Here is a 115343-nt window from a genome sequence, read left to right on the forward strand (position 1 = left end):
GTGTTGGCTAACCCTGGCCACATAAAACTAGATCGACATTTTTTATTATAAACGTCAAATAATAAATGTGACCAAAAATATATACTGTTCATGTTTTCTATTATAAATGTTAATAATAAACGCGACCAAAAATATATACTGTTCATGTTTTCTATTATCTTTCTGCGTTGCTGGTAAATAGCGCGAAAAGTGGGTCCTTTCAGGGATCGTGCTCACTCTTCACCTTCTTTACCACTTGGTGCTGACCAGAGGTAGTAATTAGAACACGCTGGTACATGTCTCAAGGCTATGTTTCAGCTAAAGGAGTCGTGGCCGTAACCCGTCCGAGTAAAGCGTGTTGCCCTTTGAAGAGTTTGGCTCATATAATAGTTTGGGTGTAGCCCCCAAGGGGAATCTCTCTGGAGGATATACTGGTGGAAGCAGCGGGAGAGAAGCTATAAGATTTGTCAAGCTCTGCGCAAGGAAGGCAAAAAGCCCCTGGGTCGAGAAAAAAAGATAGCTCCTTTGCGCTTCAGAGTACCCCCTGAAACGTTCTGCAAGCGAATCCCTTGGTGTGGGAGCAGTGCAGGCTAGTTGGCCGGCCAACTAGCCTGCACTGCTCCCACAGACCTTGTTGGGATCATACTTCTCCCCCTCATGCATGAGTAAGTGAGCAGCCACTGCCAGCATCTTGCGCATGACGGCCATGAGGGCCGAGCCTGTCTTGAGACCGCGCCACTTGGCGCTGATAGTACACGCCGAAGGCCGAGTCTTCCCGATGAATGCTCCGCAGAGCAGTCATGGAGAGGACCCGTCGCAACAAGCCACTGCCACGTTTGGACAGTTTGGCTTTACCTTTCCATAGGCCACTCTCTTTGATCTCGATATCCATGCCTCCGTAGGCAATCACCTCGTCGGTCCGTGAGAAGCGTTGGATATCCCCCAACTCGGCCCGTAGCACTGCCAGCGTTTTCGGGCCAAATTCCGGCACCTGTTGTAACCCCTTCACCCCTGGATCGGTGTTCAGGAGCTGCTCAATCTCGGCGTTCAGGCGTGCAAGGTTCGCTCGGGTGTGCTCCAGTTGATCGCAGAGGATCCGTAGACTGACCGATCGCCCGGCTATCGCTCGCCCACTGCTCACACTCTGCAGAAATACGAGAGCAAGTAATTCATTTAGCAAGTCTGCTCCTTTTGCCTGAGAACTCAAGGGATTTTCCTTGACAGAGCAAGAACTCCATTTGCAGAGTAGTGTTCACAAAACCTATTCACACCCACAAAAGGAGTTCGCTGCTATGATACCCGCTTCGCTCCTATTTAACCCTCAAAGCGTAGCAACATGGTTACGTTTTGCTGATTTTTCCATCAGTATAGGGGCGTTTAAAAAGCAATGATGCACCGGGATATGAGTGCGTATAACTTATACTAATAAGCTCCCACCCTTGCTCGTCCATGTAGTTGCAATAGGTTGCAAGAGAAGGGAATGGTTCTGCCTTTTTCCAATGAGGGATTTCTTGCTCATTCATTTGTCTGAGCCACCATCTCCCAGGCGAGACTGAGTTACCTCCCATAACCAGGAGAGTGGATTGATACTCCCATCGTCGCATGTCACAAGCCTCCTTACTCGTAAAAACTGGTTGATTGCCTCTGCATAAAAGATACGAGAACGTCGGTCAGGTAATCGCAGGGCCTGACACCTGAGGCGCTGACAGTAGTGGTGTTCGTGTGCGTTCGCAGGGATTTTCCGGCTTACTCGCTCTTTCGCTGATATCGAAAAACAGAACGATGACGAGAAATGTGACCAAGAGCATTTGAGATCATAGAGATGAGATGCCAGAAGAGATATCATCAATGTAGTACGCTTACATCCGTTTGAGAAGTAAAATAATAAAATAAAAGAAGACTATTATGAGAAGGAGAAGAACGCAAATAAAGAATAAAAGCGCTACCAGTTGACCCAACACATTATTCACTACTCCGTGAGAAACGAGAAAAAGGAGTAGCAGCAAGATGATAAAAAGGATGAGAAGGAGAATAGCTAATACGTTATGGAGTCTCTGCGCCGTTCTGAGCACCTTCTGTTTCTCATTCGTAGTGAGTGGTTTCATGCTCTCGTTTCCTTCCAATCGGAGACCTTTTCAGAAATCCCAGCACCTGTCCTTTCATGTGTAAAAGCTCCTCTACCATACCACAACAGGAAGCGGCTACACATCTCCTCTTTTGACAAAGCAAGAACTCCATTTGCAGAGTATTCATTAGCAACAATCTACACTAACAAAGGAGTCCTCTGCTATGATACCTGCATCCACCGTTTTTGACCAGCCTACCATTGCTGCTCTGTTTGATCAAGATCCCGTCGTGACCGACGCTCGCGCCTTTTTCTCACTTCTCGATTGGTCTGTCGTCTCGCTGTGGGAAGCCCAGCAGTCTCCACGTGGCCGACCTGCTGATCCAATCAGTGCCTATCTCAAAGCCTTTTTGCTGCGCATCCGAGAAGGCTTCCTGTATACCAGCCAACTGCGCGCCTTTCTGGTCAAACATCCCTTGCTGGTGATCGAACTCGGTTTTTCCCTGGTCCTTGATCTCACTCAACCTTATGGCTTCGATGTCGAGCAAACCTTGCCCACACGCTATTGGCTTGGTGAGAAGCTGCGTGGCCTGGATCGGACACTGCTCCAGGATTTGCTGGCTGGCACGGTCCATGCCTTACAGGAAGAGATACCCGGTCTCGGCGAGGTTGTTTCCTTCGATGTCAAGCATCTCTATGCCTGGGTGAAGGAGAATAATGAGCGAGCGTATGTTCCCGATCGCTACGACAAAACCCAACGACTCAAAGGCGATCCCGACTGTAAACTGGGCGTCAAACGCAGCACCAACAAAGAGCTCGCTGATGGCTCCACCGAAGAGAAAAAGGAACTCCTCTGGGGCTATGGCTCTGGCGTCGCCGCTGCTACGATACCGGATTACGGAGATGTGATCCTGGCCGAATATACTCAACCTTTCAACGAGGGAGATGTGACGTATTTCCGCCCTCTGTATCAGCAAGCCGTGGTTACCCTCAATCAGTTTCCTACCCATATATCACGGCTGATGCGGCCTATGATGCGTGGTACGTTTATGATGCGGCCGTTCGTCACGGTGGCATCGCTGCCGTCCCACTCAATCAGCATAGCAAAGTCCCTTTTGCGCGTTTGGCTGATGGTACTCCCTGTTGCCCCATCGGCTTGCCCATGCTCCCCACGATTCAGTTCAACCATACCTACGGCTATCGTGCCCAGCGCTTCCAATGTCCTTTGCTCTTCCCGGAGAAAACCGGCCAGACCTGTGCAAATGAATTACTTGCACCCCTCGTCAGAGGGATTGAAACCCGTCACCTTTATAGTCACAGGCCTGCTAGCCTGTCGAAGCGAGGCTGCTCCCGAAGTGGGATGAAACTCAATCTGGCTTTCGAGTTTCTGGTGCATAAATAGATTAGCTTGTTCTCTTCTGAACAGCATTGATTACACGTCGGACCGTCTCATACGAAACACCATAATCCATTGCAACCTTGCGCAGTGGTTCTTGGTTCTCAATAATACGTCTTACAACATTTGGCCATTCCGAGACGGGAATTTTCCACTGTGGCGTGTCTGGACCTGGGCGGCGTTGCGATAAAGGAATGTCTACTTGATTACCAAGAGCTTGTTCAAATAAAGTACCAGATTGGGCATAATCAGCACTCGCTTTCGGCGTAAATATCAGAATATCGCCGCGACCAGCGAACAACTTGTCAATGGGGATCAAGGCCAGGTGCGACCGATGATTCGTTCCCCGTGAGGTGCCCAGAGCACTGGCGACTTTGCGAATGGGCATCTCGGGTTGCTGCAAGAGCGCGATGGCCTCTTCTCGCTGTGCGGGCGAGAGGCTCGGGTGCGCGGGTGGCGGGGGATGCCTGATGGCGAGGTCTCGTTTGGGGGGGCCAGTACTCGGCGCGTCACCAGAGCCCCTCCTCTCTCTGCTCCCATTTCCCCGTCTGCTAGAGACCGAACGCGAGGTTTGTTCAGCTTCCGCAATCACCTGACGCCACATATCCACCTTTCTTGGCCCACAATAGAGGCACGTCCAGAGATCCCAAAAAGCTTGCTGAAGTGATTGAGACATTCGCCAAGAGGGTCTTTGAATAGGTCCCACTCCGCTGTAGTACACCGAGGTGGAGATCTCTCCATGATTAGGCGAAGCCAGCGTATTGCGCCTCAAAGCATCAAATAGCCAGGAGTGCTTTTGGGTGATATGGTTTTGGTGAAGATACAAAGATATCTGTATTTTGCACAATTCCCCATTTTACACGGTCTCGGGGTATAGACGATTGTTCGCGAAGTGTGCTATGAGGTAGAATAAAGCACAAGAATAACGTGCGATGGAGAAACGACATGCCTGCCCTCATTCGACCATTGAGGCAAGACGATGAGCCATTTCTCTGGCAAATGCTCTATTATGCTGCTCATATGCAAGAAGATGGCGAGGCCTCCTCCGATGCAGCGAAAAATAATCTAGGGTTACAGAAATATGTTCAAGGGTGGGGACGCGAGACCGATAGAGGGGTGCTCGCATTGCACCCACACGATCAGCGCCCATTAGGAGCTGCCTGGATTCGTCTGCTCATTGAAGAAAAGAAAATGTCTCGCTTGATTCCTGATGGCACACCTGAACTCGCTATTGCCGTTCTTCCAGACTCTGTTGGGCAAGGGATCGGAACGCAGTTGATGGAGTACCTCCTGAAAGAGGCTAGCCAGGTATATCCGGCAGTGATGTTAAGCGTTCGTAAAAGTAATCCAGCTCGATATCTCTACGAGCGGATGGGCTTTGAAATCGTGGATACCGCCCTCAATCGGGTAGGAAGCGAATCATTTGTGATGCTCATTCAGTTTCAATAACAAGAACGGCTATCTTCTTTCATGGACATTTCTCTGCCTCGCTAGGTGCTAGAGTTAGGTTGGTGGTGATTAACAAATTACGTGCATTATTTGAGAAGCATGGAAGCCTCATGGTTGGTGAGAATGATGAAACGTAAATTATTTCATTGTTCTTATCAGCAAGAAACCCGAAGGACAGAAACTGGATGTGTTATTGTGATATGTACAAAAGTAACGTGATTCGTATGAGAAGTACCTCTTCTTATGCTAGTTCACACTCATGTAATGGTGCTTCGGAGCACTGGCCAATTAAGAGCAAGTAATTTTTTAGTCCTACCGTTGTAGATGAAGAGCAAAGCGAAGCAAATTCATGTGTCACTGATTTGCAGCAGGAGAAAATTGAGAGTCATTCCTCACAAAAAGCTTACAACTTTTGTGTACAGTAGAAACGACCGGTCCATCTCGTTCTTAGTTCCAGGCTCTCATTGAAAAACGCTCACACAATCTGAGGTAGAACCATGAAATACAAAATTCTTGTTGTTGATGACGATAAAAAAACGGTGGATTTGATCCGACTATCCCTGAAAAACGAACATTTCGAGACGCTAGAAGCGTATGACGGGATTGAAGCCCTGGCATTGACTCGGAGTGAGGCTCCTGACCTGATTATTCTTGATTGGATGTTACCGCATGTTGGCGGCCTCGACCTCTGCCGGATTGTGCGCTCAGAATCCACTATTCCAGTGATTATGTTGACCGCCAAAGCCACGGAAGATGATAAACTCCTGGGATTGAACCTGGGCGTAGATGATTACCTGACCAAACCATTCAGCCTGCGTGAGCTGGTCGCGCGTGTGCGCGTCGTGCTCCGCCGGACGTACCAGTCTGAGGAACGTCCCGCAACGCTGCATTTTCGCGATCTCGTGATCAACGTGCAGAGGCACGAGGTCTGGCTCAGCGGGAAAGCGATCCGCCTCACCCCCAAAGAGTTCAAGCTCCTTGAGACGTTTGTCCGCAACCCTGGCCGGATCTTTAGCCGTGAGGAGTTGGTGGAACGGGTCTGCGGCTCAAACTATGATGGCTTTGATCGCGCTATAGACTTTCATCTGGGAAATTTGCGCAAGAAAATCGGCACTCATTCCGAGCAGTCCTCGTACATCCAGACCGTACACGGCGTCGGCTATACATTGAGGAGAGCGAATGATGTTGCATAGCCTGCGTTTCCGCCTCATTTTCATGTTTATGCTGGTGGTCATGGTAGCGGTGGGCACCGTCGCACTGTTTGCCAGCCAGGCGACAACTAATAACTTGCAGATCTACAATGAGGCCAAGGACGACCAGCAGCTCATCTCGACGATGCTCACTGCCTACACTCAGCATCAGAGCCAATCAGCGTTGCAAAATCTGGCAGAACAGTTGGCGCGCAGCTCGCACCGGCGTATCGTCCTGTTCGATCATCAAAGGCTTGTCATCGCCGATTCAGAGCGCATACTCATTGGGCAGGCGCTTCCTCCAGGACCAGAGCTTTCTATTACCTCATACTCTTCCTCCTCTGGCACCCCTTCTCTACTCTCAGCACCGCTCTATATTCCCACGGATCTGTCGTCTCAGCCTCCCGGCCAGGGCGTCGTTACCTCGTTTCAGAGCATCGTTTCATTCACCGATAACTCACCAGAAGCAAGCTTTCTGACATCCGTGAATCAATCGCTCTGGCTGGCCATCCTCATCGCCGGGCTCACTGCTCTGCTGCTGGCCCTGGTGTTTGCCCAGACGATTCTGAAACCGCTCCATACGCTCAAGACGATTGCCGAACGGATGGAGCAAGGCGACCTGAGCCAGCGGGTTTCCATCACAACCAGAGGCGAAATCGGAGCGCTCGCTCATGCCTTCAATGCGATGGCTGATAGCCTGAGCCGCTCGGAGCAATTGCGCCGCAACTTAGTCAGCGATGTGGCTCACGAACTACGCAACCCTCTGATGAACATTCGAGGCTATCTGGAACTCCTCCAGGATCAGGTGCTCGAGCCAACGCCGGAGACCCTCGCCTCGCTCTATGAAGAGACCTCTCTGTTGAACCGGCTGGTAGCCGATCTGCAGGATGTCTCCCTGGCCGAGGCTGGCCAACTGCACCTGACGCGCCAGCCAATCGAGCTTGCAGATGTCGCGAGCCAGGCGGTCCAGATCGTCCAGCCACACCTGGCAGAGAAACAGCTGACGCTGCATGTGTCTATTCCCTCCGATCTCCCCCATATCGAAGCCGACCAGGAACGGGTCGCTCAGATTTTGCGCAATCTGTTAAGCAATGCCATCAGGCACACTCCCAGCCAGGGAGAGATCTGTCTCGCCGCCTGTCTCAGCGAAGCGGAAGTCCACATAAGCGTGCGGGATACCGGGGTTGGTATTGCGCCTGAACACCTCCCCTACCTCTTCGAGCGTTTCTATCGCGCTGACTTCTCCCGCGCCCGCGCCACCGGTGGCACCGGGCTGGGTCTGGCTATCGTCAAGCAGGTGGTCCAGGCTCACGGCGGCCAGGTAACTGTCGAGAGTCAGGTAGGGAAGGGTACCTGTTTTACGTTTACGCTACCCGTCACGGCCCTCGCCCCCGCGCATCAGGATCTTTTCCCCGTCGCTTTCATCTCCAAAGAGCGGTTTTCACCAGGGATCAGGTGCTGATGGCTCACCGCACCTGATCCTTACCATTTCCTCGCACTTTCCTCGCACTTTCCTCACTTCGATCACCTATCCTATGTATGGCAGAGAGAAGCCGTTTCTTCTCTTTCATGATTTTCTTCATGAATAGCCAGTGTAAGATAAGAAAAGGAGTTTTTTCATGAAACTCGTCATACGGAGCATCAGGAACGTGCTTCGCAACCCGCTCAGGATGATTCTCGTGGTCATACTCCTGGGGACGAGCCTGATGTTTGTCGCAGCAATGGTGACCCTGAGCGCAAACTCGCAACAGGAACTCGCCACAATGCATAAGAAGGTAGGGACGGGTATTACGGTAAATTACGCGTCCAACGATGCCAGAAACGCGCAGCAAAGCGGCGGGCCAGTCATAAGCGGTCCATCCACAGGGAATGGGAACGGGCCTTCCTTGGCCGGGAATGGTCCCACACCCATTCCAAATAGCGCAGTCGCGAAGATCAGGAAGACCCAGGGGGTCGCGAATGTGCAGGAGAGCCTGGCACGTCCAGACATGGAAAGGGCTCTCAAAGGCAGTGCGATCACCACGCCGGATGGGCAGCAAGGGAGCGTCCCTGTGATGATCAATGGTATTCCCACTGACTCCACCCATTTTACTCTGGTAGGAGGCGATACGCCCACGCTCGTTTCCGGACGCGGCTTCCGAGCCAGCGATGCCAACGCCAATGTGGCATTGATGGATAAGGATGTGGCGAAGGCCAATAACCTGCACGTTGGCGCAACCTTCAAATTACACGGGACCACCTTCACGCTCATCGGGCTCTATACCACGACAAATCAATTCTCGGGCAGTAGCGTGATCCTGCCGATGGCGACCATGCAGAGGGTGTTTGGCATCAATGGCGTGGATAACGTGACGCTCAACGCGGCCAGTTACGAGCAGGTTGAGGCCGTCGCGGCCAGGCTGCGCAGTTCACTGGGGAAGGCGTTCGATGTTGTCCCTCAGGATGCCCCGTACAGCAACGTGTTTCAGGCGCTCCAGGTGGCGCAAAACAGCATCCAGGTCGCCCTGTTCGTCTCGTTTCTCATCGCGGCAGCTGTCATCGTTTTCGCGGTCCTGATGCTGGTGCGCGAGCGCACGGCGGAGATCGCCATCCTCAAGACCATCGGCGCCTCCCACTTGCAGGTCCTCAGACAGTTCTGGACGGAAATCGCGGCATTGAGCGCCACGGCAGCAGCGCTGGCCGTTCTCCTGCTCGTAACCGTGGGACCTTTGATCTCCCAGAAGTTCGATATTGATGCGTCCGCGCTAGCAAATGCCAGTGCTCCTGGTCCGAACCAATCCTCTGGTCCTGGTTTGATCATCAATGGCGTGACGTCAAGCTCAACAGCGTCAAATCATCTGAGCGATGTGCACCTGGCAGCAGCCACACTGAATGCCCAGACGCTGCTGATTATCGTGGGAGTAGGCATCGGGCTGGCACTCCTCACGAGCCTGATCCCCACTTGGTTCGTCTCCCATATCAAGCCCGCCGAGGTCTTGAGAAAAGCCAGTCATTAAACGATTTGAAGAGAGGAGATCATTGCTTATGGATGCAGAATTCTTTTCTGTGGAACACACACACGCGCAACTGGACCTGGCACTGCCTGCGGAACAACAGCCAGAGCAACCAGAGCAACCAGGCCCAACCCTGCCAACGGTGACCGTTGTTGCCGAAGGATTGAGCAAATCCTTTCGGTTCGCAGGTGAGGTGATTCAAGCGGTTGATGAGGTCAGCTTTGCCTTTACCGAGGGACAATTTATCGCGATTCTGGGACCCAGCGGGTGTGGAAAATCCACGCTCCTCTATCTGTTGGGCGGACTGGATAAGCCCACCTCGGGGGAACTGTTGATTGACGGAGTAGATGTCAAAAAGCTCTCAGGTGGACAGGAGCACCGCTTCAGAAGGCAAAAGCTCGGCTTCGTGTTTCAATCCTTCCACCTCATCCCCGGCCTAACCGCGCTCGAAAACGTGATGCTGCCCATGGAACTCAAGGGAGGCATGACGAACGCCGATCTGCACGAACGCGCACATACCTTGCTCAGACGAGTCGGCCTCGATGAGAATCGGCACACGCATAAACCAGGCAAGTTATCCGGTGGACAACAGCAGCGCGTGGCTATCGCCCGCGCGCTGGCCAACAATCCCAGGGTGATCCTGGCCGACGAACCAACCGGCAATGTGGACTCGCGCAACGGCAAACTGATTATTCAGTTATTGAAGCAGCTTGCTGAACAAGGGAGGACGGTAATCGTGGTGACGCATGACCGCAGTATTGCGGAAGTCGCGGATGTGCGTATGGAAATGGAGGATGGACAGATCAAAACGATGGAGAACTACGTGCGGCCAGTCAACAGCAGATCATTACCACAGAAGAAGAAGAAAGGTCACAAGCGATAAAGCACTGAGTGGCTTCTGCTGTATCCCGCCCTCCACCAAATCCTATTGGTCGCCGGAGGGCGGGAGGAAGAGGCGAAAAAGGGAACCTCACCCCTTCTGGAAAGGAACCGTTTGAGCGTCTCTCTCGCTCTATTGTGCCATCAGGCCTTTGTATGTGACGCAACCGCAGGCGGCCAGTCAGCGGGAAGAAGGCTGGTGTATCGAGAAGAGAGCCATACGGATAGCGCCGGGAGGTGCGCACATATCACATATAGTTCCCGACGAGAGACGTAAAAAACTGAAGGATACGAAAAAAGGGTCATCATAAGGAGAAGAAGAACGTATGCAACCTATAGATGAGCATCTGTTGCGGCCAACTATCAATGAACGAACCAATCATGAGCAATCCGCCCAGGAAACACCGGAAGACTGGGAGAGCAGGTCGTTTGAGGCACAACCAGGGCCGACCCATCGCCCTCCAGGTGCGAACACCTTCGGACATGCTTCTCCACCCGCCACGCCTGCTGGGCTGCCCTCCTCGGCCCCCACCGAGCCAGCGGCTCAGCCAGGCATGCTGGGTACACAGCCTGGGATGCTTGCCAACCAGCCAGTCCAACCCCGGCGCTCAGGACTGCGCACCAGCGCGTTGATCGCCCTGACGTCCTTGCTGGCCCTGGTCTTCGCGGTTGGACTCTTCGCAGGCTGGCAGTTCGGGCACACCGGCGGCACTGCGCTCTCGCCCTCAAGCACGAGCACGCTCCAGCCTGGCGCGAGCTCCAACGTAACCGTGCCAGCACTGACCGGCAACAACGCGGATGCCGTGCGCGAAGCGGTCATCAGCAAAGTACAGCCAGGAGTTGTGCAGGTTCACGTGAGCAGTCCGGGCCAGCAGGTGTTGGGTTCGGGCGTGATTATCGATGGACGCGGATATATCGTCACCAATAACCATGTGGTTGCAGGGGCAAGCACCGTCCAGGTGACGCTCGCAAATGGTACCATGCTGCCCGCGACCGTGGTGGGGACCGATCCGGCGGATGACCTGGCCGTGATTAAAATCACCCCCCCTGTCTCTGGCCTGACGACGATGCATCTGGGTGATTCGTCCAAATTGCGTGTTGGGCAAAGCGTTCTGGCCATTGGAAGCCCACTGGGCAACGCAGAGACGGTGACGAGCGGCATTGTGAGCGCACTCAATCGCAACGTTTCTGAGGGTCAGAAAGGACCAATTCTGCCCGATGCCATTCAGACGGACGCGCCTATCAACCCCGGCAATAGCGGCGGCGCACTGCTCGATATGCAGGGCAACCTGATCGGGATACCCACGCTGAACGCGATCGATACCGAGTTTAACACCCCCGCAAATGGTTTGGGTTTCGCCATTCCGGTGAATCGCATCAACTTTATCGCCCAACAGATGATCGCCGATGGCCATGTCACCCATACTGGCCGTTCTATCCTGGGGGTGATAGTCACCAATGTGGATCAACAGGTAGCGGCGAAGAATCACCTCAGCGTTACTTCTGGGGTCATGGTTGTAAACGTCACCTCTTCTGGACCAGCTGCTTCAGCTGGCATGAAAACAGGCGATGTGATTGTGCAACTGGGCAACAGAAGCGTCAAGAGCGCCAGTGATCTGAGCACGGCCCTGCTCCAACACAAGCCAGGCGATGTAGTCGCAGTGAAAATCTATCGCGGTACCCAACAGGTAACGCTCAATATCCCTCTGGGTGAACTGCCAGTTGGCTAGAGCGCTAATTCTGAACGAAACGAGCCGAAAGTGCGACATGATACACATTGGTACGCGTTATCGTCAACAGAAAATGGAAAGGGAAGGGAAACTGCTCATGCCTCTTCCACTCTTCAGCGCTAGTCCCTCTCTCTCATGAAGAGATGTGGACCCCGGCCTTCACCGAACTCGGTCAACAGATCAAGCGTTCTTTCATACGAAGTGGGGTGAAACTCAATCTGCCTTCGAGGTCCCGGTGCATAAATGGCTTAGCTTATTCTCTTCTGAGCAGCATTGATCACGCGTCGAACCGTCTCATGCGAAACACCATAATCACTAGCAACCTTGCGCAGTGGTTCTTGGTTCTCAACAACACGGCGTATTACGTTCGACCATTCGGAACCAGGGATTTTCCATGATGGCGCGTCTGGTCCTGGGCGTCGTTGCGATACAGGAATGCCTGTTGGAGTATCAATGGTCTGTTCAAATGGGGCATAATCTGCACTCGATTTCGGCGTAGAGACGAGAATATCATTGTGACCAGAAAATACCTTCTCGATGGGGATCAAGCTCAGGTGCGACCGGTGGTTCGTCGTCCTTCCTCCCTTTGCTCCCATTTCCCCGTCTGCTGGAGACCTAACGCGAGGACGGGGAAGACGCTGGGTCGCGCATGCTGTGGATGAGCCGTTGAGCAAGCAGGAAGCCTACCCGCATCATCTGGTCCCACTCGTCGACCTTATTGAGGTCAGTGTAGCTAGCTAAAGAATGTTGCCAAACCGCCGAGAGAAGATGGCATGAGCACGATTTTTCCACCTCCTGCCGACTACCGTGAAGGACGACGGTTGCGTGTACACTGCCGCACGTTGTGGCATCCCCTTCAACACGCTATGTTGCATCGCTAACATTGACCTCATGATTCCTGGGACTCGTGAGCAATACCTCAGACAGCAGCGCAAGCAAGCATCAGCGCTCTATCTCGCTGAATGCAATTCACGTTGGACCAATTACACCGATGCCATCATGACAGTCCTGGGAGCCAGCAGGAGAGTCGCCACGATCCAGAATATGCGAACCGTGATTGATGTGTTCCTTCGGCTTCAGGCGTGCAGACGTTCTCGAAATGGCAACAAAGCTATGCCGACTTGGCACTGACCGTGAGCATCGTCTTGATCGGATGAATCTGCTTTCTATGAGGTGTGGAGCATGCTTGCAGAAAGGTCGTAAAGAGATGTTTCCACGCAGGCTCATCCTGCCAGATCTCTTCAGGATGACACTGGATCGCAACCAGAAAGTGATGATCAGGCACTTCCAACAGTTCCGCCACACCGTCTTGAGTATATCCACTAAGAATGACGCCCGAGCCTGGGCGCTTTACCGCCTGATGGTGCAGGCTATTGACGCCCAGATCGTATTTTCCCAGGAGAGAGCCCATGCGGCTCTCTTCCAGCACCTTCACCCGGTGGACCACTTGGTTGCGCGGCAATTCCCAGTTGGCGTGCTTCAAACTCTCTGGGTACTGCGCCTCCAGATCCTGATAGAGGGTCCCGCCTAGACCCACATTTAATATCTGCATCCCACGACAAATGCCCAGCGTTGGGAGATTGTCTCTGACAACCCAGCGCACCAATTCCAGTTCCAATGCATCAAGTAGTGGATTGGTTTTCCCCAGCATGGGATGAGGTTCCTCGTGGTAATAGTAGGGATGCACGTCTGTGCCCCCGAGAGCAGCAGGCCATCTAAGCGAGGGAGGAGGGTCTGCAGTCTAGCAAGATCATCGATGATTGGTATGAGAAGAGGGATACCACCTGCTGCTTCCACTGCTCGTATATATGCGATGTTATTATAGAAAATGGGTCGATCCGATTCGGCCCCTACTCCTGAGCGGCAAGGGATACCGATTACTGGATACATAAGTAGTTACTCCTGAGCATTCTCTCTGCTGAAGAAGAAAAAAGCGAAACACAAAACGGTCTATTTGGGGCGCTGCACTCCTGGGTAGCTGTTCCTGCTTCATTGAGCGAAGACAAGCTTCTTACAACCTGCTCTGTTGCTCTGTCACCGCCAGCTCATGATGGAAACTGCATACTCGTCAAGGGACGTGCTGGTGTTAACGTGGTGAATGCACATCAACACGATCTTTGCGTTGTCTTTGCCACGGCATGAGAAGGATCGCCCATGCATGTGATGTGTGAAGCGTCATCATTCCCAAGCCGTTGGTAACGAAACGCATCTTCTTCCATTCCAAAGCATCAAACGGATTTCCATCCCCGCCGGGATGTTACTGCATCTCGCCAGAGAGGCATGTGGCAACGACCATATTGGTGTTGTCGTGCCACGCTGCTCGACGTGTTCACTACACAGCAGTAAACAGCATACCAGGGATATAGCCAAGATCCAACCATGCGTCCAATCATGGCGCGTCTTCGAGGCCATAACTCCAGAAGCATAGGGAATCAATAGAGGGAGTACAATCACTGCCAAGAGTTCGACGACATTGGTAAGCAATACCAAATTCATCATAGTAATCTTGAAATGCCTCTTTCACTGATGAGGGGATTCTTTCTCTCTCCACATGCAACACAACAACCGTTTCAACGCATGTCTGTTCACGTGCCTTGAAGGCACGAACACTTCCACCCGAGAAACGCTTCCTCTCCCCAGCTGCCATGGCCTCTCTAGAAGCATTCTCAAGCTATTTCTATTATCGGCGGATGCGCATCAAAGAGGTGTATAGACCCCAAGCGAACGCATAAAAATACGCTCAAGAATCCGCATATGATTCGCAGCACGGCGAGAATAATACGCATAGAGTGAGAGATATACTTGATGATTTTGACGCATAAAAGGATGAACCCCCAAAATAATCCTTTCTCTCTGTGACTATGATGCTCATGCTGCCATTGCTCGTTCCATTTGCTCAACGCAATAATTTTGCGACACAACCAGCTAAGGAACCATGCTCAGGCCAGTCAATCCCAGTGTCTCTGGGAATCCGCAGAGCAGATTGGCATTTTGAATGGCCTGGCCTGAGGCGCCCTTGACTAGGTTATCCAGGCAAGCGACAACAATCAAGCGCTGTGTGCGCCTATCAACGATTGGATGGAGAAAACAATGATTGCTCCCAACGGTCCACTTGGTGTGTGGCGCTTGGTCAACCACATGCACAAACGGCTCATTCGCATAGAAGTCCTGATACAATGCGCACATTTCTTCGCTTGTTGGAACCTCTCCATGTTCATCTGCTCGCAACTCGGCATAGCTTGTCGAAAGGATGCCACGCGTCATCGGCGCAATATGTGGGACAAACGTCAGCCGTAGCCCACCCTCGACAGGATGGTCACCGGTTGCAGCAGCGGCTTCAAGTTCTTGCACAATTTCTGGCAGATGGCGATGGCCCTCCAGGTTATACGCCCACACATCCTCATTCGCTTCTGGGTAGTGGTAGGCGGGTACGGGAGTACGCCCTCCCCCACTGATGCCAGTTATGGAGTTAACGATCACGTTGGGACCAACAATGCCAGATGCCAGAGCAGGGGTGAGTGCCAGGATTGCGGCGGTTGAGTGACAGCCGGGATTGGCAACGAGTGGTGCAAGGCGCACCTGCTCACGATAGCGCTCACACAGGCCATAGACCGCGCTCTCCAGGAGGGCGGGAGCAGGATGGGGGTGGGTGTACCATGCCTCGTAGACCTTGCTTTCATGGAGGCGAAAATCCGCAGACAGATCGACCACCTTGATTCCGCGCTCGACTAAACGTACCACTGCTGTTGCAGCTGCTGCATGTGGAAGGCAGACAAAGGCGAGCTCAGTCTGAGCAGGTTCTTCGGTGACGACAAGAGCAGGGTCTACGGCGGGCGTTTTCTGGCCGGGTGGCGGGAGGATTGCCCGCAGGTGCGGAAAAATCTCCTCCAAACGCTTGCCCACCACACTACGCCCAGTTACCGAGGTAACCACAAACTCAGGGTGCTGGGCTAGCAAGCGCACTAATTCCAATGCGGTGTAGCTGGTAATATTGACAATCGAAACGGCTCTCATCTGCTCTCCCTTGTCTCTCTGCACAACCGAGGCAAAATCGCTCGTTTTACATTTCTTTCCTCAGTCCAGGGGCCTGATGACCAGGGCAGTGTGTGAAACCACGCGTAAAGGCCAGAGGCCGGGAGGGAAAACCCCCTTCCCATCGCCATCCCTCAGGTGGTATACTTGCCGTTAATAGCAACATACTCATCTGTGAGATCGCATCCCCAGACACTTGCAGAGGCGTTGCCCAGCCCAAGGGAAATGTGAATACAGATCTCGGCATTGCTTAAGTAGGTCTTGACCTGCGCAAGATCTTCATCGCGAAGAGGGCCACCCAGGTACACGGGAATATCTTCAAAAGCAATGGAAACCTTCTCGGGGACAATAGTAGTTTGCTCCTCGCACTTGCCAATAGCCATGGCAATCCGCCCCCAGTTCGGGTCCGCCCCAAAGATGGCTGTCTTGACCAGTGGGGAATTGACGACAGATTTCGCGACACGTTTCGCCTGCGCAAAGGATTCGGCATCCGCAACCGTTACTTCGATCAGTTTTGTGGCGCCTTCTCCGTCACGCGCCAGTTCTTTCGCTAACTCGATAGCCATCTGTTGCAATGCCTGCCGAAACGCCTCATGGTCTACGGGCCCTGCCAGACCATTCGCCATAATTGCGGCGGTATCGCTGGTACTGGTATCTGTATCCACGCTGACCATATTGAATGACATATTCACGGCCTCTTGCAGGTACTGATGCAGCAATTCCGGCTCAATCTGCGCATCGGTCATGAAGTAACTCAGCATGGTTGCCATGTTAGGCTCGATCATGCCAACTCCCTTGGCGATGCCCACAAGCACCGCGTCGCCAATGCGACAGCTACGCATTTTCGGGTGGGTATCGGTTGTCATGATGGCACGGGCTGCTAACTCAAGCTGACCGGACCGCATTTCTTGCGCAATCCCTCGAATCCCTCGACGGATCTTCTCTATTGGTAATTGTCGTCCAATGACCCCTGTCGATGATGGCAAAATGTCGTCAGGAGCAATAGACAGTTCCTCGGCGACGAGGCGCACGACTTCACGGATGTTGGCAAGCCCCTGCTCGCCGGTTGCGACATTGGCATTTTTGCTATTGATCACAAAGGCCTGCAATTGCTTATTCGCTACATGTTCACGACCGACGTGAATAGCGGCCCCACAAAATCGGTTCTGCGTAAACATCGAGGCAGCCGAAGCAGGGACTTCTGAGGCAATCACCGTAAAGTCCAGCGTTGTGTCCTTAATCCCAACATTTTTCGCGCAGGTGCGAAATCCTCGTGGTTGTTCATCGAGCATGTGTCTATCTTGCCCTTCTTCTAATGTACAAATTTCGTTCCGAGTGGTAAATCTTCCAACGTATGTAGAAGTACATGCGAGGTGCAACCATTCGCAATCTGGACGCAGGGGACATCTTCCAGTGCATGTAGGCACGCATTCACCTTCGGGATCATACCATCTTTGATAACGCCTCTATCGATGAGGGTATGGGCCTCTGCCTCGTTCATTTCTGAAATGAGGGAACCATCTGAGCCATAAATGCCATCAATGTTGCTCAAAAACATCAGGCGTGATGCTTGCAAGGCCCCGGCGAGACGTGAAGCCACCAGATCCGCGTTCATATTAAGGCTGCTTCCATCTGGTCCCAGCCCCAGCGGCGCGATAATGGGAATATAGCCGTCGTCGAGTACCTGTCGCACCAGCATGGGATGAATGGCGTCGATTTCACCAACAAATCCAAGGCTTTTGTCCGCTATATGTCCCCGCACGATATTTCCGTCAGTCCCGCAAAGGCCAACAGCGTCTCCACCAAGTTGTGCTGCCATAGTCACCAGTTCTTGATTAATTTGACCGCACAAGACCATGCGCACGACTTCCAGCGTTTGGGCATCGGTGACACGCAATCCGTGATCAAAACGAATGGGGATATGTAACTTTGTGAGCCATTCATTAATCGTGGGTCCACCACCATGCACCAGGACAATGCTGGCACCCAGCGTACGTAAGCAGATGCAATCCTGTATCACCGAACGCTGATGCTCCAGTGTACTACCGCCTAATTTCACGACAAACGTTTTGCCCTTGAGGGTTGAGAACGTACGTCTACTTTTGCTTGCGTGTGTTGTGGAAGAGAGCGAATTTTCACTGAAGGACGGTTTTGTTGCTGACAGTGATGAAGTAGCCAATCCTACTTACTCCTTACAGAATATCTCAAATGTTGTTTGCCGAAGACTCTGCTCCAGGCTCTTTCTATAAATCTACCTCGCAAGCCATCAAAAAACTGTATAGATGGCAAGGGAGGATATCAAAAGATCATCAATGAATTTTGCGATAGCCTCTCCTGCCTTTTTCTTTCGTTCTTTCTATTGCAGTCAGCGTAGCTGACTAAAGAATCCTGCAAGAGTGTCAAAAGAATACTGTGCCAAGTTATGATTGAGGGGTTTGACTCAAAAATTGTCTTGACACGCATCTTAAGCCATCCGTGGGCAAGTTTTATGATACAAATGCGCCATGAATTCAGGACGTTAAATGACCTATATGGGTGTGAGAAACGTTTCCAAGGAATCATGCTAGAGATATTGACAAATGGGGACGTCTCTGGTAGACCTCTTGTGGATTCGCCTTTTCAAACGTCGAACGTTGCTTCGTCTCTCTACGCCAATCAGTTCGACGTAGGATGGACAAGTAGGCCACGTAATACCAATATTGCCGCGTCGTGCGGTTAGGAGGTTGGGGAATTTGGCCCGAGCACGACGACTTGCCGATGTTTTATGTCATTGCCTGCAAATAGTTGCACCTCATGGGTTGTTGTGTGAATACGGCCAATTGGCTCTCCTTTCCCCTCCATGTAGATCGAAGCCCAGCCTATACCTTTGGCGGAGAGATCCATCAGCAACGAAATTTCCCATATTACGTTGAACTGCGCGACAATGTGTCCATTTTGAAATAGCAGGCGCAACGTCTTGTTCCTTCTACGATAAAAAATAGCGTATGCTTTTACCATTGTATCTTATCTTTGCCTTCTCCCTAAAATAAAAACGCCCCTTTTCCCACTCGGACTGCATCTAAAGCGTTACTCTTCTGCAAACAGATAATGCCATGGAACCTCTCTCCTCCCCTGGTACGATAGTGTAGGGTAAAGTGAATTTGAGCTAGACTATGAACGAGGCTGGCCGCCTATTCTCTCGATTTGTCACCAATTGAAGAGGCATTCTCCAAACTCAAAGCGTTTCTCCGCCGGGTAGGAGCACGCACCCTAGAAGCCTTGCAGGAGGCGATCGGGCAAGCCCTTTTCACAATCACTGCGCAGGATGCCCCGGGATGGTTTACACATTGTGGGTATCGCCCAGACCTATGTTGAGACGCTTCGTTGTTTTCTCTGGGGAGAGTGGTGAGGAGGTTCTCTCAACAACAGGGTGGACAAAAGCATTGTTGCCGGGAGAGAAAGCCACGTATAAATAGATTGAGAAGGCAGCTGAAGCGTGGCAAACGGTGATGGATGATGCCATCACCGTAACTATTGTGACACTCCGAATCAGCTAAAGCCGAGCAGCTTCTGACACTGCGCCGTAGTCGGGTTCATGAGACAGGTGGCGTAGCCACTACTCAAAGTGAACCCGTAGTTGGGACGCAATATCTGGGAGAGGCGCACCCATCCGGCGCTTTCTCCCTTGGGCGGTGCCATGCCCGTTGGTCTGATCTCCGCGCCTGGCCGCAGGGATAGATGGTCCCATCTGGCGTTTGGCATCCTGGGAGATCCCAACACCTGTCTCTTGCGAGACTCTGCTTGCACGTCGCACAGCAGTAAGAGGCTTTTCTTTCTGAGGTTCTTGCATACGTTCGATCAAGCGTTGTCCGATTCTCAAACTGGCATTGCGGTCGGCATGATCGCGCATCTGGCATTGTGGGCAGAGGCAGAGCGCGGCGCCGGGGGTGTATCCCTCAACCGGCTCGCTCTCATTGTAGCGAATGACGAGCGCGTGACAGCGATGGCATTCCCGGCTCGTATTGCGCGCATTCACACGGCAGGTGATGATGCCGCCTGCATGCCAGGCTTTGTACTTTGCGTAGCGGACAATGCGCCCTTTCATCCAGTAGGCGCGTTTGGTATTGCTCCGGCGCGAATACGTGCCCTTCTCTGGTCGCAGGTTGCCTAGATGCTCGAAGACGAGAATACTCGCCTCGTGCTTGGTAGCGAACTGGACAATGCGAGCGCTCACCAGGTGCGCGATCTGTTCGTCCACGTGCCTGATTTTGGCCCAGAGGTCGGCATTGTCCTGTTCGTTCTCGGCAATGATGCCAGTCTGAGATCGGTTGCGCGCAATGCGTCCGAGCAGTTGTTTCCTACAGCCCGATACCGCTGTGCCATTCCCGATGAAGGAAGTAGCCAGGATGGTGCCGTCAACGGTCTGGACGCTGCACACAGCGAGATGCTTGTCGAGATTGAGATCCACCGCGCAGAGACGTGTCTGGGCGGTGGTGAGTTGCGCTCCGCTCTTTGCGGGAGCCTCGAAGGTCTTTTCAATGGGAGTATGTAACCACCAGCGATCCCCCTTGCGAACAAGCTGTGGACTGCCCATCGCGTACCCATCGGGGAGATCGCGACCCAGGAGGTGGACTTTGAGCCAGGACCAGCACGAGCCGGTCCAGACTTTGAGCACGATACCATGAGTATGACGCTCACGCCAAAGGCTTGCGTAGAAGGGAACTGACTTGTTCCATGATCGGGGTGGGACTGGTGGCCGCTCCCGAAACGGCCTCTTCTTGCGCTTTTTCGTTTGTTTGGCTTCGTGTTTCTCCTTACGTGCTCGCCATGTTTTGAGGGAAGAAAAAAATGCGCGGGCCGAACCAAGGGCCGCATTGATGGCGGCACGTCTGAACATCGCCGGGATATCTGGCGCGAGGTCGGTGAGCGGTATCACCGGATGGGGACTAGACTCCGTTGTATGGGTGAGTTTCTCCAAGGCGGTGAGGGCCTGCTTGTTTTTGAGTGAAAGGATACCCTCGTGTGTCTGAATACAGTCGAAATAAAAAGCGACGACACGATTGAAGAGGGCCTGATTGGCCGCGAAATAGGCAGCATACTGCGGTGGATAGTGCAACGCCTGCCTGATGGCTTTCGTGGCTTTTGCCATTTTCAGTACTTCCTCTCACAAAATATATGGTATCTCTCGTAGAGAATACTCTGCTGATTTGAAATTGTCAAACATGTGTTCTATTTGTACTAAGGGCTCAAGCCCAATAGCACGCCTCACCACGGTCTAAAGAACCGTGGCTTGCGGCGGGCTAAAGCCCTATCCTGTCACAATGATTGGTGATTACTCTCTGAAGGCCCTATCACAGGTGTCGTGTTACGCAGAAGAAAGGATAGGCCGAGCGCTACAAGCCAGACCAGGATAGTTGTAACGACCCAGAATTGTAGACCAACCTGTGCTAACTGGAGGATGCGGGGAAGTATATCAGTAGCCGCGTGTAGCATAACTACTGTCCACAGGCTGCCCGTGGATCTATTGAAGAGATGGGTGTAAATGAGTGAAAGGCCAACAGTAAGCACAAGAAAGAGTGGGTAAGGCATCGTCGCCACCTCTGGATTGATGTAGAGAGGAAGGTGCCAGAGCCCCCAGATGAGACCAAGCACCAGGCCCGCTGTTACTGGCCCAGGCAGCACTGACTGCAACAAGGGTAGGGCAAACCCACGCCAACCGATCTCCTCCCCCGAGTTGATAACCATGAGGTAGACATACGCCACCAGGATAAAGAGCGGCGAATTCGCAAAAAACAGGTTCGCGAAGGAGCCGTGGGTGCTCAATAGAGTGACGACGAGTGCAATCATGTAGATGATGGGCATCAGCAACAGTGCCAAAAGATACCAGCCAATGGAGAAACGCCAGATCGTATAGCGTTTGAAAAGCGCGACAACGCCTGCCTTTCCTTGGGCCCACCATACCACAATGACCGCCGACATGGCTGGCGCAAAGAGCCCCAGGATTGAGAGGGGCTGGGGAGCCATAGGATTCAACATAGCTGGTAGCCAGGCTAGAGAACCGGTCGAGAAATAGCTGAAAGTGTCCTCGACAACGTTTTTCTGTCACTCCGTGAAAGATCAGATGAAGACAAGCCTCTGTATGAGCAATCAGGTCATTTTCCTGTATGGGCTTGCTCTCCCGAAGCCGGCATCACCCCCATATCCCCTCGGTTCAGGAGGGGTAAGAGCACCGTGAAGCGGCTGCCCCGCCCTACTGTACTTGCAAGCGTGATTTTGCCTCCGTGCTGTTCGACGATGCTCTGCGCAATGGAGAGGCCCAGCCCCATACCTGAACGGAAACGCGCATTTTCGGCGCGGTAGAAGCGGTGAAAGACCAGCGCCAGATCGCTTTCCGTGATGCCGATACCTGTATCGGCCACGGTAATCGCTACTGTGTCTTCGTTCAGGCTTCCGCTTACTATAACTTTTCCCCCAGCAGGCGTGTACTTGAAGGCATTCTCCAGCAGGATCAAAAACAATTGTTTCAGGTAATCAGCATTGCCCAGCACCACCGCATCCTCCAACAGATCCAGTTCGTGGCACTCGAGGCTGAGCTTGCTGTCGGCTGGTTGAGCCTTTCGGTAAGCTTCATCGACGATATCTACGACGAGCAGCGGTTCGCGGGTCATGGTAGCGCTGGCATCAGTGCGCGCCAGAATCAGCAGTTGTGTGACCATACGAGCCATGCGTTCAGCCTCAAGCCGGATATTTTCTAGCGCGCTGGCCTGGAAGTCGGGATCGGTGCCTCCCTCCTTTTTCAGCAGATCCAGCGAGGAAAGCATAATCGTCAGGGGGGTACGCAGCTCGTGCGAGATATCCGCCAGGAATTGGCGTTGCAGCTCATTCACGGCCTGTACTTGTTGGTAACCGTCCTCAAGTGATTGCAGCATGCCGTTGATGGTGTGGGCCAGGCGGTTGATCTCATCGCGTGGTCCTTCTGGCTGTAGGCGCAGGGAGTGATCGCTGACCTCGGCAATCTCGGACGCCGTGGCCGCTAGATGTTCCAGGGGACGCGTTGCTCGGCGTACCAGCAGCCAGACCAGCAGTCCACCTAACACGGTGTTTATGAGTGCCGCGATGATGAGCACACCGAGCAGCGATCTCTTGGTGGGGATGTTTGCCGATTGAGCGATAAGGATGTATCCCTGTACGTGTCCTCCGACGATTACCGCGTGACGGTACAGATTCATCACACGTGTGTTGCCTCTCGTTCCCTGGGCCGTCTGGTCACGTGTGGGCAGGTTCCAGGCTGTCCAACTGGTTGAACTGGCCAACTCCTTCCCGTTCTGGTCCTGCACCTGCACAGCGATGTCGGATGGAGCGAGCGCATCCAGTTCTTGTCGCGAGACTGCGTACAGCCCTCCTGGACGTTGGACAATCTGATTCGTGATCTCAACCGCGCTTTCCTGCATCCCTGTTGTGATGTCCGTGTCCGGGTGGATGTCGGTAACCAACAGAATGGTGACACTAAAGATGCTTAATATTCCTGCCATGGTCAGGATGAATTGGAGCGTGAGACGCGTGCGGATCTTCATCGACGCGCTTCCCCTCTCAGGGTATAGCCGATGCCCCGGATTGTCTGGATCAGGCGCGAGCCACCACCCGCTTCTAACTTCTGGCGCAGGTGACCGATATGCACTTCCAGCGCGTTTGTTTCGGTCTCGGCATCGTAGCCCCAGACGCGGCTCAGGATCTGATTGCGGGTCAACACCTGCCTGGGGTGGCACAGGAACAAAACCAGGAGTTCGTACTCCAGGGCGGTCAGTTCTATCGGCTGTCCAGCCCGCTGCACCTCTCGTGTTGCCCGGTTGATTTCCAGGTCGGCATAGTTCAGGCGCTCCTCACCAGCGTTTTGGCGACGCAGCACGGCCCGGATGCGCGCGACCAGTTCATCGAAGGCGAACGGCTTGGGTACATAATCGTCAGCTCCGGTATTCAGCGCGTTCACCTTATCCTCGACATCATCGCGGGCTGTCAGCATGATGATCGCGATATCACCACGGAGTCGCAGGCAGCGGCAGACCTCGAAGCCATCAGTCCCTGGCATGGTGATGTCGAGTAGCGCGAGATGTGGCTGGTACTGTTGAGCGGCGGCCAGCCCGGACTCGCCATCCATAGCAGTGTAGACCTCAAAGCCTTCGTATGCCAGGCCACGCCGCAGCAGTGAGATAATCTTCGGGTCATCGTCTATCAAGAGAATACGGGTTGCCATGTTCGCACCTTGAATGGGAGATAAGCGTTCATTGTCCCTGATCATATCATACTGATCTCTTTGCTTCAGCTTCTATAGGAGTCAACTTTCTCAATCTGCCACCCCACTTTATCAAATCTTTATGTTTGCTTCATGCCAACTCCAGGAACATTGCTTATCTTAGGCATAGCGCCGATGGGGAACATCTTAGAAAGGCGCAGGGGTCTTCCCCATAAGCGTCAACTTACGTTTGAGCCCTGGTGCCCGCGCGCCCAGGCTGCTTGTATCGGCACTGAGTAATCGAAAAGAAGTTTTTTTGGAGGAGAATCTCACATATGGATACCGTTTACGCCGCTTTAGGGCGTTTTGACGTGCGTTTTCGCTACCTGATCGTGGTCGCCTGGCTGGTGATCACGGTGGTGTGCGTCCGAACGTTTCCTTCGCTGAGTAGCGTGACTGATAACGCCAGCCAGACGATCAGCACGTTTTTGCCCGCCAGTGCGCCAAGTTCTCAGGCGGCCAATCTTGCCGCTCCCTTTCAAAATACCCAGTATGCTTCTGCCACGCTTGTGGCCACACGCAACTCTGGCCCGCTGACCTCCGATGACCAGGCCGCGATAGATCGGCTTGAGCAGGCGGTGCGCGCCATGCCTCATGTCAAAACGGTGCGCGATCTGTCTACCTCGCCTGATGGGGAGGCGCGCCAGGCCGTGATCCAGGCCGATGTGCCAACGAGCGGCACAGGTACGGGCGCGACGCTGGTCAATTCTATCCGTGATACCTTTGGGCAGGTCAATGCTCCTGCTGGCCTCACCTTTCATCTCACCGGGCAGCTTGCCAGTAATGTGGATAGCCAGAATGCCACGCAGAATACCCGGAATGCCTTACAGGTTCTCTCGTTTCTTCTGATCATTGTGCTCCTATTCGTTGCCTTCCGCTCCCTGCTCGCGCCGCTTATCACTTTTCTTCCCGCTGTTCTCGTCCTGCTGCTCTCAAGTCCGGCCATCGCGGGCGCGGTGAACCATCTGGGTCTTCAGCCAGCAGCGATTACCCAGTTGATCCTGATCGTGCTGGTACTGGGCGCGGGCACCGACTACGGCCTTTTCCTTACCTTCCGTGTCCGGGAGGAAATGCGGCGCGGCCTTGATCCAAAAGAAGCCGTCGTGCGGGCGGTGCAAACCGTTGGCGAAACGATTACTTTCTCGGCTTTGACCGTGATTGCTGCCCTGCTGACGCTGGTCATTGCTCAATTTGGCATCTATCGCAGCCTGGGTCCGGCCCTGGCTATTGGCATCGCGCTGATGCTGCTGGCCGGGCTGACGCTCCTGCCCTCGCTGCTGGCAATCTTTGGGCGCGCCGTCTTCTGGCCGACGTCGACCCAGAAGAGCGAAAACGTCGCTGCGAGTCTCTGGGGGCGGATGACAGGGCGCCTCATGCAGCGGCCTGCTTTGACGCTCGGCCTGGGGATTGTGCTCTTTGTCGGGCTGGCCCTGGGACAACTTGGCGTCGGCCTTGGTGGCTTTGGCGGGCAGAGCAGTGGCCCGGCAGGTGCCGACTCTACTGCTGGTGACACAGCGATTGCTGCCCATTACCCCAATACAAACCAGAATCCTGCCAAGATCCTGATGCAGTTCTCAACCTCGGTCTGGAACCATCCCGACAGCCTGGCTACTGCCGAGCAAGGGCTGCGCCAGATTCCCGCGCTGCAAACCATTCTGGGGCCGCTCGATCCCAATGGAGTATCGCTCACAGCGGCGCAGCTAGCGCAACTGCACAGTGAGCTTGGCGCGCCGCAAGCCCTGTCAGCAGTACCCACGGCCAAGAGTTCGGTATCGCCACGGATGTACAATCTCTATCGAGCAACCGGGCAATATATCAGCGCGGATGGACAAACCGTCCAATTCATAGCCATTCTGAAGGATCCCTCTACCAGTGCTGCGGCCATCAACGCCATTCCGGGGCTGCGCACGTCGGTAGCCCAGGTCGCGCAGTCGGCGGGAGCGGCGCAGTCCGGGATGGTAAGTTCCAATGCCGTTGCTTACGATATCACTCAGACCTCTGCAAGCGATCTGAGTCTGGTCATCCCCATTGTTGCCCTCTTGATTGCCGTGCTGCTCGGACTTGTTCTGCGCAGCGTGATCGCGCCGCTCTACCTCATTGTCAGCGTCGTACTCTCCTTCCTGGCTGCCTGGGGACTGGTGGCACTCCTGTTTGTTCACCTGGGAAGCAGCGATGGCGTGCAGTTCATCTTGCCCTTCCTGCTCTTCGTCTTCCTGATGGCGCTGGGGTCGGACTACAACATCCTGGTCATGCGCCGCATCCGCGAGGAGGCGCACAAGCAACCCCTACGGGCAGCGGTGCGCGAGGCAATCAGCCGCACCGGGGGCACTGTTACGGCGGCAGGGGTAATCCTGGCTGGCTCGTTTGCTCTGCTGGCATTCCAGGGGAATACGGACCAGGTACGCCAGGTCGGGTTTGGGGTTGCAGCAGGCATCCTGATGGATACGTTCCTGATTCGCACCCTGCTCATCCCCGCGCTGGTCGTGCTGCTGGGACGGTGGAACTGGTGGCCTGCGCCGCTCTTCCGACGTGTGGAGGCGGAGGCGGGAAGCGCAGAACAGGCAGACTCCGTTGTTCTGGTGACCGTATCCAAACCTGGCAGAGAGTCGGACTAGAGAGAGAGGAGCCTGAACGTGTATGAAAGAGGGAGAAGATGAAAACATTGAGCAACCATGAGTCTGGGCGTCCGGCAGGACCGACCAGCAGGGATGCAGAGAACGCAGAAGGTCGCTCTGGCGTTGTGGGGAACGAGCGGATGACTGCATTGGCTGGCGTGGTGCTTCTGGTGCTTCTCTTGATCGAACTGATCAGCTCGGTGAGCCTGCACGCGGGGATGGCCATCCATATCGTGGTCGGCGTGCTCCTTTCCTGCCCACTCCTCGTCAAGCTTGCTTCGACTGGTTACCGTTTCCTGCGCTACTATACCCGAGCGCCTGCGTATGTGCGCAAGGGTCCGCCCAGTTTGCCGAGGCGTTTACTGGCTCCGTTGCTCGTCGTCACAACTCTCCTGGTGGTCGGAAGCGGGATGGGTCTCGTGGTGACAGGCCCGACGAACGCCGGGTTGCTCATGCGTTTGCATGACCTCAGTGTCCTGCTCTGGATCTCGCTGATCGCTCTCCATGTCGGCGCCTACCTCTGGCGTGCTCCACGCCTGGTGGCGGATGATTGGAGAAAACCATCTGACAGGAGCTTGATCTCTGGGCGTAAGATCCGGCTTGGTGTGAACATCGGCGCGGGGCTTTCTGGCGCGGTCGTTGCCATGATCTTGTTCCCTGGCGTTGCTCCGTGGGTTACCTGGAGTCAGGCAAACCAGAAAATCTCTTCACCTGTGGTTGTTGGCCTGGTGATCGCAGCCGTGGCGAGCGTTTCGAGTCGCCCGTGGAAATGGAAGTAGAAGGAAGGAGCCTCTTGGAAAACCACTCACTGTAAGCTTATCCCACCTCTTATCGAGGAAAGAAAACGGCCTCATGGGCAGTCTTCGTGCTTCCCATGAGGTGAGGGTGGAGGACATACATGCAACCGTTATGCTGGCAACCGGAAGTTAGCCTTTCCATACAAGAAGAGCAGATTGTGAAACGAATACGATGTGCAAAACTGTTTGTGTTCCTGCGCTCCCACCGGCATGAACTGTTTGATAATGCGTTTCAACAGGAACTGTCAACCCTCTATCGGCCAAGTAAGCGAGGGCATCCACCCATCGCTCCCGCGCAACTCGCCCTGGCGATTATTCTGCAAGCGTATACAGGCGTATCCGATGATGAGGTGATCGAGGCAACCCTTATGGATCGGCGCTGGCAGGTGGTGTTGGATTGTCTGGACACCGATCAGGCCCCTTTCAGCAAAGGAACGTTCGTCGCTTTTCGCCAGCGTCTCATCGACGCGCAGATGGATCGACGACTCATCGAACGGACGATCAAGTTGGCCGACTCCACCCAGGCGTTTGGGTCACGGGCCTTACGCGCTGCATTGGACAGCAGCCCGCTCTGGGGAGCAGGTAGAGTCGAAGACACGATTAATCTGATCGGGCACGCGCTCAAAAAGCTCATGGGCGTGGTGGCTGAGCAGCAAGGAAGAGGATTGGTTGAAGTGGCACAAGAGGCTGGAGCAGAGATGGTCTGTGGAAGCAGCCTGAAAGCAGAGCTCGATCGGGATTGGGATCAGCCAGGGCAACGCGAAGAAGCATTGGGCATGGTTTTGCGTGTGTTGCAAGCGATGGAAACGTGGGTGCAAACGCTTCCGCAGGAAGAGGAAGAACTGGCTCAGCCATCCTTGGAGATTGCTCAGCGAATTCAAGCACAAGATATCGCATACGATGAGGATGGCAAGGCGAGCCTGATCAAAGGGGTCGCGAAAGATCGGCGCATCAGTATTGAAGACGCCGAGATGCGGCATGGGCGCAAAAGCCGGAGTGTGCGTGTGGATGGGTACAAACGCCATGTGCTCCACGACCTGGATACGGGTCTGATTCGTGCGGTGGGGATCACACCTGCCAACGTGGCAGAAGCCAGCGTGACGAAAGAGATCGACGCTGACCTGGAGCTGCAAGGAGTGCGTTTAACGGAACTCCATATCGACCGGGGCTATTTGAGTAGCCATTTCGTGCGAGGACGGAGTGATGAACTCGAAATCTATTGCAAAGCCTGGCCTGTCCGCGAGGGGAAGCGCTTCTCGAAACAGGCATTTATCCTGGACTGGGACCAGCAGATCATTCGCTGTCCAGCAGAACAGGAGATGCCCTTTGTCCTTGGTGGGGTTGTCCATTTTCCCAAAGATACCTGTGCCCAGTGTTCGCTGAAAGCCCAATGTACCACCAGCGCGAAAGGACGTAGTGTGAGCATTCATCCTGATGAAGCTCTGCTCATCGAGTTACGCCAGCGTCAGCAGACTCCCCAAGGACGCGCACAACTTCGCGAACGGGTGGCCGTTGAGCATTCCTTGGCCCATGTTGGCCGATGGCAAGGACGACGAGCGCGCTATCGTGGTAAACGCAAGAACCTCTTCGATCTGCGCCGCTGCGCCGTCGTCCACAACTTACATGTTCTGGCTCGCTCCCAGCAACTCTCTGCTGAGCTTCAGGAATCTGCGTGATTTCTCGACCGGTTCTCTAGAAGGCGCCTCTTTACGAGAGGCCAATTTAAGCCATGCCGACCTTACAGACGCGGACCTACACGATACCAAACTAGTTAATGCTAATTTACGAGAGGCCAATTTAAGCTATGCCGACCTTACAGATGCGGACCTACGTGGTGCTTGTCTAATCCAAGCCAACATGGCCGAAACCAATTTGACAGAAGCTAACCTAGCATACGCCAATCTGAGTAAAGCCAGTCTAATCGAAGCCAATTTAAGTGGCACCGATCTGAGAAGAGCTGACCTAAGCGATGCTATTTTAGAGGATATAGCATCAATGGAAAGAGCATGGTTAAAAGGTGTTATAGGGCTTTCTCAGACACAACTTGAGGAATTTAAAGCCAAAGGCGCTGTCATAGACAAAGATTTAGACTCTGAATTCGTACCCATCTCTGAGATCGTAGATCATTATTTTCCCCAAGATATTGTAACTTCCGTACCCAGTAACTCTGATCAAGGAAGCCAACCAACTACGGAGACGCCTGACACTACTACCCTAGATTCACAACAGATCCAAGATAAAGAAACGAAATGAAATCACCTTTTTATTTATTCCTAAAGTAAATGTCTCATGGCACGCAATAAGGTCATGATATTAGATAGTAAGGACGAGAACCAGGAAATAAGGTATAATAATGCTGATCAATAAATGGAGTGGCTAGCGAAAGGGAGGTGTCTATGGCAACCCAAGAAGAGAGACTCATAGCCTTAGAGCAAACAACCGCCGAATATAGACCCGTTTTACAAAACATTGCATATGAGCTAACAATGGTCAAGGGACTTACTATTGACCAGGTCGGAGCTACGCAAGGCTTAAGACAGGACATGAACAACGTTAAAGAGCGCTTAACCAACATCGAAGAAAAGCTTGATACCATCCTTACTCTACTAAAACCATCTTAGGCTAATCAAATGGCAAGCCGTAAGCCGTAAGGCTCAGAAATATCTACAGCAGCATTGCTAGTACAGCATTTAGTACAGCGACACACACAAATTTACGCAAGAGAACACCAACACGCACAAACAAAGAGGCCTGGTTTTAAGCTCCATAAGGATAGCCAAAAACACCCACAAACAAGCCGAATAGATCCCGGCCATTGGCACCAATGGCAAACCATTAGAACTTCACTTATCCCATAAACAAACCTTGCTTTCAAATTATTAGAGAGAATAGATATTCTTGCGTTTATTTAATCTAGCCAGTACAATAAATTCTCTAGCACAAAAAGAGCAAGGATGTAGAAATGCATGCAAAAGCAGAAATATCCAAACCATATCCGAAGAAGACAAACAGAACTTCTTTCGAAAATCCGCTCTTTCTTCATAGCTTTTATTTTGCTTTGCCTTGTATTCATCGGTGGAGCTTGGATACTCAGTTATGGAAATGTGATTTCTAATCAATGGGCACAAATATCATCAATCATTATGACTACACTTGGTGTCATAGCTGCTGTTTGCCAGTGGCTTCTTCCCCTCCCTTCAACGCAAACCTCAACATCTAATATTCATCTACCAGAAAACCAACAACCTAAAACAGCTCCAACACCATGCTCAACATCTACCTTTCCTTATCATTTCCCTCGTCGCAATCCTTTTTTTACAGGTCGAGAAGAACTGATAAGAAAACTACGTGAGCAACTGACGACGAAGAATGCCACAGCACTGACTCAGGCTCAAGCGATTAGCGGCCTCGGTGGCATCGGAAAAACACAAATAGCAGTGGAATATGCATATCGTTATCGCAACGAGTATCAGTATATCTTTTGGGCAAGTGTGACGGATGCAGTAACCTTTCTCTCAAGCATTGTTGAAATTGCCCATCTCCTTCGACTTCCAGAAAGATGCGAACAGGATCAGACCATCATTGCCGATGCGGTAAAACATTGGCTTGCCATGAATGAGCATTGGCTTCTTATCCTAGACAATGCTGATGATCTCGCCATCATTGACGCTTTTCTACCTCCTGATATGAAGGGCCATCTTCTCATCACCACACGTGCTCAAGCCGTAGGAACACTTGCAAACCCTCTCGACGTTTCAAAAATGAGTATAGACGAAGGCATCACGCTCCTTTTGCGTCGCGCCAAAAGAATTGATACACATCAGACGCTTGAGAGTGCAAAAGCACAAGACCGAACTGAGGCGGAAGCGATTGCTCAAGAACTTGATGTCCTTCCCCTTGCCTTAGATCAAGCTGGAGCATACATTGAAGAGACGAAATGTAGCCTTTCGTCTTATCTAAGAACCTATCAGCTACATCGTCAAGAGATGCTCAAATACCGAGGTTCTCTTCCACCCAATCACCCTGAACCTGTTGCAACGACCTGGTCGCTCTCTTTCCGAAACATCGAAAAAGCTAATCCTCTTGCTGCAAATCTGCTACAACTATGCGCGTTTCTTGATGCTGAAGATATTCCCGAAGAAATTTTTACTAAGGAAGCCCTCCATCTTGGACCACATCTCGGAAAACTGCAAGCTCACCCAGAGCAACTCAACACGTCAATGAGCATTATTGGTCGCTACTCACTTCTTCATCGCAATCCTGATACTCAAACACTGACTATTCATCGTCTCGTTCAAGCTGTTTTGAAAGACAGTATGTCAAAGAAAATGCAACATCTCTGGGCGGAACGAGCGGTGCAGGCCGTAGGTTCGGTGTTTCCATCAGTAGATGTAGATACATGGGAACAATGCCGTCGATACCTTTCCCATGCACGAACTTGCATCTCTCTTATACGTAACTACTCATTACTCACTCAAGAAACAGCAAAATTAATTGATAAAGTTGCGACATATGATAAGGATCATGCTTTATATACAGAAGCTGAGAATATCTACAATGACATTGTGAAATTAAATGAGAAGGTGCTGGGTCCTGAGCACCCCGATACCGCTAGTAGCCTCAGCAACCTGGCCTATCTCTATAAGAGCCAGGGCAAGTATGAGCTGGCTGAACCGCTCCTCCAACGTACGCTCGCCATTCCTCTGAAAGAGCTGGAGAAAGAGACAAAAACACCCCCCTGTGGGTCAAGTGACCCAAGAGAACCTCATCCGCAAGCTCGTATGCTGGAAGCAGGATTAAGCGATCTGAGTAGGGGTCAGCGTCACCTGATATCCCAACCGTTCAAGCTGCCTGGTTGCCCGTCGCTCAGCATGCTTGCGATCTAATTCCGAAAAGTAGTTTGCTCCTCTTCCTCTGAAAGAGCTGGAGAAAGAGACAAAAACACCCCCCTGTGGGTCAAGTGACCCAAGAGAACCTCATCCGCAAGCTCGTATGCTGGAAGCAGGATTAAGCGATCTGAGTAGGGGTCAGCGTCACCTGATATCCCAACCGTTCAAGCTGCCTGGTTGCCCGTCGCTCAGCATGCTTGCGATCTAATTCCGAAAAGTAGTTTGCTCCTCTTTCCTGATAGGGCTCACCAGTCGTGAGCATGTGATAGTAGATCACCAGAATGCTGTGAGCCACCGCCACGACAGCACGTTTGTTGCCACGACGAGCAGCAATCTGATGATACTGTGCCGAGAGATAGCTGTGCTTGGTTCGAGCGGCGGCATTGGCGGCTTGAACCAGCATCGCTTTAATCCAGCGATTGCCTTTGCGAATGCGTCCACTTTTGCGTTTGCCTCCACTCTCGTTATTGCCAGGACAAATGCCCACCCAGGAGGCGAGGTGAGCGGCATCCGGAAAAGGAGACACATCCGAGCCTATCTCAGCCAGGAGAACTTCGATGATTCGACGGCTACATCCAGGAATAGCATCGAGCCGCTGAATCAACGCCTCCTGAGGGCGCAAGCGCTCCTCAATCTCCCTGTCCAGGCGCGAAATTCCCCGATCATGTCGCTCGATCAGGGAGAGCAGTTCCTGCAAGAGGAGGCGGTGATGGTCCCTCAGGCGTCCACGCAGCGCTTGTGCCAGCGCGTCACGTTTGCTCATCGCACGTCCCAGAGCCAGATCTGCTAACACGGCTGGATCTTCCTCTCCGCGAAGGAGAGCCGAGAGAATCTGCTGTCCTGATTTCCCCATGATATCCGTCAACACGGACGAGAGCTTCAGATTGGTATCTTCCAGCGTTTTGTGGAGCCGATTCACCAGCCGGGTTCGCTCGGCGATCAGAGTTGTGCGCAGACGGGTCAGATCACGAAGCTCTCGTTGTTGGGGTGACGGGATAAAGCTGGGTTTGAGGAGCCCAAACTGCAAGAGTTCGGCGATCCACTCCGCATCCTTTTTATCGGTTTTGCGACCTGGAACGCGTTTGAGATGTTCGGCATTGACAATCATGACCTGCTCAAAGTGCCCTTCCATGAGGTTGAAAGGGGACTTCCAATACACCCCGGTTGACTCCATCGCGATGGCCTGGCACCGCGCTGTTTTCAGCCAGTCAACGCACGAGAGTAATTCACTCGTCATCGTCGAAAAGCGCCGCAGCTCTTTGTGTTGCTGTCCTTTCTCATCGACAGCGAGCAAACATGCCACCAGAAATTGTTTGTGGACATCAATCCCGCAACAGCTTCGATACAGGACTTCCATCAGGGTTCCTCCTTCTGATACGCTGTGGTCAATGGTTAGCGATCAGCGACCAGGAAGTACCCGGCCTGTGAGGTTAGATTCCTCTACGTGCTTCTGGAAAAGAGCGACAACTGGCGGTGCAAACGGGTACCTGGAGACAGCTTCGGGCTCACGCTCATGTTCATAACTGGGCGTCCGTTCTCACCTGGCCGCGATCTCTCCAGTATATCCTCTTTCATCCCTGGTGGTGTCCCGGCACGGGGCATGCTGCTTCGGGAGAAAGTGCTGGGTCCTGAGCACCCCGATACTGCTCGTAGCCTCAACAATCTGGCTGGTCTCTATAAGAGCCAGGGCAAGTATGAGCTGGCTGAACCGCTCTACCAACGTGCGCTCGCCATTCGGGAGAAAGTGCTGGGTCCTGAGCACCCCGATACCGCTCTCAGTCTCAACAACCTGGCTGGTCTCTATAAGAGCCAGGGCAAGTATGAGCTGGCTGAACCGCTCTACCAACGTGCGCTCGCCATTTGGGAGAAAGCGCTGGGTCCTGAGCACCCCGATACCGCTCGTAGCCTCAACAACCTGGCCTATCTCTATAAGAGCCAGGGCAAGTATGAGCTGGCTGAACCGCTCTACCAACGTGCGCTCGCCATTCGAGAGAAGGTGCTGGGTCCTGAGCACCCCGATACCGCTAGTAGCCTCAACAACCTGGCCTATCTCTATAAGAGCCAGGGCAAGTATGAGCTGGCTGAACCGCTCTACCAACATGCGCTCGCCATTTGGGAGAAAGTGCTGGGTCCTGAGCACCCCGATACCGCTCTCAGTCTCAACAACCTGGCCTATCTCTATAAGAGCCAGGGCAAGTATGAGCTGGCTGAACCGCTCTACCAACATGCGCTCGCCATTTGGAAGAAAGTGCTGGGTCCTGAGCACCCCGATACCGCTCAAAGCCTCCACAACCTGGCTGGTCTCTACTACGACCAAGGCAAGTATGAGCTGGCTGAACCGCTCTACCAACGTGCGCTCGCCATTCGAGAGAAGGTGCTGGGTCCTGAGCACCCCGATACCGCTCTCAGTCTCAACAACCTGGCTGGTCTCTACGACAGCCAGGGCAAGTATGAGCTGGCTGAACCGCTCTACCAACGTGCGCTCGCCATTCGAGAGAAGGTGCTGGGCCCTGAGCACCCCGATACCGCTCAAAGCCTCAACAACCTGGCTGGTCTCTACTACGGCCAGGGCAAGTATGAGCTGGCTGAATCGCTCTACCAACGTGCTCTCGCCATTTGTGAAAAGGTGCTCAGTCCTGAGCACCCTACTACTCGAACTATTCAAAGTAACTACAAAGAGCTGATGACAAAATTTAAGCCGCAAATTCTAAACCAAACAAAGTTACTAATTACTAAACTTTTGAGAGCAAAACTGAGAGCAAAACCGCTCAACACACATCATAAAAGGTAGACAAGAATGGACAAAAATATCCTACTCTCAAGCTCAAAAAGGTCATGAATAGGACACCTAAGCTAGTTCAAAAAAACATGCAAAGGAGTTCAACTCTCCCCATTTACACCACTAGAAGGCTCGAAGTAGCAATAGATAAACCAGCTTCTAGCCTTCTTATACGTATCAATGGCAAGCTGTGCTTGAAAAGGCAATTTCTATAACCAAATCAGAGCACCAATAATACGTGAAAAAGATGCCGTAGCCTAAGGCCTTGGTAAAGCTTTGGACTGCACCCATTTTCCCGGACAGTGATCGAAGTCAACTTCGCGAAAATATCGTACACTGAGAAAGACGCGAAGGAGAAGAAACGATGCACAAGCGACAACACAGCCGAGAATTTAAACTGGATGTCGTCCGTCAGGTGAGTACCGGCCAGAAGCGACCAGCCCAAGTCTGCCGCGAATATGGACTGGCTGCAAGTGTTCTCTCGCGGTGGCGCAAGGAGTATCAGGAGCGCGGAGAGTTGGCCTTTTTGTCCACCGAGTCAGGACCGGCCACTGAAGCCTCACGGGTAGCCGAATTAGAGCGTTTTTGTGGACAATTGGCGTTGGAGAATCAGGTGTTAAAAAAAGCCTTGCAGAGCAGAGGGTTGGGGAGCGTCACGCCATGATCCAACAGGCTCATCAAGACCACCCGGAACTCTCGGTGCTACGGCTGTGTGAATGGTTCTCCGTGAGTCGCAGTTGGTACTATGAAGCCAAGCTCGAACAGGGAGATGAGAGAGAAACGGAGCTGCGCGATCACATTGAGCGAATCATTTTGGAGTTTCCCGGCTATGGCTATCGTCGCGTCACTCGTGCTCTGGCACGAGCAGGTTGGAAGGTCAATCATAAACGCGTCTTGCGGATCATGCGGGAAGAATCCTTGTTGTGTCATCTGAAAAAACGATTTGTGGTTGCGACGACCGACTCGCGGCATAGGTTCCCGGTCTATCCCAATGTGTTAGCCGATCGGGTACTGACGGCACCCGATCAGGCGTGGGTGGCTGATCTCACGTACATCCGCCTGCGGGGAGCTTTTGTGTACCTGGCTTGTATCCTGGATGCGTTCTCACGCCGGTGCGTGGGGTGGTTCCTCTCACGGGAGATGACGACTCAGTTGACCCTGGCCGCCTTGAACCAGGCCATTGCCGAACGCCACCCAGCTCCCGGCTTGATCCATCACAGCGATCGTGGCGTCCAATATGCGAGTCACGACTATGTGGAGCAGTTACAGGCGATTGGCGCGCACATCAGTATGTCGGCCGTGGGGAATCCGTACGACAATGCCAAAGCCGAAAGTTTCTTTAAGACGTTAAAAATGGAGGAAGTGTATCTCAAAGAGTACGAGTCATTTGCCGATGCAGAAGCCAATTTACAGGAATTCATCGAGCAGGTGTACAATACCAAGCGCTTGCATTCTAGCTTGGGGTATCTTCCGCCTGCTGAGTTTGAGGAAGCCTATGCCTCTGTGGCCAGAAGTTGACTTCCTCGTGTGTCCGGCAAAAGGGGTTCACTCCACTTTTCTATCTTGACTATAATGATTAAAGAGGGATAGGACATCACAAATATTGACGTTCTGCAATCTATGAGAAGGGCCGCGATGACACCAGAATGCTACCAGAAGCTTGAAACGTTGCGTCTCTCTGTCGGGACAATCAAAGCAGCACTAGAAACGGCAGAAGTGCAAAAGACAAAGGCTGACCATATCAAATTCATGAACATAGTCCGAAAGGAACTCAAGGCACTATGTCATATAATAGAGTACATCGGAGCTGATTTGAACGCTCAAGCAACGGAAAAAACGAGTATTGAGGAACCGAAAAGAGAAGCAGCGCCGCCATCGTCATTTTGGTCAGCTATATTCAAGAGTCTCTTCAGGTCGCTCTCATAGCTCTAGTTGAAAAAATCGAACCATCATCTTAGTACAACAAGTACAGCGTTTAGTACAGCCACACCGACCAACAGATAAAAGAAACTACCAATACCCACAGACGATAGGCCAAGATTTTAAGCGTTCAGAAAACGACAACAAATACCCACAAATAAACCGACTAGAATCTCTCCATCGGCACCAATGGCAAGCTATAAAAAGTCATTCTCCCCCAGAGGTGGTAAGAGGCAGTTTTGATATCCCCCAAATTAATTAATGTGTTTTCTCTCGTGTATGTTATAATTCTACAAGAACGTATATCTACTATAAAGTAGCAGCCTGTCACGCAGTGTTGTTGTAAATAAAGAGAATCCCGTCGGTTCCGCTGTTGGACCCAAGAAAAGCACCAGAGTCTTGATTGACTCTGGTGCTTTTGTGTTTCCGCCACTATCGGAGTACAATAAGTGTTCCGGTGGTTTCTTCGTGTTCTATGACTCCCTCTAGCATTCTCAAAACCGGTAAAAATGCGGGCCGTGGTATTATGGCTGCAATGTGTTGATGTTCCACATCATAACCGAGACCTCCTGGCTCTAAAATGTGCATAACTATATCCCGGCGCTCTTCTGCCGTCGCGACGTTCCACAAGGCGGCCATTCCTGGTAGCCGCTCCCCTGCTTCTATGACCTCTTCTAAGCGTATTCCGTTCGTCTCTGGAACTTCTAAAGACCTCAATGCTAACTCGACGGCGGCCATTTCTGCCTCCATCTCTTCATCTTCGATGTAGCCCTCCCTATGCTGTTTGAGAATACGATCGCGCTTGAGGCGTAGGCGCTCCTTCTCTCGCTCCATTGCCTCCGAGTCAAAACCCGCTTGCTGTGCTGCCTGGACCATTTGCTCGCGCACCATATCACGCCAGTAGAGGGGGAGTCGTAAGCGCTGTAATTCAGTAGACATCTCAACAACGAGGCGAAGCCATCTTACCCAGGATGGCTTCGCTTACGTTCATAACTCATCAGTCAGTTCAAATCAGGCTTCTACACCATTCTTTACTCCCCATAACATCGGATTTCCCTGGTTTTCCAACCAACCCAACGCTCTCTTAAAGGCGATTAACCAGGAAACACGATGCTGATAACCTGCACTGCCCACCTGGGAGCAGCTCACCAGGACTTAACGTTGTATTTTTCGTCGGCGGGCCTAAAGGGCCCATATGGCCGCACCGGCAGCACAGAACTGCCGAGTGGTATGCCCACTTCACAGTTTCCATCAAAACTGGTCAATCTCATGGCGGCCCTCGCCACAGGCTTCAACGCAGGAATGATGACAAAAGCCGTTCTATCAGTCATTCCTCAAACGAAAGTAATCCCTGTTCCAGGGCAACCGCAACTGCGGCAGCGCGTGAGTCAACGCCGAGCTTCGCATAGATGGAGGCAAGGTGAGCGTTTACCGTTCGCTCAGTAACAACAAAGCGAACTGCAATCTCTTTACTCCGCTCTCCCCTGGCTACTGCTGCCAGAATATCTCGCTCGCGCGCTGTCAGGCTCAAGCGGTGCGATTTGGAAGCCACAGGTGGAGAGAGCGTTCGTTCTGCACGAGTAAGAATCCTCTCCATCATTTCTGGCTGCATAAGCATTTCTCCACGCGCTGCCGCATGAATCGTATGCAGCACCACAGATAAATCCGCGTCCTTGAGAAGATAGCCTCGCGCCCCTGCACGTAGGCTGCTTATCATCAAGTCATCTTCATTGTAGGTCGTCAACATAATCACCGCGACTCGCGGCCATGCCGTATGGAGACGTTTGAGGGCTTCCAGACCATCCATCTTGGGCATGCGCAGATCCATCAGCACCACATCGGGTTGTCGCTCTTCGACCAATTGCAATACGCTCTCACCATCCACCGCTTCGCCCACCAGTTGAATGCCTTCTCCCATTTCAAGCATCATGCGTATGCCCAGACGCACGACAGGGTGATCATCGGCAATCACCACATGTATCTCTCTACTCTCATTCACCTGCTACACCTTCTTCTTGCTTTATCCCCGGCAGCCTGAAACGTAACCTCGTCCCTTGTCCAGGCGAGCTGACAATCTCTATCGTGCCGTCGATCAGGCGGGCGCGTTCTCGTAACCCAAGCAGGCCATAATGCCCGGCATGTATCTGCACTCCCGCTGGGTCAAAGCCCTCTCCATCATCTCGCACCTCAATAGTCAGCAGCGCATTCCTCTGCTCGCACTCAATCCAGACGTGAGATGCCCTGGCATGACGCTCGACGTTATTCAGCGCCTCGCTCACTATGCGCAAAATGTGCTCACGTGCTGATGCTGGAAGACACGCGAGGAGTTCGAGTGCATTGGCCGTACAAGTTATTCCAGTCTTACTCATAAAACGGCTCATTTCCTCTTGAAGAGCCCTCATCAGGTCATCAGAGGCAAGAAGCGTAGTGCGCAGGTCATCAATGGCCCGGCGCGCATTGGCCAGCATCTCACGTGATATCTGTATCGCTTGCTGCATTACCTGCTGTGCGCGCTCATAACGGCGCATCCCTAGATGAGAATGCGCAACCTGAATCTGCATCATGACGCCCGCTATGCCCTGTGCCAGGGTGTCGTGCAACTCACGCGCCAGGCGTTGGCGCTCGGCGATACGCGAGAGGTCCTCAATACGCCTGGTGGATACTTTTAACTGACTATGCGCAGCCGCAAGTTGATCATGCGCCTCCATCAATTGTGCGTGAATACGCGTTTGCTGGACATACAACATCAAATAGCCAGCGACAAAGAGGATCAGGGCCATGTAATCAGATGTATTCCAGAGGTTAATCCATATAGCCGTCTGGCTCATCAGAGGCCATGAAGACTTCACATGATACCAGGGGGTAAGATTCAATGCGGCATATAGAAGGATAAGTAGAATATAGCTGCCTGCCACCCCAATGACAATGCGCGCTTGCCTGAGCATAATAATCGCACCAAGCGTCAAAGCGAGGTAGAGGTTAAGCATGATATTGACCTGATGAACAACCAGGCTCGCTCCAAGCACGAGCGCTCCCTGAAGCGGGAAGTAGAGCCAGTAGAGACGTCGTGTGATCCCTCCAGATACGCCTCTCCAGAGCAGCAAAGCATGGATTCCTATAAGGAGCAAAAACACACTGTTCTGTGAGAGGTCGTGCGTCATCAACTGGATAACCGGCTTTTGGCACACAGTCAACGATGTTCCGCCCCAGAAGGTGCTCTGAGCCGCGCTTACTCCCAGTAGCCCCCAGATGGCGACCAGGCCTACCCATAAGAGCAACAGCCAGCGTAGCATACGAAAGTGCTCAGTATCATTCATCCCGCGATCCCTTTATCTGTGTGAAAGACGTTCTTTGACTTTTGCAGGTTCCTAGTATAGCACGCATGTCAGAAGAAGAGGGTGCATAATCTGACAGGGAATTTTAACATGGCAAAACCTACATTCAGGCTATATAAACTCACTGTCAGAACTGACGATGTAATGCCACTCTAGCCTGGTTATACTGCGAACATGCTACAAGCCTACAAGAGCCACTGCGTATGATCGCAAGATTATGAGATCAAGGAAGGAGTGCATTTTGCAGCAAACACTCACACTAGAAACAACACAAACTAGCAATGCCGTCATCGTCGCAACGAATGTATGCAAAGAGTATAACACTGGCACGGTCAAGGTACAGGCGCTTCAAGGGGTGAATCTCACTATTCACACTGGAGAAGTGGTCGCGATTATGGGGCCAAGCGGCTGCGGCAAGACGACCCTGCTCAACTGCCTCAGTAGCCTGGACACGATCAAATCAGGGACGATCAAAATAGCTGGACGAGATATCCAGTGCCTCTCAGACAGGCAATTGACTTCCCTTCGTGCTCGAGAAATGGGCTTTGTGTTCCAATCTTACAACCTGCTACCAGTATTAACTGCTGTCGAAAATGTTGAGCTTCCTCTGCTGGTCAGTGGTGAGCGGCCAAAGAAAGCCCGTAAGCAGGCACTAGAGAGACTCGCCCAGGTTGGACTAGAAGCACGGGCCAACCATCGTCCGGCGGAACTCTCAGGCGGACAGCAGCAGCGTGTCGCTATCGCACGTGCTCTCTCCACCCACCCCTCTATTGTCTGGGCTGATGAACCAACAGGAGCGCTTGACAGTAAAAGCAGTCAGGAAGTCATCGACTTGATGCTTCGCTTGAATCAAGAGCAGCAACTTACCTTCGTCTGGGTCACACATGCGCGCGAGGTGGCACAACAAGCCAGCCGTCTCATCACAATGAGCGATGGGCTTATCACGGAAGATCTCGCCCTGCTCAAGGGATAGACAAGCCACTAACGCTTTCTACGCTTTTGCACTTCAGGCTCACTATACACCTAAATAACATACTTATTGTTCATCGCAAAAAGGGAAACACAGCGTAGCTATGAAAAGCCTCTTTTTTGGACAGGAACAGAACATGGAACTGTTCCTCATCTCACTTACCATTCTGATCCTGTTGTTCATAGCAGGTATCGGGTTTACCCAACGGACGCTCTTACGCATCGGACTGCGAAACATGCTGAGGAGACGTGGCCAAATGTTGCTGCTACTCGGGGGACTCGCCCTTTCGTCGGCGTTCATCACCGCGTCCTTTGTGCTCAATGACAGCCTGCAATACGCAGCAAACGCACAACTTCTCGGCAACATCGGCACCATTGACGAAACGGTAACCGGCACGTTCACGGCCGAACAGGCCACGACCTACCTCTCGGACATCAGGCGCAATGAACACATACAGGCCGCCACTGGTCTGCTACAGAGCTATCAAACAGCCTCTATTACTTCACAACGGACGGGCTTTTCACAAGATCGGCTCAATGTCGTCGCCGTACCAGCGGACTTCGACGAGGTATTTGGTCCAGCCAGGGATAGTGATGGAAAGCGTGTGCGCTTCGCGAACCTGCATGCCGGGGACCTCTACCTGGGAGCCACGTTGGCCCAAAACTTCTCAGCCCATGTTGGCGATCAACTCACGCTCACGCTCTCAGGAAGACGCGTCACAGGAACGGTTCGCGCCATCCTCGCCACGAATATATCGACGAATGCGAGTGATATTCTCTTTGATAACTCCGAACTTCTGGCGCTCTCGCTGCCGTACTATCAGCAGGTCACGCAGCAGCAAGGAGTAATGAATACCATCGCCGTTAGAAACGTTGGACAGCAGGACGATAGCCCGACAGTTTCACGTTTCCTACAACAACTCTTCAACGCTCGCGCCGATGGATGGAAGAAGCTTTCCAGTTCACCTTCCTATGTCGCCCGGCAAGTCCATGTCATCAATCCCGATCTCATCTACTACCTGGGGCCACAATCATTCACCAATGGCCTTGGGGCACAAGGGGCGCTCCAATTCACTGAACTGGTTCCGGCCCTTACGATATTACTTGTTGGCATAGGTATGCTTCTGCTCGCCTTGCTCCTGATCCTGTTGGCAACAGAACGTCGTGTGGAACTGGGCGTCAGTCGCGCGATTGGTTTCCAACGCTCGCATGTGATACAGTCTCTGCTCATCGAGGGGACAAGCTATGGCATTATCGCTGCCATTCCGGGACTGCTTGTTGGCGTCGGACTGGTCGCGCTGGAATTGTTTGTACTCTCCTTCATCCCCTTACAAACTGGCCCTAAATCATCGGCGTTGATGCACCTTTCGTTGCACGTCTGGCTCAACTGGCATAGCCTGCTCATCTCGCTCTGCCTGAGTATCCTCACAACCTTTCTGATTGTGCTCTGTACCGCCATCTGGATTAGCCGTCTCAACATTGTCGCCGCCATCCGCAACTTGAGTGAGTCAGGGAAAGCACACCAGTCGCTCCTCTCCCTGATGAGAACCGTCATCGCGCCCAATAACGGCCAGTCGCCTGTCCCTACCTGCGAAAGACATCAGTTTATGCGCCGCATATCTGCAATCTGGAGCCTGATATGTGGCCTCATCACACGCGGCCCCCTTCTGCTTCTATTGGTGTTCCTCTTGTTCCAATTTGCCAGGTTTTCAGCTCAAACCTGGCTTCATCAGATCAGCCTGGCGCTGACTATCGCAGCCATCGGCTTGTGCGTACGCTGGCTTGTACGGATCGTTCTCACCACACTGAATGCCCCATCGACAACGCTGGCAAGCCGTCTGGGCTTTAGCCTGATAGGGATCGGCTGGCTGGCGTCCAGCATACAACCGGGCGGGGCCTTATTCAGCATTTTTCAACCATCATCTGCAAACAATGGAATCTTGATACGGGCCGCTGGTGCTGGGGGCCTGAATATGAATGCGCTTACCATTGTCCTGACTGACCTTTTCCTGATTTCTGGGGCCGTCGTGTTCATTATCGCGAACTGCGACGTGTTCGTAATCCTGCTCACATCGCTCTTCTCACGCATACATGGTATGGCCTCAATCAGTCGCATGAGCCTGTCCTATCCACTCACCTATCGCTTTCGCACGACCATGACGATCTCGCTGTTAGGTGCGATTGTCTTTCTCATTATGCTTGTCGTCACGCTCAACCTCGGCTCGGCACAAGAGGCACATCGTGATACTGCGGTTGGGGGCTATGACCTGACAGTAAGCGCTCAGGCACTTCCACAGGATGTTCTCCAGCGCATCCAGACCAATGCGACGCTACGCCAAGACATAGCGACAATGGCAACTGTTCATACAGTCGGAAGGTCCGCAGCGCATCCGCGACAACTGCTCGTCCCAGGTCAGCGCCCGCAAACGCTCTCCGCAATCATCGCAGCTATGAGCGATAACTTCTTCCGCGAGAATACCATGGCCTTGCAAACTCGTGCGCGCGGATATAATTCAGACCAGGCAGTGTGGGAGATGGTACGTACGCATCCAGAATACACAGTTCTGCGCTATGAAACGACAATGCGCGGCATCAATTCCACTCAAAACGGCTTCCAGCCCTTCACTGTTCATGCATTGGATGACACCGGGCATGTGCATCCACTCACGGTCATCGGCTTCACTGCGAGCACGACTGCCTGGTCCTACCTGTATACATCGGAGCGCACATTTGCGACCATTTATGGAGCTGCGCCACAGAGCAGCCACGTGATGGAACTGGTACGCCTCAACCCTGAGGTGAGCGAAGAGCAGGCCACGCGCGATCTCATGAAAGCCTTCGGGGCGCAATATACCCTACAAGTACAATCGCTTACGTCAAGTGCTGGCGCGACCACCCAGGCGACCCTTACTATCTTCTATAGTTGCTACCTGGGATTAGGACTGGTCTTCGGAGCGCTAGCCCTAGCGGTCATCATGAGCCGGGCCGTTGTCGAACGGCGACAACATATCGGGATGCTGCGCGCATTCGGCTTCTCACGCACACTTGTTGCGCTCTCGTTCTTGATGGAAGCTGGCTTTATCATTACGCTGAGCCTGCTCATTGGCACTGCCCTCGCTCTATGGTCTGCCTACCGGATCACGGCTTCCTATGGCCCAACCTTCCCCATTCCTATAACAATGATCACTCTCATTTTCCTCGGCTGCTATCTCGTAGCCCTTATTGCCACCTGGGTACCAGCCAACCAGGCAGCGCGGCTCTATCCCAGTGAGGCTCTGCGCTATGAATAAAGCAGCCTGCACTATCTACATTATCCAGAAATTGAGAACATAGAAAGAGGGACATATGTCTCGACGGAATAAGCATCCACACAAGTCCACATCTACCACGCAAGGACGTCTAACACCACAATCGGATAAACCTGTTAGGGGACAGCGTAGATACCGTCAAAAGATCTCCTGGTGGAGCATCCTGCTTACTGGAGTGGGTATCGTGCTCGTCGGCTTAATGGCTGTCTTCGGCTTTCGCTTCTTTTCGAGCCTGAACACAACAGCAACTTCCTCGCTTTCCCCGGCTACGGAGGATGCCGTGACGCCAACAATACCCGGAGACAACAGCACAGGGGATTCGAGCAATCCAAACCAGAAAGCCTCCTCGCCCTGGAGCAACCAGGAGTTCGTCTCAACTGTTCTCGGCCAGATGGCCGAGAAATTCAACCTGTCCCTTGATCAACTATCAAAACAAGTCCAATCCGGCCTGCAAATAGAAGACGTGGCTGCCCAGCATGGCATTTCGGTAGACCAACTGCATGCCATCGAAATCAACGCGCTTCAAACTGGGATAGATAAACTGACCAGTACCAACCAGATGAGTCAGGATGAGGCCAGTATCATGATGCATGATTTCAAGAGCAAGACCCAGCAAAAGCTTAATGGCGTCTTCACCTACGAGCTTGGTGGTACGCCTCCCATTCCCACAAACGCCACCCAAACAGTTCTACCAAAGTAGGAGCATCTTCAAAAGAGCAAATCAACGACCACATTAATTATCGCAGACTGCGAGATTGAACCCGGTAGTATAGTAATAGGGACTTGTCGTTGTTGTGCCGCACAAGTCCCTTGCTACTCTGATATTCACCAGGACTTATGTAATATGCTTTTCCCCGACTGACAGGCCTTTGCTGATCGAATGTGTGACGCGCGTGGCCGCGGAGACATTATTATAGGAATTGAGCACTTTCGATTTCAAATGGAGTGCCAGATTGGGCCAGCACTCGATTTCGGGGTAGAGATTAGAATATCATCGTGACCAGAAAACAGCTTCTCGATGGGGATCAAGGCCAGGTGCGACCGGTGATTCGTCGCCCGTCGTTTCCGTCTCGCTCCCCCAGTGGGACACACCGACACTCATCGAGTGTCGGCGTTTTTGTGTTTACGAGGGCTTGTGCCTCATGGCCAGGCGCCGAAGCGACTCGGGGTTGACGCCGAACTGCCGGGCCACCTGCCTGAGCGATACCCCCTCGTCCAGTAACCGGAATGCCTCTTCCCGCTGCTCGAACGAGAGCCTCTGGCTCGTCTGCTGCTCGATGCCTTCCTGCTCAACCAACCGCTGAATCATTCCCCGCTCGATGCCCGCTTGGCCCGTGCCTTCTTCCATTGCTCCTCGCGTGTTGGCTGTCCTCAACAGTTTTATACTCGGCTTGTTTGACCTGTTGGAGGTGCCCAATGTGGCCAGACAGATGCGCTCGTTTGATGCTCACCCGCATCAAGTCGTTCGTCTGGTCCTGGCTCGGCCCTGACTTTTACTTTGCCCTGATGTGCAGAAATAACTCTTTGACAACTACATAAGGTAACCCGTATAATAGAGAGGCAATATGATTGTTTGACTCTTCCCACATCAAAAGGAGCGAATTGTCCTGAACGAGCAAACATACACCATCACTTTTGATGAAACAGATCAAGTCTCGCCTGCTGACGCCAATCGCTTTGCTGAGGAATTGAGACAGATGTTGCTTGATGCTTCACCTGATGTCGAAGTACAACGCAAACGCGATGATCCCCTGACACAGGACTTCGGGGGAACGCTCGTGCTGCTTTGGGGAACTCCTGCTGCTGCTGCAATTGTCACTGCCATTGGCAATTGGCTGGCACTGCGCACTAGAGCTTCCATCACGATCAAGGGAGCCAATGAAGAGATCGTGGTACAAAACATTACAAGCAAAAAAGCGGGCGAACTAGCAGAATTGCTACTCAAGAAACACTAAAGAATTTTCGGAAACAGGATAACTCGTCGGTATGGAAGCACAGGAACCCTCGCCACAAACAACCCTATTGATTTTATTGGGTGCCAGTGCGTGGCCGTTTTATCCTGAATTCCAAAGTTCGGAGGCGTTTGCCAATGCAGCGCGGAGGCTCAAGGCATATTTTCTCAATCCCAGGCTCTTTGGACTCCCTGCTGAGAATCTACTTGATCTCTTCGACTCAGACAAAAGCGCTGATGAGTTGGACACGGCGATTGGACAATTTCTCGAGCAACGTCTGACAATCATGAAAGCCGCTGGGAACGCGGGGAGAGATCTCTTGCTCTACTTTATCGGCCATGGTGGCTTTGTCGGACGCGACTCAGACTTTTTTCTGGCTATTCGCCGGACTCGCACGGAGAATCCGCGAGCATCGAGCATGCAGGTGCTGTCGTTGGCTGATACGCTGGCCGAGCGAGCACGTCATCTCCGCCGCATGATTATCCTGGATTGCTGTTTTGCTGCCGCTGCATTTCGTGACTTTCAAGCCGGAGGGCCCGATCAGGTAGCTCAGCAAAAGACCATCGAGGCGTTTGAGGTAAAACGGAAAACACGCGGCTTCCCCAGCAAAGGCACAACGCTCCTCTGTTCATCTAGTCACACGTCGCCCTCTCGGCTTCTCCCCGATAGCAGTTGGACGATGTTCAGCAAGGCCTTTCTGGATACGCTGGTTGAGGGAACGGCAATACAGCAGGAATATTTGTCGTTGCGCGATGTGAAGGACAACGCAGCGGATCTGTTGCATGAGATACGGAATGCTCCCCTGCCCGTTGTCCTTTCCCCAGACCAGAGCGAAGGTGATGTGGCGGATATTCCCTTCTTCCCCAATCCCTGGTTTGAGAAGTACCAGTCCCGTAAAGCTGCTGAGGAACAGGCGAGCAAAGCTCAGGATAAAGATGCCCTTGAAGCTGATGAGACGCTCATTCGTCCGGGAGAAGCTCAGCCTGTTTACAGTGCTTCTGAGTTGGAAATGCCACATTCAGGCGAGGAAAAGCAGAAAGCTGTGGATGAGCAAGTTCCCAAAGTGGAAGAGGCTCTAGAAAAACCTGCTGATCAGTCAGAAAATCAACGATCTCTTTTTGCACGTCAGTTCTTACGGCCATCACACAAGTCTGCTGCTCCCCTCAAATTCTCTCGGCTTAGCCAGAGCCAGTCCTCGCTTGGAACTCTCAATAATCCATCTGGACCAACTCCACAGCCAGTCCATGCCCCGCTTAACGTCAAAACACGCGACGAGTTCCTTAATGAAACTTTGGGTGCCTGGGATGAGCCATATCTCCCCTGGTTTACTGCTTTTGCCTTGCTCGCCGGGCTTGGAATTGGTGCAGATACTATCATCAGGTCAAGTGTCCCTTACTCCTGGTTATGGTCTATGGGAACGGTGCTTGTTGCTGCGCCCCTTATCTATCTAACTGCTTATCGCAAGGTTGTAAATATCTCTATTATGATCATCATAGCGCTGATCAGCGCCGCTGGAGCTTCTGGCCTGGCTGCCTATACCTCTTCCTTCACACATCCTTCAGATACCAGTAATTTCTTCTTGTTTGGCTTGAGCCAGCGGGTGTGGCTCGACCGACAGTTGTACATTGGCTTAATCGTTGGAGGAGGCATGGGTCTCTTCGCCTCAGTCGTGGGGATTCTCAGTGAGGGGCTAGATGAACTATGGGAATTAATTTGGGTATCTCACCAGTGGGGACCTATTATCTGGCTCGGTCTTGCCATCTTAACCTTCCTGGTCAATTTGGTATCCCATGTCGAGTGGGGATTTGGTTTTGGTTACGGGTGGGATATTAGCTTGATGGCTGTCGAGGCTGGTATCCTCACTCCCTTGGGAATAACTTACTGGCTCACATTTTGGATAAAAGGGGCAAAGGTAAAGATTATCCAATAACCTGGATCATTGATGCTGCTAACCTTTGCCCTCTCCCATCATTCTCTACACATACGCGAGATAGCGCTCTTTCATCAGATGCAGCACTTCATCTCCTGGTGTATGCCAGATCGCGTAATTAAAAATCTCGACCTCAATGGGACCAGCATAGCCCCCCTCTTCAACGGCCAAACGCTGCTCCTGGGCGAACAGGTCAGTCCCCCTCCAGATGCGACGGGAAAACCAAAACGCGGGCGACGCAAGCAGAGCGCAGCACGTAATTTACTCGATAGCCTCCTTTGTCAGATACTAGTAGTGAAATGGTAGAATGACTCATCCTCTTTCCCTTTGACGAGCAGCAAGAACCGTACGCCTGATCGTCTCATATGAGACGCCATAATCTTTTGCAACTTTGCGCAGTGGCTCGTGATTCTCCGTGACGCGTTGTAGTACGGTCTGCCATTCAACTTGTGGAATCTTCCATTGGGGATGATGTGGTCCTGGGCGTCGTTGCGATAAAGGAATGCCTACTGGATTCTCAAAGGCCTGTTCTAATGGGGTACCAGATTGAGCGTAATCAGAACTGGACTTCGGCGTAGAGACAAGAGTGTCACCGCGACCCGAAAACAACTTGTCAATGGGGATCAAGGCCAGGTGCGACCGGTGGTTCGTCGCCCGTCGGTTCCGTTGCGACCAGTGAATTGTCACAAGCAGTTCACTGGTTTCTTTGTATTCAAAGACTCCTTGAAGCAGACGTAAAATGGGCAAGAATGCCGGGCGTGGTTTGAGTGCAGCAATCATTTTCAGTTCGGCATCATAATATAATCCCTCTGGCTCCAAGAGAATTGAGACCATCTCATGCCGCTCTTCGGGCGAGGCGCTTGTGCTTGAGGGGCCTACGGATACTATCGCCTTTGAGATATACATCGAACAGATTCTCGCACCGAGTCTGCAAGCGGGACAAATCGCCGTGATGGATAATTTGAGCAGTCACGCAGGAGAAAAGGTACGGCAGGCTCTTTCGGCAAGGGGTTGCCAGCTCTTGTTTCTCCCATCCTACTCCCCCGATTTGTCACCAATCGAGGAGGCGTTCTCGAAACTCAAAGCCTTTTTACGCCGGGTGGGAGCACGCCCTCCAGAGGCATTACAAGAGGCCATTGGACAAGCTCTTCTGCCCATTACGATACAGGATGCTCACGGATGGTTCGGATACTGTGGCTATCTGCCTGTCGATACGGCAGGGTAAGGACGCTCGCTCCTCCCATCGATCGGAATGAGGATCGTGGCCATGCCAGCCAGAGGTCCTGCACTCTTCAATCACAGATCGCCTGATAGGTCAGTGTGACAAAATCCTCACCAACTTGCGTGTAGAACGGGTTGTCACTCCCGACCTGAAGCAGCAGGGTTGCCATCAGGTCGTCCCCAACGCTCCTGGCCAGCCAAAGGAGCCGACTCTTGGTCCGAGACTGACTTGTCTGGTCCTGACCGCTACTCTATAACCAACCCCCCGGTTGGTCCACATCCCGGATCGATCAGCATCGTAGCGATCAAATTCAAAAAAGGGGTAGGTATGTTGCTCAGGCGTGAGATAGTCGGTCGTCATCGCTTCTACTGCCTTGCGTGAGAGGAGACGCACGCCATCCAGGTCCCCTTTGCCTAGCAACATCTGCCCGAACCGCTGGTAATCGTCAGCGGTGGAAACCAGGCCAGCTCCTCTGGATGGGAAGAGCGGCGGCTCAGCCCAACCCGTCCTGCGAGGATGATCCGCTACCGTGAGTTCTGCTGCGGCCGTTTTCGCATAGAGCACCGCCGGCCTGCTGCGTTTGTCTAGAGGCACCGCAAAGCTTGTATCTCCCATCCCCAGCGGCTCGAAGATGCGCTGACGCAATACCATTTCCAGCGACTGGCCCCTGACCCGGGCAATCAGCACCCCTAGAAGATCAGAGGCCATCTCGTAGAGCCACCGCATCCCTGGCTCATAGAGCAAGGGGAGAGCGGACAAACGGGCCATCCAGGCGTCGGGGTCCAAACGCTCGGTTTGCTCAAGCTGTGGCGGGTAGGGAAACAAAGCAAAGGTGCGTGGCCAGAGCGAAGACGGTCCCCACCCGATGCCGAGACGATAGGTGAGCAGGTCGTGCAGCGTAATCGAGCGGGGAGATGGATAGACTTCCGCGGGCTCGCCATCCGGGTCGCGCATCACCATGCGGTGTGTCAGTTCTGGGAGCCAGGTATCCACCGAGTCGTAGAGGCGAAGCCTGCCTTCTTCGACTAGCATCAAGGCAACGACAGTCGTTACCGGTTTGGTCATGGACATGATACGAAAGAGCGTATCGCGCTGGATGGGGATCTGTGCCTCTCTGTCTTGCCAGCCAATGGTCTCGGCGTAGGCTTCCTCGCCGCGCTCGACGTAGCAGTGCAAGATGCTGCTCAAGCGATCCAGACGTTCTTGCGACAATCCTGTCTTCTGAATGCTTGCTCTTTCGTTTATCCCATGCTCCTCCATTCGGGTTGGTTCAAAATCGTTTTGTATTGTAACTGAAACAAGCACAGACATGCAAGCGGTGTGGAGGAAAAGCTCAATCTTTGAGAAGACCGCTGTAGCGGTAGTTTGTTGACTCGGGAAATCGCTTATGATTTCGAGTGAACATCCTGAGCAATTTGAGCTGAGCGAAGCACTCGTTGATGGGTTTCAAATGAGTCGAAACCCCGAGTCAACAAACCAGCGGTAGGAAGCGCACGCAGAGGAGCGCTCCCCCTGCTCCCCTGCCACTCCCAAACTGCACCACCTCCACTCCAGTGCAAATACAACTTCTACAGGATAAGCTGCGCAGTCGCGATTGTGCAGGAAGAACTTGCATATGGCGTCAGTTAGTGGCGCGAAATTGGGCGGTGTGCTCTTGTTGCTCTTGCCGTTTCTCCAGTTGACGTTGCAGAAAGGCCAGTTTGTCGGGATTTAAGACACTGTATACTCCGACAATGGCATTATCGCGGATATCAAGCATCAATACCCAGTTGAGTTGTGAATCACTCCAGGATAAAAGCGCGGGCACGCCATTCACTTCCTCGATGAAGAGGATATAGTTTGCTGGTACTTTGCGCATCAGCGTAATGAAGAGTTTAGCAATCGTTTCCTGACCAGAGACTGGATGCAGGGCCGCGTGTACCTTCCCACCACCATCCGCCCAAGCGATTACATCGCTGGCAAGTAGTTTCGTCAACGTCGTGAGATTTCCAGACTGGCAGGCAGTGATAAATGACTCCATGAGTTGACGCTGCGTTTCTGGCTCGACTTCCACTCGGTGCCGCTTCTCTGCGACATGGCTTTTCGCTCGATGAAAGAGTTGTCGACAATTTGCCGGGCTTTTCCCAAGGAGTTCGGCGATTTCTGCGAATGAATAGTCAAACACTTCATGGAACAGAAACACGGCCCGCTCCGGGGGGGACAATGTCTCCAGGAGCACGAGAAAGGCCGTGGATAGAGACTCTTTCTGCTCAAATGTCGTTTCCGGTGACTCATCATCGGCCAATGAGGTGAGCACAGGCTCAGGAAGCCATATCCCAATATATTCTTCCCGCTGGGCATGGGCTGATTTGAGATAGTTGAGGCCGAGATTGGTGACAATCGTCGTCAGATAGGCTTTGGGCGACTGGATGGAAGTAGTATCTGCCTGCTGATACTTCAGATACGCATCCTGAACAATATCTTCAGCCTGATTTGCGCTCCCAGTCATGCGGTATGCGATCGAGAAAAGCAGAGGACGATATTGCTGAAATTGCTCCATAGTGGCGTTTCCGATATTCTAGATGGTCTCTAAACACATGATGCTCAATGCATTATAATCCACGGGAAGTGCAGAGACAAATGTTCCGCTCCGCTGTCACATTTTCATTGGCTCAGTTGTCTCCTTTCTGGAAGCGTTGAAAGCGCTCTTTTGAGAGAAAAGTCTGTTCATAACAGAGAGGAGAATACAAGCGATGAACATTTTTGTTGCAGGAGCGACAGGTGCCCTCGGGAAAGCCACAATCCCGTTGCTCATAGCATCCGGACATCAGGTCTACGCTCTGAGCCACTCGGAAAAGAATACAGCCGTTATTCGGCAATTAGGCGCTGAACCCATTACTGCGGATCTCTTCGACCGTGCCTCGCTCACCAGGGTGCTGGAAGCGACCAATGCCACTGCTATTGTGCACTTGGCAACCAAAATTCCGCCGACGGCGCGTATGGGGAAAGTTGAGTCGTGGCAAGAGAATGATCATATCCGCCGTGATGGCACGCGCACCCTGGCCGATGCGGCCCTGGCGGTCGGAGTACAGACTTTTGTCTATCCCAGTTTCTATTATGTGTATCCTGATCGGGGAGCACAATGGATTGACGCGCTCTCGACCCCTGTGCAATCGCATGTGATCCAGCAGGCAACCATTGACGCGGAAGCGGAGGTGGCGCGCTTCACACAAGAAAAGCGCAAGGGGATCGTGCTACGCATGGGGAATTTATATGGGCCAGATGTGCCATCCGCGCTGGAACAATTCCAGATGGCACAGAAGGGCTTTGCCGCTCTGCCAGGACCAGGTGATGCCTATCTCTCCTACATCTGGCTAGAAGACGCCGCCCGCGCCATTGTCATTGCCCTAGCCGAGGCTCCCGCTGGTGTCTATGATATCGTCGATGACGAGCCGCTCACACGCGATGCCTTTGTGAGCGCCCTAGCGCACAGTGTGGGGAAACGCCACCTGCTGCGCATCCCGAATGCCGTGATGAAGTTTCTGGCGGGGGCCGCGGCAGACATGACCAACCGGAGTCAGCGCGTCTCCAACCGCCGCTTTCAAGAACTGACCACCTGGAGGCCCACTGTTTCTCATGCACGTCAGGGGTGGACCTTGATCGCAGAGGAGAAGCATGTATCGGAAAGGATGGCTTCCTATGCCTGAGCAACCGTTGAAACGCGCAAAACATCAGCCTATCCCACTCACGATGGCGACGCATCCAGGTGAGTATCTCCCTGGGCAACAGGAAATGCCTGTGGTCCTGACCTCACTTCACGATATGGTGCAATGGGCGCAGAACTGGGCGCGCTCTCGTTCTGTATGGCCTTTTATGTATGCATTGGCGTGCTGTGGAATCGAGATGATCGCGGCGGCTTCGTCCCCGCAGTATGACATCGCTCGCTTTGGCTCCGAGGTCTTCCGCGCCAGTCCTCGCCAGGCGGATCTGATGATCGTCGCAGGTACCCTCTCGGTCAAGATGGCGCCTCGCCTGCGTTTGCTCTGGGAACAAATGCCTGAACCTAAATGGGTGATCAGCATGGGGCAATGTGCGAATTCAGGGGGAGAGTTTTATGATAGCTATTATACCATCCAGGGGGTCGATACCATTGTGCCGGTCGATGTGTATGTTCCTGGATGCCCTCCTCGTCCAGAGGCGCTCATCGAAGGGATACTCAAACTGCGAGAGAAAATTGAGAAGCAGGGACTAGCTCTTCAACGGACTCTTCCATAAGAGGATGGGCGCGACGAAGGGCATTTCCTTCCATTTCCTCTGGTAATGCGAGCGTAGCAGGCACTTCCATCTCTTCATCTGATCCTTCTGCAACAGTAGTTTTCTTGGTGTAGAACGATCTATCGATGTGGCAGTAGCAAGCGAGCTTCACCGAGAGTGATACTGCTGGCGAACCCCTCTCGATCGCATCAGAGTGGCCTTGTAAAGAGCGCGTCTGGATCTCAAGCATGCTGAAAGCTCATCAATCTTCGACGAAATGCGGAATATAGCAGCAATTCCTCCTTTTGTCAGGCTTCTGCTTGGCTCAAGGGTGTTCGCAGATCCGGGTCTCTTCACGCAGCGCCTGTTACCTGGCTACCTCATCGTCCTCTCCAAGGTTCGCCAGCAGTATCGAGAGTGTGTAAGAACCGAAGAGCGGTTCTTACACACTCTCGATATTGGTGGCGAAATCAAAAATTGAGCTTGCGATGAGAGGCAACACCTCTGCAGTTTGAGCCAGAGAAACCAATTCGCCACCAATATCACTCTCGGTGATAAGCTCTTCTACCAAAGAGCAAAAGATCTGGGCCTGAGCTTGAAAACGGTAAGAAACCAGAGAGATAAGCTCATCATTTACCGTGAGTGGGTAGAGCCACATTAACTGGTGGTCGAGCATAAGACCCCTTGCGCAAGCGAAGCATCGGTCGAGGACGCGACCGGACTCGCTTCGGAGTACTCTGTTCATCAGGAGAAGCTGCCTGCTTCTTTGTCCGTCCTCGTCGTTTCAGTTCAACCCAAGGGGCGGGAGCGACGCGATAGCTCAACAATTCTCGAAATCTCCAGATATGATCTGTGAGTCCAGCAGCCAGGGCAGGCGTGCAAGAAGATCAGATATGTTTGGCTTTAGAGAGTTCTTATTGAGCCAAACACAAATTATAGGTACAGCCAATCAAGTACATTCCGCTTTGCAACGTCTGTAAGCGCGAGGCTGCGTGCCGACTTTTGCAGGTCAGATTCGCGAGTCGCTCACGGATGGTTACATTCAAACGTTCAATAAAAGCCGTATTGAGCATGCTTCCCCCACCCGAGAGATGGAGCAACTTCTCTGCCTGATCGAGCAGACTGTGAGCCATCTTGTGGGTGACCTCCACGACCCGTTTTTCTCTGTTCGCTTGATCACTGTCCCGATGTGCAGGAGTGGCCACACTTCTAAGGAGGCTCGACCGACCCCTACCATCTTCTTGACCTTCTCGCGAAAAGCGCGTCGAATGCTGTTGGGAGAAGTTGCCCAACCATCCGTCAAAACGAGCAAGGGGTGCAGGGCCTGGGCCGATCGGCACACCTGTTGCATCAACGCGTCCGCAAGCCCTTTGTCTTGGCTCACACGCTCTGTTCCAGCCAGCCAGAGCCGAGTGCCCAGCCTGCTCGCTGTGGAGGCTGATGTCCTCTCCTGCGAGTCTGGCGGTTTCTAGCCTCCCAGGCGCTCGCGCATCTGCTCAAAAGTGGTGGCGTCGATCTCACCGCGTGCATACCGCTGGCGTAACACTTCCATCGCGTCAGGCCCGGCAGGGCTGGCAGGCTCACTGCGGGGTATCCCGGACGGGAAGCTGCCCAACTCCTTGCCCCTGTGATTCAACCAGTAGATGGCTCCCCCTATCAGGAGTCCTATGAGCAGCAGGCAGAAAAAGTGAAGTGGCCACAGGCTAGCTCCTGCCGCAGCCCCAGCTCCCCAATGTTCCCAATGCATAAGAAAAACCTCTCTTTCATACTCTTGTTTGCCCAAATTCAACTCTACGAGCGTGTAGCATCAGTGTAACTGGAGAGGATGACAGGGGCATGAACTTTGCCACTTCCTTTTGTCATCAATCTGTCATCTATTACGTACGCAATGGATGACAGATTGATGACAAAAATGGGCAGAGATATTCACATTCCTGTCACCTTCGAGCACTATACTCGTACTGCAACATCCTATAGTGGATCTGGACGCACTCACGCTCATCGGAGTTCTCAGTGCGTGGTATCTCCGCCTCAAGCGGTTAGTCATCAAAGCTCCTGCGCTTCAAGCAGGAAGATAGTATAAAGAGGAAAGAGTATGTCCAGAAAAGTGCTTGTCATATTGATGCTGTGTAGTCTTATTACCCTTCTCCTGGTAGCCTGCGGCTCTGTCGGCTCCGCTACCAGTATAGAAAGGAATACCGTCCATATGAACGATACAAATTTCGTTCAGACTTCCATAACGATCAAGAAGGGGGAGCGTCTCAAGCTGATTAGCGATACATTGACGCCGCACATTATCGCTAATGGAACCTGGGAGAGCGGCACGGCGCAACTGGCCAGAGAGTCGGGCGCACCGCAGGTCAAGGATGTGCAGGTCGACGGCTACAGTTCGCAGACCTTTGGTCCCTTCACCACGGCCGGAACGTTCAAGCTCTACTGCACCGTCCATGCCGGTATGAACCTGACCGTTGTAGTGCAATAAGAAGTGCGCAGTGGATGCCTGAGCGCACGTGGCCTGACGTGGCGGGGCAACCACTCGCGCCCATCAAGGCCGGATTCTCCAAAATCGCCCAGGGTCTTCTAATTCTCCCTGGCTGTTACTCCGGCTCGCGCAGCGAGCCTGCGGGAAGGGTGTATGGAGGCGGGCTGGCAGAGCCAGCCCGCCTCCATACACCCTTCCCCCTGAGCGCCACAGGCGCGAAGGTGCTTTGAAAAGGGACCGCTTCGCTGAGGACTGGAGAGCCCTGGCACCGAGCTGGCCCCATAGACACGCGCATGCAAATTTGCCATAGTGGAGGAAATAGAGGGAGAAACACGTCGTGCGTGTTTTTCCAAGATGGTGGAACGGGATTGCCTTGCCACGTGTTGGGCAACGAGATGTGCATTCAGCTGAAACAGCTTCAATAGCCCGTTCAGTTCTCCTGCTCCAGGATAATGCAATTACATCTTTCTTTATCACTCAGCTCTTGGAATCATGGCTCCCTTTGCTCTGTGAGTGTCGTTACCAATAAGGGCTTCCCTACTGTTTGCAAGCGGCACGAATGACACACCTGATCGTCTCATACGAAACCCTATACTCCTCCGCTACCTTCCGCAGAGGCTCCTGGTTCTCGAGAACGCGGCGGACCACATTCGGCCATTCGGAAGCGGGAATTTTCCACGGTGGCGTATCTGGACCTGGGCGGCGTTGAGAGAGAGAAACCACTCCTAGATTATCAGGTGCTTGATCAAATGGATCATCAGATTGGACATATTCAGAACTGGACTCCGGCGTAGAGACAAGAATATCACCACGACCAGCGAACAGCTTGTCAATGGGGATCAAGGCCAGGTGCGACCGGTGGTTCGTGGCCCGTCGGTTCCGCCGCGACCAGTGAACTGTCACAAGCAGTTCACTGGTTTCTTTGTTTTCAAAGACTCTTTGAAGCATGCTCAAGATGGGCAGGAATGCCGGGCGGGGTTTGAGCGCAGCAATCATTTTCAGTTCGGCATCATAGGAGAACCCCTCCCCACGGGATGCGCAATGAGGTACTACCCCTCTTTATCCCTTCGAGGTTGGCTTGTATTGAAGGCACAGAAACATCTATACTCTCCTACAGCGGTGTTCACAAAGGTTGAGCCACCTCATTCTTTCGCCTGTCTTTCAAACCAGCGTGCTCGTCCTGGTCATCTCCATGTGATGAGATTGCCATCTCTCTCTACAACGCATACAATAACCTTGGTCGGATGCTCTTTTTCTCAGCTTAGAGAGCGATGGTGCATTTCCGAAAGGAGCTCTGTGGTGGATAAAAGCTCACACCATGTCACACAACGCAAACAGGAACGAGGTGGGATGCCTGGCGGGAAGACTATTCCTCACACTCGCCCTTTGAGGGGAGCACACAAGCAACTTAACCGGTTGAAAGCCGCCTGGGAGTTTTTTCCGGATAGTCTTATTGCGTGTGATTGCAACCAGAAGATTGTCCGGATCAATGCCGCTGCTCGCAAGCTCTTTGAAGTGGATTCCGAAACTCAATGTCAAGGAAAAGATTACCAGCAGTTTCTCAAACACTACATCCGCTCTGATGAGCAGTCACCATTCGTTGCCTCAGGGCAATGGCTGATGAACCTCGCTCTTGCGGGGAAAGCAGGAGCCAGCCCGCCAGAACAGACGCTTCTGCTGGATCTGCCTTCGGGGCGCAAGATCTCAGTCTCTGTCCGCTCCTTTCCCGTGGTTGATCAAGAGCGAGGCATAGAAGAAATCATCTTTGTCTTCCAGGAGCTCGCCTATTATTCTCAGGCCGTCTCCCGTCTCCAACGTGTCCACGAGTCAATGTTGGACCTGCTCAACGCGATCGCGCATATTCCTGAACAGACGGAATCTATCTTGCCAGAAGAGACCTTCCTCCTCTCGCCTCCGGTGCTCTATGTGGCCCAGCAGGTGGTGGGTGTCATCCAGTCTGTCCTGGATTGTCACCGGGTAGGTATGCTCGCGTTCGGTCATCGAACGGGCCATTTGTATTATGTCGCAGGAACCGGCTATACCGCTGAACAAGAACAGTACTGGCGGGACATCGGGGGATTCTTCCATCCCTCAGAAGTGCTTGGCGACGCGGCATGGGCTCGCTTGGGCGCCAACCAGGAGGTCGGAATTGCGATGAATCAGGTGCACACCATTGAACGTCTCGGGAAACAACTGCCTTTTCCGGCGTCTCTTTACCCCTCGTCTCCTGGCTCCGAGACCTTCCTGTTACTTCCGCTGTTTCTGGAGCAGCAGTGGGTTGGTGCGCTGATGGCCACCAAAGCGAATTCGGAAGGAGCATACACGCCAGAGGAGATCGCGCTCGTGAAAGCCGTCACCGCGCAGGCCATGCTGCTCATTGAGGGGATCCACTGTTTTTACGCGCAGGAAGAGAAACAGAAGAAAGCACTTGCCCAGCAGGAGGTGAGACGCCTGGCTGGCGACTTTCTGACCTTGGCCACGCATGAACTGCGCACTCCGCTGACGGGGATCATGGGCAATCTGCAATTAGCACAGCGCCGATTGCAGACCTTAAAAAAGCAGCTCGCTCCTCTGTCTGTTCAGATCCGTGAACCCCTTGCCCATGCTCAGCGCCCCTTAGCAGCTGCCTCGCAGAGTGCCCAACTTCAGCAGCGTATCATCAATGACTTGATCGATGATGCGCGTATACAGACCCATACACTCACGTTGTCCTTGAACCCTGAGGATCTGGGCACCTTGCTCAGAGAGGTGGTAGCCAGGCAGCAACACACCGCGCCAGAGCACTCCATCGTGCTGGATGTTCCACCTTTGGCACAAGGCGTGCCCATCCTCGCCGATGCCGGGCGGATCAAGCACGTGCTCACCACCTACCTGACGAATGCACGCACCTATTCTCCCCCAGGACAGCCTGTGGTGGTGCAGTTACGCATTACGGAGGCGCTCGCCCGTGTCGCAGTCCATAACGAGGGATCAGGCATTGCGAGAGAAGAGCTCGATCATATCTGGGAACGCTTCTATCGCGCCAAAGGGTGTGCCGTCCAGCATGAACTAGATCTGAGCTTCGGATTGGCTCTCTATTTGTGCCGGGTGTTCATTGAACGGCATGAGGGGAGCGTTGGGGTACAGAGTGCTCCTGGCGAGGGAGCCACCTTCTGGTTTACCTTGCCCATCAAACCATCTCGAGGAAAATGAGACACGTTCCCTTGCCATCTGGCTCAATCTTTGTGAACACCGCTGTAAGTGGATATCCTGCGAAGTAGGATGTCAGAGCGGCCCGCAATGACAGGGGATTACAATGGCGTCTTCCACCTGGTAGAATGCAGTCCTGGGGCCGCTTTTTGCCTCCTCGAAGAGTTGTACTCAGCACTTTGCTAAGCTCGTTGGGCAACCCGTGGGCCCTCTGGCTCTAAGAGAATCGTGACCATCTCATAGCGCTCTTCAGGTGTCGCGATATCCCACAAGGCGGCCATGCCCGGGAGGTGTTCACCAGTTTCTCTCACCTCGTCGTAGGTGACTCCCCCTGCCTCTGGAACATCAAGCCTTTTGAATGCGAGGGTGATTGCTGCCATTTCACCATCAAAAGCTTCATCCTCAATGTACCCTTTCCTGTGCTGCTTGAATATGCGATTTTTCTTGAGTCTCAACTGTAGCAGATCGATATACTTCTTGCCACATACCCTGTAGAAGTCGCATACCCACATTTTAATTTATAGTGCGATAAATTAAAATGTGTACATTAATAATGATGAGTATATTACATCATGCAAACTCATCCTTTGTGTATTTTGTCGCTGATAAGTGGTACCATGCGGCTATATTGCAGATGGCGTGAGCTAAAGACTATTTTGAGAGTAGTATACTATCCATAGTTTCAAGAACGCCTATGCAATGGGAACGTTCTTGGACGTATGGGAAAGGTCGCTTCCCATACTCTTCCGTCGCGACTCCATGCGGACAGTCGCTATGATGCCTTGTTATGGGAAAGCCGATCGACCTGAACTTGACCATAGTGATCCATCTCTCATGAGATAGCAGATCACTCGTTTTTTAGTAGTTTGTCAAGGAGGATTTGTTTTTATGTTCGACGAGAAAAATCCCATGTTCCAGGAGTTGACCGATGAGGATCTAGACCAAGTTGCTGGCGGCTCCGGTCTGTTTGGTGGTGTCGTGGGCTCGGTCTTGAATACAGTCAACGGCACCGCATCAAATGCCACGACGACGGCGACGTCAACAAGCCTCCCTCTTGCGACTGGTGGTGTGAACGTTGGCGTGCAGACTCCAGCCGGTAGCGTGAACCTTGGTCTTGGCACTGATCTCGGCCTCTAGCAGCGCAAAGATTGATGGAACGCAGGGAAAACGCCTAGACGTTTTCTATTTGCTCTGTCATATGATCTCTCAAATGCGGCTCTGCTCGTAGTCACTGGGAAATGCATTGCGAGCAGAGTTTCTCCAGCCGGTTGGTAAGTTGTTCGAAGCACTTACCAACTGGCGCTCATTTTACCATGTTTTCTATGACCTCTTCAAATCGTTCGATTTTTCGTGAAGATGCTTATAAGCGGCATCTTCAGAAGCAAAAACAGAGCATTATCCTACGCCTGGCGACACCTCCAGTGTGGATTTTTGCCTGGCTGCTTTTGCTCTGTTTCCTGGGAGCCAGTCTCCTGGCGTGGAGAACGCAGGTCCCAGTTTTCGTGGGAGGGCAGGGGATTTTGACGCGACAAAACTCCACACATGGAGCGATCATCGTCGCGGTGCTCTTTGTGCCAGTGAGCCAACAAAAGCAAATCCATCCCGGTCAAGCTGTCGAATTACGTGTTGGCCCAAAGGCGGCTTCTTTACGCGGTGTCGTTGCGTCTCTTGAACCACGCGTGATGAGTCCTCTGGATATACGCACTCGTTTTCAGCTTCAAGGTGAAAGCGCGTCGATGGTTGCCGAGCCTTCCGTCACGGCGGCTATACGTCTTGATGCTCCTCTCTCAGCCAATCTCTACGCAGGGAGCACCTTTTCAGCTCGTGTCCAGGTGGGATCACAGAGTGTGCTTTCCCTGTTGCCTGGCCTCAACCAACTCGTTTCGTAGTTGGATAACCCAATACCAACTGTTTCTCTCTGTACGACCACTTCAAGGGTGAGTAGGCCATTTCCTATGCGCCTTTTTTCACTACCGGGAGGATACTATACTCATAGGGGGATGCTGTGCTTATGGAAGAACACACACCAAAGGGATATGAGACCGCTCGGGCCATTTATGACGCCCATCAGGCAAGCAAGAGGCTGAAAGCTGTGCAGCCTCGATTATCACTACCCAGCCATGAACAGGGGGAGAGTGGGTGTTTGCCGTGTGAGCCAGTTTCTCCGACACCCACGAGCGCTGAAACTCCCACCCATCCCATGAGGGCACTCAAAGAACTCGTGGCAGAGTCCGCACGACCTGTGGCATCTATTAAAACCATGGTGATTGATCCCTCGCGCTTCTTCTCAACGAATGAAATGCAGACACCTTCGGGGCCGCGCTTGCTTGCCTTACCTAGTCATCACAGAAGTACAGGCGTCTCTAGATCAGTTTCACCCAGCCCGCAGACTGCTAAGCACAGTACGACGCATCCGGCCATACTGTCGCTACCCAGCCGACAGAAAGAGGCCGTGCCGTCGAGGAATAGACAGTGTGTCGACGTCGCTAGTTCCTCTCAAGGTCGACCCGTTACCTCTGTGCGCTCCTCGCAGGAGCGCCAGCAACCGCCACAGGCAACGGAGAAGGCTCGCACCCAGGAACCTGCTCGTCCTCTCCGTCTGAAGCACCTCCGTCGCGTTCCTGCAATGAGACAGATGACTGCGGTTGAATGTGGAGCGGCTTGCCTGGCGATGATTCTTACCTACTATGGGTGCGCCACTCGTGTTTCTGATGTGCAGGAGCGTTGTGGTGTCGGTCGGGATGGCTTGTCCGCGCGTGCCATTGCGAAATCCGCGCGCCAGTATGGATGCAAGGTGCGTGCGGTCTCTTTAAAGGTCGAGGATTTCCGTTTTGTCTCGCTTCCAGCTATCATTCACTGGGAGTTTAATCATTTTGTGGTTGTTGAACGCTGGTCGAAGAGGTATGTTGACCTTGTTGATCCGGCCATTGGGCGTCGACGCATCACTCACGCCGAGTTTGAAGAAGGCTTCACTGGCGTCGTCCTTATGGTCGAGCCAGGACCTCAGTTTACGCGGCAATCTTCCCAGCGTTCTTTCTCTTTGGGGACGTATGCACGTTCCATGTTGTCTCTCCGCGGCATTCTCATCCAAATCATCGGTGCGTCGCTGCTGTTGCAGTTGCTTGGCCTTTGCGCCCCCATTCTGACAGCAGTGGCGGTCGATACGATCATTCCATCCGCGAATCGAGATCTTCTCATGCTGCTTGGCGTTGGAATGCTCCTGTTGATTTTCGCGCAAGGGGTCACGAAGCTTTTGCGTGCCACATTGATTATTTATCTGCAAACACGCATTGATGTGCACATGACGCAGCACTTCTTTACCCATTTGCTCAGTTTACCATACCGCTTTTTCCAGCTTCGTTTAAGTGGTGACTTGCTTTCCCGTATGAGCAGTAACGCTGCGATCCGCGATCTTCTCTCCAGTCAATTGGTCTCGACGGTGCTCGATAGCAGCAGTGTGCTTCTTTCTCTGATAGCCTTGATCTGGTTATCCAAATTGATTGCGGGTGTGACCGTACTCATTGGCGCGTTTCAGATTGGCTTGTTGCTGCTCACTGCCCCATCTGTGCGCAGGCTTATGCAACGCGAGCTCATGGCCCAGGGGAAAGCTCAGGGCTACTTGAATGAAACCCTGGCTGGCATCGCCACCCTCAAGGCTGCTGGCGCTGAAGAGCGCGCATTCGACCGCTGGACGAATTTGTACTTTGAGCAGATGAATATCTCCATCCGCCGCAATTATCTGGTCTCGTTGATTGGCGTCATCTTCGAATTACTTTACAATCTGTCCCCCACGCTCTTGCTCTGGATAGGAACGCTGCAAGTCATCAATGGCGCGATGCCTCTTGGCACGATGTTCGCGCTCACTACGCTGGCTACCCTCTTCCTCATGCCACTCAGTTCGCTGGCGTCGAGTGGACAGAAATTGCAGATTGCTGGCGCCCACTTCGAGCGCATCGCCGATGTGCTTGAGGCCGAACCTGAGCAAGATCCACTGCAGGTGCGCACCCCGCCAACACTGACTGGTCGTATTGAGGTGAACAATGTGCGTTTCCAGTATGCACCACACACGCCGCTGATTTTGAACGATATTACGGTGAATATTGCTCCTGGGCAGCGGGTTGCGTTGGTTGGGAGAACAGGCTCAGGCAAAAGCACATTGGGGAAGTTGTTGATTGGGCTGCTCACGCCAACGCAAGGGACGATCGCGTTTGATGGAATACCGCTGCAAGAGTTGAACTATCGCGAGGTTCGCAGTCAGTTTGGAGTGGTTCTGCAAGAATCTTTCATCTTTAGCGGCTCCGTACGCGACAACATCGCGCTCAATCATCCAGAGATGAACATGGCACAGGTGATGAGAGCGGCGCAATTGGCAGCCATCCATGAGGACATCGAGAAGATGCCCATGGGGTATGAGACGGTCATGTCTGAGGGCGGAAGTTCCTTTTCCGGTGGGCAGCGCCAGCGATTGGCCCTGGCCCGTGCCCTGGCTCACCAACCAGCCGTCCTTTTATTAGATGAGGCAACGAGCGCGCTCGATGTCACGACCGAGCGCGCGGTAGAACAGAATCTCTCTCGCTTCTCCTGTACGCAGGTCGTCATTGCGCATCGCTTGAGCACCATCCGCAACGCGGATCTGATCCTGGTGCTGGATCAAGGGCGTATCGTGGAGCAGGGATCTCATGAAAGGCTCCTGCGTCGTGGAGGCTACTATGCCCAACTGATCCAGAGCCAGATTGAAAGTGGTGAGATTGAAGCCGCATAGCATTGTTTCAATGCAGATTTCCCTCGTCAACGGCCATAACAGTCGCCCTGGCCTGGTTTCATTCCCACGTGGAGAGCCAGGCCAGCGGTGGCTCTTACCAGAGCTTTTCGGCGTACAGTTTCCCCATGAAATGCATATTTTGCAGAAAAGTAGCGCGCCCAAGCTGTAGATATCTGCCTGCGGCGTGGTTTGGGTGCGGCCATACCTTCCATCGAGAGAGCCTATCATATTCTCTGCTGCTTGCGAATTGCATTGATAGTGTGTCTGATTGTTTTGTCTGAAACACCATAATCGCTGGCAACTTTACGCAGCGATCAGAACCAATAGATGTTTTTATCTTTCATTGACGTACATCAATTTAAAAGGTACAATCAACCACTGATACTGTGCTTTATAGCAGAAAGAGAGTAAGGCATGACAAGCAGTGACACGCAGAACCCGCAGGAAAAAGCCACGCTTACAGGCCTGTTCCGTGCCGAATACACCTGCCCCATCTGCCACAAGGTTATCATCTCACTCACCGGGAATACCATCCAATATGACGAGGATCACGTCAAGGTGGAAAAGGACGAGAATGGAGCGGATTCCATTGTGCTCTACCATCGGCCTAATACGCGCAATTTTGTCCCGGCCAAAATCCTTGATGAGCCTTTCCTTGTCATAAAGTCATCCTCCATCACCTCCTTTTAAAGATGCTCGTTTACAGCTCTCAGGCGTGATGCCTCGCGCTCAGGACATTTCGCCCTGGTAGATGGTAGGGACTTGGCGGCTAGTCTCACCATCTACCAGGAATCGCGCACTAATCCCTCTTCTGTCAAAGATGGTAGATGCTCAAAACAGAGCACTGTGGTTTTGGGTAGGGACGTTGAAGAGTCCTTGGCTTGCAGAGGGTGGTGCTCTCCACACCTCACTGGTTGTCTCGCCCTCTCTGACAAAAGAGGGACTAAATAGAAAGCTCATCCCTGATTGAATAATATATGAGCAGGATATGAAAAAGCGAACGTAGGCGAGCTTCAGTGTGGAACTCTAAGGCTCTTAAAGCTAACTCGACAGAGGCCATTTCTTCCTCCATCTCTTCATCTTCAATATAGCCCTCTCGATGCTGTTTGAGAATATGCTCGCGTTTGAGGCGTAGGCGCCCCTTTTCTCGCTCCATTGCCTCCGAGTCAAAGTCTGCTTGTCGCGCTACTTGGATCACTTGCTCGCACACCATATCCCACCAGTAGATTTGCTATTGGTACGGTAGCCCGCTTCATTCACGGCATTCATAATCGCTTCTGCCGTCTTGCCCTGCATGCATAATTCGCCGATCATTCGTAAGCCAGGATATTCTTCAGGATCAAACTCTGGAGCTGATTTAGGACCTGTAGAGCGGTATCCATAGGGAAGGTCTCCGTTAGGGAGTCCCTGTACAACTCGTTCTCCCTTCCCTTTGTTGCTGCGGGATATCAGGAGGGAGAATCGGCAAGGTAAACCAAAAGGTTGCCCCGTGACCAGGCTCGCTTTGTACACCAACCTGCCCGCTATGCCGTTCAATAAAGGCCCGGCACAGATAGAGACGAAGTCCTAAACTCAGATCCAGTTCGTGCTGGACTGCGCTTCCTTTGGCTCGATAGAAGCGTTCCCAGAGATGTTTTTGCTCTTCGAGGGGAATCCCTGGCCCCTCATTGTGCACCGAGACCTGCACACTCTTCTCTTTGGCCAGCACATTCACCGTCACCGGCTGTTGTGCAGGCGAATAGGCCAGGGCATTCTCCAGGTAGGTGGTCAACACGCTGCCAATACGCTCAGCATCACCAAGAACGAATACCTGGTGAGGTGTTGCAGGCATATTTAGCAGAATCGTGTGTCCAGGTGCCATCTGGTGCTGGCTGACCACAACTGCGTTTAGCAGCGCAAGCAAGTCACATCGTTCCAGGTGCAACTGGAACTGGTTGGCCTGAAGCCGAGCATCGTCGATAATCGCATTAATCATGCGCTGCTGAAGTTGGGCGCTCTGTGAGGCAGAAGCTAAAGGCTGCTGGGCTTGTGTGAGATGCTTCTGTATGGGTTCTGCTTGCTCGGCAATCTGGCGTTGGAGCGAGGCTAAGCGACGCTGGGCCAACTGCAGATTGCCCAGGATGCTCGTAAGAGGGGTGCGCAGTTCATGACTGGCCAGAACTAAGAATTCCTGGCTGAGATGATGGACGTCGCGCAACGTTTGCTCTCTGGCATGCGACTCTGTTTGCTTCTGCGCAGCGAGGAGGCATTGCATGACCAGAACAGCCTGCGCGGCGAGCGCTTTTACTAATTCCATTTCTTCGGAGGTATAGGTGCTCTCCAGTCCTTCCTTGAGAATGCAGAGTAGCCCTGCCAGGTGTTTTTCTAGAAACAGAGGGATGAGGAGAATCCTCTCGGAGGCGAGGTTGCCGTAGTCTGGTGGAATATGCACACGATTTCCCTGAACGATTACCTCTTGTTTTGTAGCAAGGCGGGCAACCAGAGAGGCGTCGAGAATCTCCACAAGTGGAAGGCGCCCGCTGATTGCCCGTTCGGGCTGCTCTTGTTCCGCGCTAAAACCACTGCCTGCAACAAAATACGAATACCCGCTAAGCCCTATCGCTTTCAGGCTCACGCGAGGACAACCCAGAATGTCACGGATCACATCGACCAGTTGCTGAGCAATGAAGACCACAGGAGGTGAGAGAAGAGGGGACTCTGCCGGTAATGCGTTTGCAATCGGCTCGGGAAAGTGTCCAGGGAGATGCGCAATGGCCTCAGTCAGGGTCTGGATTGCCTCGTGGACGCGCAGGAGATGCATAGCCTGTTGTTCCCGTGGCGAGAATTCATGGAAAACACGAACCATTCCCCAAATTTGCTTCTGTGCATTCCGCATCGGTGAGCAAGACTGTTTCACTACGATGCACCGCCCGGAAGGAACCTGGAGCAGCATGACGGTGTCTGCTGGATAGGGAGGCGCTTCTTCCTTTCTACAAGGATCTCCCAAACATGATTCGGGGAAGATTGGGTGTTGCTGCTCGGTACAGCCTATATAAGGCGTCAGGAACTTGTGGTAATCTCTTCCTTGACACTGGAGTTCAGAAGGCACTTCAAAGAGCTTTAATGCCGCAGCATTGAGCCGGAGAATCTTCCCCTCCCGATCACAAGCAATGATACTCTGTGGTAAGGACGCAAAGATCTCCTCCAGTTGCTGGAGCAGCACCATCTCGTTTGGCCACTCACGTGGCGAAAGCAGGTGAGATCGAGGAACGTGCTTCCTTGCAGGACGTACCTTTGGTCTCTGTTTCCCCTGTATGACACGTTGCCGGCTTTTACCCATGATGTCCTTCTTTGCTGAAAGCATGTTGTAGCGTTCTTTGAGGGAAGAGCAACCGCGATGACAAGGGTATTGTACTCGTGGCGAAAAAGGAATTGCAATCTCATCCCCACCGATGTTCGTCTCAGTGCGACAATCCTGACCAGATATCACCTAGTCTGCATGCGTAACTCCATGATAAGCTTTTCCAGCACAGGTCGGGAGACATAATACTGAGGCCACAACCCGTGTTGGTTGGCGCTGGCCAGCAAGGTATTCATCCAGGATAGAGAGGCTCATCGTTTCACCTCACAAGGAAAGCCCCTATAGCTGGTGCTATAAGGGCTGGTTAGATCAAAACATGTAAGAAAAAGAGCCTCTCGCAAAGGCTCGATGTTGGTGGCTTGTCATGCTACACTGTGAGGGAAGCGGCGAAAGAGCGCTGCTCTCGACAGAGAGGGTCGCAAGTAATTCATAAGTAGAATTCTTCCATTGATGGATTTGGCTTGACTGAGAGTATGTACCTCAATAATGAGATATATCTATGAAGAGAGGTGTTGATTTGTTGTATCAATCCCTACTACAAGAGATGGTTGAGGAGGTATCCAAGCAGGAAGAGATTATCGGTATCCTGCTGACTGGCTCTGTCGCGAGAGGCGATGCCTTGCCGGGAGCCGATCTCGACCTACGCTTTATTCTTACTCCAGGAACGGGGCGTGAATTCCATAGAGAGTTATGCCAGGGGGTTCTGGTTGAACGGGGATATGCTGATGTGGCATTAGCTCAGTCCATGCTCGAAACGAACCCGATGGAAGTCTATGCCTATTTGGACGGGCAGATCCTCTTTGATCCGCAGGCGGCCCTCACACACCTGAAAGAACAGGCGCAAAAACGCTTTGAGACCTACCAGATCTCTGAACCAGAGCGGGAGAAAATCGCTTCCTGGCTAGAGTCTGCTCGTTTCAAAATACGTGTAGCCGAGAGAGGAGGCCATGTGTTGAAAGCAGCTTTCGCTGCTGGGACGGTTTCCTGGCAGATTATCGAGGGGCTATGGGCTGCGAATAACAGGCCACTTCCACCTAACGGATCAATCTGGGCACACATCAAGGATTTGTCACAAGGACCTCCTGATGTCGAAGAGCGGCTCAAACACTTCTTTTGTGGAGAGACTGGGCAGCGTGTACAGGTTGCTCTAGAGCTTCTTGACTGGATCTTGCCTTCCCTGGAGAGAGGGTCGCAACGCATTCATGTGTAGAAGTCCTTTATTGATGGACTTGGCTCGATTGAGCGCACGTACATTGATAATGAGATACATCAACGTATTGAGATTGGCTACAGAATGACAATTGCGGAGTTTGGGTCGTTCAATCCCCAGTTCTTTTGCCTGGCTGTTGATGCGTTCACACGAGGTCCGCTGGGTGTACACAGCTTTGTAGAGCGGACTGCTACGATCGAGCAGCACGCGCATGAGACCACCAACTTCCCAGTTGGGATCTTTGGGAATGTTTGGTTACTGATACTCTGCAAAAGGAGTTTCTTTTGTGTCAAGGAACGAGGATATTCGTGGAGAACGAGAAGAAGAAGTCAAGCTATGAATTACTTGCGACCCTCGAGAGAGGGATTGAAACTTAGATGGTTTTATTTTTGTGTGGGCAGCAAGTATTCGTCGAGCCGACGCTGCTCCCGAGAGGGATTGGAACTCAATCTGGCTTTCGAGTTCTTGGTGCAGGATAGATTAGCGTGTTCTCTTCTGAACAGCATTGATCACGCGTCGAACTGTCTCATGCGAAACACCATAATCCTCCGCCACCTTCCGCAGAGGCTCCTGGTTTTCGAGAACGCGGCGTACCACATTCGGCCATTCCAAAACGGGAATTTTCCACCGCGGCGCGTCTGGTCCTGGGCGTCGTTGTGATAAAGGAATACCTACTGGATTATCAATGGTCTGTTCAAAACCGGTACCATCTTGCACGCTTCGAGGAAGAGGCGCGATCAGGCAACATGTCCGCCTCGCCCTCTGTATGTGGGGCGAGGCGGACATGTTGCCTGGGTTGATATTGAAGAGATTTCTGTGGAATTAACTCCCCATATGATAATTCTTCCCTGATGTTCCCCCAGCAGGAGCAACTTTGGGTGTCACAGTGAGTGTCTCACAAGCAATTGATCCCCCGTTACAAACACGCTACCACTGTACATGGATTGATGAAGTGTCGTGCCAGTAGGTGCAGTGGCGACTGGAAAGGCCGACACTGCGCGATTGTTGGCAATCGAGGTGGAGATGTAGTCCCCAGTCATATAGCCATATTCCGTGCTTGCCCACCAGGTTGCGGTCGTTGGGCCTGCCAGGGTCTGGTGTTGGCTCCAGGTCGCACCACCATTGGTGGACGTTGCCAAGCCCACATAGATCTGGCAGGTCGCGGCAGCGCAACTCCCTGCATTGGCCCAATAATAGTAGGTTACAGCCAGGTGCGCTTTGCTGCCTGCTGTATTGCTATCGACAGCCAGGGCCGCCGTGATATGTTCGACATCGCTGCCGATCGCATCGAGGGGGATGCGTTGCAAGGGCGTCCAGGTGATGCCGTCAGTCGAGGTTGTGAGAACAATATCGTCAGTGGAATCGCCGGTTTCATTGGCAAGACAGTTCGCCTCAAAGTAGCAGCCCGCCCAGACAAGGTAGACCTTTCCTGATGCATCGATTTTTGCGGAGGGCAGGGATCCTCCTCGATAGAATGGAGCTGCCGTGCCGGAGTAGGTGGAAGGGGAGACCTTGACCAGATCAGTCCAGGTCGCACCGCCATCGGTTGATCGATAGGAATAGATGCCATCGGCTCCCGTTGTCAGATCATAGCCATAGATAGGGACAATGACATTGCCATTGGGTTGCACAACTGGCTGCCCGCCCAGAGCGGAGAAGGATTGGCTCGCTGGGCTCACTGACTGCGACCAGGTGAGACCTCCATCATTGGAGGAACTCATGAGAATCTGGCCATGCGCATTCCCATTATCCCATTCCTCATAACAGCGACCATAATACGCGCTTGTTGGATGATTGTCGCAGACAATCCAGTCCTTATCGAAGTAATCACTTGGGCCAGTCGCGGCGACGAGCACCGGATTGCTCCAGGTGAGCCCATCGGAAGAGCGACTGACTACCACAGCGGTACTCCCTGAAGAGCCCTGGAATTGGGTTTTCGCGGCCAGGACAGAGAGCAGCCAGATATGATGGGCCTGATCATAGATCACGACTGGATTACTGGCTCGAGCATAGGAACCGCCAGCAGCGACCGTCAGGCCAGATAATGTGCCTCTTTTCCAGGTCAAGCCAGCATCAAAGGAAGTCGCCCAGCTAATCCCCGAAGCCCCGCCGTAGGTGGCAAAGCGTCCACTCTGGAACGCGGCGACAACGGTTGAGCCGTAAGAGAACGTACTTGGCTCAACCTGCGTTTGATGCTGCGAGGTGGGATTGGTGAAAGGATCGCTGCTGATCTGCTGCGCAACGGGAGAAGCCGCCAGTGCATGTATCGGGCGCAGGGCTGCAAAACTCAGACCTGCGATGAGCATGAGTGTCGTGACAATCAGGAACGGTATATGATCCTTACGAGGGAGTGACACGAAGTGCATTGGTTCCATCCTTTTCTCTTGAAGAATTCCCATAGAGCCACAGTTATCCTGGGGAGCGGCTCTATCCTGCGGTAGGTAGGGAGTAGTCGCCCCATGGGTTTATGAGATGCAGCGGCACTACAAATGAGCGCTCACTACCATCCGCCTATTACATAATCGCACTGGCAGCCTTTTTGTGACATTTTTGAGTGCTCAGTCTCTGGAAACACTCTTTTTCTCGGCTTGAGCAGCAGTTTTCTCCAACAAACCTCTCCATCTCATCCTGGAGCCTTTTTAGATACCTCTACTGTATTATTATGAAATGGGCAAAAGTTACGCGATTCGCGTTAGAAGTACCTCTTCTCATGCTAGAGGCTGTTATGCAGAAAAAGAGCAACGACTCATGGCGCAGGACATATCTCTATCAGCTCAATCGTTGTGACCATTGCTACAGACCCCTATTGCCCCATCCTTTCAAGCAGTTCTTTCAGTACGGTTAAGTTCTGCGCAACCGCACTCTTTATGCCCAAGGTGCTCAAGGGAGCAAGTGCGTTGAGCGCTCCCGGAGCATGGAGTTCGATCTCGTTTGTGAGCCTGGTATCATCTCCAAGCGAGTCCAATGTGCACCTGAAGCACATGTAGTACCTCAGCCTGCGATGGAGTAAGATCAAGGGGGCGTAGCACCTCTGTTAATATCCGCTCCCCCTCCCGTTGCGCTGCAAGTATGAGATAACGTAATTCCTCAGCAGGTTGCATGTGTTTCTCTTCTCCTCTCTCCATTGATTTTTCTTCGGTTGCTGGCTTCTATGCTCATTCAGCGTTCACAGGAAGAGCAGCTCGACGTGTGGCCAAACGCTGTAGAGAGTCAGGATCATGACTGGGAAGGTAGATCGTTGGTGTAGATTGCATATATGTAAGAATCTGACGCGCGGTTTCTCGATAGACCGCGATATTTGAAGTCACGCCATCAACCGATTGTTTGAGCATTAATTGCTCATTATATGATGTATCACCCGCAAAAAAGAGGGCGCGTTCATCTTCCTGCACCACGACCGAGTAATGTCCAACCGTATGACCTGGTGTCGCTATGAGATGGACATCGCCTGCTTTGGTAAGCGTATAGCTATTGGAAAATGGTCCAAACCGCTGAGGGGCAAAATCAATCAACGTTGGGGCAAACCAGGCTGGCCAGTGCTGGGGAAGATACCCTTTTATTTGCCCTCGGAAACCGCTAGCAGCCTGATACTCAGCGCGTGAAACCAAAATCTCAGATTTTGGGAAATGATGCAGCCCACCTGCGTGATCTGTATGGAAGTGTGTCAGCAAGACCCAACGCACATCATCTGGTGAGATCCCCATAGCACGAAGTCGCGGCCCGATTTCCTCTTCAGGACGAACCCATTCACGCACGCTTCTGTAATAGGGATGCCACCAGGGAAAATAGCCTGGTTCAGCCGTACGGGCAGTCTCACCAGTGTCAACAACGATAAGTCCCTCAGGATGTTCGATCACCCATGCATAGATGGGTAAGGGCTCAGTCCATGTCCTGTCGAGCATCGTGTTAATGAGTCGCATAGAGTCGCTTCCTTGACCATGCACCTGCTTTGCTTTTATAGCAACAGTCCCCGTTTGAATCGCGTGAATACGCATGCTCTCTCTCCTCTTTGTGTCTACCTCAATCAATGACACATCATTGATTTTATGCTGTCAAGAGGGATCGACTGGAGAAATGGGAGTTATACAGATTTTGCCAGCAGAATGTTGAGATTTACAGCCTCACAGACCCATCCAAGTTATGATAGCAGAAAGGGCCAAGCCGGTAATTGATCGTGACCAGAACGATATTGTCACGAATGAACGAGGTTCCGTCGAAAGGCCAGGCTGCTCCTGTGCCGTTGGCGAAGGCTCCTCCGTGAACCCATACCATGGTCGGACGGCGAGTATCATCGGCTGCAGGGATCCAGACATTTTAGCATTTACGTGCTAGAAGCGCATCTTATTATTCATTTTTCGGCGTTTCCTGCTCATTCGGAAAGTCTCCAGGTGTGTAAATTTTGAAATCCACAGAATTTCAAAATTTATAGATAGCTTCTGCTTAGGGTTTCTTCATCTCTACTTTTTAATTTTTTCTTGTTGTTGTTGCCAATGAGATGTAATGAGTAACCCTGTAGTCTCTTCAAAGACACCATAACTAGCATCAAAGCCTATCATATCCCTCAAATCCTGTCTATCATCAATATAGAAGTTCTTTTGGGAAGGGTGACCATAAAGGTCGATCCTTTCCCGACTTCGCTCTCCACGGTGATGGTTCCCCCATGATGCTTGACGATCTCCGCCACAATGTAGAGCCCCATTCCCAGCCCCGGGATCGCTTTCTGTTTGGGACCAGTGGCCCGATAGAAGCGCTCAAAGATTTTGTCGCGCTGCTCTCGCGGGATACCCAGGCCATGATCGTGCACACGGATCGTGATGGTCTCTGGGGAGGCCTCGAGGTCTATCTCGACGGTCTCTGCACCGGGAGAATACTTGATGGCATTGCTAAGCAGGTTGGTGAAGACTTGTCCGAGCCGGTCTCGATCCGCCATCAGGCTGGCCTGCACGACGCCACGCACCAGGATGCGATGGCTGGGATGCGTTTGCTGCATGATCTCGGCGATCTCCCGCAGCAACGCGTCGAGATCCACCGCCTCCTGCCGATACTCCAGCCTGCCCGCCTGAATCTTGGAGACATCCAGCAACTCTTCCACGAGCCGGGTGACTTTGTTGATCTGGGTTTCCATGCTGGAAAGAGCCGGAGCAGAAGCCTGGAGGCCTTGCTTTGCCAGTTGCCGGCGCAGCAAGGTGGTGTGCAGTTTCAAGGCCGTGAGCGGGTTCCTCAGTTCGTGGCTGGCCATGCTGATAAAGGCATCCTTGCGTTGTTCGAGTTCCTTGGGCGCCGAATTATCCAGCACAAAGTTGATGCATTGGCGCGAGCCATGCTGGAAGGCGACGCCACCCACGACCACAGGAAGGCAACTACCATCCTTACACACGTACTCTTTCTCGTAGGGCGTCAGATACTGTTGGGTGGCAAGTTCCTGTTGTGCTTGCCTGGTGCGAGCCCGATAGTCTGGAGGGGTCATGTGCCACCAGTTGATGCGCCCTTCACGCAAGTCTTCACAGGTATAGCCGGTCATCCGCAGAAAGGCGTCATTGGCATCCACAATCTGTTCACCCTCGGCAATATTGATCCCAATAATACTGGAGTTCATCAGGACGCTCACCCGCTCCTGGCTCTGACGCAAGGCTTCTTCGATGCGCTTCTGCTCCTCAATGTCGGTACTGGTGCCAAACCACTTGACGATCTGGCCTGCTGCATCGCGCACTGGCCTCCCGCGAGTTAAGAACCAGTGGTACGCACCCGTCTGGCCATTTCTGAGACGCCCTTCGTGCTCATACATGGCTCCCGTGTCCTGGGCATGCTGCCAGCGAGCTTGGATGTCTTCACGATCATCAGGATGAATGAACGGGAGCTGATCCCATTGGTCGCTTTGTATCTGCTCAAGCGTCAACCCCGTGTAGTCACACCAGTGCTGGTTTGTATACTCGTGTTGGCCGTCGGATCGTGCCACCCATACGAGCTGTGGCACTGTTTCGGCCAACGCCCGAAATCGTTCTTCACTCTCTTTCAGCCTTTGTTCCGTTTGTTTCTGCTCGTCGATGTCGGTGGCGGTGCCAAACCACTTGACGATCTGGCCTGCTTCATCACGCACCGGCATGGCACGGGCTAAGAACCAGCGATACGCACCTGTGTGACCATCCTTCAGACGGTGTTCGCTCTCAAAGGGTTTACCTGTTTGGAGGGTATGCTGCCGTAGAAGCATAACCCGTACAGCATCCTTAGGATCCAAGAATTGCCGCCATCCATAGCCGCACAGTTGCTCAAAAGCGGCCTGTGTATACGCACAATAGCGCTGATTACAGTAGTCAAGACGGCCATCTGGGCGAGTGGTCCACACGAGTTGTGGTACTGTTTCGGCCAGCACGCGCCAGTTCTGCTCGCTTTCTTTGAGCTGCTGCTCTGCTCGTTTCTGCTCGTCGATATCGGTGTAGGTGCCAACCCAGTGCAGGATCGCACCCTGTGCATTTCTCTGTGGCACGCCTCGGGCAAGAAACCAGCGATACGATCCGCTGGTGCCGTCTTGCAAACGGTGTTCCACTTCATAGGGCTCGCCTGCCTGGATAGAGATCTGCCACGCCGCCTGTACCCGTTGCTGGTCATCAGGATGCACACCCGCCAGCCAGCCATTCCCTTTGACCTGTTCGAGGGTCATTGCCAAATAGTCAATCAAGCGTTGATTGTTGTAGGTGACAGATCCATCAGGTCTTGCGATCCAGACCAGCTGGGGAAGAGCATCAACCAGGGCTTGAATTTCTCCTTCGGCTCGCTTGCGCGCGGTGATATCGCTCCCGACATAGACGAGGTACGCGACGTGGTGGTCCCCGTCCCTGTGGGGTGTGATCTTCGCCTCAAGGTGAAGGTCCATGCCTTTTCTAGGGTGAACCAGGGTCTCGAACCGCACGGTTTCTCCCCTGCTGGCGCGTGCGATGGCTTCGCGTAATTGGTGTTGACTGGCGGGATAAAAGGACCACCAGGGGGTGTCAGCAAACGGTTTGCCGATTACCTCCTCGCGTCGGATCTGCGCATCTTCTAGAGGGGCCTCATTGATTTCCAACAAGATCCCCTCGGGCGTGAGAAATCCGACCCCGACATACATGTCCTCCAGGATATCAGTGGCGGGATATCCGTCTGGGGAAAACGTCTCCCGGCGAGGCAAAGGTGCTCTTTTCTCGTGAAAATGCAACGCCAGCCCCCCAACGGTCGGGGCGAGCTGCACGTGCAGCCAGGTCCGGGTCACGGGAGAAACATACTCCACTTCGGTGGGTTCTTGAGTCTGTCTGGCCGTGAGCACGGCCTGGTAGAGCGAGGTGCTCACCAGCTGGTGAGCACCTCTCCAGAAGCTGTTTCCGACAAGTGCCTCTGGTGGTGCTTCCGTCATGGCCTGAGTACTCGCATTGGCATACACAACCGTCGCGGCGTCATCGATGAGAAATAAGGCACCGGGAAGCGTCTCAAGAAGCGTGAGGAGCGTCTCACAAGACGTAGGAGTGAGACGCCTGGTCTGCTTGGTATTCAACATAGCGCGGTACATCTCCCTTTCACGTGTCCCCATCCCTGGTGGCGAAGATGCGTCCCTACTCTAACTCCAAGACATCTAGAAGAACGCGTTCTCTCTCTCTTCACCCTTCCCTCTCCGTAGACCCAGTGCGGGTGTTCGCTGCTACGAAGTGTCCGCTTGACGGGCAATATATGTGGATGCGCTCTAAACAAGAGAAAAAGATCATTCAAACGGCTTTCATTGAGTACAGAAGGAAAGCATACGGGTATAGTTGACAGCTTGAACGTTGGTCCGAAGGAGGCGTAGAAGGCAGAGCAGCGAAGATCGACCTGATCTCTCGCCCGAAATGCCATCTATTCATATCTCATATCTGCTACGCGGGCTCTTTATAGTAACGAACCCTCGCGCTGGGCCTATCAGTACTTTGTTGTGGTATTTACTAGCGATATTGTATAAGGAGCATGCTTGCAAGCTGGCGTGCAGTTTGCGCGGCATTCATGTTCTTCTGCGTTAACGCTGTGGCAATGGCGCCATCCATCAGCAGGCAAATCTGTGAAGCAACGCGGTCAATGTCAGTCAAGTTCGCCGCCTGAGCTAACTGCTTCACGTAGTCATGGACCAGTTGTTTATGTTCATTCACGATATCATGCACAGAACGTTGCTCATCGTTAAATTCGGCGGCAGCATTGATGAAACCACAGCCATGAAAATCGGAAGAGTGAAACCACTCGTCGAGAGCATCAAAGATGGCAAGAATGCGGTCTTCAGGCGTAGCGCCAATGCGATTCACTGCCTCTTCTAACCAGGCTCGCCAGCGAACATCCCGCTTTTGTAAGTAGGCTATAACCAGATGGTCCTTTGAGGGAAAATACTTATAGAGGCTCATCTTGGCAACACGGGACTCTTTCACGATGCGATCTATTCCTGTTGCGTGAATACCTTCCTGATAGAATAATCTTGACACGGTATCGATAATACGCTCGTATGGTGTTAACTCATGAATAATCATGAGACCCCTTCCTTTCTGCTAAAAAACAGGCTGGTCTGTTTATTACTACTACTGGCAATAGACAGACCAATCTGTCTATTGCCAGTAGTATACAGACAAGTCTGTCTGTTGTCAATAGTAGAACAGGTTACTTGTTGGGGCTCTCCAATGCTAAAAAAAACGCACAGGAACCAGATACTCATGGTTTGCGCAACGAGATTCAACTCAGCAGTGGATCGACTTGAGAGCATTCTTCAGCTTTCTCCTGTTTTTATAGGCCGAGGTATTTCTGATCCTTGCGAGAAAAAAGCGAGAGCATTGAATCGGCCGGCGAAGACGCTTCAGCTGAGTATCCAGGTCCTTTTCATCCAGGTAGCCCTTGGTAAAAGCCGTCACGAGCCGCTTCTGCTCTGCCTCGAACTCAGCACGACGCTCTGCGATGCGCCTGGCGTCCTTATTGCGTGCCATTTCCTGTATACAGCTGTCTGCACCTCTCTGTATGAGCGGCTCCTATCGGTTGCTGTCTTTTTCCTTCCTCCCTTGCAGTCCTCTTCTTTTGTGTGTATACTATTAACTACTAGAGTGGTTAATAAATTTGGAGGATGTTATGGATACGTTGCAACTGCTACAGCAGATAGGTCTGACAAAGTATGAGTCGGAGGCGTATGCGACGCTTGTCCAGTACGACTCAATGACGGGGTACGAGCTTGGCAAGCAGTCGCATGTGCCACTTTCGCGTATCTACGAGATCCTCGAGCGGCTGGTGGAGAAGGGGTTGGTGCTGGTGCAACCTGGAGAGCCGCCGCGCTACCGTGCACAGGAACCAGAGTACTTTCTGGGGCAAGTGCGCGCGACGATGGAATATACCCTCGATACGCTCGCGGCTTCCCTGACGCTGCTGCACTCCAGGCAACCCAGCGATGAGTTCTGGGTGGTCCGTGGCCAGCGCGCTACGCTTGAGCGTGTGCACCGTCTACTTAGCGAGGCGCGAGAGGACGTAGACCTGGTCATGCCGGCGACGCATCTCGCAGAGATGCAAGAAGATCTGTGGCAGGCTCAGGAGCGCGGCTGTCATGTCTACCAGTCCTCGACCACTACCATGAGCGCGCCCGATAGCGTGCTGGTTCTGTGTGACCAGCGCCTGGCTCTGGTAGGTACGCTGAGTTCACAGGCCATCATTACCTCCAATCCGGCACTTACACTCACGCTACGAGGCTACTTCGAGTACCAGCGTCTGACAAACAATAACGCGCGCTCTGACATTGTGTCGCGCGAGCGGGGAATTGCCTGGCTGGCGTGGGAAGAGCGCAAGCAGCGTCTGCTTTGGAACGTCAAGAGTGCGCCGTCTGGCGCGGCTCAACGCTAAAGATCTGAAAGGATTCGACCTATGGATTACGATATTCGTGACATCGCCCTGGCTGCTCAAGGAAAGCGGCGTATCGCTTGGGCCCAACAGCACATGCCCGTCCTGAGTCAGCTCAGCGCCGAGTTCGCCTCCGAGCGCTCTTTCGCAGGCAAGCGCATTGCGGCGGCTCTGCACATCACAACGGAGACGGCAGCTTTACTGATGGCCTTGCGCGCCGGCGGGGCAGAAGTGGCACTCTGCGCCTCCAATCCGCTCTCCACGCGTGACGATGTTTGTGCAGCGCTCGTAGAAGAAGGGATTTCAGTGTATGCTTTCTATGGTGAGGACCTGGAGACCTACGGTCGTCATATCGAGCGTGCATTGGCCTGCAATCCTCACCTCGTTATGGATGATGGGGCGGACCTGATCGTCGCGCTTCACCAGAAGCCCTCGTGTGGGTCAACCGTTGCCGCAATTGAGGAGACGACAACAGGAGTGGTGCGCGCTCGCGCCCTGGCGGAGCAGAAGTATCTGCGCTTCCCTGTAGTTGCTGTGAATGACGCGCCAACGAAGCACTTCTTCGATAATCGCTACGGAACCGGGCAGAACACGATTGACGGCATCTTGCGTGCGACCAATACGCTCCTGGCAGGCGCGACGCTGGTAGTCGCAGGCTATGGCTGGTGTGGGCGTGGCGTGGCGGCGCGAGCGCGTGGCATGGGCGCTCGCGTTATAGTGTGTGAGGTCAACGCGACACGGGCACTTGAGGCAGTGATGGACGGCTTCCAGGTGCTGCCCATGCTTCAGGCGGCGGAGCAGGGCGACATCTTTGTCACGGTGACCGGCATGGCGGGAGTCATTCGGAACGAGCACTTCCAGCGCATGAAGGACGGGGCTATTCTGGCGAACTCGGGACACTTCAACGTCGAGATTGACATCGCAACCCTTGCAGATATCGCCAGCGAGCGGTCACAGATTCGTGAGCACCTTGAGGAGTATTGCTTGCCAGACGGGCGTAAGCTCTATTTGCTGGCCCAGGGGCGACTCGTGGGTCAGGTAGCAGCGGAAGCCAGCCCAGCGGCCATCATGGACCTCAGCTTCGCCGATCAGGCGCTCTGCACGCGCTATCTCCTGCAGGAGTATGAGCACCTGACACCTGATGTGTACGATGTGCCAGCCGAGATCGACGAGCGCGTTGCGGCGCTAAAACTGCGAGCACTGGGCATTGAGCTGGATAGCCTGAATGAGCAACAGCAAGCGTATGCGCGCTCCTGGCAGTCGGGGACGGTGGCGTAAGCTATGCGCGTCTTACTTACCGGAAGCTCGGGGCTACTTGGTAGAGCTATCGCTCAGGAGTTGACGGCACGGCAACACAGGTCTACGGTATCGATCTGAGACCGGGACCTTGGACAGGGGAGTTTGTTAACATTAGCAACCGTGAGGCGCTCTTCTGACCGGCTCTGCGGGCTGATGTCGTGCCGGAGGCGCTGGACGTGTTTGTTGGGCGAGAGTGGGCGTTGCCCGAGAGTATTGATCGTGTCTATGTCTCGGAGAGTGCGGAGCGTGCTCTGGGCTTCCGGCCCATTCACAACTTCCTTGAACATGTACGCGAGGTTGATATATCAAGGTTGGCCTAGGATACGTGTAGGGCTCGCTCGTGGTGATAGAGCTTTACACATACTGATGATCTGAGAGCACTCTGCGCTACAGCGGCGGGAGGCGGGGTTCGGCCCCCGCCTTCCCACCGCAGCAGGAAGGCTGGCTCTAGTGGTGATTCTCCTGGAATTTTGGGCAGACGCGCTCCAGCTCAAGGTATAGCGGAATGGTTTGGCTGATAGAGGAGATGTTGATAACCGTCTGGTCGACGAGTTACTCGACCTCTCGCGCATCCAGGCCGTGACGCTGGAGTATGCGCAAGACACGGTCGATCTGGGCGAGCTGCTTGAGGAAGTGGTAGACGTGATTCAGGGTCCTACTCTCCCTTCACTGTCAAGGATTGTGCATCGCCTCCTGACGAAAAACTGATCCCTAGTTTAATCGCATGGACCGGATTGTGATAAATGTCGAGAAAGGCCGTGGCGGCATCCGCGAACGGGACGATAGGATCAATGATGCCTTCAGAAGTCAGGCGCTTCTTCAGAAACATGTCTACGAGAGTGCGTGTGATGCGTTGCCTATCCCAATGAGGATACTCTCTGGATGGGTTGTTCCAGACAGGCATGCTGCTGATCAATTCAAGCCGATTGTGGTGCCACTCCGCTCCGAGTTCGAGCACGGCATCTCTTCCCTTGTAGTAGCCTAACGTGACAACACGGGCGCAGTTGCGAACCGCCCGCATCGCGCCATGTAATGCGTGGTAATTACCACTGGCTTCGATGGCGATATCAGCTCCCTGCCCATCAAACAGTTCTCGTGTGATCAGGCCAATATCCTCAAGAGTTGGATCGACAACGGTGGTGGCTCCAAATCCCCTGGCGAGCGCGCGTCGTTTCTCAATCGGATCAACCGCGACGATGTGGGCGCAACCACTGCGTTGAAGCATCTGGACAATGAAGAGACCAATAGCTCCCAAGCCAAAGACAACGACGTTATTGCCTAAACGCGCTCCGGAATCGCGCACTGCCGCGAAGGCGAACAATGCTGGGTCCAGGCACATAGCGTCCCATGCGCTCATGGGAGCGCGCAATAGCTCCACTTCTTCCTCTATCTTTGTGACCAGCTCACAGGCTGGTCCATAGCAATAAATGGTATCCCCTAAGCGCACCTTGCTCACATCCTGACCAATCTCTATCACCGTCCCGACAACCATGTTGCCCACAAAGTGCTGGGTGAAGATATCTGGCTGCTCCCCCTCTTCTTTCTTGACGAAGAGTCGTCGTTGGGTATCAAAGCGCCTGTCCTGAAACGGGGATTCTCCGCTAAAGAGGTGGAATTCCGTTCCATGCTTGACGGAGGCAAATGTGGTACGAATGCGTACCTCGTGTGGTTGTAGGGGAGCTTCCTGCTCTTCATGAATACGAACACTTTGAGGCTTATCGACGTAGAGACCGCGATACATGTGTAGACCTTTCTAGAACAACGAGAGCACCTTACTTCAAACCACCAGCAGCGAGTCCTTCAATGAAACGACGCTGCAAGAACAGGAACAGTACGATAACTGGGAGCATAACAATGACGCCAGCCGCGTCGGTGAGTCCCCAGTAGCGGTGAAAGGACTGCTGAAACGAAAGGAAACTTGTCGACACGGGTAGGAGCGAATTGTTTTGAATGAACGTAATAGCGTAAATGAACTCGTTCCAGGCAGCGAAGCCAGCCACGAGGCCAACAGTGAGGAAGCCAGGCAGCGAGAGTGGCATCACAACATGGAGTGCGACCTGCAATTCGTTCGCTCCATCAATACGCGCGGCCTCGCTAAAGTCACGCGGAATACTGATAAGGAAGGAGCGCAACAGCATAATCGCAAGGGGGCTATTGATTGCCCAGTAGATAATAATTAACCCCAGTAAGTTGTCCGTCAGATTGAGGGAACTCCAGAGAAAGTAGAGCGGAACCAGAAAGAGTTGAAAGGGGATGGCAAAGCAGATTACCAGGTACAGAAGAACGGCATTTCCTCCCGGCAGATCCATATGAGCCAGGGCATACGCCGCCAGCCCAGCAATAATCCATATACCGATGATGGTCCCGGTGGTAATGATGATGCTATTGAGCAATGTAACGCCGAGATTTCCCTGATTCCAGGCATTGACATAGTTACTTAGCAACGGCTGGAGCGGAAGGCCGATGGGATTGCTCCCTAGCTCACTATCAGATTTCAAGGAGTTAAAGAGCAAGATGAGCACTGGCCCCAGCGAGAATACCGCGAGCACAATCGCGAGCAGATAATAGATGGTGCTTGCCGAATAGCCCCACACACGTTGCTGCCATTTTTTTGCGTGCGATTTCAAATCTCTACCCCCTTCCGCCGTATGAAAACGAAGATGGACGCGACAATTGCCGCTAAAATGCTCACACATAATCCCATCGCTGCTGCATAACCAGCCTCATTAAGCGCGAACGCGTTTTTGTAGAGGAGGATGGTCATTACCTGAGTAGCTCCCGCCGGGCCACCCTGTGTAATGATAAAGGGATACTCAAAGACGAGCAGTGACCAGACTGTTACCAGCAAGAGGGAGAGTCCTAGCACTGGGCGAATGCCGGGTAGCGTGATATGGTAGAACTGACGCCAGCGGTTTGCGCCATCCACCCTCGCCGAGTTATAGAGTTCGGGATCAATCGCCTGCATTGCTGACAGATAGATCACGACAAGGAAGCCCCAGAAATGCCAGTTATCGACAAAGGCCACCGAGGCCAGGGCGAGCTTCTTATCCCCAAAAAAGTAAACATTATCCAGCAGGTGAATGCCAAAACGATCAAGAACAAACGCCAGCCCCTGTTGTGGGTCCAGAAGCTGCTGCCAGATAGCGGCATTCACGACACTGGCGATGACGTATGGGATGAAGTACACCGCTCGGAAGAACATCTGGAAGCGCTTGATTTGTGAGAGCAGAAAGGCTCCCACAAGTCCCATCGCGATAGGGACGGTCAGAAACATGACGACCCATAGCAGGTTATAGATCAGCGCCTGGTGAAAATCAATGTCGTGTAACAGATGCTCGAAGTTCGCTAGTCCCACGAAGTGAGCGACACCTATGCCTGACCAATCGGTAAAGGCGTAGTAGAACGTAGAGAGCGATGGCCCAAGGACAACGACAAAATTGACGAGAAAGAATGGAAGCATAAAAGCCCACGCGAGCAGCTTCCGCTTTCTACCGCGTGCGCCACGCCGAGTGCGGTCGCGGCTGACGCGCTCGGAAGAGAGCGCGTCAGTGATCGACCGCGAGGCTTGACGATGAGCCTGCTTTGACAACATTAGATCCGCCCCTTTGGTATTGGTGGCACCACTCCTTGCGCCCGCTCTTTCTGGAAAGTGTCGTTCATCTGCGCGCAGAACTGCGCTGGCGTCAGATCGCCCGTGAGCACTTTATCCAGGCTCTCATAGGCAACGACTTCTGACTTAGAGGGCCAGAAGGTCCAGGTTGTGTATCCGAAATTTCCCTGAGACGCGGCCTGATTGAGTGCCAGGTAATGGTTCTTCACTCGTGGATCAATGTTCGAGGGAAAATCCGTTGCCTTGAGCGGTATGGGTGGTGGTGGATAATTGATGTCAGCTGTTTCTTGCACGGCGCGTTGTGGCGTGCTGTAGAGCCAGTCCAGGTACGTAGCCGCAGCGTCAGCCGTCTTGCTGCTGGCCTTAATGGAGAGTGTGTACCCGATCCCCAGCGCGTACAGATTGGATGGTACCCCTTCGCGCAAGGGAGGAATGGGGAACCAGTCATACTCCATATCGGAGTTTCCTTTCCCAAAATAGGACGACCAATTCGAGAAGGCCCAGCTTCCTTCTATGTCCATCGCTGCCTTTCCTTTGCCAAAGGCAGAGTCCAGCGTATCAAACTTATTGGTAAAATACTGCTGAATGCCACCACCGAACCACCCTTTTTGGAAATACTGGCGCAGAAGGGTAATAGCATCTACAAAGACCGGGTCAGTCCAGGGGATCTCACCTGTAAGCGCCTGGTAGACAGCTTCTGGTCCTGCATAGTGGTTGAAGAACATGGTCGTATACCACTCTGAACTGGGTCGACTGTCAGCGTTTCCGGCAATAAAAGGCATAATTCCCTGCCCCTGGGCTTCCTGGGCTAAGGCTTCTAGTTCGCTTCTGTTGGTTGGGACCTTCCAGCCCTTCTGGCTAAAAAGCGTTTTGTTATAGTAGATGATGAGTGTCTGGTAGGAGCCAGGAAGCGAGTAAAGCTTGTTATGTACGCGTCCAGCGTCGAGCGCCCAGGGAGATATTTTGTCCTTCCAATGGTATTTGTCTGCGTACGAACTAAGGTCGAGTAGCAGGTTCGCATTGATATATTGCAGGGCATACGCGGGTCCAGGGGTAGGCACGATATCGGGACCTTTGCCAGAAGAAAGAGCGATCTGAATGAGGCGATCAACATCAGCAGTTGGCTTAAAGCTGATGTTAATGTTGCTATTAGGATTGGCTTTATTGAAGGCATCGATATCATGCGCTTTCATATAGTTGCGCTGATTGCCATCATCCAGTCCATACCAGTACTCGACATTTGCGCTGCTCGATTGGCCACCACAAGCGGCCAGTAGTGCTCCGGCAATACTTGCGCCCAAGGCCGCGTTGCCGCTATCTATCAAAAAACGCCGCCGCGAGATAGGTAAATGCATGGCGCTCACTCCTTTGCTTGCGCTAAAAACCAACAGCTATAACTCGCTGATGTGTATACATTATGGTGTTATATACACCGCTCGCCATTTCCTTCTGATAAATAACAGTTTTGCCACAATGGCTTATAAAGTAACTATCTAGAGCCTTTTCAGTACCTCTAGCGCTTCACGGGAGAAGTTCTGAGCGGCTCTCTTGCTCAGGAGGTGCAGCATGCGATGTATGCATCTTGCTGTATGTCATCGATGACATGGGAAGCATAACTTACTCTTCACTTATTTGTCAAGGTAATTGAAGGGAGAAACTCCAGGGAAATGGCAGGCTTCTTGACAAAAAGGGAGGGGATAAGTATGCTTTAAGTGTCATCGATATCATACAGATAATGAAGAACAGGTTTCCTTTTCTACTATGGAAAAAAGAAATGTAACGCTAAAAGACGTTGCCAGGAAGGCTGGAGTCTCTACCGCCACTGTAGCTCGTGTCCTGCACGACCAGGGGTATATCGCGGAAGAGACCCGCAAACAGGTTGAGGCGGCCATTCGGGAAACGGGCTATCGTATCAACGTTGTAGCTCAGGGATTACGGAAACAGCAAACGCTCACTATCGGCCATATCCTCCATAGCATTATGCCTAATCCGTTCTACGCGGGCGTCGCGCTTGGCGTTGAGCAGGAGGCAATGAAGCATGGCTGGAGTGTCCTGATGATTAATGTGCAAGGAGATGCACGTCGTGAACGGCTAGGGGTAGAGACGCTCATTCAGCGTCGCGTGGACGCGATTCTTTTCACCTCGGCGGTCGATGAGACCAACGTGCGCCTCGCGCTAGATGCGGGTCTCCAGGTTGTGCAAGTGCAACAACCTACTGCTATCCCCACTCATCAAGTAACGGTAGATAACTATGTTGGTTCAGCGGCGGCAGTAGAGCATCTTATCTCACTTGGACATCGGCGCATTGCCTATATTGGCGCTGGCCCAACCTATGTACACCAGGACCCCGCTTTCGTTGAGTGCTTGAAATCGGTTGAGGGAGAACGGTTTTCAGGCTACCGGGATACATTACAAAAGTATCAAATCCCGGTGGACGAGCAATTGATCGCTTTTGGCCGCTACTATACTCTGGAGCATGATAACAACTCGGGTGATGGGTACACCTATACCAGGCAATTTCTGCAACTTGACAGGAGACCTACAGCGATCTTTGCTACCTGCGATATCCTGGCAACTGGAGCCTTACAGGCCATATATGAGTGCTCTCTGAGAGTTCCCGACGATATTTCAATTATCGGCTTTGACAACACATATGCACCCTATCTTACGCCGCCGCTTACCACTGTTGAACTGCCAATGACGGATATTGGAAAAGCGGCAGTGCGTATTGTGCTCGAACAGGGGCAACAAGATACTTCAACCTCTTGGGTTCAGCACCAGGTTCGACTCTCAACGCGCCTGGTTGTCCGTTCCTCCACCGGAGTCGCGCCGTCAGAACATGCGCCCACTACCCAAATTGTGCCAACAACAAATATGAAGAAGGAGTAGACAAGACTATGGCTACGATACAGCAATCTTTCTCGTGGGGCGGTTTCGCCCAGCATGTAGAAGCGAACAAGTTGATTCGCGCGGCGGCGGAGATTGGCCTGAGAGGTGTAGAGTTGGTTCCGCAAGAATACTGGCAGCGTATCAAGGATCATGGACTCTCCATCATCTCTGTGGATGGTCATCGTTCTATTCAGGAAGGCCTAAATAGGCGCGAGCATCACGCCCGTATTGAGCAGGAGATATATGCGAAACTTGCCCTGGCCGAGCAATGGGGGATTCGCAATCTGATCGTCTTTAGCGGCAATCGCGCGGGCCTGGATGACGAGACTGGCGCGCAGATCACTGCCGAGGGGCTACGACGAGTGGCGAAAGCCGCTGAGGATGCCGGAGTCACGCTCGTTATGGAATTGCTCAACAGCAAGGTGAATCACCAGGATTACCAGTGCGATCATGTTGCCTGGGGCGTTGAGGTGTGTCGGTTGGTCGACTCACCAGCGGTGCGCTTGCTGTACGATATCTATCACATGCAGATCATGGAAGGCGATATTATCCGTACTATTCGCGAGAACCACGCCTACTTCGCGCACTATCATACCGCAGGTAATCCGGGTCGCCACGAGATCGATGAGAGCCAGGAGCTTTATTATCCCCCTATCATCCATGCCATTCAGGAAACCGGGTATATGGGTTATATTGGTCATGAGTTTAGCCCCCTCGGTGATCCGCTCGCCTCATTAAAATATGCGTTCGACCTCTGCCAGATTTAGTATGAAACGCTTGTATGTACCCATTCAAGGAGGTGTCAAGTGTCAATCAATCCTGATACTCGATTGCAGAACCTGCCACCCGAAATTCAAACCTACTCTCTGCAAATGGTTCAGTTACTTCATAACTATTTGCAAGGGAATTTATTAGGGGTCTACATAGTCGGTTCCGCAGCGTTAGGAGGGTTTATTGCAGGTAGAAGCGATATCGATATACAAGGGGTATGTGCACGACAACTCAGCCAGGAAGAAAAGGAACAGATTACTTCCTTACTTGCCCATCCTTCCTTACCATGTCCAACGCGAGGATGTGAATTTGTTCTCTACAGTAGAGAGAAAGTAACTATCCCCTCTCCAACTGCCGGATTTGAAGTGAATCTCAATTCTGGTCCTCAAATGCGCTTTCACGTCACCTATGATCCAAAGGACGAATCATTCCACTGGTTTCTCCTCGATCGATCAATTGCACGAGAACATGGTATCAGCATTTTTGGCCCAGATGCTCACGAACTCTTTGGGGTCATTCCGAGAGCGTGGCTACTCAATGCTCTTCTCACTTCATTGCGCTGGCATACAGACCATGATGAGGCCGGCTATTCCAGTATCCTCAATGCATGTCGAGGGTGGCGATTTGCTGAAGAGAATCACTGGTCATCAAAAGTAGATGCGATTGAGTGGGCCAAAGCACGTGTTGCTGATGGTGAGCTGCTTACGCAAGCCCTCGCTTTACGTGCCGGAACATGTGACAAAACATTAGATCAAAAGAAGGTAAAACAGTTTCTCAACAGAATCAGAGAGAGAATAGAACAAGTACAACAGGTTGATAGTTCCGTCGTGACTAGCGAATCCTGACAGAGGCCAGGATTTTCTCGCGAGCGGGTTTGTGAGGGAATGACAGCCTCACGGGATGGACTACCGGCAGATGAACCCTGCGCTCCCCATCCTCTACTCCCTCCGACCCGAAGGCATCAGGAGCTGCTTTTCTGATGATGTTATAGGACCCGTTGCAATCGGCGTGAATGAGTTGGCCATTGGATGCCCGATAGAGCCTCCGTGTGATCCGTTTGCCGCTGAAAACAGGCGCATGCTCCTGGCTTTGCTGGTAGATCGGCAAAGGATCGCGATCCAGGAAACTGGCCTTGCTGGTGTAGCTTTCTTCGGTGAGGATCACCTGGATGCCTTTTTGCTCAGCTTTGTAGGTGAGCATCTGGATGAACTGGGCATGAGGCACCTGAACAAAGTTCTGATTTGTCCGTTTCCCCAGGTTGATCTCCTGTTTCCAGCCCACGTTGCGACCAATCACGAGCGTTCCGATCCCCTCAGCCACCAGCACATCAATCACAAAACGCGAGATGGTGTGCAGATCATGCTCAATCCGCCGATTGCGCCAGAGAGTCAAGCGCTCCATGCGCCGCGTGTTTCCAGGACGACCAAGAGCTTGTTGGAGTTCTGCTCGCCGCTTGTTGTAGAACTGATTCGTACTTTTCAGACCGCGCCCGTTAACGACGACCGGGACAAAACCCGGTTTATTTGAAGTTAGTGCGATCAGATTTTCCAGACCAGGATCGATGCCAGCGATGAGCGCGGGATCGACGGCGGAGCGGCTCGGCTCCTGTTCATAAATGATCTCAACGACGACAAAACCGTGTTTGGGAACCACACGGACCTGAGTGATCGCCTTGGGATCTTGTTGGGTTTTGATCTGAATGCCCAGTCCCGAAGGCTGAATGAGGTGTCGTCCAAGGGTCCGTTTGCTGCGGCTTACGGCCTGCATCGTGTAGATGAGTACGTTGCGGCCTGTCGTTTTGTGCTTGTATTTGGGGAATTGGGGGCGTCGGCGAAATTTTGAGGGATCGCGCTTGTAGGCATCGAGCGCTTCAAAGAAGGATTTCCAGTTGCGTTCGAGCAGCAGCAATACCTGTTGGGCCACTTTCGCAGGCAGTGCTTTGTACGCTTCATGCGACTGCATCCGCCGATCCATTTCATTGTAGTTGAGGTGTTTTCCCTCAAAGATGAAGGCCTGACGGATCTCATACAGCGCCGTATTGTAGAGATTTTTGGAAGCAAAACAGGCCGCGTCAAGCGTGGCATAGCGTGGATCACTCCGAAGAATGATGTGCTTTTCAACCAGGTGCACGGTCGGCCTCCAATTCCTGCACAAGACGCTCTGTTTTGCGTTTGGCACGCCGTTGCCCATAGAGCCGGGCGCAGAACGAGTACACGATGCTGGTGAGGTCTGAGAGCAGGTCTTCTGTGCCATTGTCGGCCTGATTGACGACCTCGATCTCACGCCCATAGGTTTGAAGCAGGGTCTCGATGTAACGGAACCCGAAGCGGGTCCCCCGGTCCTTGTGTTCAATGACGATACGGCCCACACTTGGATCGGCCAAGAGAGCCAGAAACTTCGGCCGATTGTCATTGACGCCAGAGCCAATTTCCTTGACAACTTTGCCCACTTGATAGCCACGGGCAGCGCAGTAGGCAACCAACCGCTCAGCTTGACTGTCCAGGTTGGTCTTGTTTTCTGCGGAAGACACCCGCGTGTAGACCACGGTTTGAGGCTTCGATGAGGGGACTGACACCCTGGTTGGCTCGTCGATGAGAATCGTGTGAGCCCCTACGCGCCGCCCCTGGATTTTCCCGTCCCGGAACCAACGCCAGGCTGTCTCATAGCGGACCCCTTGTTGTTTCGCGTAATCACTGAGTTTCATGCTCAAATCATACTATGCTACTCAATGATTGTCAAGAATTCGCTATACTTTCAAAGATCGGTTTCAATACTCTCCCGCATACATAACGGGGGATGCTTCTTTCATCAGCACTCGATTTCGACTTATACATGAGGATGTCATTGCGATCGACAAACACCTTCTCAATGGGGATCAAGGCCAGGGGCGACCGGTGGTTCGTCTGGTTCCTCCTTTTCTGTCCTTTACTTGCCTTCTCTTCAGGCGTCAGGATCACCAAAGGAAGAAGGTTCAGTGCTTTTACGTGCGCCTGGCTCGCACTACCACTCCATTGACCTTCTGGAGAAACTCATGCTGCGAAGCTGGAGCAATCGCCACATTCGACGGCTGCTCCAGCTTCGCAGCGTGAACTAATGCCTTGCTAAGCTCGCGATTCTCGCCAGTTACCAACGCAACTGATCCGTGAATAGCCATTGGTCGTTTCCGTTCGATCAGGAGAAATCGCTGTTCGCCAGCTCTTGTCTTTCCCTCACTGTTCACTTTTCTCAAAAGAGCGGAAGAGGGCAACCACCTCACGCGTTGTGAGAATGGCATGAGCAAACGTCGGTCCGTTGATCTCATGCGCTGCATGCATAGCTTCTTGGCTAGAAGCTGCGGTCGCATCTGTGACCAGGGTCACATGGTACCCGAGTTCCATGCCAAAGCGACCGGTCGCTTCGATACAGGTGTTGGCGATCATGCCAATGAGCACCAGGCGTTGGATGCCATGTTGCTTGAGCTGTAGATCCAGGTCCGTGTTGGCAAAACCGTTTTGCGCCCAATGCTCTTTGATCACAATGTCGCCTTTATGAACGGGAAAATTGGGATGGAATTCTCCCCCCAGCTTCCTTTGGCAAACGGCTCACGTTTCATTGAGGCAAGTTGGCTCGGTGAGGGATACTTCCAGGTCGTGTAATCGCCTGGCTCCCAGCGATGATGAGGCACGAAGAAAATGGGAATGTTGGCGTGTCGCGCTGTGCTCACCATCTCGCGCAAATGCGTCAGGAGATCCACGGACTCGGCAACCTCTTTGAAAAGAGGATACAATTTGCCTCCGGGCGAAAGAAAGTCGTTATAAGGATCAACAAACAACAATGCTGTCTGACTTCTTTGGTTCTCTTCGAGAGACATGTTTTTCCTCCAATCAGGTGAGATCTTCTTCAGAATCTTACGAGTAATGCTTGTGTACTGATGAGCTAGCGGTTGGCACGTGCGGCGCAGGTAATGCTCTCGGCAAACAAGGGTGTTTCGCGCCGATTGTGATCCGAAGAGATCGACTGCCGAGCACGCGCAGCCTCCTTAAACGTCATCCCTTGTTCCTGGACTTCATCCAGGAACTCCTGCGTGGGATGGGAGGTCACGGTATTAGTATATTCACAGTGTTGCGCATCGATGGCTTTCGTGCGGAGCTCCCATCTTTTAGGCATTGATCGACATGCGGCACCCGTCATCAGTCGTCGTAGAAGCTGCGGTGATGTGGTCCGGTGAACACCCAGGAGGCGATATCGACGTTCTCGATGGGAATATTCAGGGAGTGATTTTTGTATGACTTTCAAGAGAGTCCTCTGTTCCCCAGGAAGGAAGACGCATGTGACAATCATGTAGTGGCACACGCATCCTGATACGAACACTCATTCTCCCTTCTCCAGGATAATCAGAGGACCAACCGGCTGAGAGGAAGTATAGATCTGTATCCCTTCCCGCAGGTCATCACCCCAGTGCATCGCCATGAGGTGAATATCCCGTCTTGTTCTTCGTTGGCTTCTTATTCCTCGTTTCTTCCTGGAGCCCGTTGCTCTACCTTCGCAATCTGCTCCGAATGCATCTTGCTTGCCAACGTGTCATCCTCCTTGACAGAAGTATCAAAATTGGTTTATACTTCAACTATCAAAGGCAGAGGTGAAGCATGAAGCATGAACTCAATCTTGGTGTACGGACATGGCTGCATCTTAACCGTGTCAGGTTTAAGGTAGAAAAACACCTTATAAGACATCTGGAACACTATGACCTCACACCTGCGCAATTCGCGGTGCTGGCCCATCTCCAGGCGTTTCCTGATATCTCGCAGCAAAGATTGGCCGATCTGCTGTTTGTAACGAAAGGAAACATTGTCGGACTGCTCAACCGTTTGGAGGGTCGTGGTTTCGTCCAGCGACGGTCTGACCCGGAGGATGGCCGCATGCATGTGGTCTCTTTGACGGAACGGGGGAGCGCACTTGCCGCACAGGTGGTCCCAGAGCAGGAGAAGTTGGTTGCTGAGTATATGGCGTTCATCACGCCCGAAGATCAACGTGACCTTCATCAATTGTTACACACCCTTGATCGGAATCTAGAGCCCGACTAAGTTTTTTTTGCAAATTAGTTTAACTATAAACGAATTTAGCAAAAAAAACTGTGTATCCAGTGCTAACTGAACAGAAAGAACGTCTGGAGCAAAGAGAAACTTTCCCTGGGAAAAGGTCCTTTGTTACTGATTGGTAAAGGAGTTAGAGACATGGGCAAATCTCAATTGATACCGAATACAGAATTTAGTTATCTTGCACCTCGTGAGCGCGTGGTGAAAACCGCCGAGGCCCTCATTGCCAATGGTATGCAGACCTTTGTGGTCGCTAACACCGAGGAGGCACGCAAGAAGGTTTTCGAGCTGATCCCCAGTGGCGCTGAGGTTTTCAATGCAACATCTCACACCCTTGACCAGATCGGAGTCGCTGCTGAGGTCGAATCATCCGGTCGCTATGATGCCGTGCGCAATCGCCTGATTGAGCTCGATCAGGAGGGACAGAAGCGTGCTAAGCGTCAGTTGGGTGCGGCCCCTGAAGTACTTGTTGCCAGTGTCCACGCTATCACAGAGCAAGGTCAGTTGATGATTGCGTCAATGAGCGGAAGCCAACTGGGAGCTGGCGTGTCTGGCGCCGCGAAAGTTATCTACGTGGTCGGTACACAGAAGCTGGTTGCAAACCTCAACGAGGGCATCCGTCGCATTTATGAATACACGCTGCCACTTGAAGATGAGCGGGCTTTCAATGCCTATGGCGTCAATAGCGCGGTGAACAAACTGCTGATCATCAATCGGGAAATTTTCCCCGGGCGCATTTCTATCATTCTGGTCAATGAGAACCTTGGCTTCTAGATCCATCTAGCACAGCCCTGTTTAACCTATTATCTCTATATACTGTTGACATGTCGTACTTATGACATGTCGACAGCTTATAGCGATCCAATGAAGGCGCCCGGCGCCCAATGAGGAGGTCTGCGATATGCTTGACAATGAAATGGCTACCGGAGGGATCTATCGATGACAGCTATCGCTCTGCCGCATACGCGGCTGCCACAGATCGCCGTGCTCGGGGCGGGTCACGTCGGCCCGGTCATTGCACGAGTCGCGATAGAGGCAGGCTACAACGTATCGATCGCGGCTTCGGGTGACCCTGAGAAGATCGAGCTGATCGCGCAGGTGCTGGCCCCAGGGGCCAAGCCACGACGGGCAGCAGATGCTGTCGAGGAGGCGGGCATTGTCGTTCTGGCGATTCCGCTTCACAAATTCACGACGCTGGATCCTGACTTGCTGGATGGCAAACTTGTTGTCGACGTGATGAACTACTGGCCGCCTGTCGACGGCGTGCAGGAGATGTTCGAGGATCACCGATACGGCAGCAGCGAGATCGTCCAACGCCGACTCGCGAGGTCAACAGTTGTTAAGACCCTCAATCACATTGGCTACCACGAGATCGAAGGCGAACGCCGACCAAAGGGCTCGCCGGAACGCCGCGCGCTCGGGGTTGCTGGCGACGATCCACATGCGGTGGACATGGTGGCGGAATTCATTGAGCACATTGGCTACGACGCTGTGCAGTTCGACCATCTGAGCGCAGGTCGCCTGCTCGAACCAGGAGGCCCTGTCTTTGGGGCGTCGTTGCACCGAACCGAGTTAGAGCTGGCTGTCCGCGCCCAGATAGTGTAGGCCAGCATTGGCACGCTCAGATCCATACCATCAGATACTAGAAGGAAAACATAGACATGACAGAAATGCCGTCCAGTATTGCACCCGTGCAGTTTCCGTTTACCTTTGGCCTCGACACCTTCGGCGATTTCATAAACGACGAGGAGGACCGCACACTCTCGCACGCTCAGATAATCCGGCACCTCGTCGAACATGGGGTTCTTGCTGACCAGGTTGGCCTGGATTTCTTCGGGATTGGCGAACACCACACCGATGATTTTCCTCTGTCGGCTGGCGACGTGGTGCTCGGCGCAGTCGCTGCGCTCACTTCCCACATCCATCTCGGGTCAGCCGTCACGGTATTGAGCTCGGACGATCCAGTCCGGGTGTTTCAGCGCTACTCCACGCTCAATGCCGTCTCCAGCGGGCGGGCAGAGGTCATCCTTGGACGAGGTTCCAGCATCGACTCGTTTCCTCTCTTCGGCTACGATCTTGCCGACTACGAGGAACTCTTCGAGGAGAAGGCCAGCCTCTTCGCTGAGATCGTCAAGGGCGGTCCCGTCACCTGGGAGGGCAAGACCCGCGCGCCGCTCTATAACCAGGATATTGTGCCGCACACCGAATTCGAACCGTTTCCGGTGTGGATCGGTGTCGGCGGAAGCCCTCAGTCGGTTATCCGCGCCGCACGTCTTGGCTTTCGGCTGATGCTCGCTATCATCGGCGGATCTCCGTTGCGCTTCGTGCCTTTCTCACAACTGTTCCAGCAGGCCCTGGAGCATTTCGGACGCGCTCCGTTGCCGGTGGGCGTGCACTCGCCGGGCCATGTCGCCGCAACCGACGAGCAGGCCCGCGAAGAGTTCTGGCCGCGCTACCTGGAGGTCATCACCAGATACAGCAGGATCCGCGGATTCGCCATTCCGACCAGGGAATCTTTTCTTCGTGAGGTTGGGCCGGGGGAGCGCTCTACGTGGGGTCGCCAGAGACCGTCGCTCAGAAAATTGCAGCCAATCTCACCGCGCTCGGCGCGAGCCACTTCGACCTGAAATACGGGATGGGAGGTCTCACGCAACAAGCCCTCATGACCAATATCGAGCTTTACGGCACACAAGTGGTCCCCCGCGTTCGCGAACTCCTGGTGGAAGCGCAATGTTATCGTTCTCACTGACACTACCATGCTATGTTTTAAGGCATCGGACGTTGAGCAACCTCCTTCCGCCAGGTGGGATTGGCCTTGATCGCGGTAGCGCTTTGATTGGAGTAACGCTTTGTGTCTTCACGCACACTTTTGTTGTACGATTCCCAATCATCAAGATGTCCAATAAGCAGGTGATGGGTACGGCCCTTGATTTCGCACAGAGTGATCAAGTTATTCGGGTCAAGTTCGAGTTCCGGGTAGAGATGGAAGGGTTTGATATGGTGAACCTGTAATCCCTTTCCCCGGTGACCACAAACCACACAGGCTGGCTCGTGGCTGAGATGCTCATGAGCTACTCTGGGCCATTCGGGGCTGCGAGCTTTGCCATACTGATTAGCAATTCTGGCACCAGGGTCTTTTTGCCAGGATGGAATGCGTCCATTTACCTTCGGAATATCTTTCTTTTTGATCGGAGTATGTTTCCGTGCTGGAGCATGACCCCTGGCAGCGCTACCACCTCGTCTACGCCGGGTATGTTGTCCAATATTAATAAAGGCGAGTACAAAAATTAGAAGCACAACGATCACTAGCGCAGCTGCTAGAAATGGATCCCCTACCGAAATGTGCATATTTTCTCTTTCTCAGCTATGAGCAAAAACGTTCAAAGTATGCTTGCTAAAAATGTTCTCTGCTGATAAGTTCGTGACACTCCACGTCCTGTAAACGGGGCGGGCTTCTAAGCCACGTCACCTGTTTGGCCTGTCTCCCAGGAGACAGTCTCCGCGAGACGTGGTTGAGCCGGTTCCTTGCTTAGACAACGTTGGGGCGTGTCTGCCCGACTACTCCTTGGCCTGGACACGCCAGGACGGAGATACGTGAAGGATTCTTGTGGTTTTCGTCTGTTCTTATGCCAGCACAGACGAAAACCACAAGAATGGGATCGCCCACCAATGTGCAAGTGAGTGCTCAAAGGCATGCATTGCCAAGAGCACAGGCCCGGAAGGGTTGCACAAGAGGAAGGATGCAGATTTGCATTCTTCCTCTTGTGCTTGGAAAAATGAACGCTTGCGCTCTTTTTGTCTTCTCTTATTTCTCTGCCAGGCGATGCAAAATCTTGCAATACGCACCCGGCCCGCGCCGGAAGCTGCTCAGGCGGAAAAACTCATTGGGGGCATGGATCTGCTCGTCCATCAGTCCCCAAGCGAAGCCGACCGTGTGGGCTCCCAGGTGGCTGAGGAAGAGTTCGCAGACGGGAATGCTACCGCCCGCGCGAGTGTAGTAGGGCTCTTTGCCATAGATTTCCCGCAGCACGTCGGCTGCTGCCTGGTTGCCCCAGTGATCGGCGGGGATCAGATAGGGCAGGGCGGTGCCGGGTAGGGCGCGGACGGTAATCTGGACGCCGGGAGGTGTGTGCTTCTCGACGTGCCGGGTGAGCAGCTCGACAATGGTGGCAGGCTCCTGGTTGGCGACCAGGCGGCAGGTAATTTTGGCATGCGCCTCAGCAGGCAGTACGGTTTTGACACCTTCCCCCTGGAAGCCGCCCCAGATGCCGTTAATCTCCAGCGTGGGCCGGGCCGCAAGATGCTCCTGGGGGGTGTAACCTGGCTCAGCAAGGAGAGCGGTCACGCCGATCAGCTCCTGATAGTCCTGCGCGTCGAAAGGAATGGCGGCGATGGCCGCGCGATCCCCGGCGGAGAGCGGGAGGACGCTGTCATAGAAGCCTTCTACTAGAATAGTACCTTCGGGGCTGCGCAGGGAGGCGAGCAGAGCAGTCAGGGCATGAATGGGATTGGGCACAGCCCCGCCATAGATGCCGGAGTGCAGATCGCTTTTCGCGCCGTGCACATCGATCTGGATACCGGCCAGTCCTTTACAGGCTAGCAACAGTGAGGGCTGATCTTCGCCATACTGGACGCCATCGGAACTGAGCACTAGATCGCATGCCAGCAGATCGCGATGGCTAGCTACAAAGGCGGGCAACTGCGGACTGCCAATCTCCTCCTGTCCCTCCAGGAAGAATTTGACGTTAAGCGGTAGCGTCCCTTCGGTCTTGAGCAGCGCCTCGACGCCCAGGATAGGGGTGAACATGTTTCCTTTATCATCCGATGCGCCGCGAGCATAGACGCGATCGTCGATAATCGTTGGCTCAAAAGGCAGATGGGTCCAGAGTTCCAGTGGGTCTACTGGTTGGGTATCGAAATGGCCGTAGATGAGCACCGTTGGCTTACCAGGGGCATGGAGCCATTCTCCGTAGACAACCGGGTGGCCCCCTGTAGGGAAGATTTGCACCTGTTCCAGACCGGCGGTTGTTAGACGTTGGGCCACCCATTGAGCGGCTCGCTGCACGTCACCGGCGTGGGAAGGTAGCGACGAAATACTGGGAATGCTGAGAAATTGCAGCAGCTCGTCCTGGTGGCGGAACTGCTGCTCTGCAAGGTATGTTTCCCATGTCATCGTGGTGGATTCTCCATTTCTAAGGGGCAGGCGAGATACCTGTCGTGAGATATCTCCCACAGGGCACTATCAGCCTGGTTGATCTCGCTCCGCATAGTACGTTTGGAATCCGGTACGCCTCTTTGCGCTGAGCTTCAGTATATCCCCCCATGCTCCCTTGCAGCAAGCATTGCCGTCGATAATTATGGCTTTCGACTTCTTGTTCCAAGAAGTCGAGTGATGAAAGGCTTTCGATAGTTTCACGCTGTCCTTAAAGACAAAAAACGGGCGATTTTTAGACATGAATTATTTATGACCCTCATGCTGGCCCGTGGCGATTCGATGCGTGGAGTTGGCATTGGAGGTGGAAAATATGTTAGTGCAAGTGCTCCCGAAGTGTGAGGCGGTGCTTACCAATCTCTCGCGCACCGAGAACGCCGCATTCGCCTGAGATCGGACAAGAATTGCGGGATCTATATATGCTGTTGCTCTTCAATGAATACCGAGAAACAAAACTGGAGTGGTAGGTCTGGCCATCGAAGAGTTCACGCCTGCGTCAAGATGCACGACATCACGTTCTTGCTAAGACCCACTCATAGCTTTTTTCCCACAAATCCGCTGGCACTTCTTCTGCGAGGGCCTCCACGAGGTCGGACAGACGCACGCTTTGTAACTTCTTTCGCCATTCCTGATCTGCCTCCCACATGACACGGGCTATGGGACATGGCTTTGTCTCGCAATAGTCTGCATCTCGGCAGGGATTGTTCTTTCTAATTTCGCTGCACACAAAGGTTGATCTCTTCCCCTCTACTGCCTCGACGATATCCAGAAAGGTAATCTCGGTTGGTGGCTTTGCCAATCGATATCCTCCAGTAGGACCCAAGGTGCTTTCAACGATTGAAGCCTGTGATAAGCTTTGTAAGGCTTTCGATAAATACTCCTTTGGAATACCGTGGAACTCCGCCAAGTCCTTGGTCGCCAAGTAACGATTCGCTGGAAGCCCGGCGAGTATTGCACAGCAGTGCAGCACCCACTCGACTTGACTTTTTAACATCATCGGTTTGACCCCTGTTTTCTTTATTTCAACGTAGCGTCGACCGAGCCTGCTACTATCTTGAACTGACCGTGTATGTGATGACAAATATGAACGAGTTCACGGGTTCGCAAACCGACGCGATAGTTGTTTTCTAGGAGTCTTCTTTGCGGTTCTTTTGGCAGGCTACCCTCTGATCGAGTCTATTATACCCTACCTTTCTCGACTCCATCAAACCAGGGCAAGCGCAGTCCCCAGCAAATGATACCATGAAATTTGCAAAAATGACTCTTGAAGGGACTCTCTTTCTAGACTATGCTTCCTGCAAAGGTCAGCGCACATTCTGACTGCAAGACTTCTTATTGGTAGAGATTGCTGAGAACGTGAGGAGGGTAAGCAAAGTGAAGGAGAAGGCATTTGTCGCTCTGGAGTGTCAGTGGACCGGGAATGCCTTGTACAGAATTCGACATTTACAGCAGGAGCAAATCATCTATGGTCCTTACGCTCTCATTCCTGACACTGTTCAGACGTATGAAGAGGCAATTCAATCTCTCGTGGCAGAGAACTTACGCCAACAATATGAAACACGACGGGAGAGGAGGAAATTGAACACTGAGAGGTGATGCCTAGACTCAAATACTTGGCTTCAGATAGAAAACACCTTACTCTCTTCCAGCCACAGCAAATCTCTGCAACAGAGCCAAAAACTGCTCGCAATAGCCTCTTGGGCAAGATCTGCTGGACTGCTTACAGTTCGGATTCCCGTGAACGCAACGCTGCGGTTTTTGCCTTTGCAAAAAAATACTTTCTCTGCAGTAGATCGCTTGACAGGTTTGAAATTAAGGATACATAATGTCCTTAAGGATATTATGTATCCTTAGTAAAAAGGCGAGTCTGTTCTTTCTTAGCGCGTACATTCCCATTCAGCAATCGCCTGAGCTCTTTAAACAGCTCATAGCATTTAGCAGCGCGGTAAAGGAAAGCAGGATTGAAGAGACAATCCGCGATCGTGTTGTGATCAGAGCTTTGTACATCAACGCATGTGTATTCTGCAAGATATGCACATCGAGCTGAAGAGCCTTTGATTGGTAACAGAGGTGCTGGTGATATTCTATGGAAAATACATAGAATACTTCTCCAAGGCTTTCTAACGATCATCAGAACATATGTTTAGACAGCACAAGCCCGACGTACGGGCTACGAAGTAGGAGGTTCAGTATGAAGATTGTAGTTATTGGCGGCAGTGGACTCATCGGGAAAAAGCTTGTGAACAAGCTTCGTGAGCGTGGCCATCAGGTCGTGGCGGCGTCACCTAGCACAGGCGTCAACACCATCACTGGCGAGGGGTTAGCTCAAGCGCTTGTCGGCGCTCAGGTGGTCGTCGACGTGGCGAACGCGCCTTCGTGGGAGGACAAGGCAGTTTTAGAGTTCTTCGAGACATCAGGTCGCAATCTCCTGGGCGCAGAAGAGGCCGCTGGTGTGGGACATCACGTTGCCCTGTCGGTCGTCGGCACCGACCGTCTTCCCGAGAATGGGTACTACCGAGCGAAAGTGGCCCAAGAAAACCTGGTCAAGGCTTCGAAGGTGCCCTATACCATCCTTCGCTCAACGCAGTTCTTCGAGTTTGTCGGCGGCATCGCCCAAGAGGCTAGCGATGGACAAACTATTCGCTTGTCGCCTGCATTTATACAGCCCATCTTGTCGGATGACGTTGTGGCTGCACTGGCCGACGTCACACTCGAGGCGCCTGTGAACGGCATGGTTGAAGTGGGTGGTCCCGAAAAGATACATCTCGATGAACTCGTGCGCCACTTTTTGAGCGCGAACAAAGACACACGCCAGGTGATCACAGACGTCCATGCACGCTTCTACGGCTCAGAGTTGGAGGATTACTCCCTCATCCCAGGCGACAACGCGCGGATCGCCCCAACGCGTTTCGAGGATTGGCTCAGCCGCTCTGTATCTCAAAGGTAAGTCAGTAAGGCAGGATCGACGCCCAGAATCAACAAACCTCATCAACACCTTATACACATATGTGATTGCTCTCTTAGACGAAAACAAGCAGAAGAAGAGCTTTCTCGAGCTCAACTAGCAGGAGAGTTTGACTTTTTTCGTCCAAAAAAAACAAATCACATATGTACATAGGGATGTGATGAGGTTTTTAGCTTAATGCCTCTGGCAGACCGCCAATAAACTGCCTGTGTTTGCGAGGAAGGGTGTTCGCTTATTCTCACATCTATCAATTCTGTTTCTAGATATCAGAGCAGGGAAGCAACTTCCTTACAGGGATGGGACCACATGAAAGGGATAGCTACTGCGTGATGTTGAATGGAAAACAGACCAGACATCTCACTCTTCCACTCTGGAAGGCGCTCATCAAGTATGTTGATGGGCAGAAACGAGCTGAGCAGCAGCTCAAAGCCAGCGAGGAGAACTTTCGCGTCCTTGCCGAGACCGTGCCACAATTCGTGTGGACAGCCCAACCCGACGGCTCGCACGAGTACACGAACCAGCGCTGGCGTGACTACACTGGGTTCACGCCTGAACGAGTACAGAGATGGGACGATCTCCAGTTCCTCCACCCCGATGATCGTGCAATGAATCAGGCTCTCTGGCGGCATGCTCTGGACACGGGAGAAAGATTTGAGTGCGAAGGACGCCTCAGAAATGGTCAGACCGGAGTCTATCGCTGGGTCTTGACTCGCGCCATGCCGGTGCGCGATGAAGCAGGCCAGATCATCAAGTGGTTTGGCACCTGTACCGATATTGAGGACCAGAAGCGCATCGAGGAAGCCTTGCGTCAGAGTCAGGAACGTGTAAATGCCCTGATGAACTCCAACATCATTGGGATCAATGTCATCGAAGGGGAGCAGATCGTGGACGCTAACGACACCTTCCTGCGCATGACTGGTTATAACCGCGAAGACCTGCGGGCTGGATGCATAAACGTGATGCACATGACAGCTCCAGAAGATCGGGCACAGACCCAACAGGCCCATCAGGAACTGGCCGTCCGGCAGGCTCTGACCCCCTATGAGAAAGAGTACATCTGTCAAGATGGCAGTCGCCTTCCGGTGCTAGTGGGTGGAGTCGTCTTACAGCATGATCCGTTCCAGGCCCTTGGCTTTGTGCTGGATAACTCAGCCCACAAGGAACTGGAGCAGCGCAAAGATCACTTTCTGGGGATGGCCAGCCATGAACTCAAGACACCAATCGCGTCCTTAATGCTCCAAACGCAGCTGTTGCGAAAACAACTGGCAAAACAAGACATTCAAAACGCAGATAGAGCGCTTTCCCGGATGGAGTCCCAACTCAATGCCGTCACCCGACTGGTTGGAGAGTTGCTCGACCTCTCCAAAATTCAGGCGGGCAAGCTGGAGCATGCTCAGGAAACGGTGAACCTGGGCGATGTGCTTCAGGAGGTCATTGAGATCATGCAACAGACGCAGACGACCCATGCCATCGTCGTGCATCATGCCGAGCATCCTCCTCTTCTGATTGGGAATAAGGACCGCCTCGGCCAAGTGCTCCTGAACCTGATCAGCAACGCAATCAAATATTCCCCGGGAGCCAACACGATAGAGGTTGCTATTGAGACCTCCGAAGAGTCCGTGATCCTCAGTGTGTGTGATCATGGCATCGGCATTCCACGAGAACAGCGCGAGAAAATCTTTGAGCGTTTCTATCGGGCAGTCGCTCCATATCAGCATGCCTTTCCCGGCTTAGGAATGGGCTTGTATATTGCCTCGGAGATCGTCAAGCACCATAGGGGAACCATCACGGTAGAGAGCGAAATGGGAAAAGGGTCGACCTTTCATGTGACGCTTCCCCGGAAAAGTCCATGAGGAACGCATATGTGCACTTTTCAACAATATGTATGTAGTGATATCTCTATCGCCAAAAGTATTCTCATTGTCGAAGATGATCCCATTCTTGGCAATCTCCTGCTGGAAGCGCTCCAGGAGGAGACGACTTGTCAAGGGCATCTTGTCCCAAGCGGCGAGATGGCGCTGAATATGCTTTCAACGATCACGCCTGAGTTGTTTCTGCTAGACTATCACCTCCCTGGGATGAATGGGCTGGAACTCGCCGACCACCTGCAGCGTAGAGAAGGAGGTGAGCAAACACCCATTCTCCTCATGAGTGCCGATTTGCCACAAGAAAACGGCGCCCTGGGTCACCTCATAACGCTCCAGAAGCCCTTTGACTTGGATAAACTCCTGCAATTGATTGCAGAACTTCTTGCATCATAAGGACAATGGTTCTTTGCCAGAAAGGGAGGGCATTGTGACACTCCGCTTGGGCTAAAGCCCAGTGGCTTCTTGCTTCAACGGGAGCGGTGACTCACTCCCATGAGGTTGCCCCGCTGCCTCGGGCGACCGGTGGTTCGTCGCCCGTCAGTTCCGCCGCAAGCAAAGAGCAAAAGCACCAGAGTCTTGATTGACTCTGGTGCTTTTGCTCTTTGCCGCCATTGCCAGGCAGGCGCCTTTGCCCGCGACTGGATGCTGGAGAAGCAGGCCAGACTCCTCAGCCTCTCGGCTATGCGGCGCAAGGGTGTCCAGCGCCCTATCGAAGAGGTCGGGCACAGGATGCGCAAGATGCTCTAGCCCTCAAGCACCTCAAAGGTGACGTCACGGAACCAGACCTGGCCTATCGCTCGCCTTTGTAGCGTGATGCCTCCTTCTTTCCAGTATGCCAGGAGACATTGCGCCAGTGGAATTTAGGCAACCAGCGATTCGGCTTTCCTTCAACAGCATCGGCGATCAATCCACCTAGTACCGGCGCAAATTTGAACCCATGCCCACTGTCTCCTGTCGCTACAGTGAGGCCTGCGCATTGAGGATGACGATCAATCCAGAAGTCACCATCGGGCGTGTCAACGTAGAGGCAACGGCGGGTACTCACGATAGGTGCGTCTTGTAGCGCGGGGAAAGTAGCAGCCAGGAACATTCGTAACTGTTCTATATCACTGCTGATCACGACTCGCTCATCCTGCTCAGGGTGAAGCACCTGCCCTACTCCGTGATTACCTATTTTGATGACTCCTTCACGTGGATGAAGAGGGAAGCCATACCAGCCAGTGCGACCAATATCGGCAGTAAAAACGACAAAATTCGGTGGGGTAAAAAGATTGGGATCGGTTGGCTTGAGGTGAAATACAGGATGTCCAGTCGCCTTCACGAAGGGAGTGAGGTCTGGAACAAGGAGAGAGGACCATGCCCCAGAGGCAACTACAACATGCTCAGCGTGAAAGGTACTTCCAGTATAAGTACGCACGCCCCGCACATGTTGATTCTCTTTGAGCAAGGCTTCGACCTTTTGGCCTGGATACAGGTCGATCCCTTGGGTCTGGGTAAGCTGGGCCAGGGCAGCTATCACGCGACCGCTTTCCGCATAGCCTCCCTGGGCATGAAAGAAACCATCGGCGAAGGCCCTAGCTTTCCAGGCCGGAAAGCGGTGTGTGATAGTATCCTCTGTGAGACGCTCAGGAGTATGTCCCCGTTTGCGTAGCAGATGATAGCTTTCGTACTCGAACTCGCCAGGTGACATAGGTGCGCGCGTCAGCATAGTTACACCGACGTCATGGAAGAGCGTCTCACCTAACATCTCATTCCATTGAAGCCAGCCCTGGTATGCTTGTTCCGCCAGTTCCATATATGCTTCATCCGAACCATATTCCATGCGCACAATTTTACTAATGTCTGTAGAAGCGGCTAAGGGATGTGGCAGAGGGCCGGGATCAATAACAGCAACACGATATCCACGCCTCTTCATTTCCAGGGCAGTCGTCAAGCCGAAAACGCCAGCGCCGACCACAAGAAGATCATATGCATTCTCTGTGAGCATCTATAAATCCTATCCTTAGTGCATGGGAGTGCGTCCTTCATGCGCTCCTGTTACTATTCCCCATTCCAAAAGTATAGCATAGGCTGGCTGCTCTCCGTGTTGCATAAGCGCGCACTCACAAAAGCCGCGGCGAGAAAGCCCCGCTCATTGATGCTTGATTCCTACCCATATCTTTTTGAATGGTCTTCACAAGGATGAGTTTGTGAAACACTCAACATGAGGAGTTGGCCTCTTGTGCTGCTCCACCTATCTAGCGCAAATAGTGGCTTGTCAGCGAATGCGTCGCATTGAGCAATTCTTGTGGCGTACCTTCAAAGATGACTGAGCCTCCCTTATTGCCACCCTCAGGACCCATGTCAATGATCCAATCGGCGTTGCGAATCACATCCAGATGGTGTTCAATCACAATCACAGTATTGCCACCATCGACCAACCGGTTCATAATGGTAAGCAGGTGCCCAATATCCGATAAGTGCAGGCCGGTCGTTGGCTCATCCATAACGTAGATACTGCCTTGCTTATGGAGTTCGCTGGCCAACTTCAAGCGCTGGCATTCGCCGCCAGAGAGGGTGCTCAAGGGCTGGCCGAGGGTCAGATAGTCCAATCCAACATCGCTCATCGCCTGGAGCTTTGACTGCACATCTTTGATTGTGAAAAACGCGAGCGCCTGCTGGATCGTCATGCTCAGGATATCTGTAATGGTTTTTCCATGGAAGGTGTAGCCCAGCACTTCGTCCTTAAAGCGCTTCCCGCCACACACCTCGCAAGGAAGTTTGACCCCCTCAAGAAAGCCCAGATCATTGTAGGTAACGCCAAGTCCTTTGCAATTGGAGCAGGCCCCCTTCGAGTTGAAACTGAATAGACCAGCGTCGACGCGGTTGACCGCCGCAAAGGCTTTGCGCACATCATCCATGATACCGGTATAGGTAGCCGGGTTAGAACGGCTAGAGATGCCTACTGGCGACTGGTCAATCACCACGGCCTCCGGATGCTGGCGAAGGAATGCTTCATTGATCAACGAACTCTTGCCCGAACCAGCCACGCCAGTGACGACCGTCAAGACGCCGGCGGGAATGTCTACACTGACATCCTTCAGATTATTCGCTCTGGCATGGATAATTGGCAAGGTTCCACGGGACTGCCGAAACGTCTCCTTGATCGGTCTTTGAAACTGCAAATGGTTGCCAGTGAGAGTGTCTGCTTTGAGCAGGCCTGCAAAGTCGCCCTCATACACTACCTGACCTCCTTCGCTCCCAGCGCGCGGCCCCATATCCACAAGGTAATCCGCGATTTTCATGACATCGGGGTCATGCTCTACCACTATCACTGTATTACCCTTATCTCGTAAGTTCTCCAGTTGCTCGTTCAAACGGTGAACATCGCGCGGGTGTAAGCCGACACTGGGTTCGTCAAAAATATACATGACATCTACCAGGCTCCCGTTGAGGTGCTTGACCATCTTCACACGCTGTGATTCACCGCCCGAGAGAGTGTCAGTTGGGCGATCCAGGCTCAGATATTCTAGACCAATATCCACCAGGTGCTGCAACCGCTCCGTCAGCGTGCGGATGACAGGGGTTGCCGCTGGCTCTTCAATGGTCTGTATCACCCCTACCAACTCACCAACCTCCATCGCCGACAGTTCGGCGATGGTATGCCCATTGATCTTGCAACTGAGCGCCGCTTGATTGAGTCGCGTGCCCTTGCAAAGCGGGCAGGGACCGAGTCTCAAGAGAGGCTCGACCTGTTGGCGGGTGCGCTCGGAGAGGGTTTGAATATCCCTGGTGATAAATTTACGATTAAATTTGAAGAGTAAGCCCTCGTAGGTCGCATTCATCTCTTTGTTACCAATGGCCAGCTTGTACTTTCGCGGTTCGCTGTTGAGCAACAGGTCCATTTCCTCAGGAGTGTAATCGGCCAGTTGTTTGTCATTGTCAAATAAGCCAGAGCGAATATAAAGATCGCGTTCCCAGCCAGCCAATCCCGGAGCGATGACAGCCCCCTCATTCAATGACCTGGTCATGTCGACAAGCGCCTTCGGGTCTATCCCTATCTTGCGGCCAAGGCCATTACACTCCAGGCACATCCCTTGAGGGTCGTTGAAGGAAAACGCATTGGCGTAACCCACGTGTGGTGTACCGATGCGCGAAAAGAGCAGGCGTAGCACAGGCGCAATATCGGTGACCGTTCCTACTGTCGAGTGCGATCCACCACCCAGGCGTTTCTGATCCACAATTACGGCCATGCTCAGATTCTCAATCGCATCGGTGTCCGGGAGGGGGTAGCGCGGCAGAAAGTTGCGAATGAACATACTGAAATTCTCAAATAAGAGTCGTTGCGCTTCTTGAGCAATGGTGTCAAATACCACGGATGATTTTCCTGAACCAGACACTCCGGTAAAGATGATGATTTTGCGCTTGGGTAGCCGTAACGAGACCTCTTGGAGGTTGTTCTCGCGTGCACCACGAATTTCAATATATTCTTGAGACATAGTCATAGAAGCTTCCTCTTATATTGCTAGAATAGTGACAGTTGTAGTTTGCAACCAGGAGGTGTTTGAGCCTTGATGCCAGCAATCCTTCGCACTGACGTTTCTGCTCTTTCCGCACAGACAATCAGTATAGCAGAGGTGGAGAGGCAAAACTTCTCCTTTCTTGCGATTTTTCAGGAAACATATATTGACCTACCTCAGCTCAGGGGCCATTACATTCTATGGGGGTGAGGAGTATCGCGATCTTCTTTAGTCTAAAACAATATACCTGCCATCTTCTATCAGGTTTCCGGCAGGTTCGGGTGTCAAATTGACAATAGGGTTACATATCGAGATGAGAGACAAAAGGCTCCGGGCATCGCGATAAAAATGCCCGGAAGCCTTCCAGAATGGGGCGAGGAGAAGGTTGGGTTACTTGGCGGCCACCTGGTCTACGAACTTCCAGGTATCTTTGCCGTTGACATTAGCAACTTGCCAGACGGAGATGACCTTATTGGTCGTATCGCCGTTTTCGGTGAAGTTGTGGTGGCCAGTAACGCCGTTATAATCTGTTTTTTGCATCGCTGCGATGACGGCCTCACGGAAAGATTTGCTGCCGGCGGCATCATTGGAGTCTTTAGGTGTTTGAGCACCGTCGGCGAGGGCTCGTTTGATCGCTTGCAGCAGGATATTCATGCAGTCGTAGCCAGCAGCGCTATATGCTCCATAATCGTTCTCGCCATATATGCGATTGTAGCGTGTGATAAAGTCTTTCGCCGAGGGGAGTACGGTTTCATTCACCTTGGCGATGGTGGCGAAGGTTGGACCACCCGTTGAGCCGACGACCTGGGCGAAGACCGGGTTTTCGATGCCGTCGCCACCACCAAAGGCCAGGCTAGCGGTTCCAGAGTCGTTGAGCAGTTGTTGGCGTAACTGGGTACCACCCTGACTATCGGTGCCACCGTAGAATACCAGGTCGGGTTTAGCGCTTTTAATATTAGCAATGGTGCCACCATAGTCATTGCTTTTCTGCTTGCTTTCGCGGTTCCCTACGAGTTGCCCTCCCAGTTTTTGCCACTCGTTGCTAAAGATGTTTGCCAGTCCAACACCATAAACTGTCGTATCGTCTATAACGTAGACTTTCCTATAGTTTCTTTTCTGGTACAGGTAATCCGCCAGGACTGATCCCTGGTGATCGTCCGTCGTCGCGATGCGGAAATAGGTTACCTTTCCAGTTGGGCGCAGTATGGGCACTTTATCCTGTGCCCCGGTGCAGTTAACCGAGGGTCCGCGTTGTGTCAGACAGGTATTGGTGTTGGAAGGGCTAATTAAGGTAATGGGGGCTTGATTGGCAATGGGCATCTCCGCCTGTGCTACTGAACTATTAAATGGCCCTACTATGCCTGCCACGAGGGCATCATTAATCAGCGCGGTAACATTATTCTTTCCCATATCAGGATCAAAGGTTCCCTGAGCTCCAACGTCGTCTTTGGGAACAAAGACGATGTTATATCCAGGGATCAGATGCTGCGCATTTGCTTCCTGGACTGCCATCTCTGCCCCATCCTGCGCGGGCTTGCCATTGGGGGTATCCTGTCCCGACACCGGGAAATCAGTGGCTACTTTGATGGTTGTGGAGCCTTTGCCGCCTTTTTGGCTTCCCGTGGCGACTGCGGGTCCGCAGGCGGTGAGGAGCAGGAGCAGTATACCAAGACTCACTATTGTAGTATTTTTCCAGGTACTGGTATGCGACTGCTGCCGTTGTCCACCGATTCTCATATTGCCTTTGCCTCCTTTAAAAGTAATGATCAAAAATCAATTATGATCATTACTTTTGAGTATAAAAAGAGTAAGAGGCGTTGTCAAGGTGTGTGCACGCGACATCATCCATAATTTGGTATCGTCACCTTATTTATAAAAACGAGAGATGCTGATGAACTATAAGGAAAAAGAAGTTTGAAAGGCAATGAGAAGTGGGGCGGTTGGAGTGGTGGTGCGACATGGAAGACTCGGCCAGGGCCTTCCATGTGGGTACTTCCATTCAGGACGCACTGGATCTGGTACTGGCGCCCGGATGGAGGCGCAGGCGGATTCGGTTCAATCTCACGTACCTTTCCTTTAGAACTGCTGAGACTGCTCTATCATCGGAGGCTGTTCTTGCTGATTATCCGAGGTTGGAGATGAGAGCGCGCGATAGCCTCGCTTCAGCATAGCGCTTATGCCCCCAAGCAGAATCAAGGTGAAGATCGACAGCGAAACGAAGAGCAATGGCCCATAGCTTCCAAAGAATTGAGCCTGTGGCATCACTTTGAAGAAGAGAGCCCCTAAAGGGGTATTGTACATGTGTGCCCATGTATATATATTCCAGACGACTGTGGCGGACAAGGAGATAATGAGTGTGATTGTCACTACGGACGCATAGCGGAAAACGCGGCGCAGAAATGGCTTTTGTTGCTCATCGGTTTCGATAGCGAGTAGAAGAGCACCAAAGCCAAGGAAGGGAAGCAGACAAGCCCCAAAGGAGTAAAGAAAGATTTGAAGCGGAGAATAGATGCTACCAACCCAGGCGGCGCTATTCTGGAAGAAACAAATCAAGAAGAAGCTTAGTGCCGGGAGAAGCACCACTGCTGCGACCATAGCGAGCAGCCCCTTTTGCCGCGCTCTTATAGTCTGCCATCCTTTTATGAGGCCAAGAAACAATCCGCTACAAGCAATTTCAAGCACTAAGACTGTAGAAAGCTCCGAGAATATGTCGCGTATCGGGCCAAAAGGCTCATTGTTGGTTGGTATCAGGACAGCCATAGGCGATGACTGCAATAGCGGGAAGATCAACAGAGGCAGAAGGACGCTGGCAAGCGTACCAAGAAGCAACAGCTTACGTCTGGCTGGCGGCGCACTTCTCAGGATACGAGTGAGAAAGAATATATTCGCGACGAATAATAAGAGGAACTCAATGTACAGCGCATAGACGGCAATATTGTTGCTCATGAACCCCGGATCACTCCATAAGTTGGGATCAGCGACCTTGAACGCTGCAATGAGTGGAAATCTATTCAAGGCATGCGGGTCGCTCCCTATAGGAACCCCTGTTGCTGTATACGCCCCAATAATGATTTCATATGGCATCGAGAGCGATTGCCAGATGAACAGAGCGGCGGTGAAAACGGCCAGGAGAGCCATATAGGCCCTGGTGGTCAGCCTGACATCCTGGAGAGAGAAGGCGCTTTGCTGGCTGCGGTAGTGTGGATCGAGCTGTGCATCAATGGCCCCGAGCAGCAGATCAAAGAAGGTCAAAGGAGTGATAGTGTGCTGTTCGAGGACGGCGAGCATCTCCTCTTCATAGCGCTCGCGCCAAGCGCGCGGGTAGAGGCGCAGGAAAGTTCGGTTCAATCTCATATACCTTTCCTTTCGTTGGTGATCGTGAGGGTGTGCATCAATACGTTCATTGTAAAAGCTGGCGGAGCGGCGAGACTTCCTTAAGGTGTCCTCTCCAGCGGGTGTGAGAGCGTAGGGGCGCAGGTGTTGCTCCGGCGCGAGCGGTTCAATCCAGCCCTGGTGTTCCAGGGAAGCCAGGATGCGGTAGAACGTGCCGGGTTCCGGTAACGCTATGGTCTCCTGCTCAAGCTCCGCTAACAGGTCTAAGGTGTGCTTGGGCGCGTCCTCAAGGCAGGAGAGAATGTGCGAAGCAAGTTGCACGTAGCCGATGGGTAACCGTGCCTGTTGAGACATCATCAGGGTACCTCTTCTCTCTTGATTGAGTGTTAGGTGGTCGAGAGGCGCTGCGAACTAACGGCGACGATGCGACTCATCGTCGCGATCTGCTCGCGCAGGGCGGTCACTCCAGCGGCAGTAATGCGATAGGGACGCCGCCGCTCCTCTGGGGGGAGCGGTACGATCCAGCCCTGGCGTTCGAGGCGCGCGAGTGCGCCATAGAGCGTACCAGGTTCGAGTTTTGTGCCGCTGAACGCGGCGATGTCCTCCATCATGGCGTACCCATGTTTGGGTCCACTTGCCAAACTGGAGAGGATGAGAAGCGAGGGATCAGAATAGCGACCCAACTCGAAGGGGTCTTTCTCTCTGGGCATGGTTCAACCTCATAGTTATTTATACAGTGAGACTTTATATCGTGAAACTTACTAAGCCTGAATGAATAATAGCATATGTGGAGGGGAATTGCAAATTGCTCTACAACAACGGTGGTGCGCCTGGGCGCATGACGGTTCGAAGGTGTGCCAGAGCCACAAGGTTCCGCCTGTCATTTACCAAAAAACAACAGAGAAGAATCTCTAGATAGAGATTCTTCTCTGTTGTTACAGAATTGAATAGAATTACCGACCTCCAGGTTATTTTGTGGAGATCCAGACGCACATCTCACCAGCCTGGCGATGATCCCAGACATAATAGGGAATAGCAGTGAGCGTATGCGCATGAGATTGTGGAGGGGTCGTTTTATACAATGTATCCGACCAATCCTCGCTCTCTACAACGGTCGCCGGACCCTCAATAACGGTGACCCCACCTAAAAGCTCAGGCTCAAAGCGGCTCTCCAATGTAGCCGTTTCAGGTAGACGGATATGATGTAGTGGCACCGCATTATCTGCACCTTCCAGACAATATACCAGGGGACCACGTTGCAAGGCGACTTGATTACTGTTCTCACGTACATCTGGATGTGCATAGACTCGCATCACCGGCATCGCCAGATTAAGTACTATCTGATCACCACTCTGCCAGCGGCGCTCAATTCGTACATACCCCTTTTGCAAATGGTCATCAAGCACAATAGTTTCACCATTTAGAGAAAGTTGTGCCGCCTGACACCAAGCAGGAATACGCAAGTTCAGGCCAAAATCAGCAGGCTCATCAAGAGTCATTTTCAGGCTGATCGCACCATCCCAGGGATACTTCGTTTCCTGCTTCACTTTCACGTTGTGCCCACCAACAGAAAGCTCACCTGTTCCTTGAATATATAAATGCGTAAAAATGTCTGTATCGCTCACCGTGTAGACATACTGACCCAACGACATCAATGTACGTGCTATATTTGGTGGACAACAGGCACACTTGAACCATCCTACACGGTGATGATCACCTTTGCTCTCCAGGGGATTAACATAAAAATATTTGCTTCCATCAAGCGAAATACCACTTAACATCCCGTTATATAATGCTCGTTCAAGCAGATCAGCATAGCGGCTATCCGCATCCAGTTGGAGCAAGCGGTAGTTCCACATGGCCAGACCAATTGAGGCGCAAGATTCGGCATACGCAGTCAGATTCGGCAGGTCGTAATCTTCCGTGAAACCCTCGTTCTTCGCTGTCGAGCCTATACCTCCGGTGATATAGAGCCGCTTGCTCACAAGATGATGCCAGAGACGCTCACCTGTCTGAAATAACGACTCATCGTACCTCTCCTTGACCAGGTCAGCGATAGCGCTATAGAGATACATTGCACGCACAGCATGTCCAACAACCTCTCTCTGCTCTCGTAGAGGCACATGTGATTGATTGTATTCATACGTCTGCGCCCAAAAATCGCGAGGATCATCCCCGCGCAAACGTGCTTCTTCATCAAAATAATGCGGCTGTTTGCCACGCTCATCAACAAAGTACTGGCTCAAATGCAGATACCGCTTCTCTCCGGTAACACGATAGAGTTTGACTAATGCCAGTTCGATCTCTGGATGCCCGCTGTATCCCCGCTTCTTGCCTTCTTCAAGCCCGAAGGTCCTATCAAGGTAATCAGCGTAACGACTCACAATATCCAGTAATGAGCGCTTACCCGTTCCCTGGAAATGAGCTACGCCAGCCTCTATCAGGTGGCCCGCACAATAGAGCTCATGCAGGTCCCGCATATTTGACCAGCGCTTCTCCGGCTCGACTTCTGTAAACCAGATGTTGAGGTAGCCATCTGGCTGTTGAATAGAGCGTATAAACTCAATAGTCTTATCAAGCAACGTATCCAGTTGAGCGTCTGGATGGGTCGCCAGACTTAAACTCGCTGCCTCAACCCACTTTGTAATATCTGTCTCCCAGAAAACATAGGGGATGGGATGCATTCCCCTCTTCCAACCCCGCTTCTCTGAATCAAAATAGTTATTCAGCTTCATTTGCTCATACATCATTGGCAAGGTGTTTTCACGCACTCTCTGCAAACGTGGTGCCCAGAATGTATCCTCAATAGTTACCGTTGTATGTGCGACAGCATTGGAACCCCGCCTTGCATCTGCTTGCTGAGTTGATGTTGGAGAAGATGATGTCATTGCCTATTCCTTTCACAATACGTATCGTACCAGCCACAGGGGATTTGTGGAGTATACAGATCAGCTTTGCCCTAGCCCATTATTCTTTCACTGCGCCAGCTACCAGGCCAGAGGTAATATAACGCTGTCCGAAGATAAAAACCAGGATAATTGGCAATGCCGCAACGACCGAAACCGCCATCAGGTCATTCCAACGCACCCCATATTCTCCGATGAACTTATAAATGCCCAACGTTAAAGGGCGCTTGTTATCATCAGAGATCAATGTCAGCGGGAAAAGAAAGTCGCTCCAGCCCATCAAAAAGGTGAGAGCACCAACCGTTAATATGCCAGGTCGCGAGAGCGGCATAATTATGCGGTAGAATGCCCCCCATAAACTACACCCATCAATAAAGGCTGCATCTTCCAGATCACGCGGCAAGCTTAAAAAATAGGGACGCATCACGAGCGTTGCAAACGGTAATGTACGCGTTGTAACCGCCAGGATTACCGCCGGAATAGAGTTCACCAGGCCGATTTGCGAAAAGATCACAAACAATGGTAGAGCCAGCATGATACTGGGAAACATCTGTACAACCAGAAAGGCCAGTAACATCCCCTGTTTTCCCTTTACTGGGAGCCGGGCCAATCCATAGGCCATTGGTGCTCCTAGCACCAAACTCAATAGCATTGTGCCAAGCGCAATCTGAAGACTATTGCCCATATAGCGCCATATATCTGTGTTCTGGATAAAGTTGGAGATATAAGGACTCCAATCAACCTGGTGGGGAAAAAACGTCGGTGGCGTGCTGAACAGCTCTGTCGTATTTTTGAGTGAACTGACAATGACCCAGTATAAAGGAAAGATCATTACGACCGTAAAGAAAATCCCTAACACTGTCAGCATAATTGTATTCCAGGATTTGCGATTGAGAGGAGGCTTATTCGCAGCACGATAAGCTTTTTGTGTAGTCATCATCAAGCAATCTCCTCTTGTCTCAGCAGGAACAGATAGATAGCGCTTACACCCAGCAAGAGTAGGAACATCAACGTAGCAACAGCTGCTCCTGAACCAAGGTCAAACTGGCCGAAGGCAATACGATAGGCATACAATGGCATTGCTTCAGTCGTATTGACCGGGCCGCCGCCAGTAAGGACATAAATCAGGTCAAACACATTTAATGTATAGATGAACCCGAGCATCAAAACTGTCAAGCTGGTTGAACGCATCAATGGCAGCGTAATATGCAAGAAACGCCCCAATCCATTTGCGCCATCAACAACCGCCGCCTCATACAGGGTCTCCGAAATTCCCTGCAAACCAGCTAAAAGCAACGACATGTTAAAGGGAATACCGATCCAGATATTCGCAATGACTACGGCCCATAGGGCCAGATTTGGGTTCGTAAGCCAGTCAATAGGTGAGGAGACCACATGCAAACTTTGCAAGACGTAGTTCACAATACCCGAGTCACTCTGCAACATCCATTTGAAGATCGTGGCACTTACAATCACCGGCAACATCCAGGCAATCATCACTGAACCACGCATCACGCCAACCAGGGGAATACGCCGATTAAATAACAACGCCATCGCGAAGCCGATAATATATTGGAAAACCAGTGAGGCAATGGTAAAGATCAGTGATACGACCAGAGAAGAGCGAAAATTTGGGTCAGAGATCACTGTATGATAATTATCCAGGCCAACAAATGGCGTAATACCAGTCAATAGGCTACCAACGTTCACCTGCTCAAAGCTATAGACAACCATGGTGATAACCGGATACACGAGAAAGAGAAGTAGGAACAGGGTCGCTGGCAATAAGAAGAGATAAGGGCCCAGCGTTTTGCTTATTCTCCGCCGCCTCACTGAACGCTGAGTCACTGTCTTCGCCTCTTGCGGAGAGGTATTGACAAGTGTAGACACGGGAAACTTCCTCCTTACTGTGACCTGCAAGGCCCAAGAGAACGAGTAAACGTACTCTCATACGAAGAGAAATACGTTTACTCTTCCTTCTACAACGCGTGATCACTAGGACGGTAGTAAAGGCTTTACTGCTTGACTGGCCGCTTGAAGAGCTGCTGAGGCGGACTTCTGTCCACTAATCGCTGCCTGGAACGCTTGCTGCACGTAATTCGAGATCTTTGGATAGTTCGGGCCATACGCACGCGGCTTGGCTGTAG

95 protein-coding genes and 6 pseudogenes (1 of these 101 cut by a window edge) are annotated in these 115343 nt (G+C 52.6%); 48 read left to right on the forward strand and 53 right to left on the reverse strand.

Going from position 1 to position 115343, the window contains the following annotated elements; genetic code table 11:
* Positions 1-634: 634 nt before the first annotated feature.
* A complete protein-coding gene (locus tag JMJ04_RS14345; protein WP_236038023.1) occupies positions 635-1159 on the reverse strand; it encodes a transposase in 525 nt (174 codons plus the stop codon).
* A gap of 1109 nt (positions 1160-2268) precedes the next feature.
* Between JMJ04_RS14345 and JMJ04_RS14350 the strand changes: the two genes are divergently transcribed.
* Positions 2269-3408, forward strand: coding sequence for a hypothetical protein (locus JMJ04_RS14350; RefSeq protein ID WP_201371149.1), 1140 nt, complete (start codon positions 2269-2271; stop codon positions 3406-3408).
* A 39-nt stretch (positions 3409-3447) separates the two neighbouring features.
* Here the strand turns inward: JMJ04_RS14350 and JMJ04_RS14355 are convergent, their stop codons facing one another.
* Positions 3448-4044, reverse strand: a complete 597-nt coding sequence (locus tag JMJ04_RS14355) for a helix-turn-helix domain-containing protein (RefSeq protein WP_201371150.1) — start codon at positions 4042-4044, stop codon at positions 3448-3450.
* Between the two features lie 341 nt (positions 4045-4385).
* Here JMJ04_RS14355 and JMJ04_RS14360 point away from each other — a divergent pair, with 341 nt between their 5' ends.
* From JMJ04_RS14360 to JMJ04_RS14385, 6 genes are all read left to right on the forward strand, one after another.
* Positions 4386-4889, forward strand: a complete 504-nt coding sequence (locus JMJ04_RS14360; protein WP_201371151.1) for a GNAT family N-acetyltransferase — start codon at positions 4386-4388, stop codon at positions 4887-4889.
* Positions 4890-5386: 497 nt separating this feature from the next.
* Positions 5387-6082 carry a response regulator transcription factor gene (locus JMJ04_RS14365; protein WP_201371152.1) on the forward strand — a complete coding sequence of 232 codons (696 nt, stop codon included), beginning with the start codon at positions 5387-5389 and terminating at the stop codon, positions 6080-6082.
* Positions 6069-7541 (forward strand): sensor histidine kinase, encoded by a 1473-nt coding sequence (locus JMJ04_RS14370; protein ID WP_201371153.1) that lies wholly within the window; start codon positions 6069-6071, stop codon positions 7539-7541. The genes JMJ04_RS14365 and JMJ04_RS14370 overlap by 14 nt, the downstream gene beginning before the upstream one ends.
* 157 nt (positions 7542-7698) lie before the next feature.
* The gene (locus tag JMJ04_RS14375) at positions 7699-9075 is read left to right on the forward strand and encodes an ABC transporter permease (protein ID WP_201371154.1); all 1377 of its coding nucleotides are present in this window, start codon (positions 7699-7701) and stop codon (positions 9073-9075) included.
* A gap of 28 nt (positions 9076-9103) precedes the next feature.
* Positions 9104-9955, forward strand: a complete 852-nt coding sequence (locus tag JMJ04_RS14380; protein ID WP_201371155.1) for an ABC transporter ATP-binding protein — start codon at positions 9104-9106, stop codon at positions 9953-9955.
* Between the two features lie 322 nt (positions 9956-10277).
* The gene (locus JMJ04_RS14385) at positions 10278-11681 is read left to right on the forward strand and encodes a S1C family serine protease (RefSeq protein WP_201371156.1); all 1404 of its coding nucleotides are present in this window, start codon (positions 10278-10280) and stop codon (positions 11679-11681) included.
* 1111 nt (positions 11682-12792) lie between these two features.
* Here the strand turns inward: JMJ04_RS14385 and JMJ04_RS14390 are convergent.
* The 9 genes and pseudogenes from JMJ04_RS14390 to JMJ04_RS14435 form a co-directional block, all read right to left on the reverse strand.
* Positions 12793-13571: pseudogene (locus JMJ04_RS14390) on the reverse strand (gamma-glutamyl-gamma-aminobutyrate hydrolase family protein).
* A 1035-nt stretch (positions 13572-14606) separates the two neighbouring features.
* Positions 14607-15695 carry an N-acetyl-gamma-glutamyl-phosphate reductase gene (gene argC, locus JMJ04_RS14400; RefSeq protein ID WP_201371158.1) on the reverse strand — a complete coding sequence of 363 codons (1089 nt, stop codon included), beginning with the start codon at positions 15693-15695 and terminating at the stop codon, positions 14607-14609.
* A 152-nt stretch (positions 15696-15847) separates the two neighbouring features.
* On the reverse strand, positions 15848-17005 hold the full coding sequence (gene argJ, locus JMJ04_RS14405; protein WP_201371159.1) for a bifunctional glutamate N-acetyltransferase/amino-acid acetyltransferase ArgJ: 1158 nt from the start codon (positions 17003-17005) through the stop codon (positions 15848-15850).
* 20 nt (positions 17006-17025) lie between these two features.
* Positions 17026-17892 carry an acetylglutamate kinase gene (argB, locus tag JMJ04_RS14410; protein ID WP_201371160.1) on the reverse strand — a complete coding sequence of 289 codons (867 nt, stop codon included), beginning with the start codon at positions 17890-17892 and terminating at the stop codon, positions 17026-17028.
* Between the two features lie 536 nt (positions 17893-18428).
* The gene (locus JMJ04_RS14415) at positions 18429-18665 is read right to left on the reverse strand and encodes a transcriptional regulator (protein ID WP_201371161.1); all 237 of its coding nucleotides are present in this window, start codon (positions 18663-18665) and stop codon (positions 18429-18431) included.
* A gap of 643 nt (positions 18666-19308) precedes the next feature.
* Positions 19309-20841, reverse strand: a complete 1533-nt coding sequence (locus JMJ04_RS14420; RefSeq protein WP_201371162.1) for a zinc ribbon domain-containing protein — start codon at positions 20839-20841, stop codon at positions 19309-19311.
* 167 nt (positions 20842-21008) lie between these two features.
* The gene (locus tag JMJ04_RS14425; RefSeq protein WP_201371163.1) at positions 21009-21728 is read right to left on the reverse strand and encodes a CPBP family intramembrane glutamic endopeptidase; all 720 of its coding nucleotides are present in this window, start codon (positions 21726-21728) and stop codon (positions 21009-21011) included.
* Positions 21729-21844: 116 nt separating this feature from the next.
* Entirely contained in the window at positions 21845-23266 is a 1422-nt protein-coding gene (locus JMJ04_RS14430) for a sensor histidine kinase (protein ID WP_201371164.1), read from the reverse strand.
* A complete protein-coding gene (locus tag JMJ04_RS14435) occupies positions 23263-23943 on the reverse strand; it encodes a response regulator transcription factor (protein WP_201371165.1) in 681 nt (226 codons plus the stop codon). Before JMJ04_RS14435 ends, JMJ04_RS14430 begins: the two co-directional genes overlap by 4 nt.
* A 314-nt stretch (positions 23944-24257) precedes the next feature.
* Between JMJ04_RS14435 and JMJ04_RS14440 the strand changes: the two genes are divergently transcribed.
* The 6 genes from JMJ04_RS14440 to JMJ04_RS14465 all read left to right on the forward strand — a co-directional run bounded on the left by JMJ04_RS14440 (position 24258) and on the right by JMJ04_RS14465 (position 32280).
* Positions 24258-26597 carry an MMPL family transporter gene (locus JMJ04_RS14440; protein WP_201371166.1) on the forward strand — a complete coding sequence of 780 codons (2340 nt, stop codon included), beginning with the start codon at positions 24258-24260 and terminating at the stop codon, positions 26595-26597.
* 38 nt (positions 26598-26635) lie between these two features.
* Entirely contained in the window at positions 26636-27376 is a 741-nt protein-coding gene (locus tag JMJ04_RS14445) for a hypothetical protein (RefSeq protein WP_201371167.1), read from the forward strand.
* A 119-nt stretch (positions 27377-27495) separates the two neighbouring features.
* Positions 27496-29070 carry an IS1182 family transposase gene (locus JMJ04_RS14450; protein ID WP_201371168.1) on the forward strand — a complete coding sequence of 525 codons (1575 nt, stop codon included), beginning with the start codon at positions 27496-27498 and terminating at the stop codon, positions 29068-29070.
* A complete protein-coding gene (locus JMJ04_RS48020) occupies positions 29018-29647 on the forward strand; it encodes a pentapeptide repeat-containing protein (protein WP_201371169.1) in 630 nt (209 codons plus the stop codon). The genes JMJ04_RS14450 and JMJ04_RS48020 overlap by 53 nt, the downstream gene beginning before the upstream one ends.
* Before the next feature lie 143 nt (positions 29648-29790).
* Positions 29791-30015, forward strand: coding sequence for a hypothetical protein (locus JMJ04_RS14460; protein WP_201371170.1), 225 nt, complete (start codon positions 29791-29793; stop codon positions 30013-30015).
* Positions 30016-30360: 345 nt separating this feature from the next.
* Entirely contained in the window at positions 30361-32280 is a 1920-nt protein-coding gene (locus JMJ04_RS14465) for a tetratricopeptide repeat protein (protein ID WP_201371171.1), read from the forward strand.
* Between the two features lie 121 nt (positions 32281-32401).
* On the opposite strand, the gene JMJ04_RS14470 is transcribed toward JMJ04_RS14465, so the two are convergent.
* Positions 32402-33640 carry an IS110 family RNA-guided transposase gene (locus JMJ04_RS14470; RefSeq protein WP_201371172.1) on the reverse strand — a complete coding sequence of 413 codons (1239 nt, stop codon included), beginning with the start codon at positions 33638-33640 and terminating at the stop codon, positions 32402-32404.
* Positions 33641-33895: 255 nt separating this feature from the next.
* Between JMJ04_RS14470 and JMJ04_RS14475 the strand changes: the two are divergent.
* A pseudogene (locus tag JMJ04_RS14475) lies at positions 33896-35074 on the forward strand (tetratricopeptide repeat protein); the annotation flags it as partial.
* 352 nt (positions 35075-35426) lie between these two features.
* Positions 35427-36580 (forward strand): annotated as a pseudogene (locus tag JMJ04_RS14480) (IS3 family transposase).
* An 834-nt stretch (positions 36581-37414) separates the two neighbouring features.
* Here JMJ04_RS14480 and JMJ04_RS14485 read toward each other — a convergent pair.
* From JMJ04_RS14485 to JMJ04_RS14495, 3 genes are all read right to left on the reverse strand, one after another.
* Positions 37415-37921, reverse strand: coding sequence for a hypothetical protein (locus tag JMJ04_RS14485; protein WP_201371174.1), 507 nt, complete (start codon positions 37919-37921; stop codon positions 37415-37417).
* 388 nt (positions 37922-38309) lie between these two features.
* On the reverse strand, positions 38310-38981 hold the full coding sequence (locus JMJ04_RS14490; protein ID WP_201371175.1) for a response regulator transcription factor: 672 nt from the start codon (positions 38979-38981) through the stop codon (positions 38310-38312).
* Complete coding sequence (locus JMJ04_RS14495; RefSeq protein ID WP_201371176.1) at positions 38974-40299, reverse strand: sensor histidine kinase; 1326 nt, start codon at positions 40297-40299, stop codon at positions 38974-38976. Before JMJ04_RS14495 ends, JMJ04_RS14490 begins: the two co-directional genes overlap by 8 nt.
* Before the next feature lie 259 nt (positions 40300-40558).
* Here JMJ04_RS14495 and JMJ04_RS14500 point away from each other — a divergent pair, with 259 nt between their 5' ends.
* The 3 genes from JMJ04_RS14500 (at position 40559) to JMJ04_RS14510 (ending at position 45294) form a co-directional block, all read left to right on the forward strand.
* Entirely contained in the window at positions 40559-41290 is a 732-nt protein-coding gene (locus JMJ04_RS14500; protein ID WP_201371177.1) for an ABC transporter ATP-binding protein, read from the forward strand.
* 133 nt (positions 41291-41423) lie between these two features.
* The gene (locus tag JMJ04_RS14505) at positions 41424-44576 is read left to right on the forward strand and encodes an ABC transporter permease (protein WP_201371178.1); all 3153 of its coding nucleotides are present in this window, start codon (positions 41424-41426) and stop codon (positions 44574-44576) included.
* Between the two features lie 55 nt (positions 44577-44631).
* A complete protein-coding gene (locus JMJ04_RS14510; RefSeq protein ID WP_201371179.1) occupies positions 44632-45294 on the forward strand; it encodes a hypothetical protein in 663 nt (220 codons plus the stop codon).
* A gap of 423 nt (positions 45295-45717) precedes the next feature.
* Here JMJ04_RS14510 and JMJ04_RS14515 read toward each other — a convergent pair whose 3' ends face one another.
* The gene (locus JMJ04_RS14515) at positions 45718-45969 is read right to left on the reverse strand and encodes a helix-turn-helix domain-containing protein (RefSeq protein ID WP_236038025.1); all 252 of its coding nucleotides are present in this window, start codon (positions 45967-45969) and stop codon (positions 45718-45720) included.
* 322 nt (positions 45970-46291) lie between these two features.
* Here JMJ04_RS14515 and JMJ04_RS14520 point away from each other — a divergent pair, with 322 nt between their 5' ends.
* Both JMJ04_RS14520 and JMJ04_RS14525 read left to right on the forward strand, forming a co-directional pair.
* Complete coding sequence (locus JMJ04_RS14520) at positions 46292-46549, forward strand: hypothetical protein (RefSeq protein WP_201371180.1); 258 nt, start codon at positions 46292-46294, stop codon at positions 46547-46549.
* Between the two features lie 31 nt (positions 46550-46580).
* A complete protein-coding gene (locus JMJ04_RS14525; RefSeq protein WP_201371181.1) occupies positions 46581-48476 on the forward strand; it encodes a hypothetical protein in 1896 nt (631 codons plus the stop codon).
* 45 nt (positions 48477-48521) lie between these two features.
* Here the strand turns inward: JMJ04_RS14525 and JMJ04_RS48025 are convergent, their stop codons facing one another.
* The gene (locus JMJ04_RS48025; protein ID WP_268887338.1) at positions 48522-48647 is read right to left on the reverse strand and encodes a hypothetical protein; all 126 of its coding nucleotides are present in this window, start codon (positions 48645-48647) and stop codon (positions 48522-48524) included.
* Between the two features lie 141 nt (positions 48648-48788).
* Complete coding sequence (locus JMJ04_RS14530) at positions 48789-49310, reverse strand: hypothetical protein (protein WP_201371182.1); 522 nt, start codon at positions 49308-49310, stop codon at positions 48789-48791.
* On the opposite strand from JMJ04_RS14530, the gene JMJ04_RS14535 reads away from it, so the two are divergent.
* Positions 49309-49701, forward strand: a complete 393-nt coding sequence (locus JMJ04_RS14535) for a transposase (protein ID WP_420799480.1) — start codon at positions 49309-49311, stop codon at positions 49699-49701. The genes JMJ04_RS14530 and JMJ04_RS14535 overlap by 2 nt on opposite strands.
* 165 nt (positions 49702-49866) lie before the next feature.
* Here the strand turns inward: JMJ04_RS14535 and JMJ04_RS14540 are convergent, their stop codons facing one another.
* Complete coding sequence (locus JMJ04_RS14540; RefSeq protein ID WP_201371184.1) at positions 49867-50910, reverse strand: serine hydrolase domain-containing protein; 1044 nt, start codon at positions 50908-50910, stop codon at positions 49867-49869.
* A gap of 409 nt (positions 50911-51319) precedes the next feature.
* Positions 51320-52237 (reverse strand): RNA polymerase sigma-70 factor, encoded by a 918-nt coding sequence (locus JMJ04_RS14545; RefSeq protein ID WP_201371185.1) that lies wholly within the window; start codon positions 52235-52237, stop codon positions 51320-51322.
* A gap of 193 nt (positions 52238-52430) precedes the next feature.
* Here JMJ04_RS14545 and JMJ04_RS14550 point away from each other — a divergent pair, with 193 nt between their 5' ends.
* A complete protein-coding gene (locus tag JMJ04_RS14550; RefSeq protein ID WP_201371186.1) occupies positions 52431-53384 on the forward strand; it encodes an NAD-dependent epimerase/dehydratase family protein in 954 nt (317 codons plus the stop codon).
* Between the two features lie 43 nt (positions 53385-53427).
* Positions 53428-53952 (forward strand): NADH-quinone oxidoreductase subunit B, encoded by a 525-nt coding sequence (locus JMJ04_RS14555; RefSeq protein WP_420799481.1) that lies wholly within the window; start codon positions 53428-53430, stop codon positions 53950-53952.
* 421 nt (positions 53953-54373) lie between these two features.
* On the opposite strand, the gene JMJ04_RS14560 is transcribed toward JMJ04_RS14555, so the two are convergent.
* The 3 genes from JMJ04_RS14560 to JMJ04_RS14570 form a co-directional block, all read right to left on the reverse strand.
* Positions 54374-54607: a hypothetical protein gene (locus JMJ04_RS14560; RefSeq protein WP_201371187.1), complete on the reverse strand. Its 234-nt coding sequence runs from the start codon at positions 54605-54607 to the stop codon at positions 54374-54376.
* A gap of 238 nt (positions 54608-54845) precedes the next feature.
* Entirely contained in the window at positions 54846-55064 is a 219-nt protein-coding gene (locus JMJ04_RS14565) for a hypothetical protein (RefSeq protein ID WP_201371188.1), read from the reverse strand.
* Positions 55065-55399: 335 nt separating this feature from the next.
* Entirely contained in the window at positions 55400-55678 is a 279-nt protein-coding gene (locus JMJ04_RS14570; protein ID WP_201371189.1) for an SHOCT domain-containing protein, read from the reverse strand.
* 459 nt (positions 55679-56137) lie between these two features.
* On the opposite strand from JMJ04_RS14570, the gene JMJ04_RS14575 reads away from it, so the two are divergent.
* Together JMJ04_RS14575 and JMJ04_RS14580 are read left to right on the forward strand one after the other, a co-directional pair.
* Entirely contained in the window at positions 56138-56413 is a 276-nt protein-coding gene (locus JMJ04_RS14575; RefSeq protein ID WP_236038026.1) for a cupredoxin domain-containing protein, read from the forward strand.
* A 14-nt stretch (positions 56414-56427) separates the two neighbouring features.
* On the forward strand, positions 56428-56643 hold the full coding sequence (locus tag JMJ04_RS14580; protein ID WP_201371191.1) for a hypothetical protein: 216 nt from the start codon (positions 56428-56430) through the stop codon (positions 56641-56643).
* Between the two features lie 307 nt (positions 56644-56950).
* Here the strand turns inward: JMJ04_RS14580 and JMJ04_RS14585 are convergent, their stop codons facing one another.
* Positions 56951-57409 (reverse strand): hypothetical protein, encoded by a 459-nt coding sequence (locus JMJ04_RS14585; protein ID WP_201371192.1) that lies wholly within the window; start codon positions 57407-57409, stop codon positions 56951-56953.
* 303 nt (positions 57410-57712) lie between these two features.
* Between JMJ04_RS14585 and JMJ04_RS14590 the strand changes: the two genes are divergently transcribed.
* The gene (locus JMJ04_RS14590) at positions 57713-59605 is read left to right on the forward strand and encodes a sensor histidine kinase (RefSeq protein ID WP_201371193.1); all 1893 of its coding nucleotides are present in this window, start codon (positions 57713-57715) and stop codon (positions 59603-59605) included.
* A gap of 179 nt (positions 59606-59784) precedes the next feature.
* On the opposite strand, the gene JMJ04_RS14595 is transcribed toward JMJ04_RS14590, so the two are convergent.
* On the reverse strand, positions 59785-59982 hold the full coding sequence (locus tag JMJ04_RS14595; RefSeq protein WP_201371194.1) for a hypothetical protein: 198 nt from the start codon (positions 59980-59982) through the stop codon (positions 59785-59787).
* Positions 59983-60511: 529 nt separating this feature from the next.
* On the opposite strand from JMJ04_RS14595, the gene JMJ04_RS14600 reads away from it, so the two are divergent.
* The 5 genes from JMJ04_RS14600 (at position 60512) to JMJ04_RS14620 (ending at position 65054) form a co-directional block, all read left to right on the forward strand.
* Positions 60512-60739 (forward strand): bacteriocin, encoded by a 228-nt coding sequence (locus JMJ04_RS14600; protein WP_236038028.1) that lies wholly within the window; start codon positions 60512-60514, stop codon positions 60737-60739.
* Positions 60740-60915: 176 nt separating this feature from the next.
* Positions 60916-61491 carry an HlyD family secretion protein gene (locus tag JMJ04_RS14605; RefSeq protein ID WP_201371196.1) on the forward strand — a complete coding sequence of 192 codons (576 nt, stop codon included), beginning with the start codon at positions 60916-60918 and terminating at the stop codon, positions 61489-61491.
* A gap of 122 nt (positions 61492-61613) precedes the next feature.
* The gene (locus JMJ04_RS14610) at positions 61614-64364 is read left to right on the forward strand and encodes a peptidase domain-containing ABC transporter (protein ID WP_201371197.1); all 2751 of its coding nucleotides are present in this window, start codon (positions 61614-61616) and stop codon (positions 64362-64364) included.
* 10 nt (positions 64365-64374) lie between these two features.
* Positions 64375-64533 carry a hypothetical protein gene (locus JMJ04_RS14615; protein WP_201371198.1) on the forward strand — a complete coding sequence of 53 codons (159 nt, stop codon included), beginning with the start codon at positions 64375-64377 and terminating at the stop codon, positions 64531-64533.
* 245 nt (positions 64534-64778) lie between these two features.
* Entirely contained in the window at positions 64779-65054 is a 276-nt protein-coding gene (locus JMJ04_RS14620) for a hypothetical protein (protein ID WP_201371199.1), read from the forward strand.
* Between the two features lie 706 nt (positions 65055-65760).
* On the opposite strand, the gene JMJ04_RS14625 is transcribed toward JMJ04_RS14620, so the two are convergent.
* Positions 65761-67683 carry a sensor histidine kinase gene (locus tag JMJ04_RS14625; RefSeq protein WP_201372375.1) on the reverse strand — a complete coding sequence of 641 codons (1923 nt, stop codon included), beginning with the start codon at positions 67681-67683 and terminating at the stop codon, positions 65761-65763.
* Positions 67684-68203: 520 nt separating this feature from the next.
* On the opposite strand from JMJ04_RS14625, the gene JMJ04_RS14630 reads away from it, so the two are divergent.
* Positions 68204-68914 (forward strand): nucleotidyltransferase domain-containing protein, encoded by a 711-nt coding sequence (locus JMJ04_RS14630; RefSeq protein ID WP_201371200.1) that lies wholly within the window; start codon positions 68204-68206, stop codon positions 68912-68914.
* Positions 68915-69795: 881 nt separating this feature from the next.
* Here JMJ04_RS14630 and JMJ04_RS14635 read toward each other — a convergent pair.
* The 6 genes from JMJ04_RS14635 to JMJ04_RS14660 all read right to left on the reverse strand — a co-directional run bounded on the left by JMJ04_RS14635 (position 69796) and on the right by JMJ04_RS14660 (position 77874).
* Positions 69796-71280 carry a sialidase family protein gene (locus tag JMJ04_RS14635; protein WP_201371201.1) on the reverse strand — a complete coding sequence of 495 codons (1485 nt, stop codon included), beginning with the start codon at positions 71278-71280 and terminating at the stop codon, positions 69796-69798.
* Positions 71281-72069: 789 nt separating this feature from the next.
* Complete coding sequence (locus JMJ04_RS14640) at positions 72070-72909, reverse strand: N-acyl homoserine lactonase family protein (RefSeq protein ID WP_201371202.1); 840 nt, start codon at positions 72907-72909, stop codon at positions 72070-72072.
* A 118-nt stretch (positions 72910-73027) separates the two neighbouring features.
* Positions 73028-73219 carry a carboxylesterase family protein gene (locus JMJ04_RS14645; RefSeq protein ID WP_268887355.1) on the reverse strand — a complete coding sequence of 64 codons (192 nt, stop codon included), beginning with the start codon at positions 73217-73219 and terminating at the stop codon, positions 73028-73030.
* Positions 73220-73475: 256 nt separating this feature from the next.
* On the reverse strand, positions 73476-76439 hold the full coding sequence (locus JMJ04_RS14650) for a PAS domain S-box protein (RefSeq protein ID WP_201371204.1): 2964 nt from the start codon (positions 76437-76439) through the stop codon (positions 73476-73478).
* A gap of 418 nt (positions 76440-76857) precedes the next feature.
* Positions 76858-77427: a TetR/AcrR family transcriptional regulator gene (locus JMJ04_RS14655; RefSeq protein WP_201371205.1), complete on the reverse strand. Its 570-nt coding sequence runs from the start codon at positions 77425-77427 to the stop codon at positions 76858-76860.
* 204 nt (positions 77428-77631) lie between these two features.
* Positions 77632-77874 (reverse strand): hypothetical protein, encoded by a 243-nt coding sequence (locus JMJ04_RS14660; protein ID WP_201371206.1) that lies wholly within the window; start codon positions 77872-77874, stop codon positions 77632-77634.
* Positions 77875-78013: 139 nt separating this feature from the next.
* Here JMJ04_RS14660 and JMJ04_RS14665 point away from each other — a divergent pair, with 139 nt between their 5' ends.
* The 4 genes from JMJ04_RS14665 (at position 78014) to JMJ04_RS14680 (ending at position 80776) form a co-directional block, all read left to right on the forward strand.
* Positions 78014-78772, forward strand: a complete 759-nt coding sequence (locus tag JMJ04_RS14665; RefSeq protein ID WP_201371207.1) for a TrmB family transcriptional regulator — start codon at positions 78014-78016, stop codon at positions 78770-78772.
* 21 nt (positions 78773-78793) lie between these two features.
* The gene (locus JMJ04_RS14670; protein ID WP_201371208.1) at positions 78794-80047 is read left to right on the forward strand and encodes an adenosylhomocysteinase; all 1254 of its coding nucleotides are present in this window, start codon (positions 78794-78796) and stop codon (positions 80045-80047) included.
* 197 nt (positions 80048-80244) lie between these two features.
* On the forward strand, positions 80245-80388 hold the full coding sequence (locus JMJ04_RS14675) for a hypothetical protein (RefSeq protein WP_201371209.1): 144 nt from the start codon (positions 80245-80247) through the stop codon (positions 80386-80388).
* Between the two features lie 190 nt (positions 80389-80578).
* Entirely contained in the window at positions 80579-80776 is a 198-nt protein-coding gene (locus JMJ04_RS14680; protein WP_201371210.1) for a hypothetical protein, read from the forward strand.
* On the opposite strand, the gene JMJ04_RS14685 is transcribed toward JMJ04_RS14680, so the two are convergent.
* From JMJ04_RS14685 to JMJ04_RS14700, 4 genes are read right to left on the reverse strand one after another with little or no spacing between them, the layout of a single operon-like run.
* The gene (locus JMJ04_RS14685) at positions 80724-81809 is read right to left on the reverse strand and encodes a zinc-dependent alcohol dehydrogenase (RefSeq protein WP_201371211.1); all 1086 of its coding nucleotides are present in this window, start codon (positions 81807-81809) and stop codon (positions 80724-80726) included. The two genes, JMJ04_RS14680 and JMJ04_RS14685, sit on opposite strands and share 53 nt — an antisense overlap.
* Positions 81810-81840: 31 nt before the next feature.
* Positions 81841-82695, reverse strand: a complete 855-nt coding sequence (locus tag JMJ04_RS14690; RefSeq protein WP_201371212.1) for a carbohydrate ABC transporter permease — start codon at positions 82693-82695, stop codon at positions 81841-81843.
* Complete coding sequence (locus JMJ04_RS14695; RefSeq protein ID WP_201371213.1) at positions 82692-83660, reverse strand: carbohydrate ABC transporter permease; 969 nt, start codon at positions 83658-83660, stop codon at positions 82692-82694. The genes JMJ04_RS14690 and JMJ04_RS14695 overlap by 4 nt, the downstream gene beginning before the upstream one ends.
* Positions 83660-85033: an ABC transporter substrate-binding protein gene (locus JMJ04_RS14700; RefSeq protein ID WP_201371214.1), complete on the reverse strand. Its 1374-nt coding sequence runs from the start codon at positions 85031-85033 to the stop codon at positions 83660-83662. The genes JMJ04_RS14695 and JMJ04_RS14700 overlap by 1 nt, the downstream gene beginning before the upstream one ends.
* A gap of 406 nt (positions 85034-85439) precedes the next feature.
* Here JMJ04_RS14700 and JMJ04_RS14705 point away from each other — a divergent pair, with 406 nt between their 5' ends.
* The 3 genes from JMJ04_RS14705 to JMJ04_RS14715 are packed head-to-tail and all read left to right on the forward strand — an operon-like array spanning position 85440 to position 88183.
* Positions 85440-86567, forward strand: a complete 1128-nt coding sequence (locus JMJ04_RS14705) for a LacI family DNA-binding transcriptional regulator (RefSeq protein WP_201371215.1) — start codon at positions 85440-85442, stop codon at positions 86565-86567.
* Positions 86568-86575: 8 nt separating this feature from the next.
* A complete protein-coding gene (locus tag JMJ04_RS14710) occupies positions 86576-87334 on the forward strand; it encodes a hydroxypyruvate isomerase family protein (RefSeq protein WP_201371216.1) in 759 nt (252 codons plus the stop codon).
* Positions 87335-87373: 39 nt separating this feature from the next.
* Positions 87374-88183 (forward strand): aminoglycoside adenylyltransferase domain-containing protein, encoded by an 810-nt coding sequence (locus JMJ04_RS14715; protein ID WP_201371217.1) that lies wholly within the window; start codon positions 87374-87376, stop codon positions 88181-88183.
* Here the strand turns inward: JMJ04_RS14715 and JMJ04_RS14720 are convergent.
* The 5 genes and pseudogenes from JMJ04_RS14720 to JMJ04_RS14740 all read right to left on the reverse strand — a co-directional run bounded on the left by JMJ04_RS14720 (position 88170) and on the right by JMJ04_RS14740 (position 91613).
* Positions 88170-89468: an RNA-guided endonuclease InsQ/TnpB family protein gene (locus JMJ04_RS14720; protein WP_201369097.1), complete on the reverse strand. Its 1299-nt coding sequence runs from the start codon at positions 89466-89468 to the stop codon at positions 88170-88172. The genes JMJ04_RS14715 and JMJ04_RS14720 overlap by 14 nt on opposite strands.
* A complete protein-coding gene (locus JMJ04_RS14725; RefSeq protein ID WP_201370004.1) occupies positions 89455-90042 on the reverse strand; it encodes an IS607 family transposase in 588 nt (195 codons plus the stop codon). Before JMJ04_RS14725 ends, JMJ04_RS14720 begins: the two co-directional genes overlap by 14 nt.
* Positions 90043-90318: 276 nt before the next feature.
* Positions 90319-90492, reverse strand: coding sequence for a hypothetical protein (locus JMJ04_RS14730; RefSeq protein ID WP_201371218.1), 174 nt, complete (start codon positions 90490-90492; stop codon positions 90319-90321).
* Positions 90493-90547: 55 nt separating this feature from the next.
* Positions 90548-91188: pseudogene (locus tag JMJ04_RS48700) on the reverse strand (cysteine hydrolase family protein).
* 65 nt (positions 91189-91253) lie between these two features.
* Positions 91254-91613, reverse strand: coding sequence for a hypothetical protein (locus tag JMJ04_RS14740; protein WP_201371219.1), 360 nt, complete (start codon positions 91611-91613; stop codon positions 91254-91256).
* Between the two features lie 350 nt (positions 91614-91963).
* On the opposite strand from JMJ04_RS14740, the gene JMJ04_RS14745 reads away from it, so the two are divergent.
* The 4 genes and pseudogenes from JMJ04_RS14745 to JMJ04_RS14760 all read left to right on the forward strand — a co-directional run bounded on the left by JMJ04_RS14745 (position 91964) and on the right by JMJ04_RS14760 (position 95162).
* On the forward strand, positions 91964-92401 hold the full coding sequence (locus JMJ04_RS14745; protein WP_201371220.1) for a MarR family winged helix-turn-helix transcriptional regulator: 438 nt from the start codon (positions 91964-91966) through the stop codon (positions 92399-92401).
* Positions 92402-92551: 150 nt separating this feature from the next.
* Positions 92552-93187, forward strand: a complete 636-nt coding sequence (locus JMJ04_RS14750) for an LUD domain-containing protein (protein WP_201371221.1) — start codon at positions 92552-92554, stop codon at positions 93185-93187.
* Positions 93188-93352: 165 nt separating this feature from the next.
* The gene (locus tag JMJ04_RS14755; protein ID WP_201371222.1) at positions 93353-94018 is read left to right on the forward strand and encodes an NADPH-dependent F420 reductase; all 666 of its coding nucleotides are present in this window, start codon (positions 93353-93355) and stop codon (positions 94016-94018) included.
* A gap of 56 nt (positions 94019-94074) precedes the next feature.
* A pseudogene (locus JMJ04_RS14760) lies at positions 94075-95162 on the forward strand (LLM class flavin-dependent oxidoreductase).
* Positions 95163-95179: 17 nt separating this feature from the next.
* On the opposite strand, the gene JMJ04_RS14765 reads toward JMJ04_RS14760, so the two are convergent.
* From JMJ04_RS14765 to JMJ04_RS14775, 3 genes are all read right to left on the reverse strand, one after another.
* A complete protein-coding gene (locus tag JMJ04_RS14765) occupies positions 95180-95761 on the reverse strand; it encodes an HNH endonuclease (RefSeq protein WP_201371223.1) in 582 nt (193 codons plus the stop codon).
* Positions 95762-96218: 457 nt separating this feature from the next.
* Positions 96219-97586, reverse strand: a complete 1368-nt coding sequence (locus tag JMJ04_RS14770) for a dipeptidase (RefSeq protein ID WP_201371224.1) — start codon at positions 97584-97586, stop codon at positions 96219-96221.
* A 550-nt stretch (positions 97587-98136) separates the two neighbouring features.
* Positions 98137-98622, reverse strand: coding sequence for an RrF2 family transcriptional regulator (locus tag JMJ04_RS14775; RefSeq protein ID WP_201371225.1), 486 nt, complete (start codon positions 98620-98622; stop codon positions 98137-98139).
* 891 nt (positions 98623-99513) lie between these two features.
* Here JMJ04_RS14775 and JMJ04_RS48705 point away from each other — a divergent pair.
* The 5 genes and pseudogenes from JMJ04_RS48705 to JMJ04_RS14795 form a co-directional block, all read left to right on the forward strand.
* Positions 99514-99651: pseudogene (locus JMJ04_RS48705) on the forward strand (carboxymuconolactone decarboxylase family protein); the annotation flags it as partial.
* 165 nt (positions 99652-99816) lie between these two features.
* Positions 99817-100572, forward strand: a complete 756-nt coding sequence (locus JMJ04_RS14780) for an SDR family oxidoreductase (protein ID WP_201371226.1) — start codon at positions 99817-99819, stop codon at positions 100570-100572.
* A gap of 344 nt (positions 100573-100916) precedes the next feature.
* Positions 100917-102443, forward strand: coding sequence for an ATP-binding protein (locus JMJ04_RS14785; RefSeq protein ID WP_420799464.1), 1527 nt, complete (start codon positions 100917-100919; stop codon positions 102441-102443).
* Positions 102444-102452: 9 nt separating this feature from the next.
* Complete coding sequence (locus JMJ04_RS14790) at positions 102453-102851, forward strand: response regulator (RefSeq protein ID WP_201371227.1); 399 nt, start codon at positions 102453-102455, stop codon at positions 102849-102851.
* Between the two features lie 183 nt (positions 102852-103034).
* Positions 103035-103205 (forward strand): hypothetical protein, encoded by a 171-nt coding sequence (locus JMJ04_RS14795; protein WP_201371228.1) that lies wholly within the window; start codon positions 103035-103037, stop codon positions 103203-103205.
* A gap of 43 nt (positions 103206-103248) precedes the next feature.
* Here JMJ04_RS14795 and JMJ04_RS14800 read toward each other — a convergent pair whose 3' ends face one another.
* The 9 genes from JMJ04_RS14800 to JMJ04_RS14840 form a co-directional block, all read right to left on the reverse strand.
* Positions 103249-104445: an FAD-dependent oxidoreductase gene (locus tag JMJ04_RS14800; RefSeq protein ID WP_201371229.1), complete on the reverse strand. Its 1197-nt coding sequence runs from the start codon at positions 104443-104445 to the stop codon at positions 103249-103251.
* Positions 104446-104695: 250 nt separating this feature from the next.
* Complete coding sequence (locus tag JMJ04_RS14805; RefSeq protein ID WP_201371230.1) at positions 104696-106936, reverse strand: ATP-binding cassette domain-containing protein; 2241 nt, start codon at positions 106934-106936, stop codon at positions 104696-104698.
* A 411-nt stretch (positions 106937-107347) separates the two neighbouring features.
* Positions 107348-108694, reverse strand: coding sequence for a branched-chain amino acid ABC transporter substrate-binding protein (locus JMJ04_RS14810; RefSeq protein ID WP_201371231.1), 1347 nt, complete (start codon positions 108692-108694; stop codon positions 107348-107350).
* 339 nt (positions 108695-109033) lie between these two features.
* A complete protein-coding gene (locus tag JMJ04_RS14815; protein ID WP_201371232.1) occupies positions 109034-110647 on the reverse strand; it encodes a PadR family transcriptional regulator in 1614 nt (537 codons plus the stop codon).
* Positions 110648-110676: 29 nt separating this feature from the next.
* Positions 110677-111000: a PadR family transcriptional regulator gene (locus JMJ04_RS14820; RefSeq protein WP_201371233.1), complete on the reverse strand. Its 324-nt coding sequence runs from the start codon at positions 110998-111000 to the stop codon at positions 110677-110679.
* 258 nt (positions 111001-111258) lie between these two features.
* Complete coding sequence (locus JMJ04_RS14825; RefSeq protein WP_201371234.1) at positions 111259-113178, reverse strand: glycoside hydrolase family 127 protein; 1920 nt, start codon at positions 113176-113178, stop codon at positions 111259-111261.
* A 79-nt stretch (positions 113179-113257) separates the two neighbouring features.
* Positions 113258-114136 carry a carbohydrate ABC transporter permease gene (locus JMJ04_RS14830; RefSeq protein WP_201371235.1) on the reverse strand — a complete coding sequence of 293 codons (879 nt, stop codon included), beginning with the start codon at positions 114134-114136 and terminating at the stop codon, positions 113258-113260.
* On the reverse strand, positions 114136-115086 hold the full coding sequence (locus JMJ04_RS14835; protein WP_201371236.1) for a carbohydrate ABC transporter permease: 951 nt from the start codon (positions 115084-115086) through the stop codon (positions 114136-114138). Before JMJ04_RS14835 ends, JMJ04_RS14830 begins: the two co-directional genes overlap by 1 nt.
* Before the next feature lie 105 nt (positions 115087-115191).
* Positions 115192-115343, reverse strand: the 3' portion of a protein-coding gene (locus JMJ04_RS14840) for an ABC transporter substrate-binding protein (protein ID WP_201371237.1). 1147 nt of this gene lie beyond the right edge of the window; only the last 152 of its 1299 coding nucleotides appear in the window; its start codon lies beyond the right edge, outside the window; the stop codon is at positions 115192-115194.

The organism is Ktedonobacter robiniae, from assembly GCF_016587375.1.
In the GTDB taxonomy this organism is placed as follows: domain Bacteria; phylum Chloroflexota; class Ktedonobacteria; order Ktedonobacterales; family Ktedonobacteraceae; genus Ktedonobacter; species Ktedonobacter robiniae.

What these genes read in the sequence shown, in the direction of transcription:
- JMJ04_RS14585 (WP_201371192.1), bottom strand. Translation starts at nt 57,409, where the DNA reads ATGATTGCTGCGCTCAAACCCCGCCCGGCATTCCTGCCCATCTTGAGC.
- JMJ04_RS14430 (WP_201371164.1), bottom strand. Translation starts at nt 23,266, where the DNA reads ATGAAGATCCGCACGCGTCTCACGCTCCAATTCATCCTGACCATGGCA.
- JMJ04_RS14660 (WP_201371206.1), bottom strand. Translation starts at nt 77,874, where the DNA reads ATGGCACGCAATAAGGACGCCAGGCGCATCGCAGAGCGTCGTGCTGAG.
- JMJ04_RS14655 (WP_201371205.1), bottom strand. Translation starts at nt 77,427, where the DNA reads ATGATTATTCATGAGTTAACACCATACGAGCGTATTATCGATACCGTG.
- JMJ04_RS14435 (WP_201371165.1), bottom strand. Translation starts at nt 23,943, where the DNA reads ATGGCAACCCGTATTCTCTTGATAGACGATGACCCGAAGATTATCTCA.
- JMJ04_RS14460 (WP_201371170.1), top strand. Translation starts at nt 29,791, where the DNA reads ATGGCAACCCAAGAAGAGAGACTCATAGCCTTAGAGCAAACAACCGCC.
- JMJ04_RS14525 (WP_201371181.1), top strand. Translation starts at nt 46,581, where the DNA reads ATGGAAGCACAGGAACCCTCGCCACAAACAACCCTATTGATTTTATTG.
- JMJ04_RS14710 (WP_201371216.1), top strand. Translation starts at nt 86,576, where the DNA reads ATGGCTACGATACAGCAATCTTTCTCGTGGGGCGGTTTCGCCCAGCAT.
- JMJ04_RS14425 (WP_201371163.1), bottom strand. Translation starts at nt 21,728, where the DNA reads ATGTTGAATCCTATGGCTCCCCAGCCCCTCTCAATCCTGGGGCTCTTT.
- JMJ04_RS14365 (WP_201371152.1), top strand. Translation starts at nt 5,387, where the DNA reads ATGAAATACAAAATTCTTGTTGTTGATGACGATAAAAAAACGGTGGAT.
- JMJ04_RS14685 (WP_201371211.1), bottom strand. Translation starts at nt 81,809, where the DNA reads ATGTATCGCGGTCTCTACGTCGATAAGCCTCAAAGTGTTCGTATTCAT.
- JMJ04_RS14445 (WP_201371167.1), top strand. Translation starts at nt 26,636, where the DNA reads ATGAAAACATTGAGCAACCATGAGTCTGGGCGTCCGGCAGGACCGACC.
- JMJ04_RS14620 (WP_201371199.1), top strand. Translation starts at nt 64,779, where the DNA reads ATGACAAGCAGTGACACGCAGAACCCGCAGGAAAAAGCCACGCTTACA.
- JMJ04_RS14610 (WP_201371197.1), top strand. Translation starts at nt 61,614, where the DNA reads ATGGAAGAACACACACCAAAGGGATATGAGACCGCTCGGGCCATTTAT.
- JMJ04_RS14510 (WP_201371179.1), top strand. Translation starts at nt 44,632, where the DNA reads ATGTCTCGACGGAATAAGCATCCACACAAGTCCACATCTACCACGCAA.
- JMJ04_RS14800 (WP_201371229.1), bottom strand. Translation starts at nt 104,445, where the DNA reads ATGCTCACAGAGAATGCATATGATCTTCTTGTGGTCGGCGCTGGCGTT.
- JMJ04_RS14360 (WP_201371151.1), top strand. Translation starts at nt 4,386, where the DNA reads ATGCCTGCCCTCATTCGACCATTGAGGCAAGACGATGAGCCATTTCTC.
- JMJ04_RS14520 (WP_201371180.1), top strand. Translation starts at nt 46,292, where the DNA reads ATGTTGCTTGATGCTTCACCTGATGTCGAAGTACAACGCAAACGCGAT.
- JMJ04_RS14550 (WP_201371186.1), top strand. Translation starts at nt 52,431, where the DNA reads ATGAACATTTTTGTTGCAGGAGCGACAGGTGCCCTCGGGAAAGCCACA.
- JMJ04_RS14755 (WP_201371222.1), top strand. Translation starts at nt 93,353, where the DNA reads ATGACAGCTATCGCTCTGCCGCATACGCGGCTGCCACAGATCGCCGTG.
- JMJ04_RS14375 (WP_201371154.1), top strand. Translation starts at nt 7,699, where the DNA reads ATGAAACTCGTCATACGGAGCATCAGGAACGTGCTTCGCAACCCGCTC.
- JMJ04_RS14450 (WP_201371168.1), top strand. Translation starts at nt 27,496, where the DNA reads ATGCAACCGTTATGCTGGCAACCGGAAGTTAGCCTTTCCATACAAGAA.
- JMJ04_RS14485 (WP_201371174.1), bottom strand. Translation starts at nt 37,921, where the DNA reads ATGTCTACTGAATTACAGCGCTTACGACTCCCCCTCTACTGGCGTGAT.
- JMJ04_RS14355 (WP_201371150.1), bottom strand. Translation starts at nt 4,044, where the DNA reads ATGTGGCGTCAGGTGATTGCGGAAGCTGAACAAACCTCGCGTTCGGTC.
- JMJ04_RS14725 (WP_201370004.1), bottom strand. Translation starts at nt 90,042, where the DNA reads ATGAAACTCAGTGATTACGCGAAACAACAAGGGGTCCGCTATGAGACA.
- JMJ04_RS14580 (WP_201371191.1), top strand. Translation starts at nt 56,428, where the DNA reads ATGCCTGAGCGCACGTGGCCTGACGTGGCGGGGCAACCACTCGCGCCC.
- JMJ04_RS14420 (WP_201371162.1), bottom strand. Translation starts at nt 20,841, where the DNA reads ATGGCAAAAGCCACGAAAGCCATCAGGCAGGCGTTGCACTATCCACCG.
- JMJ04_RS14570 (WP_201371189.1), bottom strand. Translation starts at nt 55,678, where the DNA reads ATGCATTGGGAACATTGGGGAGCTGGGGCTGCGGCAGGAGCTAGCCTG.
- JMJ04_RS14775 (WP_201371225.1), bottom strand. Translation starts at nt 98,622, where the DNA reads ATGATGTTAAAAAGTCAAGTCGAGTGGGTGCTGCACTGCTGTGCAATA.
- JMJ04_RS14705 (WP_201371215.1), top strand. Translation starts at nt 85,440, where the DNA reads ATGGAAAAAAGAAATGTAACGCTAAAAGACGTTGCCAGGAAGGCTGGA.
- JMJ04_RS48020 (WP_201371169.1), top strand. Translation starts at nt 29,018, where the DNA reads ATGTTCTGGCTCGCTCCCAGCAACTCTCTGCTGAGCTTCAGGAATCTG.
- JMJ04_RS14495 (WP_201371176.1), bottom strand. Translation starts at nt 40,299, where the DNA reads ATGAATGATACTGAGCACTTTCGTATGCTACGCTGGCTGTTGCTCTTA.
- JMJ04_RS14700 (WP_201371214.1), bottom strand. Translation starts at nt 85,033, where the DNA reads ATGCATTTACCTATCTCGCGGCGGCGTTTTTTGATAGATAGCGGCAAC.
- JMJ04_RS14670 (WP_201371208.1), top strand. Translation starts at nt 78,794, where the DNA reads ATGGATTACGATATTCGTGACATCGCCCTGGCTGCTCAAGGAAAGCGG.
- JMJ04_RS14770 (WP_201371224.1), bottom strand. Translation starts at nt 97,586, where the DNA reads ATGACATGGGAAACATACCTTGCAGAGCAGCAGTTCCGCCACCAGGAC.
- JMJ04_RS14665 (WP_201371207.1), top strand. Translation starts at nt 78,014, where the DNA reads ATGGATACGTTGCAACTGCTACAGCAGATAGGTCTGACAAAGTATGAG.
- JMJ04_RS14545 (WP_201371185.1), bottom strand. Translation starts at nt 52,237, where the DNA reads ATGGAGCAATTTCAGCAATATCGTCCTCTGCTTTTCTCGATCGCATAC.
- JMJ04_RS14825 (WP_201371234.1), bottom strand. Translation starts at nt 113,178, where the DNA reads ATGACATCATCTTCTCCAACATCAACTCAGCAAGCAGATGCAAGGCGG.
- JMJ04_RS14505 (WP_201371178.1), top strand. Translation starts at nt 41,424, where the DNA reads ATGGAACTGTTCCTCATCTCACTTACCATTCTGATCCTGTTGTTCATA.
- JMJ04_RS14765 (WP_201371223.1), bottom strand. Translation starts at nt 95,761, where the DNA reads ATGCACATTTCGGTAGGGGATCCATTTCTAGCAGCTGCGCTAGTGATC.
- JMJ04_RS14630 (WP_201371200.1), top strand. Translation starts at nt 68,204, where the DNA reads ATGAAGAGAGGTGTTGATTTGTTGTATCAATCCCTACTACAAGAGATG.
- JMJ04_RS14695 (WP_201371213.1), bottom strand. Translation starts at nt 83,660, where the DNA reads ATGTTGTCAAAGCAGGCTCATCGTCAAGCCTCGCGGTCGATCACTGAC.
- JMJ04_RS14565 (WP_201371188.1), bottom strand. Translation starts at nt 55,064, where the DNA reads ATGGCTCACAGTCTGCTCGATCAGGCAGAGAAGTTGCTCCATCTCTCG.
- JMJ04_RS14780 (WP_201371226.1), top strand. Translation starts at nt 99,817, where the DNA reads ATGAAGATTGTAGTTATTGGCGGCAGTGGACTCATCGGGAAAAAGCTT.
- JMJ04_RS14745 (WP_201371220.1), top strand. Translation starts at nt 91,964, where the DNA reads ATGAAGCATGAACTCAATCTTGGTGTACGGACATGGCTGCATCTTAAC.
- JMJ04_RS14530 (WP_201371182.1), bottom strand. Translation starts at nt 49,310, where the DNA reads ATGGTCTCAATTCTCTTGGAGCCAGAGGGATTATATTATGATGCCGAA.
- argC (WP_201371158.1), bottom strand. Translation starts at nt 15,695, where the DNA reads ATGAGAGCCGTTTCGATTGTCAATATTACCAGCTACACCGCATTGGAA.
- JMJ04_RS14440 (WP_201371166.1), top strand. Translation starts at nt 24,258, where the DNA reads ATGGATACCGTTTACGCCGCTTTAGGGCGTTTTGACGTGCGTTTTCGC.
- JMJ04_RS14830 (WP_201371235.1), bottom strand. Translation starts at nt 114,136, where the DNA reads ATGATGACTACACAAAAAGCTTATCGTGCTGCGAATAAGCCTCCTCTC.
- JMJ04_RS14575 (WP_236038026.1), top strand. Translation starts at nt 56,138, where the DNA reads ATGAACGATACAAATTTCGTTCAGACTTCCATAACGATCAAGAAGGGG.
- JMJ04_RS14560 (WP_201371187.1), bottom strand. Translation starts at nt 54,607, where the DNA reads ATGCTCGACCACCAGTTAATGTGGCTCTACCCACTCACGGTAAATGAT.
- JMJ04_RS14465 (WP_201371171.1), top strand. Translation starts at nt 30,361, where the DNA reads ATGCAAAAGCAGAAATATCCAAACCATATCCGAAGAAGACAAACAGAA.
- JMJ04_RS14805 (WP_201371230.1), bottom strand. Translation starts at nt 106,936, where the DNA reads ATGTCTCAAGAATATATTGAAATTCGTGGTGCACGCGAGAACAACCTC.
- JMJ04_RS14370 (WP_201371153.1), top strand. Translation starts at nt 6,069, where the DNA reads ATGATGTTGCATAGCCTGCGTTTCCGCCTCATTTTCATGTTTATGCTG.
- JMJ04_RS14820 (WP_201371233.1), bottom strand. Translation starts at nt 111,000, where the DNA reads ATGCCCAGAGAGAAAGACCCCTTCGAGTTGGGTCGCTATTCTGATCCC.
- JMJ04_RS14635 (WP_201371201.1), bottom strand. Translation starts at nt 71,280, where the DNA reads ATGCACTTCGTGTCACTCCCTCGTAAGGATCATATACCGTTCCTGATT.
- JMJ04_RS14385 (WP_201371156.1), top strand. Translation starts at nt 10,278, where the DNA reads ATGCAACCTATAGATGAGCATCTGTTGCGGCCAACTATCAATGAACGA.
- JMJ04_RS14750 (WP_201371221.1), top strand. Translation starts at nt 92,552, where the DNA reads ATGGGCAAATCTCAATTGATACCGAATACAGAATTTAGTTATCTTGCA.
- JMJ04_RS14605 (WP_201371196.1), top strand. Translation starts at nt 60,916, where the DNA reads ATGTTTTCTATGACCTCTTCAAATCGTTCGATTTTTCGTGAAGATGCT.
- JMJ04_RS14600 (WP_236038028.1), top strand. Translation starts at nt 60,512, where the DNA reads ATGTTCCAGGAGTTGACCGATGAGGATCTAGACCAAGTTGCTGGCGGC.
- JMJ04_RS14810 (WP_201371231.1), bottom strand. Translation starts at nt 108,694, where the DNA reads ATGAGAATCGGTGGACAACGGCAGCAGTCGCATACCAGTACCTGGAAA.
- JMJ04_RS14470 (WP_201371172.1), bottom strand. Translation starts at nt 33,640, where the DNA reads ATGGAAGTCCTGTATCGAAGCTGTTGCGGGATTGATGTCCACAAACAA.
- JMJ04_RS14555 (WP_420799481.1), top strand. Translation starts at nt 53,428, where the DNA reads ATGGCGACGCATCCAGGTGAGTATCTCCCTGGGCAACAGGAAATGCCT.
- JMJ04_RS14815 (WP_201371232.1), bottom strand. Translation starts at nt 110,647, where the DNA reads ATGATGTCTCAACAGGCACGGTTACCCATCGGCTACGTGCAACTTGCT.
- JMJ04_RS14380 (WP_201371155.1), top strand. Translation starts at nt 9,104, where the DNA reads ATGGATGCAGAATTCTTTTCTGTGGAACACACACACGCGCAACTGGAC.
- JMJ04_RS14650 (WP_201371204.1), bottom strand. Translation starts at nt 76,439, where the DNA reads ATGTTGAATACCAAGCAGACCAGGCGTCTCACTCCTACGTCTTGTGAG.
- JMJ04_RS14595 (WP_201371194.1), bottom strand. Translation starts at nt 59,982, where the DNA reads ATGGCAGCAATCACCCTCGCATTCAAAAGGCTTGATGTTCCAGAGGCA.
- JMJ04_RS14615 (WP_201371198.1), top strand. Translation starts at nt 64,375, where the DNA reads ATGCAGATTTCCCTCGTCAACGGCCATAACAGTCGCCCTGGCCTGGTT.
- JMJ04_RS14640 (WP_201371202.1), bottom strand. Translation starts at nt 72,909, where the DNA reads ATGCGTATTCACGCGATTCAAACGGGGACTGTTGCTATAAAAGCAAAG.
- JMJ04_RS14350 (WP_201371149.1), top strand. Translation starts at nt 2,269, where the DNA reads ATGATACCTGCATCCACCGTTTTTGACCAGCCTACCATTGCTGCTCTG.
- argJ (WP_201371159.1), bottom strand. Translation starts at nt 17,005, where the DNA reads ATGCTCGATGAACAACCACGAGGATTTCGCACCTGCGCGAAAAATGTT.
- JMJ04_RS14730 (WP_201371218.1), bottom strand. Translation starts at nt 90,492, where the DNA reads ATGGCTATTCACGGATCAGTTGCGTTGGTAACTGGCGAGAATCGCGAG.
- JMJ04_RS14790 (WP_201371227.1), top strand. Translation starts at nt 102,453, where the DNA reads ATGTGCACTTTTCAACAATATGTATGTAGTGATATCTCTATCGCCAAA.
- JMJ04_RS14625 (WP_201372375.1), bottom strand. Translation starts at nt 67,683, where the DNA reads ATGGGTAAAAGCCGGCAACGTGTCATACAGGGGAAACAGAGACCAAAG.